General features: G+C 32.0%; 99 protein-coding genes, 1 tRNA gene, 2 pseudogenes and 1 CRISPR repeat array (2 of these 103 cut by a window edge). Of the genes and pseudogenes, 54 read left to right on the plus strand and 48 right to left on the minus strand.

Features of this window, described 5'->3' with window-relative positions:
* On the plus strand, window positions 1-64 hold the end of the coding sequence (locus tag H6578_07720) for a hypothetical protein (protein ID MCB9227036.1). 4,619 nt of this gene lie to the left of the window's left edge; only the last 64 of its 4,683 coding nucleotides appear in the window; the start codon falls outside the window, past its left edge; it ends in the stop codon at window positions 62-64.
* A gap of 87 nt (window positions 65-151) precedes the next feature.
* Here H6578_07720 and H6578_07725 read toward each other — a convergent pair whose 3' ends face one another.
* The 6 genes from H6578_07725 to H6578_07750 all read right to left on the minus strand — a co-directional run bounded on the left by H6578_07725 (window position 152) and on the right by H6578_07750 (window position 4,197).
* Window positions 152-628, minus strand: coding sequence for a hypothetical protein (locus tag H6578_07725; protein ID MCB9227037.1), 477 nt, complete (start codon window positions 626-628; stop codon window positions 152-154).
* A 98-nt stretch (window positions 629-726) separates the two neighbouring features.
* Window positions 727-1,032, minus strand: a complete 306-nt coding sequence (locus tag H6578_07730) for a hypothetical protein (GenBank protein MCB9227038.1) — start codon at window positions 1,030-1,032, stop codon at window positions 727-729.
* 132 nt (window positions 1,033-1,164) lie between these two features.
* Window positions 1,165-1,788: a hypothetical protein gene (locus H6578_07735; GenBank protein MCB9227039.1), complete on the minus strand. Its 624-nt coding sequence runs from the start codon at window positions 1,786-1,788 to the stop codon at window positions 1,165-1,167.
* 13 nt (window positions 1,789-1,801) lie between these two features.
* Window positions 1,802-2,704, minus strand: a complete 903-nt coding sequence (locus H6578_07740; protein MCB9227040.1) for a ParB/RepB/Spo0J family partition protein — start codon at window positions 2,702-2,704, stop codon at window positions 1,802-1,804.
* On the minus strand, window positions 2,697-3,512 hold the full coding sequence (locus tag H6578_07745; GenBank protein MCB9227041.1) for a ParA family protein: 816 nt from the start codon (window positions 3,510-3,512) through the stop codon (window positions 2,697-2,699). Before H6578_07745 ends, H6578_07740 begins: the two co-directional genes overlap by 8 nt.
* Before the next feature lies 1 nt (window position 3,513).
* Window positions 3,514-4,197 (minus strand): metal-dependent hydrolase, encoded by a 684-nt coding sequence (locus H6578_07750; protein MCB9227042.1) that lies wholly within the window; start codon window positions 4,195-4,197, stop codon window positions 3,514-3,516.
* 247 nt (window positions 4,198-4,444) lie between these two features.
* Here H6578_07750 and H6578_07755 point away from each other — a divergent pair, with 247 nt between their 5' ends.
* Window positions 4,445-5,890, plus strand: coding sequence for a membrane dipeptidase (locus H6578_07755; GenBank protein ID MCB9227043.1), 1,446 nt, complete (start codon window positions 4,445-4,447; stop codon window positions 5,888-5,890).
* A 202-nt stretch (window positions 5,891-6,092) separates the two neighbouring features.
* On the opposite strand, the gene H6578_07760 is transcribed toward H6578_07755, so the two are convergent.
* The 4 genes from H6578_07760 to H6578_07775 all read right to left on the minus strand — a co-directional run bounded on the left by H6578_07760 (window position 6,093) and on the right by H6578_07775 (window position 9,614).
* The gene (locus H6578_07760) at window positions 6,093-7,373 is read right to left on the minus strand and encodes a bifunctional folylpolyglutamate synthase/dihydrofolate synthase (protein MCB9227044.1); all 1,281 of its coding nucleotides are present in this window, start codon (window positions 7,371-7,373) and stop codon (window positions 6,093-6,095) included.
* A gap of 111 nt (window positions 7,374-7,484) precedes the next feature.
* Window positions 7,485-8,303 carry a hypothetical protein gene (locus tag H6578_07765; protein ID MCB9227045.1) on the minus strand — a complete coding sequence of 273 codons (819 nt, stop codon included), beginning with the start codon at window positions 8,301-8,303 and terminating at the stop codon, window positions 7,485-7,487.
* Between the two features lie 122 nt (window positions 8,304-8,425).
* Window positions 8,426-8,818 (minus strand): biopolymer transporter ExbD, encoded by a 393-nt coding sequence (locus H6578_07770; GenBank protein ID MCB9227046.1) that lies wholly within the window; start codon window positions 8,816-8,818, stop codon window positions 8,426-8,428.
* 85 nt (window positions 8,819-8,903) lie between these two features.
* Window positions 8,904-9,614 (minus strand): MotA/TolQ/ExbB proton channel family protein, encoded by a 711-nt coding sequence (locus tag H6578_07775; protein ID MCB9227047.1) that lies wholly within the window; start codon window positions 9,612-9,614, stop codon window positions 8,904-8,906.
* 246 nt (window positions 9,615-9,860) lie between these two features.
* Here H6578_07775 and gyrA point away from each other — a divergent pair, with 246 nt between their 5' ends.
* The 7 genes and pseudogenes from gyrA (at window position 9,861) to cas2 (ending at window position 19,316) form a co-directional block, all read left to right on the plus strand.
* A complete protein-coding gene (gene gyrA, locus H6578_07780; protein ID MCB9227048.1) occupies window positions 9,861-12,425 on the plus strand; it encodes a DNA gyrase subunit A in 2,565 nt (854 codons plus the stop codon).
* Between the two features lie 45 nt (window positions 12,426-12,470).
* Complete coding sequence (locus H6578_07785) at window positions 12,471-13,613, plus strand: tetratricopeptide repeat protein (protein ID MCB9227049.1); 1,143 nt, start codon at window positions 12,471-12,473, stop codon at window positions 13,611-13,613.
* 493 nt (window positions 13,614-14,106) lie between these two features.
* Window positions 14,107-14,316: a hypothetical protein gene (locus H6578_07790; GenBank protein ID MCB9227050.1), complete on the plus strand. Its 210-nt coding sequence runs from the start codon at window positions 14,107-14,109 to the stop codon at window positions 14,314-14,316.
* Between the two features lie 298 nt (window positions 14,317-14,614).
* A complete protein-coding gene (locus H6578_07795; GenBank protein MCB9227051.1) occupies window positions 14,615-14,773 on the plus strand; it encodes a hypothetical protein in 159 nt (52 codons plus the stop codon).
* A gap of 1,562 nt (window positions 14,774-16,335) precedes the next feature.
* Complete coding sequence (locus tag H6578_07800; GenBank protein ID MCB9227052.1) at window positions 16,336-16,557, plus strand: hypothetical protein; 222 nt, start codon at window positions 16,336-16,338, stop codon at window positions 16,555-16,557.
* Between the two features lie 1,600 nt (window positions 16,558-18,157).
* Window positions 18,158-18,987 (plus strand): annotated as a pseudogene (gene cas1 / locus H6578_07805) (type II CRISPR-associated endonuclease Cas1).
* Window positions 18,980-19,316, plus strand: a pseudogene (gene cas2, locus H6578_07810) (CRISPR-associated endonuclease Cas2). The pseudogenes cas1 and cas2 overlap by 8 nt, the downstream one beginning before the upstream one ends.
* A gap of 301 nt (window positions 19,317-19,617) precedes the next feature.
* A CRISPR array of direct repeats spans window positions 19,618-22,511; the repeat unit is 35 nt; unit sequence AAGATACAAAGAACAAATTTGAAAGCAATTCACAA.
* Window positions 22,512-22,544: 33 nt separating this feature from the next.
* Here the strand turns inward: cas2 and H6578_07815 are convergent.
* Window positions 22,545-23,762, minus strand: a complete 1,218-nt coding sequence (locus H6578_07815; GenBank protein MCB9227053.1) for an HD domain-containing protein — start codon at window positions 23,760-23,762, stop codon at window positions 22,545-22,547.
* A gap of 95 nt (window positions 23,763-23,857) precedes the next feature.
* On the opposite strand from H6578_07815, the gene H6578_07820 reads away from it, so the two are divergent.
* The 8 genes from H6578_07820 to H6578_07855 all read left to right on the plus strand — a co-directional run bounded on the left by H6578_07820 (window position 23,858) and on the right by H6578_07855 (window position 29,955).
* Window positions 23,858-24,016 (plus strand): hypothetical protein, encoded by a 159-nt coding sequence (locus H6578_07820; protein ID MCB9227054.1) that lies wholly within the window; start codon window positions 23,858-23,860, stop codon window positions 24,014-24,016.
* 44 nt (window positions 24,017-24,060) lie between these two features.
* Complete coding sequence (locus H6578_07825) at window positions 24,061-24,591, plus strand: NAD(P)H-dependent oxidoreductase (GenBank protein ID MCB9227055.1); 531 nt, start codon at window positions 24,061-24,063, stop codon at window positions 24,589-24,591.
* A 73-nt stretch (window positions 24,592-24,664) separates the two neighbouring features.
* Complete coding sequence (locus H6578_07830) at window positions 24,665-26,218, plus strand: PglZ domain-containing protein (protein MCB9227056.1); 1,554 nt, start codon at window positions 24,665-24,667, stop codon at window positions 26,216-26,218.
* Window positions 26,219-26,289: 71 nt separating this feature from the next.
* Complete coding sequence (locus tag H6578_07835) at window positions 26,290-26,532, plus strand: hypothetical protein (protein MCB9227057.1); 243 nt, start codon at window positions 26,290-26,292, stop codon at window positions 26,530-26,532.
* 58 nt (window positions 26,533-26,590) lie between these two features.
* Window positions 26,591-27,013 carry a tRNA (adenosine(37)-N6)-threonylcarbamoyltransferase complex ATPase subunit type 1 TsaE gene (gene tsaE / locus H6578_07840; protein MCB9227058.1) on the plus strand — a complete coding sequence of 141 codons (423 nt, stop codon included), beginning with the start codon at window positions 26,591-26,593 and terminating at the stop codon, window positions 27,011-27,013.
* Window positions 27,014-27,031: 18 nt separating this feature from the next.
* Window positions 27,032-28,255: an alanine dehydrogenase gene (locus H6578_07845; GenBank protein ID MCB9227059.1), complete on the plus strand. Its 1,224-nt coding sequence runs from the start codon at window positions 27,032-27,034 to the stop codon at window positions 28,253-28,255.
* 104 nt (window positions 28,256-28,359) lie between these two features.
* Complete coding sequence (locus H6578_07850) at window positions 28,360-29,337, plus strand: pyruvate dehydrogenase complex E1 component subunit beta (GenBank protein MCB9227060.1); 978 nt, start codon at window positions 28,360-28,362, stop codon at window positions 29,335-29,337.
* A gap of 63 nt (window positions 29,338-29,400) precedes the next feature.
* Window positions 29,401-29,955, plus strand: coding sequence for a DNA-3-methyladenine glycosylase I (locus H6578_07855; GenBank protein ID MCB9227061.1), 555 nt, complete (start codon window positions 29,401-29,403; stop codon window positions 29,953-29,955).
* A 3-nt stretch (window positions 29,956-29,958) separates the two neighbouring features.
* Here H6578_07855 and H6578_07860 read toward each other — a convergent pair whose 3' ends face one another.
* From H6578_07860 to H6578_07895, 8 genes are all read right to left on the minus strand, one after another.
* Window positions 29,959-31,410 carry an aldehyde dehydrogenase gene (locus H6578_07860; protein ID MCB9227062.1) on the minus strand — a complete coding sequence of 484 codons (1,452 nt, stop codon included), beginning with the start codon at window positions 31,408-31,410 and terminating at the stop codon, window positions 29,959-29,961.
* Between the two features lie 309 nt (window positions 31,411-31,719).
* On the minus strand, window positions 31,720-32,196 hold the full coding sequence (locus H6578_07865) for a hypothetical protein (protein ID MCB9227063.1): 477 nt from the start codon (window positions 32,194-32,196) through the stop codon (window positions 31,720-31,722).
* Window positions 32,197-32,200: 4 nt separating this feature from the next.
* Window positions 32,201-33,829, minus strand: a complete 1,629-nt coding sequence (rny, locus tag H6578_07870; protein MCB9227064.1) for a ribonuclease Y — start codon at window positions 33,827-33,829, stop codon at window positions 32,201-32,203.
* A gap of 63 nt (window positions 33,830-33,892) precedes the next feature.
* The gene (locus H6578_07875) at window positions 33,893-34,186 is read right to left on the minus strand and encodes a cell division protein ZapA (protein MCB9227065.1); all 294 of its coding nucleotides are present in this window, start codon (window positions 34,184-34,186) and stop codon (window positions 33,893-33,895) included.
* A 2-nt stretch (window positions 34,187-34,188) separates the two neighbouring features.
* Entirely contained in the window at window positions 34,189-34,485 is a 297-nt protein-coding gene (locus H6578_07880; GenBank protein MCB9227066.1) for a hypothetical protein, read from the minus strand.
* The gene (locus tag H6578_07885; protein ID MCB9227067.1) at window positions 34,485-36,878 is read right to left on the minus strand and encodes a phenylalanine--tRNA ligase subunit beta; all 2,394 of its coding nucleotides are present in this window, start codon (window positions 36,876-36,878) and stop codon (window positions 34,485-34,487) included. The genes H6578_07880 and H6578_07885 overlap by 1 nt, the downstream gene beginning before the upstream one ends.
* Before the next feature lie 18 nt (window positions 36,879-36,896).
* Entirely contained in the window at window positions 36,897-37,760 is an 864-nt protein-coding gene (locus tag H6578_07890) for an Omp28-related outer membrane protein (protein ID MCB9227068.1), read from the minus strand.
* Window positions 37,761-37,771: 11 nt separating this feature from the next.
* The gene (locus H6578_07895) at window positions 37,772-39,574 is read right to left on the minus strand and encodes a hypothetical protein (GenBank protein ID MCB9227069.1); all 1,803 of its coding nucleotides are present in this window, start codon (window positions 39,572-39,574) and stop codon (window positions 37,772-37,774) included.
* A 111-nt stretch (window positions 39,575-39,685) separates the two neighbouring features.
* On the opposite strand from H6578_07895, the gene H6578_07900 reads away from it, so the two are divergent.
* The 3 genes from H6578_07900 to H6578_07910 all read left to right on the plus strand — a co-directional run bounded on the left by H6578_07900 (window position 39,686) and on the right by H6578_07910 (window position 41,965).
* Window positions 39,686-40,210, plus strand: a complete 525-nt coding sequence (locus tag H6578_07900) for a TlpA family protein disulfide reductase (GenBank protein MCB9227070.1) — start codon at window positions 39,686-39,688, stop codon at window positions 40,208-40,210.
* Window positions 40,211-40,226: 16 nt separating this feature from the next.
* Entirely contained in the window at window positions 40,227-41,072 is an 846-nt protein-coding gene (locus H6578_07905) for a mechanosensitive ion channel (GenBank protein MCB9227071.1), read from the plus strand.
* 488 nt (window positions 41,073-41,560) lie between these two features.
* Complete coding sequence (locus H6578_07910) at window positions 41,561-41,965, plus strand: hypothetical protein (protein MCB9227072.1); 405 nt, start codon at window positions 41,561-41,563, stop codon at window positions 41,963-41,965.
* On the opposite strand, the gene H6578_07915 is transcribed toward H6578_07910, so the two are convergent.
* From H6578_07915 to H6578_07935, 5 genes are all read right to left on the minus strand, one after another.
* Complete coding sequence (locus H6578_07915) at window positions 41,955-42,824, minus strand: 4-hydroxy-tetrahydrodipicolinate synthase (protein MCB9227073.1); 870 nt, start codon at window positions 42,822-42,824, stop codon at window positions 41,955-41,957. The genes H6578_07910 and H6578_07915 overlap by 11 nt on opposite strands.
* A gap of 2 nt (window positions 42,825-42,826) precedes the next feature.
* Window positions 42,827-43,360, minus strand: coding sequence for a hypothetical protein (locus tag H6578_07920; protein MCB9227074.1), 534 nt, complete (start codon window positions 43,358-43,360; stop codon window positions 42,827-42,829).
* Window position 43,361: 1 nt separating this feature from the next.
* Complete coding sequence (locus H6578_07925) at window positions 43,362-44,324, minus strand: acetyl-CoA carboxylase carboxyltransferase subunit alpha (GenBank protein MCB9227075.1); 963 nt, start codon at window positions 44,322-44,324, stop codon at window positions 43,362-43,364.
* Window positions 44,325-44,356: 32 nt separating this feature from the next.
* On the minus strand, window positions 44,357-44,992 hold the full coding sequence (locus tag H6578_07930) for a DUF4290 domain-containing protein (GenBank protein MCB9227076.1): 636 nt from the start codon (window positions 44,990-44,992) through the stop codon (window positions 44,357-44,359).
* A 143-nt stretch (window positions 44,993-45,135) separates the two neighbouring features.
* A complete protein-coding gene (locus tag H6578_07935; protein ID MCB9227077.1) occupies window positions 45,136-47,412 on the minus strand; it encodes a UvrD-helicase domain-containing protein in 2,277 nt (758 codons plus the stop codon).
* Between the two features lie 104 nt (window positions 47,413-47,516).
* On the opposite strand from H6578_07935, the gene H6578_07940 reads away from it, so the two are divergent.
* From H6578_07940 to typA, 3 genes are all read left to right on the plus strand, one after another.
* A complete protein-coding gene (locus H6578_07940) occupies window positions 47,517-48,416 on the plus strand; it encodes a hypothetical protein (protein MCB9227078.1) in 900 nt (299 codons plus the stop codon).
* A gap of 71 nt (window positions 48,417-48,487) precedes the next feature.
* On the plus strand, window positions 48,488-51,340 hold the full coding sequence (gene uvrA, locus H6578_07945) for an excinuclease ABC subunit UvrA (protein MCB9227079.1): 2,853 nt from the start codon (window positions 48,488-48,490) through the stop codon (window positions 51,338-51,340).
* A 227-nt stretch (window positions 51,341-51,567) separates the two neighbouring features.
* The gene (typA, locus tag H6578_07950) at window positions 51,568-53,337 is read left to right on the plus strand and encodes a translational GTPase TypA (GenBank protein MCB9227080.1); all 1,770 of its coding nucleotides are present in this window, start codon (window positions 51,568-51,570) and stop codon (window positions 53,335-53,337) included.
* A gap of 4 nt (window positions 53,338-53,341) precedes the next feature.
* On the opposite strand, the gene H6578_07955 is transcribed toward typA, so the two are convergent.
* Entirely contained in the window at window positions 53,342-54,511 is a 1,170-nt protein-coding gene (locus H6578_07955) for a hypothetical protein (protein MCB9227081.1), read from the minus strand.
* Between the two features lie 64 nt (window positions 54,512-54,575).
* Between H6578_07955 and H6578_07960 the strand changes: the two genes are divergently transcribed.
* The 3 genes from H6578_07960 to H6578_07970 all read left to right on the plus strand — a co-directional run bounded on the left by H6578_07960 (window position 54,576) and on the right by H6578_07970 (window position 57,051).
* Window positions 54,576-55,271, plus strand: coding sequence for a queuosine precursor transporter (locus H6578_07960; protein ID MCB9227082.1), 696 nt, complete (start codon window positions 54,576-54,578; stop codon window positions 55,269-55,271).
* 557 nt (window positions 55,272-55,828) lie between these two features.
* Window positions 55,829-56,590: an SUMF1/EgtB/PvdO family nonheme iron enzyme gene (locus H6578_07965; protein MCB9227083.1), complete on the plus strand. Its 762-nt coding sequence runs from the start codon at window positions 55,829-55,831 to the stop codon at window positions 56,588-56,590.
* 2 nt (window positions 56,591-56,592) lie between these two features.
* On the plus strand, window positions 56,593-57,051 hold the full coding sequence (locus tag H6578_07970; protein ID MCB9227084.1) for a hypothetical protein: 459 nt from the start codon (window positions 56,593-56,595) through the stop codon (window positions 57,049-57,051).
* A gap of 89 nt (window positions 57,052-57,140) precedes the next feature.
* Here the strand turns inward: H6578_07970 and H6578_07975 are convergent, their stop codons facing one another.
* From H6578_07975 to H6578_08005, 7 genes are all read right to left on the minus strand, one after another.
* On the minus strand, window positions 57,141-57,680 hold the full coding sequence (locus H6578_07975) for a hypothetical protein (GenBank protein MCB9227085.1): 540 nt from the start codon (window positions 57,678-57,680) through the stop codon (window positions 57,141-57,143).
* A gap of 195 nt (window positions 57,681-57,875) precedes the next feature.
* Window positions 57,876-58,082: a heavy-metal-associated domain-containing protein gene (locus tag H6578_07980; GenBank protein ID MCB9227086.1), complete on the minus strand. Its 207-nt coding sequence runs from the start codon at window positions 58,080-58,082 to the stop codon at window positions 57,876-57,878.
* Window positions 58,082-58,525, minus strand: a complete 444-nt coding sequence (locus H6578_07985) for a cation transporter (protein MCB9227087.1) — start codon at window positions 58,523-58,525, stop codon at window positions 58,082-58,084. Before H6578_07985 ends, H6578_07980 begins: the two co-directional genes overlap by 1 nt.
* A gap of 59 nt (window positions 58,526-58,584) precedes the next feature.
* Window positions 58,585-60,789: a carboxypeptidase-like regulatory domain-containing protein gene (locus H6578_07990; protein ID MCB9227088.1), complete on the minus strand. Its 2,205-nt coding sequence runs from the start codon at window positions 60,787-60,789 to the stop codon at window positions 58,585-58,587.
* Between the two features lie 73 nt (window positions 60,790-60,862).
* Window positions 60,863-61,261: a hypothetical protein gene (locus tag H6578_07995; GenBank protein MCB9227089.1), complete on the minus strand. Its 399-nt coding sequence runs from the start codon at window positions 61,259-61,261 to the stop codon at window positions 60,863-60,865.
* Between the two features lie 75 nt (window positions 61,262-61,336).
* Entirely contained in the window at window positions 61,337-63,544 is a 2,208-nt protein-coding gene (locus H6578_08000; protein ID MCB9227090.1) for a T9SS type A sorting domain-containing protein, read from the minus strand.
* A 30-nt stretch (window positions 63,545-63,574) separates the two neighbouring features.
* Entirely contained in the window at window positions 63,575-64,831 is a 1,257-nt protein-coding gene (locus H6578_08005; protein ID MCB9227091.1) for an asparagine synthetase B, read from the minus strand.
* A gap of 166 nt (window positions 64,832-64,997) precedes the next feature.
* Here H6578_08005 and H6578_08010 point away from each other — a divergent pair, with 166 nt between their 5' ends.
* Window positions 64,998-66,632, plus strand: a complete 1,635-nt coding sequence (locus H6578_08010) for an FAD-binding dehydrogenase (protein MCB9227092.1) — start codon at window positions 64,998-65,000, stop codon at window positions 66,630-66,632.
* Window positions 66,633-66,636: 4 nt separating this feature from the next.
* Window positions 66,637-68,367, plus strand: coding sequence for a thiamine pyrophosphate-binding protein (locus H6578_08015; protein ID MCB9227093.1), 1,731 nt, complete (start codon window positions 66,637-66,639; stop codon window positions 68,365-68,367).
* 310 nt (window positions 68,368-68,677) lie between these two features.
* On the opposite strand, the gene H6578_08020 is transcribed toward H6578_08015, so the two are convergent.
* From H6578_08020 to H6578_08030, 3 genes are read right to left on the minus strand one after another with little or no spacing between them, the layout of a single operon-like run.
* A complete protein-coding gene (locus tag H6578_08020; GenBank protein MCB9227094.1) occupies window positions 68,678-69,928 on the minus strand; it encodes a methionine adenosyltransferase in 1,251 nt (416 codons plus the stop codon).
* Between the two features lie 46 nt (window positions 69,929-69,974).
* A complete protein-coding gene (locus H6578_08025) occupies window positions 69,975-70,583 on the minus strand; it encodes a fumarylacetoacetate hydrolase family protein (GenBank protein MCB9227095.1) in 609 nt (202 codons plus the stop codon).
* 50 nt (window positions 70,584-70,633) lie between these two features.
* The gene (locus tag H6578_08030; protein ID MCB9227096.1) at window positions 70,634-71,971 is read right to left on the minus strand and encodes a hypothetical protein; all 1,338 of its coding nucleotides are present in this window, start codon (window positions 71,969-71,971) and stop codon (window positions 70,634-70,636) included.
* Window positions 71,972-72,339: 368 nt separating this feature from the next.
* Here H6578_08030 and H6578_08035 point away from each other — a divergent pair, with 368 nt between their 5' ends.
* The 4 genes from H6578_08035 to H6578_08050 all read left to right on the plus strand — a co-directional run bounded on the left by H6578_08035 (window position 72,340) and on the right by H6578_08050 (window position 77,348).
* Window positions 72,340-73,392, plus strand: coding sequence for a hypothetical protein (locus H6578_08035; GenBank protein MCB9227097.1), 1,053 nt, complete (start codon window positions 72,340-72,342; stop codon window positions 73,390-73,392).
* A gap of 30 nt (window positions 73,393-73,422) precedes the next feature.
* On the plus strand, window positions 73,423-75,081 hold the full coding sequence (locus H6578_08040) for a T9SS type A sorting domain-containing protein (GenBank protein ID MCB9227098.1): 1,659 nt from the start codon (window positions 73,423-73,425) through the stop codon (window positions 75,079-75,081).
* 23 nt (window positions 75,082-75,104) lie between these two features.
* Complete coding sequence (locus H6578_08045; protein ID MCB9227099.1) at window positions 75,105-76,742, plus strand: T9SS type A sorting domain-containing protein; 1,638 nt, start codon at window positions 75,105-75,107, stop codon at window positions 76,740-76,742.
* A 135-nt stretch (window positions 76,743-76,877) separates the two neighbouring features.
* Window positions 76,878-77,348: a hypothetical protein gene (locus H6578_08050; protein ID MCB9227100.1), complete on the plus strand. Its 471-nt coding sequence runs from the start codon at window positions 76,878-76,880 to the stop codon at window positions 77,346-77,348.
* Between the two features lie 31 nt (window positions 77,349-77,379).
* Here the strand turns inward: H6578_08050 and H6578_08055 are convergent, their stop codons facing one another.
* The 3 genes from H6578_08055 to H6578_08065 are packed head-to-tail and all read right to left on the minus strand — an operon-like array spanning window position 77,380 to window position 81,170.
* Window positions 77,380-78,237 (minus strand): ABC transporter substrate-binding protein, encoded by an 858-nt coding sequence (locus tag H6578_08055; GenBank protein ID MCB9227101.1) that lies wholly within the window; start codon window positions 78,235-78,237, stop codon window positions 77,380-77,382.
* Between the two features lie 38 nt (window positions 78,238-78,275).
* Window positions 78,276-79,952, minus strand: a complete 1,677-nt coding sequence (locus H6578_08060; GenBank protein MCB9227102.1) for a hypothetical protein — start codon at window positions 79,950-79,952, stop codon at window positions 78,276-78,278.
* 57 nt (window positions 79,953-80,009) lie between these two features.
* Window positions 80,010-81,170 carry a hypothetical protein gene (locus tag H6578_08065; GenBank protein ID MCB9227103.1) on the minus strand — a complete coding sequence of 387 codons (1,161 nt, stop codon included), beginning with the start codon at window positions 81,168-81,170 and terminating at the stop codon, window positions 80,010-80,012.
* Between the two features lie 82 nt (window positions 81,171-81,252).
* Here H6578_08065 and H6578_08070 point away from each other — a divergent pair, with 82 nt between their 5' ends.
* Window positions 81,253-82,803: an FMN-binding glutamate synthase family protein gene (locus H6578_08070; protein ID MCB9227104.1), complete on the plus strand. Its 1,551-nt coding sequence runs from the start codon at window positions 81,253-81,255 to the stop codon at window positions 82,801-82,803.
* Here H6578_08070 and H6578_08075 read toward each other — a convergent pair.
* Window positions 82,800-83,090: a rhodanese-like domain-containing protein gene (locus H6578_08075; GenBank protein MCB9227105.1), complete on the minus strand. Its 291-nt coding sequence runs from the start codon at window positions 83,088-83,090 to the stop codon at window positions 82,800-82,802. The genes H6578_08070 and H6578_08075 overlap by 4 nt on opposite strands.
* A 353-nt stretch (window positions 83,091-83,443) precedes the next feature.
* Entirely contained in the window at window positions 83,444-85,225 is a 1,782-nt protein-coding gene (locus tag H6578_08080; protein ID MCB9227106.1) for an ABC transporter ATP-binding protein, read from the minus strand.
* Between the two features lie 149 nt (window positions 85,226-85,374).
* Here H6578_08080 and H6578_08085 point away from each other — a divergent pair, with 149 nt between their 5' ends.
* From H6578_08085 to H6578_08140, 12 genes are all read left to right on the plus strand, one after another.
* Window positions 85,375-86,439 carry a Glu/Leu/Phe/Val dehydrogenase gene (locus H6578_08085; GenBank protein ID MCB9227107.1) on the plus strand — a complete coding sequence of 355 codons (1,065 nt, stop codon included), beginning with the start codon at window positions 85,375-85,377 and terminating at the stop codon, window positions 86,437-86,439.
* A gap of 109 nt (window positions 86,440-86,548) precedes the next feature.
* Window positions 86,549-87,469 (plus strand): transcription antitermination factor NusB, encoded by a 921-nt coding sequence (gene nusB, locus H6578_08090; GenBank protein ID MCB9227108.1) that lies wholly within the window; start codon window positions 86,549-86,551, stop codon window positions 87,467-87,469.
* A 51-nt stretch (window positions 87,470-87,520) separates the two neighbouring features.
* Window positions 87,521-88,009: a DUF1573 domain-containing protein gene (locus H6578_08095; protein ID MCB9227109.1), complete on the plus strand. Its 489-nt coding sequence runs from the start codon at window positions 87,521-87,523 to the stop codon at window positions 88,007-88,009.
* A gap of 1 nt (window position 88,010) precedes the next feature.
* Window positions 88,011-88,325, plus strand: coding sequence for a preprotein translocase subunit YajC (gene yajC / locus H6578_08100; GenBank protein ID MCB9227110.1), 315 nt, complete (start codon window positions 88,011-88,013; stop codon window positions 88,323-88,325).
* A 72-nt stretch (window positions 88,326-88,397) separates the two neighbouring features.
* Window positions 88,398-88,844, plus strand: coding sequence for an acyl-CoA thioesterase (locus H6578_08105; protein MCB9227111.1), 447 nt, complete (start codon window positions 88,398-88,400; stop codon window positions 88,842-88,844).
* 89 nt (window positions 88,845-88,933) lie between these two features.
* A complete protein-coding gene (locus H6578_08110; GenBank protein ID MCB9227112.1) occupies window positions 88,934-89,527 on the plus strand; it encodes a dephospho-CoA kinase in 594 nt (197 codons plus the stop codon).
* 708 nt (window positions 89,528-90,235) lie between these two features.
* The gene (locus H6578_08115; protein ID MCB9227113.1) at window positions 90,236-91,675 is read left to right on the plus strand and encodes an aspartate aminotransferase family protein; all 1,440 of its coding nucleotides are present in this window, start codon (window positions 90,236-90,238) and stop codon (window positions 91,673-91,675) included.
* 183 nt (window positions 91,676-91,858) lie between these two features.
* A complete protein-coding gene (locus H6578_08120) occupies window positions 91,859-93,361 on the plus strand; it encodes a GH3 auxin-responsive promoter family protein (protein ID MCB9227114.1) in 1,503 nt (500 codons plus the stop codon).
* A gap of 52 nt (window positions 93,362-93,413) precedes the next feature.
* Window positions 93,414-94,763, plus strand: coding sequence for an RIP metalloprotease RseP (rseP, locus tag H6578_08125; protein ID MCB9227115.1), 1,350 nt, complete (start codon window positions 93,414-93,416; stop codon window positions 94,761-94,763).
* A 40-nt stretch (window positions 94,764-94,803) separates the two neighbouring features.
* A tRNA-Leu gene (locus H6578_08130) sits at window positions 94,804-94,887 on the plus strand.
* A gap of 560 nt (window positions 94,888-95,447) precedes the next feature.
* Window positions 95,448-95,948: a transposase gene (locus H6578_08135; GenBank protein MCB9227116.1), complete on the plus strand. Its 501-nt coding sequence runs from the start codon at window positions 95,448-95,450 to the stop codon at window positions 95,946-95,948.
* 254 nt (window positions 95,949-96,202) lie between these two features.
* Complete coding sequence (locus H6578_08140) at window positions 96,203-96,556, plus strand: hypothetical protein (protein ID MCB9227117.1); 354 nt, start codon at window positions 96,203-96,205, stop codon at window positions 96,554-96,556.
* A 238-nt stretch (window positions 96,557-96,794) separates the two neighbouring features.
* Here H6578_08140 and H6578_08145 read toward each other — a convergent pair whose 3' ends face one another.
* From H6578_08145 to H6578_08155, 3 genes are all read right to left on the minus strand, one after another.
* Complete coding sequence (locus H6578_08145; protein MCB9227118.1) at window positions 96,795-97,436, minus strand: hypothetical protein; 642 nt, start codon at window positions 97,434-97,436, stop codon at window positions 96,795-96,797.
* Between the two features lie 2 nt (window positions 97,437-97,438).
* Entirely contained in the window at window positions 97,439-97,741 is a 303-nt protein-coding gene (locus H6578_08150; protein MCB9227119.1) for a hypothetical protein, read from the minus strand.
* Window positions 97,742-97,954: 213 nt separating this feature from the next.
* On the minus strand, window positions 97,955-98,491 hold the full coding sequence (locus tag H6578_08155; protein ID MCB9227120.1) for an RNA methyltransferase: 537 nt from the start codon (window positions 98,489-98,491) through the stop codon (window positions 97,955-97,957).
* Window positions 98,492-98,565: 74 nt separating this feature from the next.
* Here H6578_08155 and mutS point away from each other — a divergent pair, with 74 nt between their 5' ends.
* The 4 genes from mutS (at window position 98,566) to H6578_08175 (ending at window position 105,099) form a co-directional block, all read left to right on the plus strand.
* The gene (mutS, locus tag H6578_08160) at window positions 98,566-101,166 is read left to right on the plus strand and encodes a DNA mismatch repair protein MutS (protein ID MCB9227121.1); all 2,601 of its coding nucleotides are present in this window, start codon (window positions 98,566-98,568) and stop codon (window positions 101,164-101,166) included.
* 91 nt (window positions 101,167-101,257) lie between these two features.
* Window positions 101,258-102,448 (plus strand): ADP-forming succinate--CoA ligase subunit beta, encoded by a 1,191-nt coding sequence (sucC, locus tag H6578_08165; GenBank protein ID MCB9227122.1) that lies wholly within the window; start codon window positions 101,258-101,260, stop codon window positions 102,446-102,448.
* Window positions 102,449-102,694: 246 nt separating this feature from the next.
* Window positions 102,695-103,552 carry a nucleotide-binding protein gene (locus tag H6578_08170; protein MCB9227123.1) on the plus strand — a complete coding sequence of 286 codons (858 nt, stop codon included), beginning with the start codon at window positions 102,695-102,697 and terminating at the stop codon, window positions 103,550-103,552.
* A 527-nt stretch (window positions 103,553-104,079) separates the two neighbouring features.
* Window positions 104,080-105,099 carry a DUF1016 domain-containing protein gene (locus H6578_08175; protein MCB9227124.1) on the plus strand — a complete coding sequence of 340 codons (1,020 nt, stop codon included), beginning with the start codon at window positions 104,080-104,082 and terminating at the stop codon, window positions 105,097-105,099.
* A gap of 215 nt (window positions 105,100-105,314) precedes the next feature.
* On the opposite strand, the gene H6578_08180 is transcribed toward H6578_08175, so the two are convergent.
* Complete coding sequence (locus H6578_08180) at window positions 105,315-106,133, minus strand: PorT family protein (GenBank protein ID MCB9227125.1); 819 nt, start codon at window positions 106,131-106,133, stop codon at window positions 105,315-105,317.
* Window positions 106,134-106,152: 19 nt separating this feature from the next.
* On the opposite strand from H6578_08180, the gene H6578_08185 reads away from it, so the two are divergent.
* Both H6578_08185 and H6578_08190 read left to right on the plus strand, forming a co-directional pair.
* The gene (locus H6578_08185) at window positions 106,153-106,938 is read left to right on the plus strand and encodes a class I SAM-dependent methyltransferase (protein ID MCB9227126.1); all 786 of its coding nucleotides are present in this window, start codon (window positions 106,153-106,155) and stop codon (window positions 106,936-106,938) included.
* On the plus strand, window positions 106,929-108,335 hold the full coding sequence (locus H6578_08190; GenBank protein MCB9227127.1) for a hypothetical protein: 1,407 nt from the start codon (window positions 106,929-106,931) through the stop codon (window positions 108,333-108,335). The genes H6578_08185 and H6578_08190 overlap by 10 nt, the downstream gene beginning before the upstream one ends.
* A gap of 58 nt (window positions 108,336-108,393) precedes the next feature.
* Here H6578_08190 and H6578_08195 read toward each other — a convergent pair whose 3' ends face one another.
* Entirely contained in the window at window positions 108,394-109,005 is a 612-nt protein-coding gene (locus H6578_08195; GenBank protein MCB9227128.1) for an orotate phosphoribosyltransferase, read from the minus strand.
* 16 nt (window positions 109,006-109,021) lie between these two features.
* On the opposite strand from H6578_08195, the gene H6578_08200 reads away from it, so the two are divergent.
* From H6578_08200 to H6578_08210, 3 genes are read left to right on the plus strand one after another with little or no spacing between them, the layout of a single operon-like run.
* Window positions 109,022-109,648 (plus strand): NUDIX domain-containing protein, encoded by a 627-nt coding sequence (locus tag H6578_08200; GenBank protein ID MCB9227129.1) that lies wholly within the window; start codon window positions 109,022-109,024, stop codon window positions 109,646-109,648.
* Window positions 109,638-110,822 carry a DUF4105 domain-containing protein gene (locus tag H6578_08205; protein MCB9227130.1) on the plus strand — a complete coding sequence of 395 codons (1,185 nt, stop codon included), beginning with the start codon at window positions 109,638-109,640 and terminating at the stop codon, window positions 110,820-110,822. The genes H6578_08200 and H6578_08205 overlap by 11 nt, the downstream gene beginning before the upstream one ends.
* A gap of 54 nt (window positions 110,823-110,876) precedes the next feature.
* Complete coding sequence (locus H6578_08210; GenBank protein ID MCB9227131.1) at window positions 110,877-111,731, plus strand: hypothetical protein; 855 nt, start codon at window positions 110,877-110,879, stop codon at window positions 111,729-111,731.
* Here the strand turns inward: H6578_08210 and H6578_08215 are convergent.
* The 3 genes from H6578_08215 to H6578_08225 all read right to left on the minus strand — a co-directional run.
* Window positions 111,728-112,444, minus strand: coding sequence for a hypothetical protein (locus H6578_08215; protein ID MCB9227132.1), 717 nt, complete (start codon window positions 112,442-112,444; stop codon window positions 111,728-111,730). The genes H6578_08210 and H6578_08215 overlap by 4 nt on opposite strands.
* A gap of 63 nt (window positions 112,445-112,507) precedes the next feature.
* Window positions 112,508-113,398, minus strand: a complete 891-nt coding sequence (locus H6578_08220; protein MCB9227133.1) for a 3-hydroxybutyryl-CoA dehydrogenase — start codon at window positions 113,396-113,398, stop codon at window positions 112,508-112,510.
* A gap of 699 nt (window positions 113,399-114,097) precedes the next feature.
* Window positions 114,098-115,343 carry the 3' portion of a terpene cyclase/mutase family protein gene (locus tag H6578_08225; GenBank protein ID MCB9227134.1) on the minus strand. It continues 968 nt past the right edge of the window, so the window shows 1,246 of its 2,214 coding nt (coding positions 969-2,214); its start codon lies beyond the right edge, outside the window — the gene reads right to left on this strand; its stop codon occupies window positions 114,098-114,100.

Here is a 115,343-nt window from a genome sequence, read left to right on the forward strand (position 1 = left end):
AGTACCTAAAGAAGTTTTAGAGTATGAAGAAGGAGGAAAAAAAGGCAAAAAGAAAAAAGAGTAGGAGGTAAAAAAGAAAACCTACAAAACACAAAATGCCTTGCAATAATAACATGCAAGGCATTTCGCTTCAAAAAAAAGAATGGTCTATTTAATTATTGAGCCTACTTCCCAATATTTTACTCCATTTATCCATAAACTGTAGCTCACCGTTTATTTCTGAGTCTCGCTGACTATTATACAGCTCAAAAGAGTCTGTAGCTGAATTAGATTTTGACTTAAAAGCTATTTCTAATTTGTCAACTGTTTTGTCATTATAACCGTTTACTTTTACATTTCTGCTGTTGTTTACTGCTTTACACTCTTTCACATTGTTTAAGTCAATAAATTTTTCGTTTGCAGTAATGCCGTCATAAAACAAAACTGAATTTTTTATTTCGTCTAAACCTATTATTAAATGCTTGCAAAAATCTTGTTGCGTTACATTCATTTGATGTTTTTGAGCTAAAGATGTAAATGCTAACTGCATCTTTTTATTAGTTTTTGATTTTTTTATAGGAATTATTATAAAAGGCGACATACATATTAGTGCTAAAAATAATCCCATTATTGTTGTTGATATATCCATTGTTTTTTAAAATTTAAGTAATATAAAAATGTGTATTCTTTTTATAAAGAATACTATTTAAAACATTTTTAGGGTTTTGTGCTTACTTAAACTCTTAATTATGAATAATAATGGAAAGGAAACAGCTTTTTAAATGCTGTAAAGTTGTGCGGAAAATGCACTATTTCTTTTTGTTGTGTGGCAATTTTATTAGTAATTAAATTGCCTAATTCTATATCAAAATAATGAAACTGAAAAGCTTGAACAGTATTTATAACATTACTAACTGAGGGTATGCTATAGCTAAAATTTAACGATTCAGAGTTTGTGAAATTAAAACTGTATAGCTCTATATTTGAGTAGTTGCTTTCTTCATCATGCGAATAGTCTTTTATATTTTGATGTGAAACTAATGAAGTAAACATTATCAAAATAAAACAGATAATACTCGTTAAATATGTTGCCGATTTTTTGTGCAAGGATTCAATTTTACAACGCAAAGTTAAATCAAAAAACAATATCTTTTATATAGTGTATTGTTAAAGTTTAGACAAGGCTTAAAATGCTTTTTTATTATTAAAATTTAAGCTGAAATTTACACCAAAAGTAGGCGTGGAGGTACTTAAAACTTGATAAGTTTTAAAATCGGGTTTTATACTTACACTTAAATCTTCTGTAATGCTATAATCGTATAAATGGGCATCTACAGCGGCATCTACTACGTTTAAAGCATAAAAAACACCGAGAATAATAGCACTTAAATCTAAGCTTCTTTTAGCTGCATCTCTTTTGGTGCTTAGCTGTGTTTCTCCCGTAAAACCTTTGTAAGAGCCTACGGTGTCGGGATCGCCATCTACTTCAAGTTTGTAGGCTTTGGTGTAGCCTCTTAAATTTTTAGCATTTATGCCTACCCATGTTCCTAAGCCGGCTAAGCCACCATATACTATGGGGAGTTTCCAGTATTTTTTATTATAAATTTGTCCTGCTCCGGGCAAAGCTGCCGATAGCAAAGCGGCTTTAGTAGGAGAGTGGCGTTTGTCTATTTTTACCACAGTTTCTAATGTGTCTTGAGCTGTAGGTTTAGTAAAATCAGGCTCGTTTTCGTCAGGTAAGTTTTGAGAAAAACTAAAGTTTATCAATATTGCAGATAAAACAATTAATATGATTTTTAATGTTCTCAAAAATTTTTGTCTTTTAAGATTCTAATAAATCTACTAAACGCTGAAAATCATCTTCATCATGAAAATATATGCTTATTTCTCCACTACCGTCTTTTTTAGGTTTTATATTAACCTTTGAACTTAGCACACTTGCTATATTATCTTGTATTTTTTGGTAAGCAAAAGGTAATTTTTGAGCCGTAGCTATAGGTGCTTTTTTAGCACTTGTTGCAGATTTTATTAAAGCTTCTGTTTGGCGTACCGATAGATTTTTTTGTTTTACGGTTTTAAAAATATCGGTTTGCATTAATAGGTCATCTATGCCTACTAATGCTCTGGCGTGTCCCATGCTTATGGTTTTGCTTTTTAAAGCACTTTGTATATCGGGCGGTAGTTTTAATAATCGCAAATAATTGGTTACTGCTGTTCTACTTTTACCTAATCGGGTAGATAAATCTTCGTGAGTTAAGCTACATTCGTCTAATAAACGCTGGTAATTTAAAGCTATTTCTAAGGCGTTTAAGTCCTCTCGCTGAATGTTTTCTATTAATGCTATTTCTAAACTTTCTTGGTCGTTAGCTACACGCACATAAGCCGGAACTTCTTCTAAACCTGCCAATTTTGAAGCACGCAATCTTCTTTCGCCTGCTATTAGCTGAAATTTTTTAGTGCCTATTTTTCTAACCGTTATAGGCTGTATAACGCCATGTATTTTTATAGACTCCGATAAATCATTTAAAGCTTCCTCATTAAACTCTACCCTTGGTTGAAAAGGATTTACTTCTATTTGTGTTAAAGGAATTTTAACTACTGTACCCGTTTGCTCATAGTCGTTTTCAGTATCTTTTACCTTAGGTTTTGTAGCTTCATCATCAATATTATTAAGTAAAGCTCGTATTCCTTTACCTAAAGCTTCTTTACTTTTGTTTTTACTCATCTTCTAATTCAATTGTTTTATCATTACCAGAAATACTGGTTTTATCATTTTTTTGCAAAATTTCTCTTGCCAAATCCATATAATCTTTTGCTCCTGTGCTTTCTGCGTCATACATTATTATAGGTTTGCCAAAACTTGGAGCTTCGCCTATGCGTGTATTTCTGTTTATAACTGTTTCAAACACCAATTCTTGAAAATGTTTTTCTACTTCATTGCGTACTTGATTAGATAAACGCAATCTTTGGTCAAACATTGTAAGCAAAATACCTTCTATTTCTAATTCAGTATTAATTCTGTTTTGTACTATTTTAATGGTATTTAGCAGCTTTCCCAATCCTTCAAGTGCAAAATACTCGCATTGAACAGGGATAATTACAGAATCTGAAGCGGCTAAAGCATTTACGGTTATCAATCCTAAAGATGGCGAACAGTCTATAATTATGTAGTCATAGCTACTTCTTAATTCTTGCAAAGCACCTTTTAGCACTTTTTCTCTATTAGGGTGGTTTATTAGTTCTATTTCAGCTCCAACTAAATCTAAATGCGAAGGTAGTAAGTCTAAAAATGGTGTTTCGGTAGTTAAAATTACATCTTTAGCTTTTTTGTCATCTACCATGCAGTCATAAATACTTGTAGTAATATTGTTTGGGTCAAAACCACACCCCGAAGTAGAGTTTGCCTGTGGGTCGGCATCTACTAACAGTGTTTTGTACTCTAAAACTGCCAAACTTGCAGCTAAGTTTATTGCAGATGAAGTTTTTCCCACTCCACCTTTTTGATTTGCAAAACTTATAATTCTTCCATTCATATTATATCTCTCTTGTTTCTCCAATGTTAAATAAAATCAAATCTTTTCCACTTCGTTCAAAAGTGTTTATTGCTTTTTTGTGGTCTATTTTTATAAATCCAAAAGTGTCAAAATGCATACCTACTACCATATCACAATCTACAAAATCTGCAGCTATAACGGCATCATCTACGCCCATAGTAAAATTATCTCCTATTGGTAGTATGCAAAAATCCAGTTTTTCGCAAGTCATAGGTATTAATTTCATATCTAAAGTTAAAGCGGTATCTCCGGCATAGTAAAAATTACCTTGTGCGGTGGTAAATACAAACCCTGCGGGATTAGCTCCATAAGTTCCATCGGGCAATACACTTGAATGAACAGCTTTTACCATTTTTACTTTTCCAAAATCAAAATCCCAAGCACCGCCAATATTCATAGGGTGGGCATTTTCAATGCCTTTAGTATTAAACCAAGTAACTATTTCAAAGCTGGAAACTATTTTTGCTCCTGTTTGCTTAGCTAAAGTTATAGCATCAGCCACATGGTCTTCGTGCCCGTGAGATATAAAAATATAATCAGCTTTAATGTTTTTAATGTCAATATTTTTAGCCAACTCATTGGGTGTAATAAAAGGGTCAAAAACAATATGTTTTCCATTTATTTCAGCACTAAAACAAGCATGTCCGTAATAAGTTAATTTCATTAAAATAGATAATTGTTTCAACTGGCAAATATAAGTATTTTGAAACGGAAATGTATTTAATACTATTGTAAAATGCAAAATAGTTAAAACTATTTTGTATTAACAAAGTGCTTTTGCCCAACAAAGAGTAAGGAGAATTTAAAAAGAAAAAAGAAAAGCTTATTTTTTTACTAATTTTAACAAAATAGTTACATTTTTTGTCTTATATTTAAGCTCATTATTTACATAGCTTAACTTATAAAAATCAATGAACAAATTTCCTTTAATTACCGACATTCACATTCACCCAATTTTAAAAGCTTTTAACTGGACAAAAAACGATGGGGAAAAGAACCCGTGGGAATCATTTAACCATGTTTTGCCCAATACCCGAACCGGGCGTTTTTCTGCTAATGCTACCAAAACATTGGCAAAATATACGCAGTGCAATTTTTACAAGCTTATAGAAGCTAATGTGAGGGTGGTATGCGTATCTTTATATCCTTTTGAAAGAGGTTTTTTAAATATGAGAAACCTTCCTAAATTGTTTACAACAGATGATGCCATATATGAAGTTACAGCCATAGCATCAGGTATGGGCGTAGAAAAGGTTAGACAATTAGATAACCATACCGACTATTATCAAGAATTTAAAGATGAATATGCTTACTTAAAAAAGCATGAAGGAAAATCGCCTTGCGGAAAATATAGCTACAAAGTAGTAAATAATTACAGCGAAATTCAAGAAGTATTAAAAAAAGATAATGAACTTGCCGTTGTTGTAACTTGTGAGGGAGCTCATGCTTTTTTTGACCACGAAATGTGGAACACCAATATGGGTAAAAAAGACTTAAAAGAAAGATTGAGTAAGCATGTGCAAGAAGTAAAAGAATGGGAAAATCCTCCATTTTTTATGAATTTAATGCATCATTTTTATAATTATTTAGGTGGGCATGGCACTACAATGTACGGAGTAACAGGCTCTGTATTAAACCAAAATAGAGGTTTAGAAAAAGGTCTTGAAGGGCTGGGTTTAAGAGTAATGAAAGAAATGCTGAGCAATAAAAACGGCAGGAGAATATTAATAGACACAAAACACATGAGTTTAGAGTCAAGACGTGAATATTACAGATGGTTGCGTACGCACAACTACATTAGCAGAATAGACAATATACCTATTATTTGTTCGCATACAGGTATAAACGGGTTTAAAACCATGACAGGTTCGCTTGCCAGAAAAGACACCAACAAGAAAAATAAAAAGAGTTATTTCTTTAATTGGGCTATAAATTTAAGCGATGAAGAATTAAATATCATTCATGATTCAGATGGTTTGATAGGTATAATTATAGATAAAGGAAAGCTTGGCGGTGGCGGTTTTGAAACCAAAGTAGGTAAAGCAAAAGATGATAAAGAAAAGAAAGAAATGTATATGCAATTGTTTTGGGATAATCTTTTTCATGCTGTAGATGCTGTGGGCAGTAAATCGGCATGGGATATGTTTTGCTTAGGTACCGATTTTGACGGAGCTATAAATCACGTAGATTTTTATGATGATGCTACTAAATTACCTAATCTTTATAACGATTTGTATGAGTTTTTAGACAGAAAAAAATATAAAAAGAAGCTATGGCATGGCTATAAACCGGAAGAGCTTTTAGACAAGGTTTTTTCTAAAAATTCTTTAAATTTTATGGAAAAGTATTTTGTGTAAGTATCTTAAACCAATCTTTTTACTTGCTTGAGATTGCCACAAAATTACTCCTTCGTCATAATTTTTCGCAAAGACGTATAGGAGAGGAGAAGCTTGTTGATTAATTTGAAAATTAGGTAATTGGATAATTTGGAAATGCCATCTTAATTACGAATGACCAATGCAAAGAGCTACGAATGTGAAATATAAGATTTCATAACATCTACAGCACCTCTGCTACTACAAAAATGCTACCCGTTATTAATATTAAATCCTCTTTTTCAGCGTTTTCTTTGGCTTGCTTAAATGCTAGGAAAACACTTTTGTAATTCTCGCCTAAAAGATTGAATTGTTGTGCTTTATTTTTTAATTCAATAGCATCTAAACCTCTTGGAATATTGGCTTTACAAAAATAATAGCTTGCTTTTTTAGGTAGTTTTTCCAATACGGCACTTATATCTTTGTCTGCTACTGTGCCATAAACTACATGTAAATTTTGATAGCTTATTTGCTTAATAGTTTCCAATAAATTTTCTATGCCTGCTTTATTATGAGCACTATCTGCCAATATTTTAGGAACTGTAGCTAAAATAGTGTTTCTGCCCATAAAAGTGGTATTTTTTCTAACTTCCCTTAAGCCGTCTTTTATATTGTTTTGCGTTATGTTAAAATCCTTTTTAAGCAAAAATATTGATGCTAAAGCTGTTTGTATATTCTTCTTCTGATAATTGCCATACAAATCTGTTGTATAAACCATTTTTTGCTTATTAAAATAAGTTTCAAAAGTGCTTCCTTCAAAGTTTGAATTAAAATTATATAGTTCTACAATCTCTTTAGCATAATATAATTGGCTATTACATTCTTTAGCTTTGTTTCTAAACACATTTTCTATTTCTTCTTGATATTCGCCTATTACTACAGGAATGTTCGGTTTTATTATTCCTGCTTTTTCCTTTGCTATTTCTGCCAAAGTATTACCCAACATATTAGTATGGTCAAAAGAAATATTGGTAATAACGGAAAGGAGAGGAGTGATAATATTGGTAGAATCTAAGCGACCACCTAAGCCCGTTTCTACTACGGCTACATCCACTTTTTGCTCTTTAAAATATTGAAATGCCATAGCAACCGTTATTTCAAAAAACGATGGCTTTATTTCATCTATTAAAGGTTCTATTTTATTTATAAAATCTACTACAAACTGCTCACTTATGTAAATGCCGTTTATTTTTATTCTTTCTCTAAAATCTATATAATGAGGAGAAGTGTAGCAAGCTACTTTTAAACCGCTTTCTTGCAATATAGAAGCTATGATATGCGTAGTGCTTCCTTTGCCATTAGTTCCAGCTATATGTATGGTTTTAAAATAGTTATGAGGATTATCTAATGTTTTTAGTAAAGCTATAATATTAGTTAAGTCTTTTTTAAAAGCTTTGTCGCCCACACGCTGAAACATGGGCAATTTGCTAAAAATATAATCTAAGGTTTCCGGGTAGTTTTTCATTTTTATTATTGATTCGTCTTTGCGAATGTAACAAAGTGAAATGAAGCAAACTGATTAGTTTACTCCGCTCGTTTCTCACTAGTAAAGACAACTATAAACAATACTATTTCATTAATTAGCTTGAAACTTAAACACTACATAGCCTATTTGTTTATCTCTGGCTTTATTATCAGAAACTACATTATTAAACTTTACTTTATAAGCTTCTTTTATGGCAAGGGCAACTAAATCTCGGTTGGTGGTAGTGCTGTTAAAACTTGTAAACTCGGCATTAGTAACTGTTCCGTGCTTATCTACGGTAATTTTTATAGTTACATTTCCATATTCATTGGTTGGATTAGTAGGAGATGGCTTAGAAACCAAACCTCTTCCTTTTAATCCCCAGCCTTTTCCACCGCTTCCTAATCCATTTCCTGCTATATCTCCATAAATATCACTTTCTAAATTGCCATCAGGGTTTCCTTGGTCGCCACTGGTGTTTCCTGTGCCTTGGTTGGCATTATTGTTTCCGCTAAACAAAGCATTTTCGTTTACCGCAGGTTTAGGGTCGGGCTGTGGCTCCGGTTTAGTATTTTCTGTGCTTTGTTCATTATTATTTGTACTATTTGTGTTAGGTTTTGTAGCCGCTGTAACTGCCACGTCTTCTATCTCTTGCGTAACACTTTCTATTTCTGCTTCAGCTTGTTGACTTTCTTGTACCGGCTCCGGGTTGGTTTCTTGTGGTTCTATGGTGTTTTCGGCAGTAGGAATGTTATCTTCATTCATGCCGGCATCTGTAGTTCCTAAATTAACCATAATACCCATATTGCTACTTTCTTCGTTTTGCTCACATTTTAATGTAAACAAAAATAAAGCACACAAAACAACATAAGCAGCGGTACTTATTTGGGCTATTTTTTTTCCTTGTCTATTTTCTAACGTAGCGTTCATTATTTTTATAGGTGCAATATCATATTAAATTCCATAAAGTTTAAGAATTTTTGGCAATGAGATTACCGCCTTCGCGGCAATGACGATATTTAATGATATAATTTCTTTGCTTTTCCATTCTTTTATTTAGGTTTTGTAGCTAATATCATCGGCACTTTTAGTTGGTTGCCTATATCTAATATTTCTACTGCTTTTTCAAGAGCCACATCTTTATCTATTTTTAAAACTACAGTAGTTTCTTCACTTGGATTTTTTTCTATTTCATTGTTTAATGAATACTTCAAATCATCATAGCTAACTACTTTATTATTAACCATGTATATCAAATCATTGCTTAAAGAAACTGTTATAGATTTATTAGCAGGAGTTTTTCCTTTTGCATTGGGTAAAATTAGTTTAAGTGCATTGGGCATTTCTGAATTAATTACAAAGAAAATTAACAACAGAAAGATTATATCCGTTAAAGATGCCATACTAAACGCAGCATTTACTTTATTTCTTTTTTTTAGTTTCATTTTTCTTGGTCATTTGTCATTAGTCAATGGTCTTTAGTTTATTATATACTTATCACGTCTTATGTCTTACGTCTTAACTTATATCTCACTTAGACGGTTCTTGCAACATATCAATAAACTCTGTACTATTGGCTTCCATTTTAAATATTACTTTATCTACCATAGAAGTTAATAAATTGTACGCTACATAACTAATAATACCTGCTGCCAACCCAAAAGCTGTGGTAAACATAGCTTCGTATAAACCACCAGCTAATTCTCCCGCACCTGTATTTCCTTCTGCCAAATCTTTAAAAGTGGTTATCATACCCGTTACTGTTCCTAAGAAACCCAACATTGGAGCCGCTCCACTTATAGTTGCCAGCACATTCATGCCCTTTTCAAGTCTTGTAACTTCCAAATTCCCTTGATTTTCAATAGTTGCTTGTATATCTTTTACCGATTTTCCTATACGAGAAACACCTTTGCCTATCATGTGAGCAATAGGAGAGTCCTCTTTTTCGCACCAATCTTTTGCCCCGGCTATATTGCCATTCGCCACAAAGTCTTTAACTCTGTTCATAAAGTTTTCGTCTATATTACCTGCCTTTTTTATGGCGGTATATCTTTCTATAGTTATATAAACAGTTATAACAGACAAAACAAAAATTAAAGCCATTATAAACAAACCGAAGAAGCCTATTTGCCCCAGCATAGAAAATAAAGAAGAAGTGGTAACTTCTGTAGTGGTAGCTACTGTAGTGGTAGCTACTGTATCTGTGGCAGTTGATGTTATTTGCAAAAATATTGCATTCATAAATTCAAAATTTTAATTGGAAACAAATGTAATAGTTATATAACTCCTTTAAAAAGCTATTTATTGCCATTACTTTTTCACTATGTCTAATAATTAATACAAATTAATAAATCAGAAATAGAGAAAACTATATTTAGCTCATTTATATGTTAATTAAATGCTCAAATGTTGATAAATAAAGTAAAGCTATTCTTGTTTAGTAGCTTTATTCCGTATTTTTGCTGTCTTGTAAAATAAATAACATTTATGGAGAAAAACGGAAAGATAATTCCTATTAACATTGAAGATGAAATGAAAAGTGCCTACATTGATTATTCAATGTCGGTAATAGTTTCAAGGGCAATACCAGACGTAAGAGACGGTATGAAACCGGTGCACCGTAGAGTGCTTTATGGAATGAATGACTTAGGTTTAGCACCTAATAAAGCCTATAAAAAATCTGCCAGAATAGTGGGAGAGGTGTTGGGTAAATATCACCCACACGGAGATAGCTCTGTTTATGACACTATGGTGCGTATGGCTCAAGATTGGAGTTTGCGTTATCCTTTAGTTGACGGACAAGGAAACTTTGGTTCTGTAGATGGCGACCCACCGGCTGCCATGCGTTATACAGAAGCCCGTATGAAAAAGATAACAGAGGAATTGTTATCGGATATAGAAAAAGAAACTGTAGATTTTCAACTGAACTTTGACGATTCACTTCAAGAACCTACCGTTTTACCTTCTCGTATTCCACAATTATTAGTAAATGGAGCATCGGGGATAGCCGTAGGTATGGCTACAAACATTTTGCCACACAACCTAAGCGAAGTAGTGGATGGGATGATAGCTTATATTGCCAATAACGATATTACCATAGAAGAATTGCTGCAATATGTAAAAGCTCCGGATTTCCCTACGGGAGGAGTTATTTATGGCTATGATGGCGTTAAAGAAGCATTTGAAACAGGAAGAGGAAAAATAGTAGTAAGAGGAAAAGCTACTATAGAAACACACGATAATAGTAGAGATAAAATTATTATTAACGAAATTCCATACTTAGTAAATAAAGCTACCTTAATTCAAAAAATATCTGATTTAGTAAACGAAGGCAAAATAGACGGTATTGCCGATGTAAATGACGAATCGGATAGAGATGGAATGCGTATAGTAGTTGATTTAAAACGGGATGCTATACCTAATATAGTGTTGAATATGTTGTTTAAACATACGCAGCTACAAACATCTTTTGGTGTAAACAATATAGCTTTAGTAGAAGGCAGACCTAAGTTATTAAACCTTAAAGAATTAATTAAGTATTTTATTGAGTTTAGACATGATGTTGTAACAAGAAGAACACAATACGAACTTAAAAAGGCAGAAGAAAGAGCTCATATTTTAGAAGGTTTAATTATAGCATCGGATAATATAGATGAAGTAATTAAAATAATTAGAGCATCGGAAAGCAGAGAAGCTGCACGAGAAAACTTAATGAAACGCTTTGATTTAAGCGAAATTCAAGCTCGTGCCATAGTAGAAATGCGTTTAGGTCAGTTAACAGGCTTAGAGCAAGATAAACTACGTAGCGAATATGACGAATTAATGAAAACAATAGCTCATTTAAAAGAAATATTAGCCAGCGAGGAAATGCGTTTTGACATTATTAAAGCTGAACTGATAGAAGTAAAAGAAAAATATGGCGATGAGCGTAGAACAGATATAGAATTTGCTGCCGGAGATATAGATATTAAAGACTTAATTCCGGACGAAGCAGTAGTTGTTACCATTTCTCATTTAGGCTATATGAAAAGAACGCCTTTGGCAGAATATAAAACCCAAAATAGAGGCGGAAAAGGCTCAAAAGGAAGTACCACCAGAGATGAAGATTTTATAGAGCACATGCTTATGGCTACGGCTCATAATTATTTATTATTGTTTACCGAGCAGGGTAGATGCTACTGGATGAATGTATATGAAATACCGGAAGGAAGTAAAACATCTAAAGGTAGAGCTATACAAAACTTAATAAATATTCCTTCTGATGATAAAATATTGGCTTTCATACCAATAGAAGACTTAAATGATGATGAATTTTTAGATTCTCATTATTTATTATTCGGTACAAAAGAAGGAACGGTTAAGAAAACATCTGTTAGAGATTACTCAAGAGTAAGAAGCAACGGTGTAAATGCTATTAACATAAAAGAAGGCGATGCTTTAGTGCGTGTAGTATTAACTACTGGCGATAGTGAAGTAGTTTTAGCTACTAAAAAGGGTAGAGCCGTTCGTTTTGACGAAACAGACGTGCGTGCTATGGGAAGAACAGCCACAGGCGTAAGAGGTGTAAAACTTAACGGGGCAGACGATGCTGTTATTGGTATGATTAGCGTAGCTAAAGACGATAAAGAATCTACTGTATTAGTGGTTTCTGAAAATGGCTATGGAAAACGAACACTACTTGACGAAAAAGATGAAACAACAGGGGAGTGGGAAGCCGTTTACCGTATTACCAAACGTGGTGGTAAAGGTGTAAAAACCATGAATATTACGGATAAAACAGGAAATTTAATTGCCATTAGAGAAGTAACTGATAATGACGATTTAATGATTATCAACAAATCCGGAATAGCTATACGTTTAGAATTAGATAGTGTAAGAACAATGGGAAGAGCTACACAAGGAGTTAAGCTAATTTCATTAAAAGGTTCAGATAGTATAGCTGCTGTTAGCGTTATAAAAGACGGAAAAACAGAGCGAGAAGAAAGCGAAAATATTGAAAATCAAGACGAAGAAGGAGCAGACGAAAATGCTTCAGAAAGCGGAGAAGAATAATTTTGGCAAGTAATTTGAATAATAATCTTAAAACAAAATAAAAAAATGAAAAAAACAATTTTAATAATCGGGTTATTGGGCATTGCTTATACGGCTACGTATGCCCAAGCCAGTAAAGTGATGGCAGCTTACAATTATTTAGCTGATTATCAAACGTATAAAGATGGAAAAGATTTAGTTTCGGCAAAAGAAGCCATAGATGCGGCTGCGGAAAATGAAACAACATCTTTGCAAGGAAAAACATGGTATTACAAAGGCATGGTTTATTATATGATGAGTAAAGATTCTTTATTAAACAAAACAAGTAATACCTATTTAGAAGAAGCTCAAAAAGGTTTTGAAAAAGCATTAAGTATTGACGATAAAAAATTTAAAGACAGAAAAGAAGCTGTAAACTATGTTAAAGCAATAAGTGCAGATGTTTTTAATAGAGGAGTAGATGCTTATCAAAATCAAGATTATGAGCAAGCTTACAATGATTTTTCTGCTATGAAAAGCTTAAATAAAACACTGAAAGATAATAATGTAGAGCCTGTAGTACCTACAGAAAAAGTAATGTTAAACATTGCATCTGCGGCAGAAGCAGGAGGTATGACTAAAAAAGCCATAATAGCTTACACAGAAGTATTAGAAGTAAATGATGATGTAAATACCTACAGATTTTTAGCCAGTTTATATACCAAAGAAGGTAATAAAGAAAAGGCTATGGAAACTTTAGATGCGGCAGCTAAAAAGTATCCTGAAAACGCTGATGTAGTTATAGACCAATTAAATATTTTTATAACTGACGGAAAATTAGATCAAGCAATTGGAAAAATTGATAAAGCTATAGAGTTGCAACCAGACAATGATATGTTGTATTTTATAAAAGGAAATGCTTACGATAAAAGTGGCGACATGGACAATGCGATAGTGCAGTATGAAAAAGCTATAAAAATTAACCCTAAAAACGATAAAGCATTGTACAATGCCGGAGCTATGTATTTTTTAGGTGCCAACAAATATATAGAGCAAATGAACGCTTTAAGTTATAAGCAAGAGAAAGAATATAATGAGCTAAATGAGAAACGCAAAGGAATGTATTTAAAAGCGAAACCTTACTTTGAAAAAGTTTTAGAAATTGCTCCGGATGATGATGCCAGCAAAAGAGCATTATTTAAAATAAACTCAGCTTTAGAAACGAAATAGTTTTTCTTTGTGTGCGGTTTTTTCCAGTGGCTTAAAAGCCATTGTTAAAGCAAAAATAACAAACAAACATAGAAAAGGAGTGTGTAGAAATATGCATTCCTTTTTTGTTTTAAAAAACTCTACTTAACATAATATAAATTATAGGGTAAATAAATGAAATAATAGCTGTATGCTATTAAATAACTAATAATCAATTAAATAAGCTATATTATTTGAATAAAAATATAAGTTAATAATGGAACCGAAAGTAAAAAAAAATTATACTTCAACGATACAACTTGTATCTCTTGAAATTTAGAAATTAAATGTTAAAACAATCTATAAAAGTAAAATACAATGTAAAATATTTGGATTGAGAAAATATAAAATATAACTTAAAGCTCTGAAAAAACGAAAGCGACCCGTGAAGGCCGCTTTAAATGTTTTCACAACGGAATAATCCTTATTGTGAATTGGTCAAATCGTAATGCAAATATAAAATAAAAATTAGAACATGAAAAAAATATTAGGTTTAGATTTAGGAACTACTTCAATTGGTTGGGCTTATGTGCATGAAGCTGAAAACGAAAATGAACAATCAGCTATAAATAATATAGGTGTTAGAATTGTTCCTTTAAGTACAGATGAAAAAAATGACTTTGAAAAAGGAAATCCTATAACTACTAATGCTGACCAGATTATGAGCATGGTCCTTATCCATTAAGACGAATAATTATTGAAATATTCGGAAAATTTTATTGCAAAAGAAACCAGTTATAAAAGGAAAAGTGCATATAATACGCTAAAGATTAGGATTGTAAAGTATTGAGAAAAAAGCACTCAATGAAAAATTACAGCGTAGTCGTATAATATAATGAAACTAAAGAGGATTTAAAAGTAGTAGAAAAGATTTAAAAACCACTAATGTATTGCCTATGATGAATTTATAAAAAGAAAAAGCAGGAATTAGAGATATAGAAACACGATTTACAACAAAATTGATCAATACAAAAGCAAAGAAAATGTTTCATGACATTATAAAGGCAGAAGACAAAATGAAAATGGAAGAAAGACATAAAATAACCAATGGTTTGGTAAAACATTTTTTAGTAACTCAAAAGTTGATAAAAGTAACCACGCGTTCACAAAATAAAGGAAGTGATTGGTCAAATGTACACTAGATGAAAAATTAAGCTTACAAATGCTACAGGAGCATGTTTCTATGAACAAATAAAAAAATAGAAACCGAAATTTAAGCACAATTTCCAGTTTAGAATACCTTATCAAAAAAAGAAAGATTGATTTATTTGTAAAAAACTAATGAGCTTCAATCTGAACTTAAAAAATAAATTCAGATAAATTATTTAACAAATGGCAGAAATTCTTTATAACTCAAAAAGATAGGATGAAGTTCAATTTCAATCAATGTTTACTTCATAATTAGAAGTGTATTTGACTACCAAGTTGATTAAAAAAGAAATTCTTAGGATGTTATGAAAAAACGGTTAAGAGAAATTAAAAAACTAGGTTTAAAATGTATCCTAAAACCTATCCCTATTTCAAGAATTTGGAATTTGCAAGATAAAGAACATTAAAGGTTAAAACGAGAACAAATAGTAGAAGGAACCAAAATTTGATAGATGTTACTCTCCCTCTTTATAGATGAATTGGTAAAAGAAATTTGACTATTTTCAAAATCTTCTATTTGAGAAAAGGAATATTAAACCTAATTGAGGAAAATAAACCTGAAAATGAATAATAATTTGAAAAAAGATAGTATATTTATAGAATAGAATGATTTTTAAAGAGACACTCTAAAAGGAAATGAAACTTTAACTTACAATTTTTAAAAACGATTGATCAAATGATAAAGATAAAATAATAATATTATATTAATCACATAGATGAAGAAAACTAAAAAGAATTACAACGGCTTCAATCTAAAAAAACAAACAAAACTTTTAGATTTTGTGTACTTTCAGACGAAAAAGAATCTTATTGGAGTAAAAAATACTACCAATATTGTGCTGTTAAATATTGAAACAACTATAGAACAGGGTAAACATGGGAAAAATTAATGTTGATTATATAAACAAACATTAAAGCAGAAGTATCAATGACATTCTAAAAAACAACTAAAAGTTTTATTGTAAAAGATTTGACCAAATTAAATACTTAAGCAGATATTTGGTTTATGATAAAAACATTCAGAAAAGAATAGAACAAAGATTAGACAATATTAAAAAGAAGTGGCAAATACATTCAAAAGTACCTAAAACAGCTTAAAAACCCTATGAGACAATAAAAAACGATGTTACAGATGTTTGGAAATTAATATGGCGAAATAGAAGAACCATATTGAAATGGAAGAAACTAAAAAAAATAACAGTGAACAATGAAAAAGATAGCTGATGAAACATAACTTAGAGAAAAGAAAGGATTAAATCATTAATTTGCTAATTAATAATGAGCTTTGACTAGATATTGATGACAGCCAAACAAACTGATGAATTAAAGATAAATTTGAAATGGAAAACAAAAATTGAAAAATCAAATTTTGAAGTAAATCCAAACAGAAAGTTACGATATTAAAAAATTTAGAATATGGATAAGAATAACAATCTAATCGAATGGGAAAAAATAAGATAAAAATACAATTATGCAAGAAATGCTGTCTATATACAGGAAAAATAATATTGAGCAGACTTTTTGATATTAACAATATTTTGAGCATGTATTCCCTGTGCAAATAAACGATAATTTTAGTAATTTAGTTTTTAATGGCGTAAGAAATAAAATAAAGGCAACAATTAATAACATAAACTTGGTTAGTAAACAGCAAAGATTGAGCATGGGAAAAGAAAGTAACATTTTTACCTATCAAGAATATGAGATTGGAAAGAAACTTTTAAACGTCAAAAAGCAAAATGAAAAATTTGTTAGCTCTGATCCTGAAGATTTATAGAAAGACAATTAAGATACGTTACATTATAGAAACATTTGTGGCAAAAAAATGGAATTCTATTTACAGTATTACCTGAATTAAAAAAAATTAGATTGGGGTTTAAATAGCGTGTGAAAGAAATTTTAAACCCTTGATGATGACAAAATCACCAATATCTATATTGTTAAAGAAACTGACAATCATGGTAAATCCAACTTCTCAGTTTAAGGAAAGAAAATGAAAATTCAAACACCAAAACGAATAGACCACGACATCATGCATTAGATGCTTTAATACTGGCAGCTACACAAGGGAACATATTGTTATTTGAATACATTGAATGGAGATACTGAAGATGAAATAAAAAAAATAAAAACAATCTATTCAGTAAAAGGTAAAATAAGAAATATTTTAATCACCATAATAATTTTACTAAAGATACCAAAAATGAATTTAGAAAATTAATTTAGCAAAACCAAAAGATATTTAAATAAACCGAAAACATATAAATTAGAGTTAAAAAAGTCTAAAGAACAAAAAAGCAACAATATGAAATCAAGTTTAAAAACTAAGGTATTATTATAAAGAATTTATGATGAAAAATATTGTTAAAGCAATGAAATTATAGAACGAATATTAGTTCAAAATCAACAATGAGATGTCTAAATAAAGAAGCAGTAATTATTAAAAACATATAATGAAAGAATAGGATTCAATACATGAAAAAGAACAAAAGAAATAAAATATTTGAAAATGGCACATTAACAGATTTATCTGGCAAAAGTATAATTATATTAGAAGAATTTAAGATATGCTACGAAAAGAGTAACTCTTGATAAATCATTTGATCACAAAAAATTGACAAAATACATGTTAAATGGAAAGTTTTGGGAAAATTGCTTCAGAAATTTAGATGATTTTAAGATTTTTAAAAAGAAAAAAAAAAAGAATTAATGCAAAGAGAATTAAAAATTGTTTCCAAATTTAACTGAAGATGAAATAGAAATAATTTAGATGTAGATAAAAGAAGTTTTCAGTTCTGAGTTTCAAGGAGAACTTATAATCTTGCTAGCAGGTCAATTACTAAAGTAAAATATGAAAAAGGATAGAAACAACAAAATTTGGGCAGTATGTAGAAGTAGATCCAAATTTATTTTGTAATGGTTTGAAACCAACAACATGAAAAAAGAATAATTTTTATTACTGATAAGTAATGAACTGTATTTCAAGGAAAAAGATTATACAAGATAGAAATTGGATTTGATAAAATAATTCTTTTGCAGTGATTAGTCTATTTAACAGATGACAAATGAAATAAAAGAAATTGATTGGGATGTAAAAGATTTTGATTAACGAAAATTGGTAGATTTTAAAAAACAATTTATTTCTAAAAGAGTGTTGCCGATTTAACATCATACGATTCAAAGTTAAATGTGTATTGGTACAAATTATCAAAGTTTGATGATGAAAGTAACAATGCAGATGTTTGAATGAAATTAGATGGATCTATAGGAAAATTTCTAAAGCATAAGCAATGATAAACGCACTATTTTGTAGGTAATCCATGTAGTTTAAGTACTAAAACGAACAGTTGGTATTCAAATACAACCATGTAAAAGGAATGGAAGATATGCCCAATAAAACTGTGCCTATAGAAGATATTGCCATGCTTTTATTAGAACATGACCAAATAAACATCACTCATCCCCTACTCAATAAATTAATTGAAAATAATGAGCAGTTGTTTGTTGCAATAAACAAAAACACCCAAGCGGTATGATGCTTAATTTAGATGGGCATTCTGTACAAAGCGAACGTTTTAAAGCACAAATAGAGGCAAGTGAACCACTAAAAAAGCAATTATGGCAACAAACTATTATAGCTAAAATTCAAAATCAGCGTGCCTTATTAAATAATTGGAATGTGGAAACCGCTTATTTAGATAATTTAATTAGAACCGTACGTTCAGGCGATACAGATAATAATGAAGCCAAAGCAGCAGTATATTATTGGCAACGATTATTTCCACCCTCTTGGAATTTTTTTAGAAAAAGAGAAGGAGCACCACCCAATAATTTATTGAATTACGGCTATGCAATTATTAGGGCATCAATGGCTCGTAGTTTAGTAGGGAGTGGCTTACTACCCACTTTTGGCATTTTTCATAGAAACAGATATAATGCCTATTGTTTAGCAGATGATATTATGGAACCCTATCGCCCATATATTGATAGTATAGTAAGGGAAATAATCCATTCAACTTCTCACATAAAAGAATTAAATACAGAATTAAAAGTTAAACTCCTTAATTCTTTAAGTATGGATGTGATAATTGACAATAAAAAAAGCCCCTTGTTAGTAGCCATGCAAAGAACAACCGCTTCCTTAGCCTCTTGTTATTTAGGCGAGCAAAGAAAACTGCTATACCCTACCCTTTTATATAATGAATAGTGAACGTTTAAATGCATATAGAATAATGTGGGTGTTTGTATTTTTTGATTTGCCAACAGAAACTAAAAAGATAAAAAACAATATGCCCAATTTAGAAAAAAAGTACTGAATAGTGGTTTTAATATGTTTCAATTTTCTATTTATATGCGTCACTGTCCCAGCAGAGAAATGCAGATGTACATATTAAAAGAATAAAAAACATTATTCCCCCCAATGGTCATGTAGGTATATTAACTATTACAGATGTTCAATTTGGTAATATGGAAATATATTATGGAGGAAAAAAGGAAGAACCACAAGCAGGTTATCAACAATTGGAATTATTTTAAAAATAAAAATGTCCCACTTTGTCTTTAAAGACTTGAGTTGGGACATTTTTTCTTTGTAAATTTAATGTAAACCCTTACTAAATAAGGGTTTTAGCTTATTCTGTTGTAAAGTCAAAGATACAAAGAACAAATTTGAAAGCAATTCCACAACTATGACTATAAGTTGTAGTCAAAATACGATTTGAAAGCAATTCACAACTATTTCATTGTAATCAAGATAAAGAACAATTTGAAAGCAATTACAACTGTCTTGTCGTCATTGTTCAAATACGACAATTTGAAACATCAAACCTATGCGTAATCAAAGATACAAAGAACAAATTTGAAAGCACACAACAGTATTGAAGTTGAACTTAGACCGAGCTTTCATTGTAAATCAAAGATACAAGAACAAATTTGAAAGCAATCACAACTAGTTACGCATTCTGTAGTCAAAGATACGAATGAGTTGTAAAAGATACAAAGAACAAATTTGAAAGCAATTCACTTAATGGGAGAGTTTCAGGCAATTCACAACCTTTTAATTAAGTCAAAGATACAAAGAACAATTTGCACACAACGTCATAATCTGACGCTTTACTATAAACAACGTTTTTAATCAAAGATACAAAGAACAAATTTGAAAGCAATTCACAACCACTGCATACTACGGTAAGTTGTAAGTCAAAGATACAAGAACAAATTTGAAAGCAATTCACAACTCCACTTTTGTATATACGAACTCCTATATCAGTTGTAAATCAAAGATACAAAGAACAAATTTGAAAGCAATCCACATCTCTGTAAGTGTATGAAGTCTCTTACAATGTTGTAAGTCAAAGATACAAAGAACAATTTGAAAGCAATTCACAACAACTGACGAGTATGGTTTAAACGTGGCAAGAAATTGTAAATTTAAGTTTCAAAGATACAAAGAACAAATTTGAAAGCAATTCACAACACAATTACATCAAACGCTAAATCGTTTTGAAGTTGTAAGTCAAAGATACAAAGAACAAATTTGAAAGCAATTCACAACTTCTTATATATCAGACTTACAACTTATGTTGTAAATCAAAGATACAAAGAACAAATTTGAAGCAATTCACAAAGATTTGTTCTTTATTTCAACATCTGTAAATCAAAGATACAAAGAACAAATTTGAAAGCAATTCACAACATCTACTATGTATAGGTTATTTAACGAGCGTTGTAAATCAAAGATACAAAGAACAAATTTGAAAGCAATTCACAACTGTTTTCGTCTATATTTCAGTTCCACTGTTGTAAATCAAAGATACAAAGAACAAATTTGAAAAACTTCACAACATAGTTGGAGAAATAAAAGAATGTCAAGTTGTAAATCAAAGATACAAAGAACAAATTTGAAAGCAATTCACAACTTGAAGTCTATACTATTCTTACAATTTGTAAATCAAAATACAAAGAACAATTTGAAAGCAATTCAAACGATTTAGGTTTCCAGAGGAAAGTTGTAAATCAAAGATACAAAGAACAATTTGAAAGCAATTCACAACCTGTTAAATATGAAACTTCAATTATTGAAGGTTGTAAATCAAAGATACAAAGAACAAATTTGAAAGCAATTCACAACTAATAATGTCATTTGTTTACGTTTTTATGGTTAAATCAAAGATACAAAGAACAAATTTGAAAGCAATTCACAACGCAATAGTTTATTATAGCTATTTAAATGAGTTGTAAATCAAAGATACAAAGAACAAATTTGAAAGCAATTCACAACTGTACTTCTTGTAAATTGTCCATTTGTGTAAATCAAAGATACAAAGAACAAATTTGAACAATTCACAACTCCATACCATGCTGTATCTTTCTGTTGTAAATCAAAGATACAAAGAAAATTTGAAACAATAAACAGTTAATCAAACAAAGAACAAATTTGAAAGCATTCACAACGGTCGTGAGTTGGTAAAACTACTATGCTTGTTGTAAATCAAAGATACAAAGAACAAATTTGAAAGCAATTCACAACAAAAGACAATATAAGGCTAAACGATGCTGTTGTAAATCAAAGATACAAAGAACAAATTTGAAAGCAATTCACAACTTGAAACTTCTATGTTACACTTTCAAAAGTTGTAAATCAAAGATACAAAGAACAAATTTGAAAGCAATTCACAACTAAATCCGACAGTTAAACATCGTTATGTTGTAAATCAAAGATACAAAGAACAAATTTGAAAGCAATTCACAACCATGGCAACCTAATATGATTATTAGTTATAAATCAAGATACAAAGAACAAATTTGAAAGCAATTCACAACTGAAATATCTTGGTATCGTTCTGTAAAAGGTTGTAAATCAAAGATACAAGAACAAATTTGAAAGCAATTCACAACTTAACAATGCAGAAACGATTAAATAATTGTTGTAAATCAAAGATACAAAGAACAAATTTGAAAGCAATTCACAACATTCTTGAATATTGTATTTATCCTGCGTTGTAAATCAAAGATACAAGAACAAATTTGAAAGCAATTCACAACTGTAGATTTTATAGCTGGTTTCCTTTTTGTTGTAAATCAAAGATACAAAGAACAAATTTGAAAGCAATTCACAACTTTCTGAACTATTGAACTATAACTTTGCGTTGTAAATCAAAGATACAAAGAACAAATTTGAAAGCAATTCACAACCTCAGTCGGCAGGAATTATTTGGGCTATAGGTTGTAAATCAAAGATACAAAGAACAAATTTGAAAGCAATTCACAACGTTAATTGCTTCTTGCATGCATATGTGAGCGTTGTAAATCAAAGATACAAAGAACAAATTTGAAAGCAATTCACAACATTCTTGGTGGCGGTTGTATTTATCCTTGCGTTGTAAATCAAAGATACAAAGAACAAATTTGAAAGCAATTCACAACGTTATCTCCATTTGTGTCTGTGTGTGAGAGTTGTAAATCAAAGATACAAAGAACAAATTTGAAAGCAATTCACAACTACTTGTTGAATTCTTCAATTAATGTATTTGTTGTAAATCAAAGATACAAAGAACAAATTTGAAAGCAATTCACAACCTAATGTTGTCATTGTTTCTTTGTTTTTGAGTTGTAAATCAAAGATACAAAGAACAAATTTGAAAGCAATTCACAACCTATACCTTGCTCCGCTAAAATTTCAGTTGGTTGTAAATCAAAGATACAAAGAACAAATTTGAAAGAGCAAATAAATCTTATCTGATATATTTCATCTTCCAAAATCTGTTAGTCCAACATCTGCTTAGGAAAACAAACATAATGTTTGGTAACAGCTTTTTCTACCGTTAAAGTGTTCCATTGGTCAGATGCATCTATAAAATCTAATACTTTATTGTTTTTAAACAGTATTTTAATTTTAGCATGGTCGGGATGATACAAATAGCTTGTTATTGATTTATACGGCATTAAATATGACACTTCATTTTCAGAAACATTAAGCTTAGCTATTAATTTATCTCTAATTTCTGCTATTGTTTTAGGCTTAAAATCCTCATTTTGAATTTTAATTTTAAACAGTTTCCTATTTAATAAACTATTGCTCAAAAAAGACAAAATTTTGTCGTTATGGTTGCTCCAAACTTTCAGCGAAGCCAAAACATCTATATCGTCAAGCTTTGAAAAATTTAAAAGAAAATTATCGGAGTTTTTATCTTGAGATTTTTCACTCAAAAAAAAGTCCATCATAGTTCTTGTAGAAACATCAGTGTCTTTTTTAGCCAATTCTTGAGCTCTTTGCACTACTTTTACCAGCATTTGCTCGGCACTAATTACGGTTTTATGCAAATAAACCTGCCAATACATAATACGTCTTGAAACTAAAAATTTCTCTACGGAGTAAATACCTTTAGATTCTACAACAAGCTCATTATCAAATACATCTATCATGTCAATAATTCTATTGTAGTTAATAACGCCTTCGCTTACACCTGTAAAATAGCTATCTCGGGTTAAATAATCTAGTCTATCTACATCAAGCTGTCCGCTTACTAATTGATACAAAAACTTTTTATGATATTGATTAGTAAAAATCTTTATTGCTAAATCTAATTGACCATTAAATTCTTCATTAAGTTTTTGCATATATAGCAATGAAATTTTCTCATGCGAAGTACCTTTAATTAGTATATGCTCTAAGGTATGAGAAAAAGGTCCATGCCCAATATCGTGGAGTAAAATAGCTAATTGAGCCGCCAATGCTTCTTCTTTAGTAATTTTTACGCCTTTGTTTTGCAGTACATTAATGGCTTTTTTCATTAAATGATAAGCCCCAAGTGCATGATGAAAACGTGTATGATGAGCACCGGGATATACTAAATATGTTAATCCCAACTGTTTTATCCTTTTTAAACGCTGAAAATAAGGATGTTCAATAATATTAAAAATGAGTTTATCAGAAATGGATATAAAACCATGAACAGGGTCATTAATAACTTTTTGCTTCATAATTAATATTTGAATCAAAGGTACGCAATCAAGTTAAATGAAATAAATTTTTAAAGACATGGATAAAAATTGTATTTTCACACAAAATTTTAAACATGATTAAATATTTGCTAACTATTCTATCACTTTTTTCTATTGCTTTTGCTCAATTAACACATGAAAAATGTGGATTAACAGACTATGAACAATATTTAGAAAGCCAACACCCAGGTTTTCATGATGCGGTAAAAGCTACTTTTAATAAAGCACAATAACGCAAAATTGGGCATTAAAAAACTACAAATAATAAACAAATAAGATGAAAATTTTAGCCTTTGCAGGTAGTAGCAGTTCTCAATCTATAAATAAAAAATTAGTACAGTTTACTTGTACTTTATTCAATACAAAAAATATAGATTTTATAGATTTGAATGATTTTGAAATGCCTGTTTTTAGCGAAGACAAAGAAAAAAATGGCATTCCTAAGCAAGCTTATTCTTTTGCTCAGCATATAGATAACTGCAATTTAATAGTAATGTCATTAGCTGAGCATAATGGAGCTTACACCGCTGCTTTTAAAAATTTATTTGACTGGACAAGCCGAATACCTAACAGAACTGTTTTTGAAAACAAACCCATTTTACTCATGGCAACATCAGATGGACAGAAAGGTGGACAATTTGTGTTAGCTATGGCAAAAAATAGGTTTCCATTTAATGGAGGTGTGGTTTTAGATACATTTTCACTACCGGAATTTAGCAAAAACTTTAAAGAAGGTAAAGGCATTATTAATGAAGAACTTTTGCTTAGCTTAAAATCAAAAGTTAAAAAAATTGAACAAGAGCTTTAAGCTCAACTTTTAGTAAGACCTTTACAATAATTCAACAGAATTACAGTTTTCTTATAAAATTACAATTGTTTTTATGTCAAATATTAAAATTTTATGGGCTGATGATGAAATAGATTTGCTTAAGCCCCAAATCATGTTTTTAGAAAGCAAAGGATATGAAATTGTACCCGTGTCTAATGGGCAAGATGCCATAGATAAAGTACAAGAAGAAGAAATAGATATTGTTTTTTTAGACGAATCAATGCCTGGTCTTTCAGGCTTGGAAACATTGCCTAAAATAAAGGAAATAAAACAACATATTCCTGTGGTAATGATAACTAAAAATGAAGAAGAAGACCTAATGGAAGAAGCCATTGGTTCGCAAATTACCGACTATTTAATTAAGCCTGTAAAATCGCAGCAAATACTGCTTACTTTAAAGAAAATAGTAGATAACAAACGACTAGTAAAAGAAAAAACACAATCGGCATATCAACAAGATTTTCAAAAACTGTTTATGCGTATGCAAGACCGCTTAGACCACAGCGAATGGATAGATTTATACAAAAAACTAATTTTTTGGGAATTGGAATTAGATAAATCTAACACCAACGAAATGGCTGAAATATTAGCCAGCCAAAAGTCTGAAGCCAATAAAGAATTTGCTAAATATGTAACTAAAAATTATATTGATTGGTTTAAAAATACAGACGAAGCTCCTCTTTTATCTCACAACTTATTTAAAGAAAAAGTTTTTAACTTGCTAAAACAAGATAAACCTACTTTCTTTATTTTAATAGATAATTTCCGTTATGACCAGTGGAAAGCTATAGAGCCTGTATTGTTAGAAAACTTTAAAGTGCAGCAAGAAGATATGTTTTACAGCATACTGCCTACGGCAACTCAATACGCCCGAAACGCCATTTTTAGTGGATTAACGCCTTTGCAAATTCAAGAACATTACCCTAACTATTGGAAAAATGATGAAGACGAAGGTGGCAAAAATCTTTATGAAGAAGAATTAGTTAATGAGCTGATAAAGAGAACTTTCAGAGAGCCAATAAAAGTAAGTTACACTAAAGTAACCAATTTTGATGCAGGCAAACTTTTAGAAGACAACATGAATAATTTACTTAATAATAAACTCAATGTTATAGTTTATAATTTTGTAGATACCGTTTCTCATGCTAAAACAGAAATGGATATGATAAAAGAGTTGGCAAGCGATGATAGTGCTTTTCGTTCGTTAACATTAAGTTGGTTTGAGCACTCACCGCTACACAATGCTATAAAAAAATTAATAGACAAAGATGTAAACATAGTAATAACTACCGACCACGGCATGAAATTAGTTCAGCATCCATCAAAATGTATAGGCGATAGAAATACATCTACCAATATAAGATATAAAACAGGCAAAAGCTTAGCGTTTGAAGCCCGAGATGTTTTTGAAGTTAAAGACCCAAAACAGGCACACTTACCTTCAACTAATTTAAGTTCAAGCTACATTTTTGCTAAAGAAGATATATATTTAGTTTACCAAAATAACTACAATAAATTTGTTCAATATTTTAAAGATACTTTTCAGCATGGCGGTATTTCTTTAGAAGAAATGATAATACCGTACATAGAACTTAAAGCAAAATAACTTTAAAAATGAAAAATCATTAGGCAAAACAAGATTTTTTTCGGATATTTAAACAATAACATTACAAGAGAATGGCAACAGTTGACAGCATAAGAAATGGATTAATAGAAAAAATACTTTCTATAAAAAATAAAGATTTTTTATTAGCCTTAGATAAATTAATTTCTTCCAGTTCTTCAGAATCAGAGATAATAGAATTAAATGATGAACAAAAAACAATGTTGGAAATGAGTGAGCAAGATATAAAAAATGGCAAATTGATTTCTCAAGAAGCAATGGACAAAAGAAATCTTGAATGGCTAAACGAAATGTAATTTGGACAAAAACAGCCAACTTTAAACAAAAAAAACTTCAAACTCCAAACATAAAACATTGAAAACCATTGAAGAAACCGTTTCATTAAAACAACTACCCTCTTTTTGCAAAGAAATATTGCCTTTTATAAAAGAAAACAAAAAAATACTTTTTTATGGCGAAATGGGTTCGGGCAAAACTACCATGATTAAAGAATTAGTAAAACTATTAGGTAGCCGCAATGAAGTAAGTAGCCCTACCTTTGCCCTTATTAATTTGTACGAACTAAATACTGATGAAGATATAGTACATTTTGATTTGTACAGGCTTAAAGATGAGCAAGAGTTATTTAGCATAGGAGCTATTGATTATATAGAGAGCAACAATATTTGTTTAATAGAATGGCCTCAGTTAGTAGAACCATTTATTGAAGCAGGTTTAAAAATAGAGATTGAAAAATTAAATGAAAATGAGAGAAAAATTTGTATTTTTAATTTTTGAAAATGCAAAATGTAAATAATGTCTGAAGATTCATCAAAACAAAACCTTACTCCCGAACATTTTGGCATTATGCCCCTTGTGGAAGCCGTGATGGTTAAAAGTAAAGAAAAAAAACTTTACATAGGACTACCTAAAGAACGTACTTTTAATGAAAACCGAATAGGTTTAACGCCCGATGCTGTAAGAGTTCTTGTGGCAAACGGACATCGGGTTACTTTAGAACACGATGCAGGAAAACTATGCGGGTTTTCAGATTATTTATATGCCGAAGCAGGAGCACAAGTTACCAAAAACATAGAAGAAGTTTTTCAAGCCGATTTAATTATAAAAGTAGCACCTCCTACCCTTTTTGAAATTGAGCTAATGCAGCCCAACCAATTTTTAGTTTCGCCTATACATATTCCCACTATTACAAAGGAATATTTATATGGCTTGATGAAGAAAAAAATTAACGCCATTGCTTATGAATTTTATCAAGATGAAGCTAATAATTATCCTTTTGTTACAGCCATGAGTGAAATAGCAGGTTCTAACGCTATACTAATAGCAGCAGAATTAATGAGCAATGTAAATAATGGCAAAGGCATGTTTTTAGGAGGCATTTCCGGTGTGCCACCAGCTAAAGTTGTGCTATTAGGAGCCGGCACAGTAGGTACATTTGCTGCCAGAGCGGCATTGGGTTTAGGAGCTCAAATTTCTGTTTTTGATAATGATTTACATAAACTTACACAATTACAAAACAATATAGGACAAAGGGTATTTACTTCCGTAATAACCCCCGAAGTATTGAAAAAAGAAATTTTAGAAGCTGATGTAGTAATAGGTGCTATACACAGCCCTACGGGAAGAACTCCCGAAATAGTTTCGGAAGAAATTGTAGAGAATATGAAAAAAGGTGCGGTAATTGTAGATGTAAGTATAGACCAAGGTGGCTGTTTTGCTACCAGCAGAATGACAACTTTAGAAAATCCTACTTATGTAGAGCATGATGTAATACATTATTGTGTACCAAATATTCCTGCTCGTGTAGCTCAAACGGCAAGTTTTGCGTTTAGCCACTTGCTTACACCCATTTTATTTAAAGCAGACAGTGTAGGAGGTATTTCTAACTTAATAAGATACGACCGTGGTGCTTGCAAAGGCATATACACATACAACGGGCATTTAACCCACAATCATTTATCTCAAAAATTTGATATTAAATACACCAATTTGAATTTAATTTTTGGAGCAGGATTTTAATACCAATTGTTAATTTAAAATAGTCTTAATTATTTTGAATTTTATACTTTCAAAGTATCTATTTCGGTCTTAATCCTTATCTTTGAAACTCCAAACTTTAAACTATGAGACAAATACGATATAGAGATGCCCTACGAGAAGCTATGACAGAAGAAATGCGTAGAGATAAATTGGTTTTTTTAATGGGCGAAGAAGTAGCAGAATACAATGGTGCTTACAAAGTAAGCCAAGGAATGCTTGATGAATTTGGGCCCAAACGTATTATTGACACGCCAATTTCTGAATTAGGTTTTTCAGGAATAGCTGTCGGTGCCGCCATGAATGGCGTACGCCCTATTGTAGAATTTATGACATGGAATTTTGCAGTATTAGCATTTGACCAAATTGTAAACGGAGCAGCTAAAATACATAGTATGAGTGGCGGTCAGTTTCATTGCCCTGTTGTGTTTAGAGGAGCAAGCGGTAGTGCAGGTCAGTTAGGAGCTTCGCACTCACAAACTTTTGAAAGCTGGATGGCAAACGTGCCCGGTTTAAAAGTTATTTCTCCTTCAAATCCTTATGATGCTAAAGGTTTATTAAAATCCGCTATAAGAGATAACGACCCTATTTGCTTTATGGAATCTGAACTAATGTACAGCGATATGGGTGAAGTGCCGGAAGAAGAATACTTAATTCCCATAGGAAAAGCTGATATTAAAAGAGCAGGAACAGACGTAACGATTGTTTCTTTTAACAAAATGATGAAAGTAGCTTTAGAGGCTGCCGAAGCATTGGCAGAAGAAAGCATACAAGCGGAAGTTATAGATTTAAGAACTATTAGACCTTTAGACTACCCTACTATTGTACAATCTTTAAAGAAAACTAATAGATTGGTAATTATAGATGAAAGCTGGCCTTTTGGGAATATAGCTTCTGAAATTACTTACCAAGTACAAAAACACGCTTTTGACTATTTAGATGCTCCAATAAAACGCATAAGTGGAGCAGATGCTAATATGCACTATGCTCCCAACCTTGTAGATGCTTATTTACCTACGGTAAAAAGAGTAGTGCAAGCCGTTAAAGAAGCAATGTATGTTTAGCAATTTTTTATACAATAAGATATTCAGATAACAAATAATAAGTAATCAGATAACAGTTAACCAATGACCAAAAAAAGATGTGCTTGGGTAAGTTCAGATGACCTTTATATAAAATACCATGATGAAGAATGGGGCGTACCTGTTTATGATGACGATAAATTATTTGAGTTTTTAATTTTAGAAGGTTTTCAAGCAGGATTGAGTTGGATAACGATACTTAAAAAAAGAGAAAGTTTTAGATTAGCTTTTGACAATTTTGATTATAAGAAAATAGCAAAATATGATGCTAAAAAAATAACAGAGTTACTCAAGAATGAAGGCATAGTTAGAAATAAATTGAAAGTTAACGCTACCGTTACCAATGCAAAAGCTTTTATGGATATACAAAAAGAATTTGGCAGTTTCAGTAAATATATTTGGGGATTTGTGAATGGTAAACCTATTATAAACCATTATAAAAACATAAAAGAAGTACCTGCTAAAACAGAACTTTCCGATAAAATAAGTAAGGACTTAAAGAAAAGAGGTTTTAAATTTGTAGGTAGCACTATTATTTATGCCCACATGCAAGCCACAGGCATGGTAAACGACCATACTACAGATTGTTTTAGACATTAAACCTCAATATTTTATACAAATATTTTTAGGTTCCGTAAAAAAGCGTAAAGCTTCAAAACCTCCCTCACGCCCTACTCCACTGCTTTTTACTCCGCCAAATGGCGTACGTAAATCTCTTAGCAGCCATGTATTAACCCACACAATGCCTGCTTCTATTTTTTCTGCTACCCGATGGGCTTTTCTTAAATCTTCGGTAAAAATAGTGGCAGAAAGTCCGTATCTGTTATCATTGGCTAAAGCTATTACTTCTTCTTCTGTTTCAAATTTATTTAAAGTTACTACCGGTCCAAAAATTTCATCTTTATTGGTAGAGCATGCCAAAGGTAAATTTTCAATTACCGTAGGTTCTATATAAAAGCCATTTTTAAATGCCCCTTCTATAGTAATAGGTTTTCCTCCTGTAAGAATTTTGCCATCTTCTTCTTTAGCTATTGCTATGTGTTTCAATATTTTATCAAAATGTGGTTTAGAAACCACAGCTCCTATATTGGTATTTTCATCTGCCGGATTGCCTACTTTTAGTTGTTTTACCTTGGCTACAAACTTTTCCTTAAATTCATCATAAATATCTGCCTGAACATATATTCTTGAACCACACAAACATATTTGCCCTTGGTTACTAAAAGCGGCTTTTACAGAAGTATCAACAGCTTCCTCTATATTGGCATCATTAAATATAATATTAGGGTTTTTGCCTCCCAACTCTAAACTTAGTTTTTTAAACATAGGAGCTGCCGTTTTAGCTATATGTGCTCCTGTAGCGGTTCCTCCCGTGAAAGAAATGGCTTTAATTTCGGGGTGAGCTACTATTTCTTGCCCAATAGATTGCCCTGTGCCATGCAAAATATTTAAAACACCTTTGGGTAAGCCGGCTTTAATACATAATTCGGAAAAAAGATAAGCCGTTAAGGGCGTAACTTCGCTTGGTTTGGCTATCACACAGTTGCCCGATGCTAATGCCGGAGCTATTTTCCAAGTGAATAAATACAAGGGTAAATTCCATGGAGAAATACAGCCTACCACGCCTATCGGTCTGCGAAGTGTGTAGTTAATAGCCGTGTTTTCCATGTGGTGAGCTTCACTGGCAAAATGCTCTATTGCCGTAGCAAAAAAATGAATATTATCGTATGCTCTGGGTATATCTACAGCTTTTGCCAATTTTATCGGTTTCCCATTATCTAAAGATTCTGCTTGGGCTAAAAAATCTTCATTTTCTTTTATTAGTTGAGCTAATTTTATTAGTATTTCACTTCTGTATTTTATTCCGGCATTAGACCAAAAAGGAAAAGCTTCTTTAGCACTTTGTACGGCTTTTTCTAAATCTTTATGATTACTTAGCGGAATTTGGCTATAAACTTCTCCTATTGCTGGATTAACATTATCTATATATTGGTTATCTATTGGCTTTTGCAATTTGCCATTAATATAGTTTTGTAAATATTTAGGTATTTGCATAAAAGCAAAGTTAATAAAGATATTTTAATACCGATTAGGCTTAAACCTTCTCCAAAAATCGTCATTGTAGCGAATGCGGTAATCCCAATTTCCAAATTCCCTCATTTTCAAATCAGTTAAAAAACTATACAGTTTTAGCGTTCTTAGCGACTTTGCGAGAAAACACTAATCAATCAATAAGGCGTAGCTGAGATTGGACTATTATATATTCCTAATCGGTATAAAATATTTAATAAAATCAATAGGTTTTCAATGGGTTTAAACCCATTGAGGATAATTAATTAAAATACTATCTTCATTTATGAATATCTACTTAGTCTGCAATTTTAAGTTTAAAAACATATTGGCAGCTTGCCCGCCCAACATATTGTAATAGGTTTTGTTGTTTTCTGCATCGGCATATTTAGTATATGCCTTATCACCTATTTTAAAAACGGTTAAAAACAATAATTCTTCTCCGTCTTTTAAAAACATAATGTGCCCTATTTGATGTTGGCTTAATTGAGAAGGTGTTTTATCTTCAAGAAAATCTACAAATTTTACGGCACTTTGCTTATCTCCTAATGAAAAACTACCGCCACTTTCATACATAGTTGCTTCTATATTTGTGGTTTCTGTGGCTAATATTCCTCTTATTTCCGCAGGAAGTGTTTCATAAGTATTGGCTACCGTTTCTTGCTGTACTGCCTCCGCTGTTACCGTTGTTTCTGACTTAACATCATTTGATGAACTTTTGCAAGAAACTAATATACCTAAAACTAATATGCTTGTAATAAATCTTATCATCATACTATCGTGCTACTGAAACGGAACGCATTTCTCTTATCACGGTAACTTTTACTTGCCCCGGATATGTCATTTCGTCTTCTATTTTTTTAGAAATTTCAAAAGATAACTGTTCTGATTGTTTATCATCTACTTTGCTACTTTCTACTATTACACGCAATTCTCTACCTGCTTGTATAGCATAAGCTTTTTCTACACCTTCATAGCCAAGTGCTAAGCTTTCCAGCTCTTTTATACGTTGCAAGTAGCTTTCCATTATTTCTCTTCTTGCTCCAGGTCTTGCTCCCGATATTGCATCACAAGATTGAATAATTGGCGAAATAGCGTATTTCATTTCTATTTCATCGTGGTGGGCACCTACGGCATTGCATACCGCAGGATGTTCGCCATATTTCTCGCATAATTTCATACCTAACAGTGCGTGAGATAATTCGCTTTCCTCATCAGGCACTTTGCCTATATCGTGTAGTAATCCTGCTCTTTTGGCTAATTTTACATTTAAACCTAACTCGGCTGCCATTGTAGCACACAAATTGGCTGTTTCTCTGGAGTGTTGCAATAAATTTTGCCCATAAGAAGAACGGAAACGCATACGCCCCACATAACGAACCAACTCCGGATGCATGCCCGAAATTCCCATATCTATAATGGTACGTTCGCCTATTTCCATTAAGTGGTCATTTAATTGCTTGGTAGTTTTTTTAACCACTTCTTCTATTCTGGCAGGGTGTATTCTACCGTCTGTTGTTAATCTTTGTAATGATAAACGGGTTATTTCTCTTCTTATAGGGTCAAAACCCGAAATAACAATTGCTTCCGGTGTGTCATCTACTACTATTTCGCAACCTGTGGCGGCTTCTAATGCTCTAATGTTTCTACCTTCTCTACCTATTATCTGTCCTTTTTGGTCGTCAGATTGAAGATTAAAAACTGAAACGGTATTTTCAATAGCGTGCTCCGCAGCTGTACGCTGTATGGTTTGTATAACTATTTTTTTAGCTTCTTTATTAGCTTTAGCTTTTGCTTCGTCCATTATTTCTTTAATGTGAGAAAGTGCATCGGTTTCCGCTTCTTTTTTAAGCGTTTCTATCAGTTGCTCTTTAGCTTCTTTAGCCGATAAATTTGAAATAGATTCTAATTTCTTTACAAATTCTTCATGCTCTTTTTCTACTTGCTCTTTCTTTATATTCATCAATTCCATTTGATGAGATAAATCTTCATTTAAGCCTTCTAACTCTTTTTCTCGCCTTGAGTTTTCTTCCATTTTTTTGCTTAAAGATTTTTGCTGGTCTTTAAGCTGGTTTTCTCTGTGCTGTATTTTTTGGTTTCTTGTATTTGCTTCGCTATCAAACTCTTGCTTTTTCTGAATAAAAAATTCTTTAGCTTCTAAAATTTTACTTTGCTTAATACTTTCTTCTCGTGTTTTTGCTTTCTCTTCTACGTTTTTAGCTTTGTCTTCGGCTTTTTCTACCAAGCTTTGGGCATTGGCTTTAGCTTTTTCTAATAAAAGATTTGCTTCATTTTTAGCGGCATTATCTATTTCTTTGGCTTTGCTTCCTGTTAGTAATTTACCAATTACAAACCCTACCAGCAAACCAACTAAAACGCCAACAATTATTAATACTGGGTTCATGTTTGTTTTACTTTTTATTTATTATAAAATAGTAAGCAAAAACGATTATATTTTTAAAAGGAATTAAATAGATAATAAGGATTCTAATTCTTCTATTTGAGCATATAAACTGCTGTTTTCTGAATTAGTATTTTTTTTTGATTCTATATTTTGCACGGCATACATTAATGCACACATAGCTAAATAATCTTGTTTATCTTTTGCCGCATACACCTGCTGAAACTGCATTACCTTGTCATTTATGGCTTTGGCAGCTTTTCTAACCTCTTCTTCCTCTTCCTTTTTTATTTTTAAAGGATAAGGTCTGTCAGCTATTATTACATTTATGTTGATTACATCTTTGTTGTTATCACTCATATTTATTCATTAAGCAAGGCTATGCACTTATCAATTTCTTTTATATATTCGTTTAACTTACGTTTCAATTCTGTTTTTTTAAGCGGTTCTTCTTCTCCGCCTATACTTTTTGCTAATGTAAGCATTTGATTTTTCTCTTTCAACTCTTTTATCAAATTATTTTTTTCATCAGCATCTTTTAACAATGCTAAATTAGCGTTATTAAGTTGTTCTAACTCATTTTTTAGCTCAATGTTTTCATCAAGGAGTATCTTAACTTTGTCTATTATGACTAATAATTTGGACGAGTAGGCTTCCATTATTTTCTTATTGTAGCTTTAAATTCTTTTTCTATCAATACAATAGTTTGGTTAATAAATTTATCTATATCACTGTCTGTTAATGTTTTATTAGCATCTTGCAAAGTAAAACTTAAAGCATAAGATTTTTTATTTTTCCCTATTTTATTTTCGTCCCTAAATATATCAAATAATTCTATGCTTTTCAAAAAATTATTGTTTTGTTTATATATTTTTTGTTTTAAATCTTCAAATTTCAATTCTTCATCTACTATTATTGCCAAATCTCTATTAACTTGAGGAAATTTACTCAACTGGCTAAACTTAGTTTTTTTATTGTTTAACAATAAATGAATAGTTTCCCAATTTAAAACGGCAACATATACATTTTGTTTTAAGTCAAACTTATTTAATTCTGTAGTATTTACTTCTTTTAAAACAGCAATTTCTTTGCTATTGGTTGTATAATGTAATTCTTGATTTTCTTGGTTTATTGAAACATTTTGCAAGCCCAAATTATTAAATAAACTGTCCACCACTCCTTTTAACTGATAAATATTGGCATCTTTTGCTTTATTTATCCAATTTTCATTTAGTTCTTTCCCTGTTAAATATATAGCTAATTGCTCTTTTTGAGTTCTTTCGGGGCTGTAAACGTTGCCAAATTCAAAGAATTTTAAATTGCCACTTTTTCTATTCACATTGTGTCTAATAACATTTAGTGCTTCGGGAATTAAAGACGCACGCATGCTGTCTAACTCCTTTGTCATACTATTTTGAAGATGCACCAACGCCTCTCCTTCTTCATAATATTTAGATTGTGTAATAGAATTGGTCATTATTTCGGAATAACCCAAGCCATTTAAGGTATTTGCCACTTTTTCTTTTAAAATATTAATGTCTATTCCTTTGGTAAAAGAAAGCGTAGAATGTACCGTATTGGGCGTAGCTATATTGTTGTATCCATAAATTCGCATTATTTCTTCTACTACATCGGCTTCTCTATTTACATCTGCTCTGTATAAAGGAATACTAAGTGTTAAATTGCTGTCTTTTTCGTCAGTGATTTCAATATCTAAATCGGCAAGAATATTTTTAACTGTTTGAGGCTTAAAATTATGTCCCGATAATCTATTCAAATTATCTAAATTGAACAAAACTTTACTTTTTTCTATCTCTTTAGGATATTCATCAAAAATAGAGCTCGCAACTTTGGCATTGGCATATTTAACCAATAAATCTACAGCTCTTTGCAAGGCATATATTGTAATATTGGGGTCTGCTCCTTTTTCATATCGCTGGGCGGCATCTGTTCTTAAATCGTGGGCAGTAGATGTTTTTCTAATGGTTGTGCTATTAAAATACGCACTCTCTAAAAATATAGCTTTAGTTTGCTTAGAAACTCCCGAATGTAAGCCACCAAATACTCCGGCTATACACATCGCTTCTTTTGGGTTGCAAATCATTAAATCTTCTGCATTTAATGTTCGTTCTTTATCGTCTAAGCTTACAAATTTTTCATTTTCTTTAGCATTTCGTACTACTACTGTATTCTCTTTTACTGCCAATAAATCAAAAGCGTGCAAGGGCTGACCTAATTCTTTTAAAACGTAGTTTGTAATATCTACTACATTGTTTATTGGATTAACATCAACAGCTAATAATTTGTTTTTCAACCAATTAGGAGATTCATCTACAGTTATATTTTTTAAGACTATGCCACTATATCTCGGACATTTTTGAGTATTTTTTACTTCTATTTTAAAGTCTGTTGAAATATTATTAAAAGTAGTTTCTATTTTAGGCTGTTTTAATTTTCTATTGCCTCCGTCAGCAGCATTAAGTGCCGCCATTATATCTCTTGCCACTCCCACATGGCTCATAGCATCAGAGCGATTGGGCGTTAAACCTATTTCAAAAACTACATCATTTTCTATTTCGTACAGTTCTGCTAAAGGTGTGCCTACTTTTGTATTTTCGCTTAAAACCATTATGCCCTCATGGCTTGTGCCTAATCCTATTTCATCTTCGGCACATATCATTCCTAAAGACTCCTCTCCTCTTAGTTTTGCTCTTTTTATAGTAAAAGGCTCTCCCTCCGTTGGGTAAATTGTTGTTCCCACGGTGGCTACCACCACTTTTTGCCCTGCTTCTAAATTAGATGCGCCACAAACAATATTTAATATTTCGCCACTATTTACATCTACTTTAGCTACTGATAATCTATCGGCATTAGGGTGTTTTGCTTTTTCAAGAACTACGCCCACTACTAAACCTTTTAATCCTCCGGGAATGGTTTCTATATGGTTTACTTTTTCTACTTCTAAGCCTGTATTGGTTAATATTTCTGCTAAATCTTCAGCAGGCATATCTATATCAATATATTCTTTTAACCAATTGTACGAAATTTTCATTTTCTGTTTCTCTAAATTTTATTCTACAATATTTTTCATAATTGCCGTTTCTATATCATCATTACTTAAACGAACAAAAGCTACTAAGTGCATGTGATTAATGTCCCATATTTTATCGGGATCAAAATCTTCATTATCTAAATCTATTTCAAATTCTTTAATAATTACCGTGTTAGCCTCAATACTTGTAGGCAATGGCGAACCAATAATTGGTGTTATAGCCTTACGCAAAACAAACTCATGCACATAATTTTCTATTTCGGTGCTACCATCTAATTGTGTGGCTACTATTTCGCTTTCTGTTAAGAAAAATCCTAAGTTTTGATTGCTTGCAGCTCCACTATACGATAATGTAACTCTATATCTTATGGTTCTTTCACTTACATTGGCTTCAGAAATTTCTAAATTAATGTCTAAAACCGAATTTTCAGCTAAAACATTATCTACCGTGCTACTCCAATTGGCTAAAGAAGTTTGAAGGCGAGAACTACCAATAACTTTTCGGCTAATAAAAGCTGCCGGTTTTTGCCCTACAGGGCCTAAACTATTGGCTATTTCATTTGCTTCTGCCGTTCTTAAATCTTGTGTGTTAGAATACGGATAAGCTAAAAAATCGCTATGAACGGTAACGGGTACAAATCTATCTCCTTTATCTTGATAAATAGTGTGCGTAGCTTGGTTTCCTGCCGGGCAGTTAGAACATCTTACGCCCGAAAACTCTTCAAACAATACATTTTTATTAACCTGCTGAATTGGTGTAGTAGAAATATATAAAGTATCTACTAAAGTGTCTTGCTCTTCTTCAAAATTAATAAATGGTCCTTCTTCTTTACACCCATAAAGAATGGCAAATAGCGTTATTATTAAAAATACTTTTTTCATTTTACAATAATTTAAAAACTGGTGTTTAATCCAAATCTAAAACCGTTAAAAGCGGGTTCTAACCTACAAATACCTCCCGTACAAACTATACCTTGCACCTGACGAACGTAAGAAGCATAAAAACGGTGCGGGCCAAGCGTATATGAGCCATAAAAAGAAAAGAAATGCACGCCTGTATTTTTAACGAGCGTATTCTTTCCTGTGGCGGCATATTTGCTCACTACATTTTTGCCGTTTCCTGTTTTAACATTCCACATATCTGAAATAGAAAATGAGAATTTTGGAGAAATATTCAATTCTGCCAATACATAAAACCAATCGCCATCTCTTGTTTTTGGAGTAAACCAAAAATCTTGATTGCTGTCATATTCATCTTCGCTTAAAGTATATATTTCTTTAGTTGTATTATAAGTAAATGCTGGCGAAAATTGATATTGCAATTCTGTTCTTAATGATATTTTGGAGGTAAATTTATACGTTAACTCAGCAAAAGGTGTGTAAGTATAAACATAAGTTGGGTGGTCGCCTTCGTAAAACTCTTGATTGTAATTTACAATTTGAAAACCAGCCAAGCCTTTTAGCTTTTTTCCTGCTCGCCATTCAAAGTCAAAATATAACTCTTTGTATAACAGCGTATTATCAAAATTTCTTAATCCACTAAAATCTTTTCTAACATAAATCATGTCATTAACAAAATCGCCAAGAGTAACATCATTATTATGTATTTGACTATAATTAAGGTTAAAAGTTAAATGCTTGTTTATCTTTTTTGTCATATCAATAGAAAAACCTACTTCTTCCAGTTCTTGAGAAGGTGGTTGCAAACGGGCAGGCAATCTTAAAGAATTTTGTTTATTAACAGGCGGAATAAAATTAATAGCACCATTTAATATAGTTGCTTTGTCTTCCGGAGCTGTTCTAAACTGAAAATGGTCGGTTCTTTTAAACTGTGCCGTTATGCCAAAACCTTTTTTAGTATATGTCAAACTGGTGAAAACGGCATTTCCCGGCTTATCTTGGTAAGGCAAACCTACGCCTACATCTAAGGCTTCGTGGGTTTTATAAGCTCCTTCTAAATACCACGACCAATTTCCTGCATCTAACCTATTATATGCCGAAAAAACGTAAGTGTTGTACCGTGGCACAAATCTATCTTCTAAAGCGTAGCCGTTTATAGCATTAGCTATCTGTGTCATAGATTCTTTATCTAAAGTACGATTAACCACAGCTACACCCGGACTTAATCTTACTTTTTCGCCTATAGGAATATTGCCTTCTACATTTAAACCTTTAATTAGTTTTTTATACAAACCCATTCTGTTTTTTTGTACTCCGGCAAAAGCTTTAGCCATCCAATTTTTATTGAAATCATATTTTGCTTTCAGCCCAAAAATGGCATTATCTATACCTAAAAATCTATTTTCATAAGCTCTAAATGCTAAGCCACTTCCAAACTGGTCGTAAAAATGTCCGCCTGTTAATGTAAGTCCTTTTATTTCTTTTTCTATAAACCAACGTCCTACGCCTATGGCTGTATAAGCATCTTGATTGGGATTGTGAAATCGGGAATTTAAAAACATATCTAACCTAACGCCTGTCCTAAATCCCCAATCGTTATTAGTATAATTTAAAGATAACCAACCATCTACAGAAGATTTTAAGTTATCGTAATGATTAGTACCAGAAGCTCCTATTACCGAATCTTTTAAATAATAATCGTTTCTTAATTCTAAGTCTCCAGAAATATAACCTTGTGCATAAGAACTCATGGCAAGAGCAAAAGAAAAAACATTAAAGAGTAAAAATTTCTTCATTCAAATTGTTTAATAAACGGTAAAATTAAGATATTAGCACCGATATTAAAATTTACAAGTTAAAAATGTTGGCACAATGCTTGCTTTTTAGATACCAAACATCCTTACAAAATGAAAAAAACATTCTTACTTACCTTTATTCTTATCCTATTTTTAGGCGTAAATGCACAAGATAAATCAACTGTTAAAAAAGTTTTTACAGAAAAAGAAATACCTAATTTAACCTTAAAAGATATTTATGGGAAATCTATAAATGTGGCAGATTATGGCAAAAATGGTAAAATTACCGTTTTCAGTTTTTGGGCTACATGGTGTTCTCCATGCAAAAAAGAATTAAACAATATTTCTCAGCTATACGAATTTTGGGTTGATGATTATGACATGGAGCTTGTGGCAATATCGGTAGATGATGCCCGAAATACTTCTAAAGTAAAAACTTATGCTAATGGACAAGCGTGGGAATATGATGTTTTGTTAGACGATAATGAAGATTTAAAACGTTTAATGAACTTTCAAACCGTACCTTATACCGTTTTGGTTGACCAAAAAGGTAAAGTAGTTTATACGCATTCCGGCTACGTAGAGGGAGATGAATATATTTTAGAGGAAAAACTGAAAGCTTTAAATAATAAATAAAGCTCTACCCCACTTAATGGAAACTATTACAAGTAAATTTCAACAAATAAACTTTGACAGCCTATTAGAAACTGCAAAGCAGTTTTCTATTAAGCTAATTTTAGCTACTATTGTTTTAATTGTAGGCTTTTTAATTGTAAATCAATTAACAAGAATGCTTAATAAAATGATGGCAAAAAGAGATTTATCTAAAGAAATACGTCCTTTTTTGAGTTCCTTATTTAGTACTACGTTCAAAGTACTTATTTTACTTAGTGCAGTAAGTATTATTGGTGTAGAAACCAGCTCTTTTGTTGCCATTTTAGCAGCAGCGGGCTTTGCCGTGGGTATGGCATTGCAGGGTAGTTTAGGCAATTTTGCCGCAGGCGTATTAATTCTATTATTTAAACCCTACAAAGTAGATGACATCATAGAAATTTCAGACACAAAAGGTAGAGTAAAAGAAATTCAAATTTTTAATACCATTATACAAACACCTACAGACGAAATAGTAATAGTGCCCAACAGCATAGCTAATAGCGATAAAATAATAAACCACAGTACTATTAATCATGTGCGTGTAGATGTATTTGCTCACATACCTTACAATGAAGATTTTAGCAAAGTAGAACGCTTAATTTTAGAGGCAGTTAAAGACAATCCTTTTATTTATGAAAAACCTGCCACAAGCGTGGGTATTGAAGAATATGACTCGCACAGTATAAAATTTGGTGTGTTTGCTTACGGCAGGCCGGAAGATTATTATACTATTTACTACGAATTAACCCGACTGATTAAAACTGTTTTAGGCAAAAACAATATTAAAGTAGCTTACTCCGAAGGTGTAGAAATGGGCGATATAGCCACAGAGAGTAAGGAATGAAGTTTTTTGGGAAAGTTTTTTTCTATCTCGTTCGTCATACTGACGAGAGGAAGCCTGCCTGCGGTAGTTAGGCATCTATCTTTCTAATTTTATTTTCTCGCAAAGTCGCCAAGACGCAATAGCTATATAGCTGATTAGTTAAAAAACACTATCACGTCATACTGACGATAGGAAGTATCTCTCTTTTTATAGACGGATAGATTTATAGGCTTTTAGAGAATAGTAAGATAGTGTTATACTCGTGCCACGACTTGGAGTCGTGGCACGAGTGCTCTATTTTGCATTAAAAACAACAAAAAATACCACTTTTATTCAGCGTTTTTGGCTATGTAACTTCAAATTTAACACACAAACAACTATTTGATTATCAATTAGTTATTGTTTTTTTCTACTTTTAAATTTATTATTAGCACCTTTCTTTTGGTTTTAGCAGGCTACTTCTTGCCCTTAATTTTGAGCTATCATTAACAAAATAAAAACTTAAAATTATGAAAACTTTAATAACAACAATCAGCAGTATTTTAATTTCAGCAGTAGCTTTTTCTCAAATAGATAATGCTATAGCTTTTAACCAACCAGAAGAGTACGCCTACTCTACTATTAATGAAGTAAAAAAGGTGGATTTACCTAAAAAAGAAGTTTACAAAAAAGTAACGCTAAATGTTTATAGCAATTTTAAAGGTGGTAGTGTTAATTCTAATTTTGAATCAAAAGATGTAGAATTAATTATCAAAAACCAAATGGGTGTAGTGGTTTTTAATGAAAATTATGCATCTATAAATGATGTAGATTTTAAAATGCCTAAACCTGCCGGGCATTACTATATTACCATAAAAGAAAGTGGAACTATAGTTTTTGACAAGAAACTATATAAATCAATGTTTACTTACTAAAAAACTGTTTTATTCTGCTCTCTAAATCTTTATTTACGGGAACATTAGGCAAGCGTAGCTCATTTTTACTTAGGTTTAAATGGGCTATTGCTGCTTTTATACCTGCCGGATTATTTTCTTCAAAAATTAATTTAATTAAATCTAAAATGCCGTACAATTCCTCACTTGCTTTTGCATAGTTTCCTTTTAAAGCTTCATTTATTACGGTAGTAAATTGCTTAGGAACAGCCTGAGCCACTACAGAAATAACTCCTACTCCACCAAAACTAATTATTGGCAAAGCGTGTATATCATCTCCTGAAATTAATTGAAAATCATCAGCCGTATTTTTTGCCACTTCCATACATTGTAGCATATCATTACTGGCTTCTTTTATACCTATTATATTTTTAAAATTATTAGCTAATCTTATGGTAGTTTCTGCTTTTATATTTTGTCCTGTTCTGCTGGGTACATTATACAAAATTATAGGCAAAGGCGTATTTTGGGCTATGGCTTTATAATGCTGAAATATTCCCTCTTGGCTTGGCTTATTATAATTAGGACTTGAAGATAAGATGGCACTATATCCTTCTAAATTAAAGCTATTAATGTTTTCAATAATAAGTTGCGTATTATTGCCTCCAAATCCGGCTACTAAAGGAACTCTGCCGTTTGTATATTCCTTTACTTTATCTAATACTTGCTGTTTTTCTTTAGCGTTTAGCACTACGGTTTCGCCTGTAGTACCCAAAGCTACTAAATAATCTACTCCTCCATTTATGCAGTGGTTCACTACATTTTTTAAACCATCAAAATCTATTGATTTGTCTTCATTAAACGGTGTTACTAATGCTACACCTGTACCTCTTAAATTCATTTTTAACTTTCTATATTTTTTAAGTAATTATAAACTTGTTTAAAAAAATAATTCAAATCTGTTTGTTGGTTTACGTTTATCATAAAGTCATATATTTCGGTTTTATCTTTTTGATAAGAGCCTACTCTATAGCTTGCTTTTGACGTAGCTGACAAATATTCTAATGGCAAACATTCTTGTACTGTAGCACAAATTAGAATGTCATATTTTTCCTTTTGAAAATTATTTATTTTCTCTCCAAAAGGAATTTCATACCAGTTTATATCATTTTTGTTAAAATAATTTGGTCTGCTATCTTCTTTTATTTTTTCGTTCAAATATGCTAAACTCGTTATTTTAACATCGTTATTTTTAAATAATTCTATGAATTTAGTTACTGCCACAACATTATCAGAGTTTGAAGCATTATACAACAATCCTATATTTTTAGCATTATTTAAATTAATTACTTTTCGCCCATAATTTTTTAAATACTTAGCATGTTTATTTAGCGTAGAATTGTAAAAATATGATTTAATACTTGCAATTAATCCCATTTTATTCTACTGTCTTTTCTTCATAAGTACCAATAGCCGCATATTTTTCTATTCTTTTTAATATTCTTTCTTCTGCCGGCATATCGCTTACCATGGTTAAACTGCGTTTTATATTTCGCTTAACTATTTTAGCCATTTCTTCGGGGTCGTTATGTGCTCCGCCTAAAGGTTCTTTTACTATAGAATCTACTATTTTCATTTTATACATATCGGTAGCGGTTAGTTTTAGCTGTTCGGCTGCTATGTGTTTATTGTCCCAGTTTCGCCAAAGTATAGAGGAGCAAGATTCGGGAGATATTACTGTAAACCATGTATTTTCAAGCATTAAAAGTCTATCGCATACGCCTATTCCTATAGCTCCACCAGATGCTCCCTCTCCTATTATTACCGAAATTATTGGCACTTTAAGTTGTGTCATTTCAAACAAATTTCGGGCAATGGCTTCTGCCTGTCCAAATTCCTCTGCTTTTATACCCGGATAAGCTCCCGGTGTGTCTATAAATGTGATAATTGGCTTATTAAATTTCTCTGCCAATTTCATTAATCTAAGTGCTTTTCTGTATCCTTCTGGATTTGCCATACCAAAATTTCGGTATTGACGCATTTTAGTATTTACCCCTTTTTGATGCCCTATAACTACAACCCCCTGCCCGTCTAAACTGGCTATACCGCCCACTATGGCTTTATCGTCTCCGGCTTTTCTATCGCCATGAAGTTCTATAAAATCTTCAAAAATATGGTGTATGTAAAATAATGTGTAGGGTCGCTGTGGGTGTCTTGACAACTGAACACGCTGCCACGGAGTTAAATTTTCGTATATTTCGTTTTGTTTTTCCTCTATAAGCTTATCTATTTCAGCTATTTTTTCATCTAAATTTATTTCTCCTTGCTCCTGAACATCAATAAGTTTTTTACGTTTTTCGTAAAGTTCTTCTATAGGTTTTTCAAAGTCTAAAAATATCATAAAGCAAATTTAGCATAAATGTGCAGAATAACTTAATTGCGTTTTCTACTTCTGTTATTTCTGTAATTTTTGTTTTTGTTGTTTCGCCCGTTTCTATTATTATTGTTATTAAATTTCTTTTTGCTTGACTGCACATTTTTAAGTGTTACTTCATCGCTTAAACTCAGTTGGTCGTTAGAAATTATTTCCAAATCATTAATAATAGTTTCGTCTGTTACGGTTTCGCTGTTCCAGTTGTTATGCACTATTTTCATATAGTTGGCTATACATTTGGTAAAACCATGTTTAATTTCGCCATCTTCCATTTCTATGGCTTTATTAATCATTGTTTGTATGTTTTTTCCGTAATGTTTAAACTTAGTGTTCTTTTTTGGGTAGCTAAATCTCTCAGGTTTAGCAAATACCTCTTCTCTTTCAGGAATAGGAAAAGGAGAATTAACGTCCAATTTAAAATCGGACATTATAAACAAATGATCCCACAGCAAGTGGTTAAAATCATCTACATTTTTTAAGTGTGGATTTAAGGAAGCCATTATATTTATTATCTCTTCGGCTACGCCTTGTCTTTTTTTATCGTCTTTAATAGTTATGGCATGTTCTACTAAGTTCTGTATGTGCCTGCCATATTCTTTTAATTGTATTTGTCCTCTTTGTGTATTATAATCCATATAATTTTTGTATGTTATTCAATATGTTTTTTAAGGAGAATTTCAGTTTTTTTATTGGAGGTATGCTCTGTATTTTTTCTGAAAACGTACGCAAGTTACTAAGTTTTTTAAATATGCTAATATTTTTGGCTGAATTTGTTTATCTAATCTAATATTTTCAGTTTAGCAAACTTCAACATTATTTTTCTTTCGCCTTCGTTTTCAAAAATTATAGTAGCTATACTATTAGCTCCTTGTGCTATAAAAGTTACTTTACCTTTGCCAAATCTATTGTGTAGCACTTGCTGCCCTACTTTTAGTAAAGATACATCATCCGGTTCAAAATCTGTGGGCAATTTTTCAGCTGCATTAGGTCGTCTTATTAGTTTTGCTTCTCTTTTTTTAGTAAAACTTCTACTTAATCCAGATTCACTTGTTTTAGGCTGTAAATCTATTTTGTTTTCAGTAGGTTTAGCCACTCCCATTAGTTCTATATCTCCTTCGGGCAGTTCTTTTAAAAATCTACTGGGCTCGCAATATTGCAAACTTCCAAATTTATACCGTGTATTGGCAAAACTTAAAAATAAGTGTTTTTCGGCTCGGGTTATTGCCACATAAAACAGCCTTCTTTCCTCTTCTAAATCTTCTCTTGTATATAAGGACATAGCTGAAGGAAATAAATTTTCTTCTAAACCTACTACAAAAACTACAGGAAACTCTAATCCTTTAGCCGCATGAATGGTCATCATTTTTACGGCTTCATCTCCTTCTTTTACAGTATCATCGCCTGTCAGTAGGCTAATATTTTGCAAATAAGCTCCTAAACTTCTGTCATTTTCGGCATCGTTGGCATTTTCTACTACATCTTGCACACTAAACTCCTTTATACCGTTTAGCAACTCTTGTATATTTTCATATCTGCTAACGCCTTCTACTGTTTTATCATTAAAAAGTTCTTGCAATATTTGTGTAGATTTGGCTACATGGCTGGCTACTTCATAAGCATTTTTAGTATTTAGCATGGTTTGAAAACTCTGTATCATAGTTACAAACTCCCGTATAGAAGTAGTGGTGCGTGTAGGCATTTTAAACTGCTCTATTTTATCCATAACTTCCCACATGGTAACTCCATAATGATTAGCTATAACCGTAAGTTTATCTATGGTAGTATCTCCTATGCCTCGCTTTGGATAGTTTATAACTCTACGCAAAGATTCCTCTTCTGCCGGATTTACCAAAAGTTTTAAATAGGCTAAAAGGTCTTTTATTTCTTTACGTTGATAAAAAGAAAGACCGCCATATATTTTATACGGGATATTTATACGCCTTAAAGCTTCCTCCATAGCTCTTGATTGAGCATTTGTTCTATAAAGAATGGCAAAATCATCATTGCTCAGTTGCTCATTCATTTTTATTTGAAAAATAATATCAGCTACTTTTTTTCCTTCTTCATTATCGCTAATAGTTCTAAACAATTTTATTTTTTCGCCTTTTTTATTGTCTGTCCAAATTTGCTTAGCTATTTGATTTTGGTTGTGTTTTATAAGATAATTAGCGGCATTTACTATCTGTGGCGTGCTTCTATAGTTCTGTTCTAATTTTACTAAATGATAATCTGGAAAGTCTTTTTGAAAATGCAGTATATTGGTTATGGTAGCTCCTCTAAAAGCATAGATACTTTGAGCATCATCGCCCACTACACTAATTTGATGGTGAACGGCAGCCAGCTTTTTTATAATAGCATATTGGGCGGTGTTAGTATCCTGAAACTCATCTATTAATATATGCTGAAACCTATGCTGGTAATAATATAAACTCTCCGGATATGTAGAAAGTAGAATATAGAAATTAAACAATAAATCATCAAAGTCCATAGCTCCATTTTGCTTACATTTGGTAGCGTAAATTTTATAAATTTGAGCTATTTGTGGTCTTCCCGATGCCTTATCTTCTTCTATCATTTCTATATTTTCCAAATATTGCTCAGGACTTATCAAAGCATTTTTAGCTTGAGAAATTCTATAAAAAACTTGGCTTGGCTTATAAGCTTTATCGTCTAAATTTTGAGCTTTAAGTATTTGTTTTATCACACTTTTAGAATCGGCAGTATCATAAATGGTAAAATTTTGAGGGTAGCCCAGTTTATTGGCTTCTCGCCTTAAAATACGTGCAAAAACAGAGTGGAAAGTGCCCATATATAAGTTTCGGGCTTCAGTGCCTGCAATTTTTTCAATACGTTGCCGCATTTCTGCTGCCGCTTTATTGGTAAATGTAAGTGCCAATATATTAAATGAATCTACACCCATTTCTATTAAATAAGCTATTCTATAAGTAAGCACTCTTGTTTTGCCAGAGCCGGGACCTGCTACTATTAGCATAGGTCCATCAGTATAACTCACAGCTTCCCGTTGCGGAGCATTCAATTCCTCTAAAAAATTCATGCGGTAAAATTAATTGATAAATAAATCAATTAAAATAAGTTTCATAAAAAGTAGTTAACATTATTCTTATAAATGTATGTCTTATATTTGCACAACTCTTTATCATGAAAAAAATATTACAGATTCTAACAGGGGCAATAGTATTACACATTACTTATCTGCTTTTTAAAAATATAGATTATTTTGAACTCTATTTATTTAACCTTATTCCTGTAATTAATTTTAACACTACAGCAGTTTTTACACGAATAATTTTAGCTTTAATTGCTACAATTGGCATTGCAAATCTATTATTATTAGCAACCCCCAAATTTAATAAAACAGCAGGTATTGCTTTGTTTGTATTCTCTTGTATCACTTTCATTTCCAGTTTAAGCAAACATTATATAATATGTGATTGCTTTAATTACAAATCTTTAATGTACAATTTCAATGTACCTATTGTCTTTTTTATACTCAGCATATTTTTGTTTTACAACCCAAACAAAGCACAATTATTAAGCAAATTTCAAAAATATATTTTGCCGTCTATTTTAGTAGTTTCACTAAGCATTATAACCATTTTATCCGCTCCAGACTTTTTTCTTTTTAAAACACCAAATAAGACAAATAAGCCTATAGATTATTCTATTATATCTAAACCTTCTGAAAATACATTAAAAGAATTATTGACAGAAAATGATAAAAAATTAGTAGCCTTTGTTGACCCGGAATGTACATTTTGCCAAAAAACGATAATCAAATTGAGCATTATGGCAAGGAAATTAAAACTTTATAATCATATTTTTTTATTAGAAACGGACGGTAGCGAAAAAATAGATGATTTTATGGCAAAATATCATTTAGATAAATTAAATCATCAATACTTTTTTGTTAATGATGTTGCCAAATTAAATAAAGGTAAGTTTCCGTATATTATTTTAGCCGAAGGCGAAAACATAAACTACGAATTTGAATACCGAAACTTAGATGAAAAAACCATCAAACAGTTTTTTAAAAACTAATTTTCTTCTAAAAAAGATATAAAACATAAAGGTTTCTTTTACACATTCTATTCCGTACCTTTGCACCGCCAATGCAAAACGAAGATTTCACATACCAAGAACCAGAGTTTATTGATGTAGAAGGTGCAAGAGTGCACAACCTTAAAAACATTAATGTAAAAATACCAAGAAATCAATTGGTTGTTATTACCGGTATAAGTGGTAGCGGTAAATCTTCGTTAGCTTTTGACACTATTTATGCCGAAGGACAAAGGAGATATTTAGATACTTTTTCTAACTACGCCCGCCAGTTTATAGGCAATATGGAACGCCCCGATGTGGACAGCATAACGGGTTTAAGTCCTGTAATTTCTATAGAGCAAAAAACCGTAAGTAAAAACCCTCGGAGTACTGTAGGAACGATTACTGAAGTTTATGATTTTTTCCGTTTATTTTTTGCTCGTGCAGCCGATGCTTATTCTTATGTTTCAGGCAAAAAAATGGAGCAATTTTCTGAAAATCAGGTTTTTGACACCATTTCAGAAAAATATAACAATCAAAATATAGCTGTTTTAGCTCCGCAAGTACGTGGGCGAAAAGGACATTATAGAGAACTTTTTGATTCTTTATTTAAAAAAGGATTTTTAAAAGTAAGAGTAGATGGCGAAATAGTAGAAATAACGCCTAAAATGCAGGTGGATAGATATAAAGTGCATGATATTGAAGCCATTGTAGATAGACTTAAAGTAAAAGAAGGTAATGAAGATCGTTTAAAAAAATCTTTAGATACCGCTATGAAAATGGGAGAAGGTTTGCTTTTTATTTTAAATATAGAAACCAATGAAGTAGCCCCTTTTAGCAAAAACTTAATGGATACCGATAGTGGTATTTCTTACGATACGCCTTCGCCTAATACTTTTTCATATAATTCGCCTTACGGAATGTGTCCTACCTGTAAAGGTTTGGGTTTCAACCTACAATTAAGTGAAGAATTAATGATTCCTAATCCTAAAATGAGTATTAATGATGGAGGAATTGAACCCTTAGGAAAACGCAGAAAAGGATATTTATTTGATGAATTAAAAAGATTTGCCAAAAAATATAAGTTTGATTTAGCCACACCTGTTGAAAATATTCCGAGAGAAACGCTAAACGTAATTTTATATGGAGATGCCAACCAAGATACGCCTACCAATAATTATGAAGAAACAGATGCTGACAGGTGGTACACTTTAGATAATGGCGGTGTGCAAGGCTTGCTAATGAGAAGCTATAACGATACCAGCTCGGATAGCATTAGAAAATGGGCAGAAAAATACATGATTCAAGAAACCTGTAATTCTTGCAATGGTTATCGGCTTAAAACAGAATCGATGCATTTTAAAATAGATGGTTTACACATAGGGCAAGTAGCAGCTTTTAATCTTGATGATTTAAAACAGTGGCTTACTAATATAGAAACCCGATTAAGCACAAAACAACAAGAAATAGCTACCGAAATTTTAAAAGAAATTAGAGAACGCATAGGCTTTTTGTTAGATGTTGGTTTAGGATATTTAAGCCTTGACCGACCGTCAAGAAGTTTATCCGGTGGAGAAGCTCAGCGTATTAGACTGGCTACGCAAATAGGTTCTCAGCTAAGTGGCGTTACCTACATTTTAGATGAACCCAGCATAGGTTTGCACCAAAGAGATAATGAGCGGTTGATACAATCTTTAAAAAAATTAGCGGCTGAAGATAATACCGTTATTGTGGTAGAACACGATAAAGATATTATGCTGGCTTGCGATTATTTAATAGATATAGGGCCAAAAGCAGGAGAGCATGGTGGCGAAATTGTAGCACATGGTACACCCAGTGAGTTTAAAAAATTTAGAAGTGAAACTGCTGATTATCTATTTGGCAAAAAAGAAATAGCCGTACCCAAAACAAGGAGTAAAGGCAATGGCAATTTTATAGAACTTAAAGGTCTTACCGGCAATAATTTAAAAAATATAGACATTAAGTTTCCTTTAGGTACATTTATATGTATCACAGGTGTTTCGGGAAGTGGAAAATCTACTATAGTTAATGAAACCCTCTACCCTATTTTACACGAGCATGTTTATCAGGCTAAAGACAAACCTTTGCCATATAAAAGCATAAAAGGTTTAGAACATATAGATAAAGTAATAGAGATAGACCAAAGTCCTATTGGTAGAACTCCCCGGTCAAACCCTGCTACTTACATAAAAGTATTTGACGAGATTAGAAAGCTGTTTTCTATGACTCCCGAAGCTCAAATTAGAGGTTTTCAACCGGGTAGATTTTCTTTTAATGTAAAAGGTGGCAGATGCGAAGAATGTAAAGGCGGTGGCGTACAAGTTATAGAAATGAATTTTTTGCCCAACGTAGAAGTTGAATGTCCTAAATGCTTAGGCAAAAGATATAATAGAGAAACACTGGAAGTTCGCTACAAAGGAAAATCTATTTACGATGTGCTTGAAATGACCGTAGAAGATGCCGTAGATTTTTTTGAAGCATTGCCCAAAATACATAGAAAATTAAAGACTCTTTTAGATGTAGGCTTAGGATACCTACGCTTAGGACAAAGTTCTACAACTATTTCCGGTGGCGAAGCTCAGCGAGTAAAACTATCTGCTGAATTAAGTAAAAAAGATACAGGAAGCACATTTTATATATTGGACGAACCCACTACAGGACTTCATTTTGAAGATATACGAGTTTTGCTAAAAGTTTTAAATAAATTAGTAAAAAAAGGAAATACCGTATTAGTTATAGAACACAATATGGATGTTATAAAAATGGCTGACCACATTATAGATATTGGTCCTGAAGGTGGCGAAAAAGGCGGTACTATTGTGTGTGAAGGCACTCCGGAGCAAGTAGCCAAAAACAAAGAAAGCCACACCGCTAAGTTTTTAAAGGCAGAGTTGAAGTTTTAAAACTCATTCGTACCACGAATATGTACCAGAGGAAGTAGAATAGAAGAAATATCTCTTTCTATCGCATTGGTCAAAATATACCAATCTGAACAAAATAGGAACAAGGTATAGAATATCAGTAATACTTGCCACTAAAAAAATAACAGCTTTCCATTAACAAATAAACATTAATACCTAATAATTAAACATTAAAACCCTACCTTTGCACGCTCAATTTAAAAGCATAAATGAAATCAATTAGAAATATAGCTATTATAGCTCACGTTGACCACGGAAAAACTACTTTAGTAGATAAAATAATTCAAGCCTGTAAAGTATTTGAAGACCATAAAGAAGTGGGAGAACTGCTTTTAGACAATAACGATTTGGAAAGAGAAAGAGGAATTACTATTCTTTCTAAAAATGTATCGGTAAACTATAAAGATGTTAAAATCAACATTATAGATACTCCCGGGCACGCAGATTTTGGTGGAGAAGTAGAACGTGTGTTAAAAATGGCAGATGGCGTATTACTTTTAGTTGATGCGTTTGAAGGTGCTATGCCACAAACCCGATTTGTACTGAGCAAAGCTTTAGAATTAGGTTTAAAACCTATTTTGGTAGTAAACAAAGTAGATAAAGAAAACTGCACACCCGATATAGTACAAGAAGATATTTTTGAATTAATGTTTAATCTTGATGCCACAGAAGAACAATTAGAGTTTACCACTATTTTTGGTTCGGCTAAACAAGGTTGGATGAGCCAAGATTGGAAAAAACCTACCGATAATATTTTCCCGCTTTTAGATGCTATACTTACAGAAATACCTGCTCCTCCTGTTGTAGAAGGTACACCTCAAATGCAAATAACTTCACTTGATTTCTCTCCTTTTACGGGAAGAATAGCCATAGGAAGAGTAGCCAGAGGAAAAGTGGAAGAAAATAAAGATTATATGCTTTGCAAAAAAGATGGCAATAAGAAAGTGAGAATTAAAGAACTACACACTTTTGTAGGCATGGGAAAAGATAGAGTTAAAGAGGTTCTTTGTGGCGATATTTGTGCTGTTACCGGCTTAGATGATTTTGAAATAGGCGACACTATTGCCGATTTAGAAAGCCCCGAACCACTAAAACGTATTAAAGTAGATGAACCTACTATGAGTATGCTATTTACCATAAATAATAGTCCATTTTTTGGTAAAGAAGGAAAATTTGTAACCTCTCGCCAGCTTAGAGAAAGATTGTACAAAGAACTTGAAAAAAACTTGGCACTTAGAGTAGAAAATACAAATACCGAAGATAAATTTATAGTTTACGGAAGAGGTATTTTACACTTATCGGTGCTTATAGAAACCATGAGAAGAGAAGGTTATGAACTACAAGTGGGCAAACCTCAAGTTATTACCAAAGAAATAAATGGCGTAAAATGCGAACCCATAGAAATATTGGTAGTAGATGTTCCCGAAACTTCATCGGGGAAAGTAATAGAAATGGTAACTCAACGCAAAGGGGAACTTGAAGTGATGAACCCTAAAGGAGATTTAATGCATTTAGAATTTAATATTCCGTCAAGAGGACTTATAGGACTTAGAAATAACATGCTTACCGCCACAGCAGGAGAAGCTATTATTACGCATAGGTTTAAAGAATTTGCTCCTTACAAAGGCGATATAGAAAGCCGTTCTAAAGGCTCGTTGGTTTCTACAGAGCAAGGGCAAGTATTAGCTTACGCCATAGATAAACTACAGGATAGAGGACGATTTTTTGTAGAGCCGGGTGAACAAATTTACAAAGGACAAGTTATAGGCGAACATACTAGAAACAACGATTTAGGTGTAAATCCTATTAAAGGAAAAAAACTAACAAATATGCGTGCTTCGGGTAGCGATGATAATGCTAAAATAGCTCCTAAAATTAATTTTTCTTTAGAGGAAAGTATGGAATATATTAATGATGATGAGTACTTAGAAATTACGCCTGAAAATTTACGTATGCGTAAAATTGATTTTAGACCTTAGTATTTTATTCTTTAAAAGGTTTGTAATCAATATTCCATGGAATATTCCAACAATTATCATTGTATAGTTTTATAGTCTTTTCTGTAAAAGAATAATTGTAAGAATTTTTATTATAACGAATATCAGTATTTTTAGCGTATAAAACTTTTTGGTAAAAACTTGGTTTATAAATAGTATTTACTCCTAATGGATCTAAACCAATTTTTAAAAAAAATAATAGTAATTCATAATTGTATAATTTGTAAGCCACAATTAATAAATTATAATTATTAAAATAAAAATCTAAATTGGTATTATGTTGGTAAATAAACTTTACAATTTCAACATGCCTTTTTAAACTTCGCTTCTTAAAATTTTTTGAAACATATTTAAAAAAAGAACAACTTCTTATTTCTAACTGTGAAGTTAAAATAGTATATACTATTGGTTCACCATATTTGTTTTTAGCCATAAAATTAGCACCCTTACTTAATAGAATGTTCACTTTTGCATAATCTATTTTTTTTTCAATAAAACAAATTGCTAGTTCTATATTTAAGGGATGCTCAGTATCTGAAATTAAATTACTATAATTTGGATTTTTACGTAAAGCCCAAAAATCATCTACGATAAATTCTTCAAGTCTATAATATCTTAACCTATTATAATCTAATTGATGATAATTACAGACAGGTGCACCAAAACGATGTAATAGTAAATTCTTTATTTTTTTATAACTAATTTGTTTTTCATCAATAAGTTCGTAATATTCAGAAATATCAGTAGCGTTATCAGCTAACCATATCATTTCTGTAGCACCAAAAATTTTTGAAATTGCATACAAATCTTCTCTTAAATCATTAAAAAAATATAAATTATAGCTTTCATAAATGATTCTGTACCTATAAAAAGTATAAACAACCATAATTTCTTCATATATATCAATACTATACATAAAAGGACCAGAAAATGAAATATGAAATTGTAATTCATAATCTTCCTCTATATATTCATATTGATTACAAAATATCTCCCAATCTCCTTCTTCTTTTTTTTCATTCATTACAGCTTTTTCTATTTTAAGTTCCTTTAAAAGTTCAAGTTCTTTTAAAAATTGTTTAGGTTTTCTTCTTCCATATAATCCTGTGTCCATTATTAATACTGCATTAGTTGACATTTTAATATTTTTTTTCACAAAAATATAATAGCAAAACGCACTGTATTTACAATTTGAAATATTTTTCTTAATTTGGTCTATTATGAGCATACTAACACGAGACGAAACACCCAGTAATTACGAACGTATTTTTATTATACTTTCAGGATTTTTTATTGCTTCTCTAGTTTTAACTAATTTAATAGCCGGTCGGTTTTTTACTATTAACATTCCTACTTTAAATGTTGATTGGCATTTAACTTCCGGAGTAATAGCCTACCCTATTACTTTTTTAGTTACCGATATTATTTCTGAAATATATGGCGAAAAACGAGCTAAACTATTAGTATTCACAGGATTTATCATTAGTGTTTTTACGGTAGTTATTATCATTACAAGCATAAGTTTACCCATTTGGGATCGTTCTCCTGTTTCCGAAGCATCATACAATAATGTTTTTGGTTTAGCACCGGGTATAGTTTTTGGCTCTATGGTAGCTTATTTAAGTGCTCAGTTTATTGATGTAAAATTATTTGAGTTTTGGCGAAAACTGACTAAAGGCAAACATCTTTGGTTAAGAAACAACGGTTCTACAATAATAAGTCAACTGGTAGATAGTGTTTTAGTTGTTATTATTGCCTTAATTATTTACCCTACCATAACGGGCGTATCAGAACCGCTTACATGGAAAGAAGCCTACGTTATAATAGTGGGACAATACATATTTAAAGCCCTATTAGCATTGTTTGATACCCCATTTATTTATTTAAGTGTTTATTTAATTAATAAAAAATTATGACTATCCATTATTATACCAATAATTTATGCTTTATAATAGTATATAGGAACGTTTAAGTAATTTTAGTTACAATTTGTAGTCTTTTACTTTTGTCTTGATACAAAAGTAACAAAAAATCAAGACTGTAATCAAAAACACTAAAATGCTATAAAACAGACGAGGACAAATTAATGTATGCTCAACTTCATTTTTCCTAAAGTATTTTCACTCGTTGGAGCATACTAATTTGTCTGTTTACTGTTTTATAATTTTATTCATTTTGGATGTCTGTTTTACATCATTTCTTAACGTATTTTTGATTAAGGTCGGGAAAAGTGCACCTTAAGTTTGCAAGTGGGGAACCCATTAACCGAAAACTCCGTAAAAAATTAAACTGTTTGAAGAACGGAGTGATGAGTTTTTGATTTTTAGGAGTTGAGGTTATAATGGGTCGCTGAAAACTTAGTGCGATTCTTTTGTAACTTTTCTTCTAAAGAAAAGTTAATGTAAATCTTTACAGATAGTCATATAAAAAATTAAAAAAATAGCATTAACTTTATTCCATATAAACCCCAATTATGAAAAAAGTAACCCTAAGCCTATATTTTACCATATTCGTATTTATAATTTTTGCTCAGTTAGATATTAATACCATAAACAAACGCATGGTTAAAATAGACAATAATTTGTTTATAGATAAATATGAAACTTCTAATGCTGACTACAATCTTTTTTTAGATTATTTAAAAGCTAAAAATGAAGCACAGTACTTAGAAGCAAGTGTAAAAAGCAGCTATTGGACAGAAATGCTAAACCATGGAGAATCTTTTGATGCTTATTACAATACACACAAAGCTTACAATAAATATCCTGTTGTAAATATAAGTTTTGAAGCTGCTGAGGCATACTGCCAATGGCTTACGGAACAATACAATAATAGTGATGAAAGAAAATACAATAAAGTAGTCTTTAAATTGCCCAGCGAAAATGAATGGACTTTAGCTGCAAATGGCGGTAACGATAAATTAGAATATCCATGGGGTAGCCATAAAATATCTAACAACAAAGGATATTATTATTGCAATTTTGTAATAAAAAAAGACGCTGATATAAAAACAGTAACGGCACCGGTACACAGCTATAAAAAAACAGTAACAGGTTTATACAATATTAGTGGCAATGTAGCAGAAATGACCAATAAAAATGGTACTGCCATAGGTGGTAGCTGGAATGATGACTCAAGTAAAATGAAAATAAACACCTCCGAAAATATAAGCCAATACACCCACCCTATGCCTACCGTAGGTTTTAGAGTAGCTATGGAAATAGTACAAGAGTAATCATGAAATATATTTTAGTTTTAGGACTTATATTTGCCTTTAATATGAGTGTATTTTCACAAAACGACAACCCAAATTACGATAAAGAATTAGCCGAAAAACTTGGTGCAGATGAGTATGGCATGAAGCAATATTTTTTTGTATTATTAAGAACGGGAAATAACGACACTACCAATCAAGAATTTATAAATAAATGCTTTGAAGGGCACATGAGCAATATTTGGAAATTAGAAGAAGAAGGGAAACTAATAATAGCCGGTCCATTTTTTAAAAACGACAAAGATTATAGGGGCTTATATATTTTTGATGTGAAAAATAAGGAAGAGTTAGAGAAGGTATTGTTAAGCGACCCTGCCATTGAAGCAGATTTACTAAGTGCCGAAATAACTCCTTGGTACGGCTCTGCTGCTTTAAAAGAATATTTAAAGTTCTCTGATAAAATATGGAAAAAGAAACCATAATCTCCATTTCAACAATATTTATAAAACAAAAAATGCTCCGATTTATCGGAGCATTTAACATTTACAAACAATTTAATTAATTATTTATACTATTTCGTTCCAGTAATGTGTAACTGACCAGAAATATTTGATGTAGAGCCAGAAGGAGAACCTAATGTAACATTTACATCAACAGCATTTGTTGTACTAAAATCTGCTGTACCGTTAATTAAAAAATCTAAAGTACTACCATTTTGCTCAAAAGAATATGCCGCATCTGTAATAGTTAATACTTTAGTAGAAGCATTATACGTTCCAGATACTTTTGGTTTTAAACCAGTAAATAAACCTTCTAAATTAATTTCTAAATAATACGTTCCACTAACTTCAGAAACTATAGTAGGTGCTACTTCCGGAGTAGTAGGATTATACAATGTATCTGGGTCAGAATATACATATCCTGTTAAAGAGCCATTATATGTACCACACACATCGCAAGTAGTAGCATCAGGGTCTGTAACACACGTTCCATCTTGACAAATTTCGCCTGTTGGACAAGTTATACCTTCACAAAGGTCTTCTTCTCCGCATGACTGTAAACCAAATGTTATAGCACCAGCTACAAATAAACTTAAAAATATTTTTTTCATTATTTTTCTTTTTTGTTTTAAAATTAAAATTACGGCACAAAGGTAATTTCTTATAAAATAAAATACTAATTATACTCCATTTAAAAGTACGACATTTGAAAACTTATACTTTTGTAACACCCAAGCTCACAAAACAAAAAGCCTGTGATTTAATGTTCACAGGCTTTTTTAATCTTTAAATTTAACAGTTTAGTGCTACTCAATAATTTTGTAGCTCGTTTCAGCTAAAGCTGTTTTAATGGTATTTTCATCAGCTTTGTGTTCGTCATAACTAATGCTGGCTGTTCCTTTTTCTAAAGAAACGGATACACTATTTACTCCTTCCATTTTTTCAAATGCTTGCTTTACATTGTTTACACAATGCTGACACGACATACCTTGTATGTTAAAAGTTGTTTGCATTAGTGAGCACACTCTTTTTTAGCTCCGTCTTTACTGCAATCTTTCTTTGCACCATCTTTGCTACATTCTTTACTATTGGCTGCATCTTTACTGCATCCACCGGCACTACCCTTACTTGCACAGCAAGATTTTGCTTTAGGTTTGCAACAGTCATCTAATTTAGCATAAGCTTCTCTGTCTGGCATTGAATTGTCTGCCCAATATCCTGTACCGTTAATTGCTTTAACTATCTCGTCTTTGCTTACTACTTCATTATCAAATTTTACCGATAATTCTTTTGTATCTACGTTTAATAAAACTTTTTTAACGCCTTCTAATTTGCTTACTGATTTTTCTAATCTCTCTTTGCACATATCGCATTGAGCACTTGTTTTAATCACTATTTTTTCAACTCCGGCAAATGCTGTTGTAGCAAAAATTAAAGCTAAACTTAATACAATCATTTTTAAATTTTTCATTTCTTTTCTTTTTTAATTTGTTTACAAAAATATAAATAATTTGGTTATTTTTTCTCTTTATATGGAATGGTTAAACGCAAACCTCCGTAAATTCTTGGTCCTCCCAAAGGTCCCCATATCATTGATGCATCAAAATATTTGCCAAAAGCGTCATCGCTGGCTATTATTGCATCTTTTTGCCAATAATTTGTTAGATTTTCGGCTCCTAAATAAAATTCCCATTTTTTAACTACAGCAGTTATTTGGCTGTTTAAATTGAAAAATATTTTAGATTCATCTGGTCGTTGATACGCCACAGGATTGGTACTTGTGCTTGGCAAGCGTGATTTGCCATACAACTGTCCTGTAACATTAAAACGCCATTTTTTATTTGGAGTTTCGTAATCTATGGTTGTTAAAAATTTATGTCGTGGCACGTACGGAGCTATTTTTAAACCGCTATTATAGTTTACATGTACATCATCAAATTTGTAGGCAAGCTGTATATCTAAACCTTTTGTGGCTTCTACTCTGGCTTCTATTTGTAGGCTGTTTGCATAGCTTTTGCCGTCTAAATTATAAAAATGCAACTCTGTAGGCGTTTCATAATCACTCACTATTTGATTAGTGAAATCGGTTCGGTAATAATCAACTACTATACTTGCCGGCTGAAAACCTAAATTAAATTCTTTCATTAAACTTCCTCCCACATTCCAAGCACTTTCATAACCCAGTTTTTCATCAATAGATATAACTCTATTACTTGCCAATGCCTGTATATTTTCAGCTATAATATTGGCTGTTCTGTAGCCTTTGCCTACGGCAAGTTTTAAAGTAAAATCTTTAGGCATGATATATTTAAAGTTAAATTTTGGAGAAATCCAAAAACCATGAATACTGTTATAATCGGCACGAATACCCGCTACTAAAGACAACTTTTTATAATCTTGATAAGTATATTCAGCAAAAACACCGGGTACATTTTCTGTTCTACCCAAATTTAAAGCGTCTAAATATTCATCAAATTTATTAAATACATAGCTCGCCCCTACTTTCATTTCATTATTATGATTTTGCATTTTTGATTGAAAAATGAAATTTACATTGCCATAATTTTCTTTGGCATTATAAAATCTATTGCCGTACCAGCCTTGTTGCTGATGATTGTAATATCTGTACTGAACACCAATACTTTGCAACTGATTATTAAACATAAATCCTGTTTTAGCAAAAGCATCCCAGCGTCTGTTAATGTTGGTAGTTCTAAATAATTGTGTCTTATTTTCATTCAATTTTAAATTAGGCAATTGTCCCGATTCACGTTCATCAAAAGTATAATTTACGCCAAATTGTGATTTGAATTTATCGCCATTATATTTCCACTTGTTAGAAATAACAGCACTTTCATTTAATGGCACATCTTGGAAACTGTCATTATTGCTATCGTGCTTAAATTCGTGTATTCTGCCATGTGCTAATAATATGGTACTCCATTTTTTATTAAAACGATGTGAAACATTGGTATTTAACTCAAACTGACCGTGCCTTGATGCAAAAAGATTTAGATAAAAGCGTTCAGAATTATCCGGTTCTTTATAGTTGTAATTAATTTGCCCCGTAATGGCCTCGTATCCATTTACCACAGAACCTGCTCCTTTATTTATAGAAATACTATTCATAAAGGGCCCTGGAACATACAACATACCAAAACTATTGGCTTGCCCTCTTATGCTGGGCATATTTTCAAACATAGTTTGAGTATAAATACTGTTTAAACCAAGCATTTTCATTTTTTTGGCTCCTGTTACGGCATCGCTAAAACTAACGTCAACGGTAGCATTTGTTTCAAAACTTTCCGATAAATTGCAACAAGCCGCTTTGGTTAATTCTGCACTGTTTATAGTCTGCTCATTGTAAGTAACAATATAAGACCTATCCAATTTCTTTTTAACCACCTGCACTTCCTCCATTACATCGGGGTCAAGCATAACATGCAGTTCGTTAACTTTTTTAGGAATATCTATTACTTTTTCTTTAAAACCAATGTAACTAACTTTAATTTGCGAGTAGCTTTCATCTACTTTAAATTCAAAATAGCCATTTTCATCGGTCATAGTGCCGTGCAAGCCATCCATGGTGCTAACATTAGCTCCAAAAAGGCTTTGCATTTCTGCTGTAGAGCCATCGTGAACATAGCCCTTAACTAATTTATTTTGTGCAACAGCACACAAAACACTAAACTGCATGAGCAGTATTAATATATTTTTCATTATTCTGTTTGTTTTTTAATTAGTAATAAAACTTTACCACTACTCTATTGAGTAGATTAAAAAAAACAAACTGCTAACAAAGGAAAGATTGTTGCATTATTTGCAAGGGGACTTGCTCTTTTGCAACAACATAGTGATGATGATTATTTAAGTAATTTGAAAAATTAGGAGAAATTTCCTTTTCAAATAAAAGATTTAAGGGTAAAACGGCTATATCAATCTGAAAATCTACTACCGAAGATATAATTAAATCGGCATTGGCATCTATTGAGCCATTAAAACTTTTACAACACTTGCTTTTTTTAGTAAATGAAGTATGTTTTTCTGTATGACATTTAACTTGTGTAGTTTCCATACTACACGAGTTTTTATTTTTAGAAAAAGAAATTTCTGTTGTGTTAGATTTTAAACAAGTATGGGTATAAAAAGGTATAGTTATGCTGGCAAGCAACATAAAAAAACTTAAATACACAATAACGATATTTCTTAAAATGAGTTTAATATCCTAAAAATTTAGGAACAAATATATGCTATAGCATTTAAACTTTTATTTCTTTATAAAGCTTTTAACACTTTTTTGAGAATGGTTATTTTGAAGTATTACACTATAAATACCACTATTTAAAGATGAAATATCTATTGTAATATCTTCTTCAAACTGTTCTTTTTTAGATAAAACTACTTGCCCCAATACATTTATTACACCATAAAAAACCACCTTATTTTCCTTATTGAAAGAAATAGTTATGCTATTCTCGCTGGGGTTGGGATAAAGAACAAAATCAAAAGCATACAAATCTTTAATTGCCGGTTCAATTATAGGAATAGAATCTTCGGTAGGCGTGGTAGTGTACATTAAAACGCCTCCGCTTATATTTCCTACAAAATAATCTAAAGCATTATTATGGTCAACATCTGTAATAAATAAATTGGTTTGTAATCCTGCTTTTACAGGCAGTAAAGTAGAATCTAATAAAGTAAAACTTCCATTTTTTAGAGAATCGGTATTAACTTCAAAACTTAGTATATTTCCTACATCTGTTCCTGTATATAAAATGGTGTTGCTATCTGTTGGTAGTACAAAAGGTGCACTATAGCCTTGTATAAATCCGGGTTCGTTGGTAGCTATATTTCCCAGAGCTAAATTTGAGCTGTCTTGATGAAAAACGGGTGCTGTAGCTGTACCAAAGTTCCAATAATAGGCAATATTACCATAACTTCCTTCCTTTCCTACTACTAAATCTAATAAAGTATCTCCATTTAAGTCTATCAACTGAGGATGAGCTCTATTGCCCACATCTAAGCCAAAATAATTAAATTGGTTAAACACAAAAGTTGGAGCATTGCCCATGCCTGCTGTATTTTCGTAAAAAAGTAAAGTGCCGTCTTCTACGCCCACTATCATATCTTTATCTCCATCGGCATCTATATCTCCAAAAGTAGGTCTTATAAAGAAAACACCCAAATTGTTTAAATTAGCATAATTATCTGTTACCAGCTCAAATACAGGCATCGTATCATTTCCTACATTTTTATAGTACTTATTAATACTGTGTTTTACACCATTTTCATCAAATAAATAGCCATTGCACACCAGCATATCTAATAAAGTATCTCCACTTAATTCTTCAAAAACGGCATAACCAAATCCTCCCAAATCTATATTATCTTGTATTAAAAAATCCTTTTGAACAAAACTATAGCGAGAAGCAGGATTGCCCGTGTTTTTATAAAACCAAGAACTATTATAATTAACATGGCTGGTTAAAGTATTAGGCGAAACCAATAAATCTTTTAAGCCATCGGCATCTACATCTGCTTCAAAAGCAGCGGGAAACTCTACCACATTTACAGAAGCATTAAAAGAAGGATAAAAATAATCAACTGCACTTGAGTTCATGTGTGCATCTAAGTTGGTGTTGTCATTTTGTAAATACACTAAATTAGTAAAAGTTACATCGCCTAAAAGTAAATCGTATTTTCCATCGGCATTGGGGTCAAAAACTAAAATAGTAGAACCAATATGTTTAGCTCCTCCTGTGTTAGCATTTGAGCCTCCACCTTTACAAGATACATCAAAATTTATGTTATAATTAGTATTGCTTTCTCTAAATTGCCCCCAGCAAGAATTATACTCTTCATATATCAAAGAATCGCACCCATAGCCACTTTCTTGCGAAATATTTCTATATAGAATTACATCTCCTCCAAAAATGGGAAATACAACAATATCTATATCTCCATCGCTGTCTATATCTACTATTCCCGGCACATCTCCGTTTACATTATATAAATTAACTTGGTTGCCTCCTAAGTCAAATTCAAGAATTGATTTTACCAACTCAAAAGAAATTTGCCCATTAACTAATTGCTGTTTGTGCACTCTTATTCCTGCATTGGTCTGAGAAAAAATATCTACTAAGCCATCACAATTATAATCTTTAAAAATAGCAAAACCGTATATATCTTTTGGAAAAACCTCACTTAGCGTAGGAGCATAATTGTATTTCCCTGTTGAATCTAACAACAAAACTTTTATGGCATTTGATTTTTTATCAAAAACAATAAGATCCATTAATCCATCATTATTAATATCGGCATTTGAAAACTGTGGCAAATCTATTCCGCCCATCCAAGGGTGTTTTAGTGTATCATTATTTTCTATTACGGGAAAATCGTTAGCGTAAAACAACTGTGCTTCAAGTATTTTAAAACTTGAAAAAACTAAGAAAACGAGAAGTGCAGTTTTTTTCATACTTTATAATGATTATAGTGTGTAATAAATTTAAGTTTTGCGTTCTTTCTTTTTTGCTGCCGGAAAAAGAACATTATTTAATATTAAACGATACCCCGGAGAATTGGGATGCAAATTCAAATCCGTTTTTGGGTCGCCTACAAAATGCTGATAATCTTCGGGGTCGTGCCCACCGTACCAACTCCACATTCCGTAGCCATAAGTTCCGTGTATATATTTTGCTTCATTGGCTGCTTTATTTTCGCCTAAAATTAAAATATCAGATTTAATTACGTTTTTATTAAATGCCGTAGTTTGTCCCATAAAACCTTTAACCACTTTAGTATGATTTTGCGTAAGCATGGTAGGAACAGGATCCCATTTGGCAGAAAAATCAAACAATGTAAAATAATCTAAGTTTTTAGGTACTTTTCTACCAAAATTAGCATCTATATTAGAGTATTCATACTCATAAGGACTCATACGCAATTGAAAATTTTCAAAAGCTAATGTTTTATCAAAATCTAATTCATTTTGTGCATTGGGGCTTGGTGGGTCACCATCAAACATGTGATCGCAAATATCGGTACCTTCTGCTGCCAAGGCTATATCATAACTATCTGTGGCACTACACATGGCAAACATAAAACCTCCGCCTGCCACATAGTCTTTTATTCTTTTACTTATAGCCAGTTTTAACTGCGAAACCTTACTAAATCCGTACTTTTTAGCTATTCCTTCCAGTTCATCTACCTGCTCTTGATACCACGCTTGGTTTCTATATGCACTCCAAAATTTTCCATATTGACCTGTAAAATCTTCATGATGAAGGTGTAGCCAATCATACAAAAGCAGTTTATCGTCCATTATTTCAGAGTCATAAATAACATCATAAGGAATTTCGGCATAAGTAAGCACTAAAGTAACGGCATCGTCCCACGGAGCTTTAGATTTAGGCGAATAAACAGCAATTTTAGGAGCTTTTTCAAGCTTAGCAATATCCATATTCTTTTGAGGATCAGCTATTTGATTAAGAATAGCCGTGTATTGAGCATCTGCTATTACATCAAAACTAACACCACGTATATTACATTCATCTTGTATAGCTTTTATATATTTTATGGCGAAACTGCCACCTTTGTAGTTGAGCAACCAATCTACTTCTACATTTTCTGTAAGTGCCCAATAGGCTATACCATAAGCTTTAAGATGATTTTGCTGCTCGGTATTCATAGGTATTAATATATACGAAGCAAAAGCACTTGAACTAAACAACAAAATGGTTAATATTCCTATAAATTTCTTCATAATATCAAATTTAAGATAAAAATTAAGATTAATAATAAATGGGGTGTTAAAAAGGAAAAAAAGCGTGTTAAAATGCTAAATAATTTATAAAAATCTAATTTTATTACCATTTTTACTGAAATGCCATTAACTTAGACACGCAAACACATTTATTACCAATTTAATAATGAACAAAAACACTTTTCAGTCTGACCACATTATAGTAGGAGCAGGATTAGCGGGTATATCTACCGCTATAGAACTACTAAACAATAACCAAAAAGTACTTTTAATAGATAGAGATACGGAAGATAAAATGGGCGGTTTAGCCAAATTATCTTTTGGAGGTATGTTTTTTGTAGATTCTCCGGTACAAAGAAAAAGAGGTATTAAAGACAATCCCGATATTGCCCTAAAAGACTGGCTTTCTGTAGCTGATTTTAACGAAAATGATGTAATACCAAAACAGTGGGCTAAACTTTTTGTAAATAATACTACCGAACACGTTTACCATTTTCTAACACAAAGAAACGTCAGTTTTTTCCCTGTAGTACATTGGGTAGAAAGAGGTATGTTTAAGCGTGGCAATACTCTTCCCCGTTTTCACATGGTTTGGGGAACTGGCTATGAACTTTCTGAACAGCTAAAACACCATTTGCTTAATCACCCAAAAGCAAAAACCAACTTAACCATGGTTTTTAACTACAAAGTAGATGAAATATTAACCGAAGGTGGAAAAGTAACGGGCGTTAAAGGAATAAACGAACAAAGCAATGAAGTTTTTACGGCTAAAGCCGATAATACTATTGTAGCCACAGGTGGTTTAGGCGGAGATATAGCTCAAGTGAAGAAAAATTGGAATAGCGACTGGGGAACACCACCCGAAAAAATACTAAACGGAGCTCACCCTTATGCCGATGGCACAGTACATTTTGCTGTAGAAAAAGTAAATGGCAAATTAACTCATTTAGATAAAACTTGGCCTTATGCAGCAGGCGTACACCACCCTCGCCCTACTAAAAAAGATGACGGACTAAGTCTAGTGCCACCACGTTCGGCACTTTGGCTAAATTATGAAGGAGAAAGAATAGGACCTGTGCCTTTAATTACAGCTTTTGATACCAGATTTTTAGTAGATGAAATTTGCAAGCAGAAAAAGAAATTTACTTGGCAAGTAATGAATATGAAAATTCTGAAAAAAGAGTTTGCTATTTCCGGTTCAGAATCAAATGCAGCATTTAAAAACAAAAGTTATATTCAAGTAGCTAAAACCTTATTGTTTGGCAATCAAGCATTAGTGAAAGATATGTTAGATAATTGCCCCGACTTTGTGGTAGCTAACACCTTAGAGGAATTAGTACAAAAAATGAATGATTTAGAAGGCAATAATGATGTAAAACTAAGCTACGTAAAAGATGCCATAGACACTTATGATGCTCAAATAGACAGAGGACAAAAATATTTTAACGATGAGCAATTACGAAGGCTACAGCATTTGAGAAACTACTCTGGAGATAGAGTAAGAAACTGCAAATTCCAAAAAATTAATGATAGCAAACACATGCCTTTTGTAGCCATTAGAGAATATATTTTATCAAGAAAAACATTGGGTGGTATTCAAACCAATTTAAACGGTGCGGTACTTGACCAAAACGGCAATGCCATAGAAGGATTATATGCCGTAGGCGAAGCCGCAGGATATGGCGGTGGTGGCATACACGGCAAAGGAGCTTTAGAAGGCACATTTTTAGCCACTTGTGTATTAACAGGCAGAATAACAGCACATCATTTATCAGGAAAAAAATTAATAAAAACCATTTAAAACCATGAAAAAAAACGGAGCTCAAATAGCTACTCATGCATTAGAACAAATAGGCGTAAAATACACCTTTGGTATTCCCGGCACGCATACCACAGAAATATATGATGCCATAGAAAAATCTGGAAAAATAAAACCCATTTTAGTGGCTCACGAAGGCGGAGCGTCATTTATGGCAGATGCTATTTCAAGAACAACAGATTCTATTGGTTGCCTTACCATAGTGCCTGCCGCTGGGCTTACCCACGCCCTTAGCGGTATTGGCGAAGCTTATTTAGACGGTATTCCTATGCTGGTTATAGCCGGAGGTATAAGAAGAGATAGCGGTAAGCACTATCAGCTCCACCAGTTAGATATGAAACCAATAGCACAAGGCGTTACCAAAGCACAATATTTAATAGAAAGCCACGAAACCATAGCATCTACCATTTACGAAGCCTATCAAACAGCTATTAGTGGCGAACCGGGACCTGTTTTTATAGAGTTTCCTGTTGAAATAATGATGTTTAGCAAAGATGTTGACGAACTGCCTTCCTACAATTTATCTACGTTAAAACCTACAGCTTTAGACAAAAATATAGATGAAGCCGTAAAATTATTGCTTGCAGCAGAACACCCTATGATGTATTTAGGCTGGGGAGCCAAAGAAGCTAATGAATATAGCATAAAAATAGCCGAAAAACTAAATGCTCCGGTAGCACTCACCTTGCAGGGCAAAAGCGTTTTTCCCAATAATCATTCACTTTATACCAGTTGTTTTATAGGTGCCAGCGGCAAGCCAAGTAGTCAGTATGCCTTAAAAAAGCATGATGCGATGTTAGCTGTAGGAGTGCGTTTTTCAGAAATATCTACAGGAAGCTACGGTTTAGACAATCCTAAAGGACTAATTCATGTGGACATTAACAAAGATGTTTTTGACAAAAATTATAAATCATCAGTAAATATAGAAGGCGATGCTACTACCGTGCTTAAAGCTATATGGGAAAGAATAAAAGACAAAGACATTAAAAACGGCAATGAAAATATAGCTACCAAAATTGCAGAACTCAACAAAAAATATGACGATGAATGGTTGGTAGGCAAAAAAGACAATATAGTTTCTCCGGGCTGGTTTTTTGAAGGTTTAAACAAAAAGCTAAATGAAGATACTTATGTAGTGCTTGACGATGGAAAACACACTTTTTTGGCTGCGGAACTATTAAAAACATATAAACCCAATCATTTAATTTCTCCTACCGATTTTAACTGTATGGGCTACTGCATACCTGCTACTATCGCCACAAAATTAGCTCACCCAAACAAAACCGTAATAGGAATAGTGGGCGATGGAGCAGCACAAATGACTGGATTAGAATTAATTACAGCCAAAAACTACGAAGTAGCTCCTATCCTATTTGTATTTAACGATGGCGAACTGGGGCAAATAGCACAATTTCAAAAAGTACCTTTAAAAAATAAAACCTGCACCGTAATAGGAGGATTTAATTTTGAAGGATTAGCCGTAGCAACGGGTTGCGAGTATTTGCTTATGGAGAACGATAATAAAGTAGATGAAGTGTTAGATAAAGCTTTGGCTCTTGCAAAAGGAAATAAACCCATTTTAGTAGATGTAAGAATAGACTACAGTAAAAAAACTATGCTAACAAAGGGCGTTCTTAAAACCAATTTATCTCGTTTTCCTCTTGGTGAAAAAGTGCGTTTTATAGGCAGAATGATAAAAAGGCACGTTTTAGGATAATACATACTTTCAAAATGCTAACCTAAACGCTAACTTGACAGTTTAATAGCAACTTTTGTTACTAATCTATTAGGTTGTAATATTCGTGCTACGACTTGGAGTCTTGGCACGAATATGTCTGATAAAGGAACGTCTTTGCGAGTGAGGCACAAACGAAGCAATCTATTCAAAAAAAACCTCCCCTAAATCGTCATTACCGTAGAGGCGGTAATCCCTTACAATAAAACTGTGCTAACTAAATATTGAGATGCCTGCATCCGCACCGTGTCTGCCGACAGGTAGAGGTATGACGTACAAGAAACCGTCTATTTTACAAGCCAAAAGCTTTTTTTACTTCGTCAACTTTATCCAACTTCTCCCATGTAAATAACTCCACATTTAAAGTTACTTCTTTACCTTCCGGAGATTTGAATGTTTTTGTTTTTTTCTCGTATTTACGCCCCATGTGTCCGTAAGCAGCGGTTTCGCTATAAATAGGACTTCTTAAACCTAAGTTTTTCTCTATATCATAAGGACGCATTGGGAATATTTTAGCTACTATTTTGCCTATCTCGCCATCTGTCATATTAACTTTAGCTGTACCATACGTTTTTACGTTTATAGAAGTTGGCTCTGCCACACCAATAGCATAGCTTACTTGCACCAAAACTTCGCTACACAAACCAGCTGCCACTAAATTTTTAGCTATATGGCGAGTGGCATAAGCTGCACTTCTATCTACTTTACTTGGGTCTTTACCACTAAAAGCTCCTCCCCCGTGTGCTCCTTTTCCGCCATAAGTATCTACTATTATTTTACGCCCTGTTAAGCCTGTATCGCCATGAGGTCCACCTATTACAAATTTGCCCGTAGGGTTTATATGGTACTTAATGCTGTCATTAAAGAAATGATTGTATTTTGGATATTTAGCTTTAACTCTTGGAATTAAAATTTCTATCATATCCTTTTTAATTTTAGCCAGCATTTCTGCTTCATCTGCAAAATCATCGTGTTGCGTAGAAATAACTATAGCATCTATTCTTTGTGGCTTATTATCATCGCTATATTCTAAAGTAACTTGACTTTTAGCATCTGGACGCAAATAAGTGATTTCTTTATTTTCTCTACGCAATGCTGCTAACTCTTGCAAAATATAATGAGATAAATCTAATGCTAAAGGCATATAATTTTCTGTTTCGTTGGTAGCATAACCAAACATCATACCTTGGTCTCCTGCTCCTTGCTCTTCAGGGCTTTTTCTATCTACACCTTGGTTTATATCCGGGCTTTGCTCGTGTATGGCACTTAAAACACCACAACTATTAGCCTCAAACATATATTCACTTTTAGTATAGCCTATTTTTTCTATCACTTTTCTGGCTATATCCTGCACATCTAAATATGCCTTAGACTTTACTTCTCCGGCTAATATAACTTGCCCCGTAGTTACTAAAGTTTCGCAAGCTACTTTAGAATCTTTATCAAAAGCTAAAAAATTGTCAATTAAAGCATCTGAAATTTGGTCAGCTACTTTGTCTGGGTGTCCTTCAGAAACAGATTCTGATGTAAATAAATATGGCATTGTATTTTCTTTTTTTAATTTAACGCCTGCAAAGGTATTAATTATGTTACTTTATTTCCGTATAAAAAATTTCTTTTTCTTCTATTTTACCAATTAATTTATTGCCAATAGAAACAGCTCCTACACCTTTGGGCGTGCCTGTATAAATTAAATCGCCCGTTTGGAGCATATAATAGTTAGAAATATAGGAAATTATAGTGTCTATATTATAAATCATTTGTTTGGTATTGCCCTTTTGAACTACTTCATTATTTTTTAACAATGAAAAGGTTAAATTTTCTAAATCATAATCCTTTTTATTTAAAAATGTACCTATAACGGCACTACTATCAAAACCCTTAGCTATTTCCCACGGATGTCCTTTTTCTTTTAACTGGCTTTGTATATCTCGTGCGGTAAAATCTATACCCAAGGTAAATTCATTGTAGTATTTATGGGCAAATTTAGCATCTATTTTTTTACCGTTTTTTGAAATTTTTATCACTACTTCTACCTCATAGTGTATGTCATTGCTAAAATTAGGATAATAAAAAGGTTTATCATCTTTAAGCAGTGCTGTAGGTGGTTTCATAAAAATTAAAGGATTTTCGGGAATAGCATTATTTAATTCCTTTGCATGCTCTGCATAATTTCTGCCTACGCAAAATATTTTCATTTTTTATTTTTTACTTATGCAAATATACCAAGCTATAACTAAAAATTGTATTACACCCTTGCCTTTAATTTTACCCAATACAATAAATCAAAAAAGCTGACTAAATCTGCGTTTTTAACTTTACTTTTCCAATCGCTTATATTTTCATACAGTTCTTTAAATACTTCAGCCTCCTCGTTCTTAGGGCTTGAAACTATTTTTTTAAAATATTTCATTAGCAAGCTATGCTCTTCAAATAACACTTCTTTCCTCAGCATTTCTCTGTAAAGATTTACACATAAGTTATTAGCCAACTCTATATTGCCCAATTCGTAATGAAGAATTAGTTGAAATAATTTTCCTGTAATTAAGCGTTGTGGTTGCTTTCTAATTTCATCATCTTCAATAAAAAGGTTAATTAAATCTAAGGTGCATTCATAATCTTTAGTTAAAAAAAGTGCCTTTGCTGTATTTTCATAAATGTATGATTTAAAACTGGAAGCCGTTACTGCCCAAGGATACATTTGCACTATTTCTTTGGCTTTTTTTCCTGCTTCGGGTAGTTTATCTAAAGCCAAATTAATTAATACTACACAAAATTCTAAACGCAGAATGTAGTAATCCTTTTTAACCAAAACTTTGGCAGATTTTTCGTTTTTAAGTTCAACTTTCACTTTGTTATATACCTTAAAAAAATCTTTGTCTTGCACTCGCACTGCCAATATTTGCAAATAATTCATAACCAAATCAAAGTAAAAGGCTTTATCTCTTTCTTTAAAATCATTATTGGCATTTATAAGGTTATACATCTTTTCATGCGATTTTAAACTGTCTTCTCTCTTCCCCAGCATACCATAACACATAATTTTAACATACTCTTTTATTACATTTAAAGAAATGGTATGTTTTGAATTTTCGGCTAAAACATCATTTTCAAGTATCTCATTAATTTCTCTAATTTCATTTTCAGTTCTGGGCGATAAACCCATTTTTAATCGCTTATGAATAATATCTGCTTGCAGTCCGTCTATTAAAATTCTTTGTTCTAACCAAGCCTGATTTATTTTCATTTCTTTCAATATTTCCTGCTCATTTTCAATATTATATACATTAAAACTATTAGAAGATTTGTATTTTTTCACATAAGCAATAGGCAGATAGTTTCTCAAGTCGTATCTTTCGCAAAGTTGTATGTATTTTAATATTTTTTTAAGTGCATCTTCTTTCAAACCTTTATCTAAAAGTATTTGCGTTTGCTGCAATAACTTCATTAATTCTATTTCAATATCATTTGAATAAGCAACTAATCCATTTACTATAATATCAAATAAATTGGTTTTTATAAAACTTAAATTCTTCTCGTTTTTAAGCCCGCTAAAATATTTTTTTTCTTGACTAACATTTTCCATTCCATTAATGTTGTCAAACAATTTTATATAAGAAGGCTTCGTACTATTTGTATTTATAAAGTATCTTTTTAAATACGTTTTTTCATGCGGTGACAAACTCTTAATCAATTTGTAAAGCGAATCATTAATAATCATACTATCAAATTTTTATCAAATTTCATCACTCTTATTTTATTATTAAAATATAACAGCACTTTTTTGTAAATAAGTAAATAATTCAGAAAATGGTGCTTTAAAAGAAATAAATATAAGACAATCAATTAGTTAAATGTATTTTAAGTACCTCAGAAACTTGTAATTATAGCTCAATTTGTATTTTTTATGCTCTTTATGTCCAATAAATTTGATGTTGAAATAAATAAAACATTATGAATTTATTATTTAACACATGGACCAAAATACAAGTATTATTTTTTCTATTTTCTTTTACAATTGCTTGTAATAATACTTCAAGCCAACATGATTTATTAGCACAAACTTCATTTAACTACACTAATAGTAATGAAGAACAACCTTACCAAAAAACGAATGAGGAAGTTATAACAAAAACGAATGAAATAAATACAAAAAATAAAAGAAGTATTAAAACATTTACCGATCCTCAATTTAATGCTTATTCCTTTCAATATCCTTCTAACTATGCTGCAAACGGAGGCTTTTTAAATGATATGTACGCATTTCCACATGCCAATTTAATTAGTGATGATAATAAGAATTTTATTTTTATAAACGATCCCAATTCATTTGCATACATGCCGGTAAACCAAGTTTTTGGTGGCTACGAAGGGCAAATGTATATGGGCTGCCTACTGGTTAATGCAATGGACGAATATACTCATGCAAATATTGCATTACAAAAAAAAGGCTTACAAAATATTAGCATAAAAAACCCGATTAAAGATAAAAAATTAGGAACGGCTTATACTGTTAATTGCGCAGATGCTGATGGAATAAATTGGCACGGAAAGGTTTATATAAAGTTTCAATATGTAGATAATATGCCTGTAATAATTCCTTTTGAAAGTGGTTATTTAACTACAAACAATAATGTGGAGGTAATAGAAAATGATTTTGCCATTTTTCAAGCAACATTTTTACCCAATATGCAAGTGGTTAATCAATTAGGAAATGAAAAGAGCAATCAGTTGCAACAAGCTACTGCACAAAACGAAGCCTATGTAAATCAACTAATTAAAAACATGCAGGAGTTTGATAAACAAATATTAAGCAATGCCGATAAAACAATAGACATCATTAATAACGAATCTCAACGGCTTAATCCTTTTACAGGAGAAATAATAGAAATAACGGAAGACAACAATCAATATTATTTTATAAACCAACAAGGCAATATCATATCCAATAATACAGGTAAGAGTCCGGGAGCAGATTATAAAGAAATGAAAGAATATCATAAATAAAATATTATAAAACAATTAAAAATTACTATTATGAAACAATTATTTACATTTATTTTAATGAGCATTTATTTAAGTGTTACATCTCAAACATTTGAGCTGGTAAAAGATATTTATCCCGGTAACAATAATTCTTATCCTACAAGTTTAACCACTTTTAATAATAAAATCTATTTTGGAGCAACTGATGAATTAGGTTCCGGTCTTTGGGTTTCTGATGGTACTTCTACAGGAACCTACAAAATAAGCGATGTAACTGTATCTTCTGACGAATACTTTGGAAGATTTACTGAATTTGATAGCAAATTGTATTTCTTAGGTTCTGATGCTACATATTCTTCGGAACTTTGGGTAACTAACGGCACAGAAACCGGAACTTATATGATAAAAGATATAAACCCGGGTGCTAACAGTAGTTTTATTCGTGAACTTACCGTTTTTAATAATAAATTGTATTTCATTGCAGAAGATGATATACACGGGCAAGAACTATGGGTTACAAATGGCACAGAAACCGGAACTTACATGGTAAAAGACATCAACCCTTTATCTTCTACTAACTATGAAGATCCGGAATTTTTGTTTGTTTTTAATACTAAATTATACTTTTCTGCCAGTGACGGAACGCATGGCAATGAACTATGGGTAAGCGATGGTACAGAAGCAGGTACTTTTATGCTAAAAGACATTTGGGTAGGAAATGGAGCGTCTAGTCCAAGAGATTTTATAACTTATAACAACAAACTTTATTTTAATGCATCTGATGATAATGGCAGAGAACTTTGGGTTACAGATGGCACAGAAATAGGGACATATATGGTAAAGGATATATATCCGGGAAGTGAGGATGGCATACTTTGGGTAAATAATGACGGATTTAAAATTGTTAATAATAAAATGTTCTTTTGGGCAGAAGATGGCACTAATGGAACGGAGCTTTGGGTTACAGATGGTACGTCTATAGGAACACATTTAGTAAAAGATATTTTCCCCGGGTATGATGGAACATTGGTAAACAGTTCTTGGCCAAGAAATTTTATGGAATTAAATGGAAAACTTTTGTTTGTTGCCAACAATGATACTTATGGGGTTGAATTATGGGAAAGCGATGGTACAGAAGTGGGTACTAAATTATTGAAAGATACAAATCCAAGCAACAGTACAAGTGGCACTTACAATATAGTAGATTTTAAACTTGGTACAAAAAGAAACAACAAGCTATACTTTATGGCAGATGCCGGCACCAATGGTTATGAACTATGGGGAACTGACGGCACAGAAACTGGTACCATAAAAATTGTTCCCGAATTTTCTACCACATATAATCCGTTTGAGTTTAATCAAAACTACGCAACCATACTTACCACTATGAATGGTGATATATATATGTCAGCTAAATTTGATGATAAGGGCTACGAACTATGGAAATACACGGCAGGAACTACCTCTATAAATACTATTGACAAATCAATAATATTTAATGTTTACCCTAATCCCACTTCTAGTTTATTAAATATAACCTGTGAAGAAGAAATTAATAAGATTGAAATAATGGATTTAGTAGGGAAAGTAGTTTTAGAGCAAAATTTGAATACCAATCAAATGAACATACAGGATTTACCTATTGGAATTTACTTATTAACGGTTTATGCCGATACAAGAATTGAAAGCCAAAAAATTATAAAAAATTAATTTAACCTTTAAACATTACAACTATGAAACAATTATTTACATTTATTTTAATGAGTATTTATTTAAGTGCCACCTCTCAAACATTTGAGCTGGTTAAAGATATATTCCCCGGAAGTGGAAATTCACGACCACATTCGTTGACATTCTACAGTAATAAACTCTATTTTACGGCAGGGAGTCCTAACACAGAAGAACAACTATGGGTTAGTAACGGTACAGAAGCAGGTACATACATGCTGAAAAACATTAATGATTCAATAAATTCTTATCCTTACGCATATACTGTACTTAACAATAAGTTATACTTTCATGCTTTTAATGCCAGTACAGGTACAGAACTATGGGTAAGCGATGGTACAGAAGCAGGTACACACATTTTAAAAGATATTGTTCCGGGAACGGAAGGTAGTATATTTCTAATACAACAAATTATTAAAACAAATAGTCATATTTTTTTTTCTACCTTAAGTGGGCAGTTGTGGGCAAGTGATGGCACTATGGCGGGTACAATTATGGTTCAAGAATTTAATGCAAGTTCTCTTGTTCTTTATATAAATTCTACAGCTATCTTAAATGATAGAATATTTTTTGAGGGAAATGATGATGTTTATGGAACAGAGCTTTGGGTAAGCGATGGAACGCAATCTGGTACTTATATGGTTAAAGATATTGCCTCAGGTTCGGGTGGTTCATCAATTAATGGTTTAACCACATTTAATAATAAAGTCTATTTTGGTGCAAATGGTGATGATAATAATGGAGATGAACTTTGGGTTACAGACGGCACAGAATCTGGCACCCACATTGTTAAAGATATTGTTCCTGGAACTGCATCTTCATACCCATACAATTTTATTGAATATAATAATAAATTATATTTTACAGTAAGTAATAATAACGGAGATGATGAACTTTGGGTTACAGACGGCACAGAAAATGGCACATATTTTTTTATGGATATTGATCCAACACATAGTAGATTTTACATTCATAAAAGTATAATATACAATAACAAATTATACTTTTTTGTTAGAAATTATGATACCGGAGGAAGCTATGCTAATAATAGTAACCAGTTATGGGTTACCGATGGAACAGTAAGTGGTTCTTATCCATTAAAAGAATTTTCGCATGATGATTGGTATTCAAGCAGAATATTAGATATAATTATTTATAATAATAAAATATATTTTGGTGCTAATGGAGATGACAATGGACATGAACTTTGGGAATCTGATGGCACAAGTGACGGAACAATAAAATTAGCACCCAATTCTTCTACTACATACGAACCATTAGATCCCAATGATGAAATGTATGATTTTAACTTTCAAATCCTAAATGGTTCATTATATTTCCCGGCTAATTATTATAATAACGGTTATGAGCTATGGAAATTTACAACTGAAACTACTGCTATAAATACTATTGACAAATCAATAACATTTAATGTTTACCCAAATCCCACTTCTAGTTTATTAAATATAACCTGTGAAGAAAAAATTGATAAGATTGAAATAATGGATTTAGTAGGGAAAGTAGTTTTAGAGCAAAATTTGAATACCAGTCAAGTAAACATAGAAAATTTACCTAACGGTATTTATCTATTAAAGGTTTATGCCCATAAAGGAATATCCAGCAAGAAAATAATTAAAAAATAACCAATTTTCACTACCTACCAAGGAAAAGGAGTGGTTTCTATACTACTCCTTTTCTACTACTATGTTGACATGTTAATAAGTAAATTTTACAAAGAACTAAAATTACTTAAATTTAACTAACCAAAATAAACTAAAATGAAATGGCGAAAATTAAATGGTCAAGAAGTTGGGAATGATATAGTAAGCATAGTGGAAGATACTATTCTCCGAGAAAAAATAGAAGGTAATGAAATTAAAATTTGTGTAGGTACCGACTCGCAAGTTTATAAAAAACATACTGAATTTGCTACGGTTGTAGTCTTTCTTCGCAAAGGAAGTGGTGGTTTTATGTACATTAATAACTATAAAGAATACAAAAAATTAGGTTTAAAAGAACGTATGATTTTAGAAGTAAGCAAAAGTATAGAAGTTGCTTACAGCTTTTGCCATTTGTTAGATGATTATAATGTTGATTTAGAAGTTCATGCCGATATAAATACTAATCCTCAGTTTAAGTCAAACTCAGCTCTTAGCGATGCTATGGGTTATATACTAAGTATGGGATTTCAGTTTAAAGCTAAACCTAATGCTTTTGCCAGTAGCAGCTGTGCCGATAAAGTAGTTTAGATAGACGGTTAGATTTTATAGACAGTTAGACTTATAGAAGTTTATAACACAAATCATTAGCTTGTATTTTTTGTTCTATTATTTTGCTTTTATGCAATGTATAAATTACATTTTCAAGCATTTTAAAGCTAATAATATCATTTGTACTCCACTCGGTACTGTGAAACCAATTATTTACATCTTCCAATTTCTGCCCGTAGCGTTTGCTCACTTCCGGCACACTATCTATTGAAGTCATAAACTGATGATTGACAAAATAAAGCACTTTAAGCATGGTTTTTAATGCTTCTGTTTTTTCGGCTATGGCTTTTTCCGTTGCTGTTATTACAAAACAAGGCCAAGGCGTTACAAATTCTCCCAACGATTTTAAAATTCCATTATCTACATAAGGCTTGGTAGTGTATCTTTCCCAGTAAAAAACATCTGTTTGTAATTTACTTAAAGACTCCAATGCTCCTTCTAAATTTTTGATAACCATAAATTGGTCTTTTTCAAGAGTTTTCTCTTTATACAAAGCATCTACGTAAGGCATTAAATGCGAGCCCGAACCAAAACGACTAATAGCATATTTCTTATCGTAAATTTCGCCATAATATTTTATAGGATTATTAGCTCCGGAAAACACACCCCAAATTAATGGCGTGTTCAAATATTTACTTATAATTTTTGACGGATTGCCTTCGGCTATATCTTTAATTACTCCTTCGGTAAGCAAAACACAAACATCTACTTCATGTTCTCTTAGGGCTTTAGTCATTTGCCCTGTACCGCCCTTATACTCTACCCATTCTACATTGACGCCTTCTTTTGTAAAAAGCTGATTTTCAATAGCTAAATGCCATGGCAAATTAAAATGTTCCGGTACGCCACCTACTCTAATTGTTTGCATTTTTTCTGTATTTAATTAAAATGCAAAATTACAAAACTTTAATAAGTCATAGCTCTATAAGGCAAATTCATTCTAAAACCTATTCCTATCCATGTATTGCTTCTGTCTTGAGCGTCCACATCGCTATTTACAGAGCGGTAGCTGATATTTATATCGGCAAACATATTGTGCCAAAACTGATAAGAGGCTAAAAACTCAATATAATTAACTCTGTATGCTACGCCCTGCCCTACAAAATTATCGTACTCATTTGTTGCTAAATTGCCATTAGATTCTTGAAAAATATCTCCTCCATAAAGTGTACCTGTGCTATCTATACCGTGCACTGCATTTATATACATTAATTGCAAATTCAAATTAGGCAATTTATTAGGCTGATATCTAATTATTCCTATAGCTTCTCTAAAATTTGCTCCCAGTGGGTGTGCCAGCTCTTGGTTGTAATGTGTATAATTTGCCAAAGTAGCGTTTCCGGCTCCACTATGCGTGTAAGTAAACGGACGAGCCATATTGTATTCTGCTTGAATATCTAAGTTTTTTAATCCTGCTACATTTACATATTTTGCTCCAATTTGTAGTGCATATTTATTTGCCCACCAACCATCTCTTTTTCTTATATGCGAAAAATTAAATTCATCCATTAATAATTGCCCATAAAACTGAACTCTACGTGCCACATTGGCTTTAAAATCAAATCCTATTACGGCATTATCCGGACTGCCCAAAGATTGTTCTATGCTTCTATAAAATATAATAGGATTCAAATAATGAAACTCAAAATGATTGCTTCTACTCATTATTACGCCTTCAAATACACCAAAATCTAACCAATGTGTGGCACTAAAATTCAAATGATGAAAAGCACCGTATTTTTTAGGCAATAATCTATCTGCTCCTCTGTTATACTGTGCTGTTAATTCAGCAAAAATACTTTGATAATTAATTCGCCATACTCTTATGTTCATTTTTAAAAACATATATGCATTGGCATTATCGCTTAAAAATAAAGAGCGGTAGCCATTTCCTATAAAGTTTTTATCATAGCCAAATTGAAAATCTATATGTTTAAGCACATTAAATGTCATATACCCTCGTGTAGTAAAATAATCTTGCCCTTTTACTTTATAATCTTTCCAATATCCATCGCCCGGCACGTTAGCATATTCCCTATCTATTCTTTCATCTCTTACAAAACTTGGAAAACGCATTAAATTGCTACTCAAGTGAAAGTAAAAACTCAGTTTTTTCTTTATAGAAGCTCTAAACTCAAAACCTCTTGGTATGCTAAAAGTTAATTTATCTCCTATTTCCGGAGCGAAATGCATTTGCAAAACAGGATTAACTCTTAGTGTAAATGCCTTAGTATTTACGGCAAACATGGAAGCTCTTTCGGGATAAAAAATCTTTAAAAATGGCTTGCGTTTAGTACTAAAAGAATCTACCCATTCTGAATTATCATTCATCAAATACTGCAAATTATAATTTAAAGACTTATTCAAATCTACATTAGAATTGTACATAGTTTCGGCATATTCTCCTATCCATGTTCTATTATATGGTTTTACCGAAGTATGCGGAAATGGCAAAATTTTTCCATATTGAATATCTAAACGTTCCATTTGATGATACGTGTAGGTATTTAAAGGCGTGTAAGTACCTTGTGCTTTTACAAAAACCGCAACAAACAACACAATAAAAGTGAAAAAATATTTCATAGGCAAAGTATCAAAACCCAAAAATAGCATATTATTGTTAAAAAGTGTAAATTACTTCTAATACCATTTCACGCTGGCAGCATAAGTTTCTTTTACACTAACCAATAAATTAAAGTATCCGCTAAGTAAATTGTTTTGCTCATCAAAATTAATATTAGAGAAATAAAATGATAATGCTTTGTACGGCACTTTCACATTTGATTTTACGGCAATTTTTTTAAATACTTTATTAGGTAGCTCTATTTTAAATTCTGTTAGCAATTCATCAAAAAAATAACTTTTATACTGTTCACTTAGTTTTTTAAATGCTTCTTCGTCAAAATTACTAAACACTTTATGGTCTATTTCTATTACTAAATCGTCATTTTCTATATTAAAAATGAAAGGAATACTTATTTTTCCTGTTCGTGGCGATGTTGTCCAATGTTTAAATCTATTGCTGGTTTCTCTAACTAAATTGATATTCCAAAAAGCACTTTCTTCAGTAGTGTTTAACCACCAAAAACATTCATAAGGATGCATTTCGGGGTGGCAACTATGGTTGCAATCTAAACACATCACGCCATACATGCCCACCACAGGATGTTTTTGTTCAAAATTATAATGAATATCTGTAGGATTAATTCTATGAATAGGATAAGATAAAGTACTTAACATAGATCTAAATTCTTCAGGTGGCGTATTCTCGCAATGAAGGCGATATTTTGTTAAATCCGATTCATTTTTTGGAAAAACATACGGTTCATTTGCTGTATCTTTTCTCTTTTTATTGCGTTTATAGCTCAGTTGTTTTTGATACATACCATATACATAAACTTGATATTTTGGCAAAATTGGTATTAAATCATAATTAATGTCATACTCCGTAAAATGATGTTTGGCATCTACACCATGCAAATATTGATGATTGACCCACCCAACAAATTTTTGTCTTTTTGTTTCATAAGCTCTCCACTTAAAACCCAATAAATGAATAATGCCTCCACCAAAAACACGATGCCTTTCAAATTTTCTTTTAAAAACACTATCTATTAAATTCACATTTACTAAATCAGTTATTTCATGAAGTGATTTTTCACTTTTGGCATAAACATCTGTAGTGTAATTATACAGTTGCCACATTACATTATCTGTAGCATTATAACTATCTATAGTCATAGTATTTTGAGCAATAAGTAACTGCCCAAAACAAATAAAAAATAAGGTAAAGAATTTCATGTTAGGTTAATTTTTCCTTAAAGATAGCAAAGTATGTCGGTTTCATTTATTTTTTAAATCATATAATTTTAACTTTACCCTCATGAGAAAGGCATTTATTATATTTAGTATCGTTTCTTCACTTATTATTATAGGTGTTGGTATATTTTGGAAACCATTTTTTTGGGCTTTTATAATTTTTGGTCCATTAATTATTTGGGGAATTATAGATATGTTTCAAAAGAACAGAGCCATTGTTAGAAATTTCCCTATTTTAGGAAGATTTAGGTACATAATGGAAGAATTGCGACCTAAAATTTACCAATATTTTATTGAATCTGACACCAATGGTACGCCTGTAAATAGATTAAGTAGAAGTTTGGTTTACCAAAGAGCAAAAGAGGCTATAGATACTATTCCTTTTGGGACCCAATTAAATGTTTATGAGCAAGGTTACGAATGGATGAATCATTCCATTATGCCTATTCATGTTGATGAAATTGCAAAAGATTTAAGGGTAACTGTGGGAAATGAAAGTTGCAAACAGCCCTATTCTGCAAGTATATTAAATGTATCAGCCATGAGTTTTGGTTCGCTTAGTGCTAATGCTGTTTTAGCCTTAAATGGGGGAGCTAAAATTGATAATTTTGCTCACAACACCGGAGAAGGTGGCATAAGTCCCTACCATTTAGAACCCGGTGGCGATTTAATATGGCAAATAGGCACAGGTTATTTTGGTTGTAGAACAAAAGAAGGTAATTTTTCGGAAGAATTATTTAAAGAAAAAGCCAATTTACCCAATATCAAAATGATAGAAATAAAACTTTCGCAAGGTGCTAAACCCGGGCACGGAGGTATTCTTCCTGCAAAAAAAGTAACCGAAGAAATAGCCAAAATACGCCATGTAGAAGCCGGCAAAACTGTTTTTTCGCCACCTTACCATACCGCTTTCTCCAATTACAAAGGCTTAGTACATTTTATTCAAAAATTAAGAGATTTATCTAATGGAAAACCTATTGGTTTTAAATTGTGCATAGGAAGTAAATCTGAATTTCATGAGCTGTGTAAAGCCATGATTGCCGAAAATATTTACCCTGATTATATAAGCATAGACGGAGGCGAAGGAGGCACAGGAGCTGCTCCCATAGAATTTAGCAATAATGTAGGTATGCCATACAAAGACGGATTAGCTTTTGCTTACAACTGCTTAATAGGCTACGATATTAAAAAACACATCAAATTATTTTCGGCAGGAAAAATAACTTCTGCTTTTGATATATTTAAAACCATAGCTTTAGGTGCCGATGTTTGCTATAGTGCCCGTGCCATGATGCTTTCATTGGGCTGCATACAAGCTTTGGAGTGCAACCAAAATACCTGCCCTACAGGTGTAGCCACTCAAAATAAAGAACTTATGAATGGCTTAAACGTAGTAGATAAAAAAACAAGAGTAGCTCAGTATCATCACAATACTGTGGAAGCCCTTAGAGAACTTTTAGCCGCTGCGGGATTAAAAAGCACTTCAGAAATAACGCGTAAACATGTGTATATGCGTCTTTCAGAAACAGTAAACAAACGATACGAAGACCTCTACGGCAGAGTAAAAGTAGGCGAATACCTATACGGTGTTGATGCTGAAGACTATGGAAATTAAGCCATTAAATTAGCTACATTTTGCCATGCACCGGCATTTACGGCATCTATACCTTTGCTTTTTAATATAGAAGTAGCTTGTCCACTTCTTGCTCCACTGGCACAGCAAAGAATAACAGGTTTATTCATTTTTTTAATCTTATCTGCTTCTCTTTGTATATTTTGCAAAGGAATATTTTGAGCCTTTTTCGGGTGTCCGCCCTTATATTCGGCAGGCGTTCTCACATCTATTATTACAGCCCCTTTTTCTTTATATTGTTGCAATACTTCATCATTAGGCATACCCATTAATTTCTTTAAAAATCCAAACATATTTATTTTATTTTGGCACAAAAGTAAAAGTGTAAAAAGAATATTTGTGTAACATAAATCACTCTCAAATTATTATATATTCTTAATCGGTATAACTATATCTGTTGACGATATAATTTTCAAATTATCTAACAAATTCTCATTCAACTTTGTGAAAAAATTATAACAAAGGAGTAATTTTTGTAGCAATCTTATCTAAGTAAAAAGATTACTTCTTCGTTCCGTTTCACTACACTCATCGTAAAGACGTACGTTTTATAAAGAGATGCCTTTCTGCAAACCGTATCTGCTAATAAGTGGCAACATAATGTAAAAAAACAACCTACCTTTTATTCTGAACTTGAAGTCTGTTGCTTCTTATAAAACTCAGCATACAGTCCATTAAGTTTTAAAAGCTCGTCATGTTTGCCTTGTTCTAATATTTTACCATCTTCCAGTATTAAAATGTTGTCAAAATCTATACTGCTAAATATGCGGTGGCTTATTATTATAACCGTTTTATTGCCAAAACTTTCGCCCATGTTTTCTATAATGGCTTTTTCTGTATTAATATCTACTGCCGAAAGTGCATCATCAAAAATAATTAGTTGAGGCTGATTTGCCAAGGCTCTCGCTATAGATATTCGTTGCTTTTGCCCACCAGATAAAGTTACGCCTCTTTCGCCTAAAAGTGTGTTAAATCCATGAGGAAACTCCATTATCTCATTATAAATAGATGCTTTTTTAGCATAGTTTTCTGCTTCTTCGTCTGTAATTTTACTATTGCCAAATCTTATATTATTGTAAATAGTATCTGAAAATAAAAAAACATCTTGCGGAATATAACCTATTTGCTTTCTGTATCCTGTTAAATTTAGTTTATTGATGTTTTCATTATCTACTATAATTTCTCCTGCTGAAGTTTGGTACAGTCCCATTATTAGTTCGGCAAGTGTAGTTTTTCCACTTCCCGTACGTCCCATTATTGCCCATTTTTCGCCAGCTTTTATTTCAAAACTAACATTATCTATTGCTTTAATACCCGTATCTTTATAAGTAAGGCTTGCATTTTTAAATTTAATATTTCCCTCTAATTCTATCTTTTCTCCTACATTATTATTAATTAAAGGCTCTGTTTTTAAAAATTGGTTTATCCTTTTTTGCGAAGCCGATGCCCTTTGTATTAAAGAAGCCGCCCAGCCAATAGCCGTAACCGGCCATGTAAGTAAATTGACATACATAATAAACTCTACAATATTTCCGGGGGTAACACTCCCCTCTTGCACATATATACCTCCTACTACCACTACAATTATAGTGCTTATACCCACCAGCAAAATCATTAATGGGAAAAACAAGGCTTCTATTTGGGCTAAATTTAATGAACGAGTTTTATACTCTTCGCTTAAATCTACATAATGTTGCAATGCCAATTTTTCTTGCACATAACTTTTTAAAACCCTAATACCGCTATAATATTCCTGTGCCTGTGTAGTTAAGGTAGATAACTGTTCCTGTATTCTTTCGCTTCCTTTGTTAATTAAATTATTTACATAAAAAATAGAAATAGTAAGAAAAGGCAATGGTAATAATACCCACAAAGTAAGCCTAACATCAATACTTAACATAGTACCTATAACAAACGTAAACAAGAAAATTACATTTATAAGATACATTAATGCAGGTCCTAAATACATTCTAACTCTTGAAACATCTTCCGTAGCACGGTTCATTAAATCGCCCGTATTATTTTTTTTGTAAAAAGCAGTGTCTAATTTTTGGTAATGCTGATAAATCTCATTTTTTAAATCGTATTCTATCAATCTTGACATTACAATAATAGCCTGCCTCATTAAAAAAGTAAAAATACCTCCCACAATAGCCGCCAATAAAAAAACTAAAGAAAATATAAACAACGATTTTGTTAAATTGCTTTTTAAACTTTCTTGAAGAGAAAATCCGTCTAAAGATTTGAATAAACTAATATTATTAGACACCATATCTATGGCATAACTAAGCACCCGAGGCGATAATACTTTAAAAACATTAGATAAAGCAACAAATAAAATTCCAAGCAGGAAATACCACTTGTATTTTACAAAATATTTATTTAAGTAGGCTAATTCTTTCAATTACTTATCTATTTAATCTATCATTTTTTTAACAAGCACAAAACTTAATTTTGATTTTGGATTGCAAACATTTAATTACCTTTGCACTGAAAAATGACAAAGGTACTATTCAATTTTACTTTTTATACAAATAAACCAAACCAAATTGTATGAATATTTTTGAAAAAATGGAAAAAATGGAGCATGAACAGGTGCTCTTTTTCTCAGATAAAAACTCTGGCTTAAAAGGAATTATAGCACTGCACAACACCGTTTTAGGCCCAGCATTAGGCGGCACAAGACTTTGGAAATACAGCAACGAAGAAGCTGCATTAAACGATGTTTTAAGATTATCAAGAGGAATGACTTTTAAATCGTCTATTGTAGGCAATAATTTAGGTGGAGGAAAAGCTGTAATTATTGATAGCAATAATGCCACTAAAGATGAAGCCTACTGGCGTAGCTATGGCAAATTTGTTGATAATTTAGGCGGAAAATATATAACAGCCGAAGATGTAGGCACCAATACTCAATTTATAGAATACATATCGCAAGAAACTAAGCACGTAGCCGGCAAACCCGAATATTTAAACGGAAGTGGCGATCCATCTCCTGTTACCGCTTACGGAGTTTATTTAGGAATGAAAGCCGCTCAAAAACACCTAAGCGGTAGCGATTCTTTAAAAGGTAAAAAAGTGGCAGTGCAAGGCGTGGGACACGTAGGGCAATATTTAATTGATTTGTTAGCTAAAGAAAATGCCCATATTTTAATAAGCGATATTAACGAAAACAATATAAAAGAAGTTTCATCAAAATATAAAGTAGATATTGTAGATGTAAATGATATTTATGATGCCGAAATGGATATTTATGCTCCATGTGCTTTAGGTGCTACCGTAAATGACGATACGCTAAACAGGCTAAAATGCAGCATAATTGCAGGCTCGGCAAATAATCAATTAGAAGACGAACACAAGCATGGCGATATAGTTAAAGAAAAAGGGATAATTTACGCTCCCGATTTTTTAATAAATGCCGGAGGTGTTATAAATTGCTACATAGAAACCGTAGGTTACAATAGAGAAAGAGCTATGGCTGCAACAGAAAAAATATACGACCAAACATATAATATACTTTCAAAAGCATCTACCGAAAATAGAAATGCCCAAGAAGTGGCTTTAGAAATAGCTATGGAACGCATTGAAAAAATAGGAAAAATTAAACAGAGAAGATAGTTTATTAATGATTAATTGCTAATTGTTAATGATTGATTATCTTTAGCCCGAATAAGAAAAACGAACAGAATAATAAATGATTTCAAGGAGAATTTTAAGAGTTAAAGTAATGCAAATATTATACGCCAACAGTTTAAGTGAAGGCGAAAACGTAGCGACATTACAAAAACAATTAACTCAAAAAATTGATAAAACTAAGCAACTCTATTTTGTTTATTTGCAATATTTAATTCAAGTATGCGAATATGTAATATTAGATGCTTCTAAACGGGCAAATAAATTTATACCTACAGAAGAAGATAAAAACGTAAATAAAGACTTAGCCGATAACCTTGTATTAAAACTTTTAACAAATAGTGATGAATTAAAAGAAATTCAAAAGCACTTTAAAATAAAAAGTTTTATAGATGCCGGTTTGGTTAAAAAGCTGTTTAACGAACTCAAAACGAAAGAGAAATATGTTAAATATTGCAAATTAGAAAAGAAAGAAAAAAGAGATGAAGTTGACATTTTACGCTACATTTTAAGAAGAATAATTGGCACAAATGAGCTACTTGATGAAGCACTTGCAGAACATTTTATAAATATAGATGACGACCATTTTTTGTGTCTTCAATCCTTACAAAAAATCATCAAATCTTTTGGAAAAACAGATGATAAAGAGTTTTTAAAAAGCATATTGCTTGAACGTGAAGAAACAGAAGAAATAACCTTTGCTAAAGAGTTGATAAACAATTATATAAGTAAAGAAAAAGAATTAAACAGCATTATAGAAATCCGATTAAAAAATTGGGATATGGACAGGGTTTCTGTGGTAGATATTATTCTGTTAAAAATGGCAATAAGCGAGTTCTTGTATTTCCCTTACATCCCTCTTAAAGTGAGTATAAATGAGTATATAGATATATCTAAAGAATACAGCACAGAAAAGAGTAAAGATTTTATAAATGGCATATTAGATAAGACCATGAAAGATTTAAAAAGTGAGGGAAAAATTAAAAAATTAGGCAGAGGATTAATCAATAATTAATACATTTGCATCTTAAATTTCAAAAACTTAAAAAACAAATAATCAAAGACTATGAAAAAAATAATTTTTGTATCGGCATTAGCATTTTCAACATTTTTATTTTCTTGTAATTCTGACAGCCCAGCTACAGAAGAAACAAGCGGAGATGCTACCACAACTGCAGTAGAAGAAACAGTTGTAAATAATGAACCTGCTGAAATAGCACCAGCACAAGTAGCAGAGTTAACTACTATGTCTGTTGACAGAATGACTCACGATTTTGGGAATATTTCTGACCAATCTCCAGTAGAAACTAAGTTTGTTGTTACCAACACAGGCGAAAAACCATTATTAATTTCAAATGCTCAAGGTTCTTGTGGTTGTACAGTTCCTGAGTATCCAAAAGAACCAATTTTACCGGGAGAAAGTGCTGACATAAAAGTTTCTTTTAACCCAAGTGGTAAATCAGGTGCTCAAAACAAAACAGTTACCTTAACAGCTAATACTGAACCGGCTACTACTGTTATGACTATAAAGAGCAATATAACTACTGCTAACTAATATGACTGGAATTTTATTACAAGCACAAGGAGGCGGTTTTTTTGGCGACCCTATTAATATGGTGTTAATTATGGCATCATTGGCAGTTTTTTATTTTTTCATGTTGCGTCCCAACCAAAAAAAGGCTAAAGAAGCAAAAGAAGTATTAGAAAACTTGAAAAAAGGAGACAAAATAGTAACCAACGGTGGTTTGCACGGCAAAATATCTAAATTAGATGAAACTACTGCCGATATTGAAATAGCAAGAAATACCGTTATAACTATTGAAAGAAATGCCATTTCAACAGAGCTGACTGCGGCTTTAAATAAAAACTAAGTAAATTATAACACAATTATAAATCAAAATAAAAGCTCTGCTCTTGCAGGGCTTTTGTTATAATAACAAGTAATGATAAACAACGCGATAGAGATAAAAGTTAGATGGGCAGATGTAGATGCAAACAGGCATGTAAGGCATTCTGCTTACTACGATTACGGTGCACATGCCAGAATTTTTATGTTTGATTTAATGGGTTTTGACTCAAAAATGATGAGCAAATTAAATATAGGTCCTGTTATTTTTAAAGAAGAATGCACATTTTTAAAAGAGCTATATTTAAGCGAAGAAATAACTGTAAATGTTCTTAAAGACACCAACAATAAATTGGACGGCTCTAAATGGAAATTGCACCATGAAATATTTAACAGCAAAAACCAAAAATGTGCTCACATTACATTAAGTGGAGCTTGGATAGACCTTAGTAAAAGAAAATTAACCACTCCCCCAACAGCTTTAGCTAAAGCTCTTCATGAATTGCCAGAAGGCAAAGATTTTGTATACGCCAAGAAAAATTAACTTTATTCACATTTTTTCCACATTTTATTACCTCGTTTAGCATAAAAAGTATTAATATTGGTGTCCCAATTTAACTCATCGGCTAACAAATGATAAAAGTAGGCATAACAGGAGGCATAGGTAGCGGTAAATCATACATCAGTAGTATGTTTGAAAAGCTGGGTGTGCCTGTTTATTATTCCGATATACGAGCTAAAGAACTGATGAATACATCTGAGCAAGTAAAACAACAGTTAATTAGCACATTTGGAGCAGAAACCTATAAAAACAACCAACTGGACAGGAAATATTTAGCAGAAATAGTTTTTAATAATGAAGAAAAATTGGAATTGCTAAACAATATAGTTCATCCTGCGGTTAAAAATGATTATAAAAAATGGTGCAGTGAGCATCAAAATTATCCTTACACTTTAAAGGAAGCCGCCCTTTTATTTGAAACGGGCGTTTATAAAGAATTAGATAAAACCATATTAGTTCATGCCTCTAAAGATATACGCATATTGCGTGTTATGCAAAGAGATAAAGTGAGCAAACAAGCTGTTGAAGCACGCATGGACAAACAAATGGATGATTTTGCTAAAATGGATTTAGCCGATTTTATAGTACATAATGACGGGATAAATGAAGTTTTTAAAATTGTAGAAAAACTTCACACGCTCTTTAATCCAAGTATTGCTATTTAAAAGACTACAAACTGTAACTCAAATTACCTAAACGTCCAAAAATTCTACCTCAGAAAATAATTTATTCATATAAAAATTCATTAATAACTATCCGTTGTTATACCAATAATTTATACTTTAAGGTAGCATCTTGGGACGTTTAAGTAGTTTTAGTTATAATTTATGTTTTTTTTACCTTTGTCTTGACACAAAGGTAACCAAAGGTCAAGACTGTAATCAAAAATACTAAAATGCTATAAAACAGACGAGGACAAATTAATGTATGCTCAACTTCATTTTTCCTAAAGTATTTTTACTCGGAGGAGCATACTAATTTGTCTGTTTACTGTTTTATAATTTCATTCATTTTAGATGTCTGTTTTACATCATTTCTTAACGTATTTTTGATTAAGGTCAGTTAAAAGTGCACCTTAAGTTTGTAAGTGGGGTACCCATTAACCGAAAACTCCGTAAAAAATTAAACTGTTTGAAGAACGGAGTGATGAGTTTTTGATTTTTAGGAGTTGAGGTTATAATGGGTCGCTGAAAACTTAGTGCGATTCTTTTGTAACTTTTCTACTAAAGAAAAGTTAATGTAAAATACTTCATAGGTATCTTTACGGATAATCAAAATTCATTAATTATTTATACACACTTAATAAAGATATAACACCAAATCCCCTCGTTTATTATAGCCTTTTTTGTATATTGTGGGCAAAATAAATCCCCATGCAAATACCATTAAAAGGAAGAACAAAAGAAGACATTTTTAAAGATTTAAAAGAAAGAAAATCTAAAGATTTTAATTGGCACAATGGTCGTGCTTTTGCCTCAATTTATGATGCTGGCGAAGAAGCCAGAAGTGCTATCTATGATGCTTATACTATGTTTCTTACCGATAATTTAGTTGACCCTACCCTTTTCCCAAGCTTAAGAGATATGGAAAATGAAGTGGTAAATATGTGTGGAAATTTACTGCAAGGCGATGAAAATATATCGGGAACACTAACATCGGGAGGTACAGAAAGCTGTATGCTGGCAGTAAAAACAGCTAAATTTTACGCTAAAAAGAAAAATCCTAATATACAACCGGAGGTAATATTGCCCTACACTATACATTTTGCTTTTTTAAAAGCTTGCGAGTATTTTGACGTAAAACCTGTAATAATTCCTGTAAAAGAAGATTTTAGAGTAGATGTTGAAGCGGTAGAAAAAGCTATTAATGCCAATACGGTTCTTATTGTTGGCTCCGCTCCTTCTTATGCTTACGGTGCTGTAGATCCTATTGAAGAAATGGGACAAATAGCTAAAAAACACAATGTTTTGTTTCATGTTGATGGTTGCATAGGTGCTTTTGTAATGGCATTTAACAGAAAAGCAGGTATTCCTACGCCAAAATATGATTTTAGTGTAGAGGGCGTTACTTCCATTTCTATGGATTTGCATAAATATGGCTATGCCGCTAAAGGTTGTTCTACCCTACTATTTAAAAATAGCGAAATACGTAAAAGCCAGTTTTTTATTTCTACCAGTTGGACTGGCTACAATGCTATTAACTCTACACTTTTAAGCACCAAGCCGGGTGGTCCCATAGCAGGTGCATGGACCGCTTTAAATTATTTTGGCGAAGACGGATACATAAAAATATCGCAAGATACTATGCTGGCAACGCAAAAGTTTTTAAACGGTGTAAAAGAAATAGACGGTTTTTATATTTTAGGCAATCCCCAAACACCGCTAATATCTTTTGCCAATAGCAAATATGATGTATTTCAAATAGCTGACGAATTGAAAGCCAGAGGTTGGTTTTTATCGGCACAGTTGAGCTCTGATGTAGCACCTCCCAACTTGCATTTAACAGTAACTATGGCACAAAGAGGCAAAGAAGATGAGTTTTTAAACGACCTAAAAGAAGCTGTAGAAAAAGTAAAAAAAGGCTATAAATTACGCAAAATAAAAGATGATGCCACTACTGCTGTGGTAAAACAACTAATGAAAAACATTAGTCCTGAAACTTTGGCTAAAATAACAGAGAAATTAGGCATAAGCGGTGGCGATGCTCCGGATAAAATGGCATTAGTAAGCCGACTTTTAGACGAATTACCTAAAGAAAAAACAGAACCACTATTACTGGATTTTATGAGTGATTTTTATAGCTTGAAGAAGTAGTTATAATATTACTCACTTTTACCCATAGAAACTTAAATTCTTTGAATTAAAAAATAAAGTAAAATTCAAAATAACCTATACCATTTTAGATTTCATGCTGTTAGATTAATACCTCAGTGATACCCATGTTTGTAATACACGTAGCTAATATATGTGCAAACAAATTTTCACTAACTTTGAAACGTGTCAGTCGTTTCATCTTTTATACAATTAGTGGCTAACTATTTTATACAAAAACAGTATAAAATACATAATAATGGTATTGAGGTGCAAAAAAAAGTACTAAAAAAATTAATAAAACAAGCTCAAAACACTCACTTCGGCAAAGAACATAGCTTTGATACTATCTCAAACTATGAAGATTATAAAGCGAAAGTTCCTTTAAACAGCTACGAAAATTTAAAGAAATATATAGAAGAAATAGCAAAAGGAAAGCAACAAGTTTTGTGGAATGCTAAAACCATTTACTTTGCCAAAACCAGTGGCACTACCAGCGGAACTAAGTATATTCCCATAACTAAGGATTCTATAAAAAACCACATATCCGCTGCCAGAAACAGCTTGTTTGCCTATGTGGCAGAAACAGGAAATGCCGATTTTTTTACCAAGAAAATGATTTTTTTGCAAGGCAGCCCAGAGCTTGAAATGTATGGCAAAATAAAAACAGGACGATTATCGGGTATTGTGTATCATCATGTGCCTTTTTGGCTGCTACGAAACCGAAAACCAAGCTACGAAACAAACTGCATAGAAGATTGGGAGCAAAAAGTGGACACCATTGTAAACGAAACTTACATGGAAAACATGAGTCTTTTAAGCGGTATTCCGCCTTGGTGTATGCAGTATTTTGAAAAACTTTTGGCAAAAACAAATAAAGAAAATTTAAAACAACTTTTCCCAAGCCTGCAATTATATGTTTACGGTGGTTTAAACTACGAACCCTACAAAGAAAAAATGGATAAACTGCTGGGCGAAAATGTAGATAAAATAGAAACCTATCCGGCTTCGGAAGGATTTTTTGCCTATCAAGATTCACAAAAAGAAAAAGGTTTGCTTTTAAATATTGATTCGGGTATTTTTTATGAATTTATCCATGTTGAAGATTATTTGCAAGACAAAATGAATAGAATTTGCCTAAAAGATGTGGACTTTAATACGCAATATGTTTTAGTAGTTAGCAGCAATGCCGGCTTGTGGGCGTATGATACAGGCGATACTGTGAAATTTGTTTCATTAAAACCCTACAGAATTGTTGTAACGGGGCGTGTAAAACATTTTATTTCTGCTTTTGGCGAGCATGTAATTCAAGAAGAAGTAGAAAAAGCCATAGAAATCATGTCAAAACAGTTTAATGCAAGTGTTGTAGAATTTACGGTAGCTCCTTTTGTAGGTACAGAAAATAAAAAATCTTATCACGAGTGGTTTATAGAATTTACCGATTTGGACATAAATACCAATAAAATAGCTTCATTTTTAGATGAAAGCATTCAAGAGCAAAATATTTACTATAAAGATTTGCGAGAGAATGGCATACTTAAAGAAGCGAAAATTAGTGTAGTTGAAAACGGAGGTTTTGAGCAGTACTTTAAGTTAAAAGGAAAACTGGGCGGACAAAACAAAGTGCAACACTTAGCCAATAACAGAGAACTGGCAAAAGTGCTACAGCATTATGTAAAAAACGGTTAATTTACTGTTAATATGCTTTATTTTTCGTAATCTTGCACTCTTAAATTAAACTATGGAGTTATTTGTAACCTTAGTCCAATTTTTTGCAGGTTTATCTATTTTAATTATTCTGCATGAAGCCGGACATTTTTTTGCAGCTAAATTTTTTGGTGTTAGAGTAGAAAAATTCTACTTATTTTTTGATTTCTTGTTCCCTTTTCCAGATGTAGCTAAGTTTGCTTTGATTAAAAAACAAATAGGCGAAACCGAATACGGTATCGGCTGGTTTCCTTTTGGTGGCTATGTGCAAATGAGCGGTATTATGGACGAAAGTATGGACAAAGAAGCCTTGGAGCAACCTGTTCAATCCTACGAATTTAGAGCCAAGCCGGCTTGGCAGCGTCTTATTATTTTGCTGGGCGGAATAATAGTAAATGTTTTGGTAGCCTTTTTCATGTATTCATTAGTGGCAGGTATTTGGGGCGATTCTTATTTAAAAGTTGACGACCAACCTTATGGTATTTATGTAGATTCTTTAGGAGCTTCTATCGGTTTGCAAAATGGAGATATTATTACCCAAGTAAATGGGAAAGATATAGACGATGCCGCTAAAGTAAAAATTGACATGCTTTTTAATCTTGCCGATAATATTACTTATGTAAGAAATGGCGAAAGCCATAAAATAGAGGGCATTAGTAAAGATTTTTATAAATATTATATGGACAATGCCGACAAGGTGTTATTGTTTGAAACTGCCGCTAAAAGTGTAATAGACAGTATTACAAGTGAAACATTAAAAGCATCAGGTGCTCAAGCAGGCGACCAAATAATAGAATTTGAAGGCAAACCAATAGCTTATCATCAAGATTTACTACTTGCAAAAAGAGGATATGGCGATAAAGATGTTGATTTTAAAGTATTGAGAGGTGCAGATACATTAGCTTTAACTACTCATCTTTCTGAAAATGGCTTGTTTGGATTTAGCACCAGCACGGATGAATATAAAATAACCACCAAAAAATACAGCTTTTTTGGAGCATTAATCAGAGGTCCTCAAAAAACATGGGAAACCCTAATGTTTTATATAGGACAGTTTAAATTAATATTTGACAAAGATGTAAAAGGATACAAACAGATAGGTGGTTTTGGTACTATAGCCAAGTTCTATTCTGGAGGATTTTCGTGGTATGCTTTTTTAAATAAAACAGCTTTTATATCTATAATATTAGCTTTTATGAATTTGCTACCCATACCCGCTTTAGACGGTGGGCATGCCATGTTTACTATATATGAAATGATATTTAGAAAACCACCACCTGAAAAATTTATGTATTATGCACAAATGGCAGGTATGGCATTTTTATTTGCACTGCTTATATATGCAAATGGCAATGATATTTTCCGCTGGTTGTTTGGTAATTAAATAAAAACAAACTTATCTTTACGTTCCGTTTATAAAAACTGCCCGAATGGCGGAATTGGTAGACGCGCTGGATTCAAAATCCAGTTCTAGCAATAGAGTGCCGGTTCGACCCCGGCTTCGGGTACTTTAATTAAAGCCTAAAATATTAATAACCAATATTTTAGGCTTTTTATTTTCTACGTTTACCAACATAACACCAATTGTCAACACAAAATAGTCTAATCTATTTGGTGTTTTACAATGGCAAATGCCGATAGAGCAATATATTTAGTACAATAAGGCACAACCGAAATTGGACTATTATATATTCCTAATCGGTATTATACTAATCCTTAATTCAGAATAGTCTAAAATGTTTTGAATTTAACAAACAAATCCCAAAGTACTATTCCTGCACTTACCGATATATTTCCTTGTGGTTGGTGTTATCACCGTGCCACTCCACTATTGCATCACACTGCCCCGTTTGTCATATTGAACCTGCCTGCGGCAAGCAGGCGAAGTGAAATATCCACCTTGTATGAAGAGCTAAACTTCCCAAAAAAAAAGATAGATTTCTTCCGCCAGCTGGCGGATCTAAATGACAGTGAGTGGGGGATTTCCGTGCTGTCAGAAGCTACTTTTCCCTGTGGTCGGCATCCCTGCCGATTCCACTTATTCCGCTTTTAAACGTATCTTTAAGCAATGTATTTCTTTACAGCTACAGCGAAGGATTGGAAAAACCTTTTTGAAGATGACGAGATAAAAATTATACTTCTTCAATCTATGGAGTGGTTGGTGACAAATAAAAAAGTTCAAATACACGCCTTTGTTATTATGCCAAATCATGTTCATATTTTATGGACACATTTAGATGAAACGTATGATATTGGAGCGAGTTTCAAAAGTTTTACCGCTTCTATGATTAGAAAATATTTGGTTAAACACAACAAACTAAAATTAAATTTGTATATTTCTACTCAAAATGATAGAGAATATCAATTTTGGAAAAGACGTTCTAAAACTATAGAAATGCAAAACAGGATAATAGCAGCTCAAAAGGTAGATTATATACACAAAAACCCTTTGCAAGAAAAGTGGAAGTTGGCAGCATTGCCAGAAGATTACCAATATTCTTCTGCTAGTTTTTATTTACAAGATAAGTCCAGGTTTGGCTTTTTAACAAGATATGAAGATTGGATTTGATATACTAAAGGAAATGGTACGGCAGGGATGCCGACCATAGGAAAAGTTTGAATTTTAATTTATACATATGAAATTAATTTATTATGTTTTTTTATTACATGGAATTCTACTACACTTCAAATAACTATATTTAATGTTACGTCTATAGGGTCTGGTAATGTTGAAAACGGTCCATCTTTTATGCGAAATCCTAGTTATCCATACTACCAGCCATATACAAACATTAGTCAAACTTTTACATTTAACGTACCAAAATGAAAAATATTTATTTATTTATATTTCTATTCATGACCATGTGTGCAAAAAAAGAGTATAAATTATCAGAAATAACAGGTTTATATTATAGGTATTATAATGGGGTAACTTATAAGGATTGTCGCATTAATCTTGATTCTTTAAATTTTTCTCTAACCGGAAATTGTATTTACTTAAACTCAATTGTAAGTACTGAATTTCATGTTAATAATAACTTGCTATCCCTTAAGCCTGTGGGAAGAAATTATTATACTTCTTTTAAAATAATTGAAAAAAAAGGGAAATTATTTTTATATAAACCTGTTGAAGAAAATCAAGAATTATATTTTGTAAAAGTTGATGATGATGGATAATGTATTAAAATGGTAATGTATCAGAATGGTTGGTGAAAATATAAAGTATTAAAAATCAGTTTTAAACTAAAATAAAATAGTGAAAATTGGTGTTTTTTTCGCCATGGTGCGTGTCTCACGCAACAATTTTGTAAATTTAAGTGTGGTTTAGAGTTCTCTATGAGAGACCCTAAACAGGGAAAAAGAATGTCGGAAGGAAACTTCCGACAGCACTGAAGGCTGTCCTTTACCGTTGTAATTAATATTCATCAAAAGAAACCTTTGATTTATCTACACATTTAGGTATTTTTTTAAACATTTCATCATGACTAAAACCTCTTTCAAGCCCAACTAAATTACATATTGATTTATGCAATTTTTGATTCTTAGCATTGTAAAATCGTATTCCTTTTATATTATCATTATATGGAAATCGTATTTTTTTAACATTATAGATATCTAAAATTAAAAAATCCAAATTGCTGGGATTGAACAATTTTTTTGGTATTTTTTTAAATTTTGTATCAATAATTGCAACTTCTGTTAGAGAATCTAATTTTGAAATATCAAATTCTATACCTTCTTGCAGTGGACATATACATCCAAGATGTTTTAAATTTTTAAATATCTCTATTTCTTTTGGTAAAACTCTAATTTGTAAATCAATTTCTAATACTTCGATATTTTTAAAATTAAAAATATAATCAGGAATTTCCTTTAACAATGTATCTCCATAGAGCTCTATGAAAGTTGCTTCCCTGTAACTATTTTGCAAAATTTTATGTGATTCATTTATATAAATTTCATATGTAGTGTCAGGTTGTTCAATATATAAATATCCATAATTTTGTGCCTTTAAACTAAAATTAACTAAAATCAACATGTATAATATGCTTTTCATAATTATCTTCTATAAGGTGTCATAAAATTATTAAAAGAAATTCTTTGCTTTTCAACAGTCCCACGATTATTACCAAAATATCCTAAAACAGTTTGTCCAAAACTTGTTTGTTTACCATTAACACTGAAATAACTGCCATTATCTGTAACAGAAAAATTTTCATTTGCATACCCATAATATTCACTTTTTGGCATTGGTACGTTATTAGAATCAACTATCTCATTTTCCTTGTGGTCGGTCTTATGACCGTACCACGTCCCCATACTCGGCATCCCTGCCGATTTCCATATCTTTATTATACTCATAACCCAAATGTAAGGAATATTTTTGATGCTTTATACTTAAAAATGTCAGAAGAAAATTTTTCGCCATGGTGCGTGTCTCACGCAACAATTTTGTAAATTAAAGTGTGGTTTAGAGTTCTCTATGAGAGACCCTAAACGGGGAAAAAGAATGTCGGAAGGAAACTTCCGACAGCACTGAAACCCACATTATACCAATCCTTAATTCAGAATAGTCTAAAATACTTTGAATTTAACAAACAAATCCCAAAGCACTATTCCTGCACTTACCGATATATTTAAACTATGTTTTGTGCCCAGTTGTGGTATTTCAATACTTCCGGTGCAAGTATTAACCACTTCCTGCTGCACACCATCTATTTCATTGCCAAAAACTACTGCTATTTTTTCTTTATTTTTGGGTTTAAAATTATTGAGCATTATAGCATTTTCTACTTGCTCTATGGCATAAACAGCCGTATTCTCTTTTTTAAGTTTCTCTACTAAATCTACAGTTTCTTTTACATATTCCCATTCTACAGTTTCCGTAGCACCCAAAGCCGTTTTTCTTATATCTCTGTGAGGTGGCGTAGCCGTAATACCACACAAATAAATTTTCTCTATCAAAAAAGCATCTGCCGTTCTAAATACAGAACCTATATTATTTAAACTCCTTATGTTATCTAAAATAACAATCATAGGTGTCTTTTCGGCTTTTTTAAATTCTTCTTTATTTAATCGGTCAAGGTCGGCATTAGCTATTTTCTTACTCATGTGGAAAGATAGTGTATAGAATGTTGGTTAAAATAAAATGCAAACATAAGTAACTTATTACATTTGCAAGGCAAATGAGTACAAAAGCAAAACAACAAACTCCTTTAATGAAGCAATATTATGCTATTAAAACTAAGCATAAAGATGCTATTTTGCTATTTAGAGTTGGCGATTTTTACGAAACTTTTGGAGAAGATGCTGTAAATACCTCTAAAATATTAGGTATTGTACTTACCAAACGCCACAATGGCTCCGCTTCTGAAATTGAGCTGGCGGGTTTCCCTTATCATAGTTTAGATAGTTATTTGCCCAAATTAGTAAAAGCTGGCTACAGAGTGGCAATTTGCGACCAACTTGAAAAACCATCTAAAGAGAAAAAAGTGGTTAAGCGTGGCGTTACGGAATTAATAACTCCGGGTGTGGCTCTAAACGATAATATTTTAGATACAGCTAAAAACAATTTTTTAGCCTCCGTATATTTTGGTAAAGAAATTTGTGGTGTAGCTTTTATAGATATTTCTACAGGAGAATTTTATGTGGCAGAAGGAAGTTTAGCATACATAGATAAATTGCTTCAAAGTTTTCAGCCGTCAGAAGTTTTGTACGCTAAAAAGCAAGAAAATGAATATTTAGAACATTTTGCAAAACAATATTATAGCTACCGATTAGAAAGTTGGATTTATACCGAAGATTATACTACTGAAATTATCCAAAAACAATTTGAAATAAATACTTTAAAAGGTTTTGGTATTGAAAATTCTCCCGAAATTATATTGGCATCGGGAGCAGCCTTGCAATATTTTAGCGAAAACCATTTAGAAGATGTTAAACAACTTAACTCCATTTCAAGATTAACGGCAAATAGCCATGTTTGGATGGACAAGTTCAGCATTAAAAATTTGGAGTTAGTTTATAGTCCGCATCCCGATGCTAAAACATTAAGCGATGTAATAGATTACACGGCAAGTCCAATGGGTGCACGACTGATTAAAAAATGGATTTTAATGCCTTTAGTAAATAAACACAAAATTACCGAAAGGCTTGATATTGTGTCTTTTTTTAAGGATAATGAAAACATAGCCAATAATATAAAGCAAGAGCTAAAAAACATAGGAGATATTGAAAGGTTAATATCTAAAGTTCCTTCGGGTAAAATAAACCCAAGAGAAGTTGTGCAACTTAAAAAAGCATTAAAAGCTATTCAACCTATTAAAGATGTTTTGTTAAATAGCAAAATAGAAGCCCTAAGTAAATATGGAGAACAGCTTAACCCCTGCTCTACCCTTATAGAAAAACTTGAAAACGAAATAGAACCTGAAGCTCCGGTAAATTTACACAAAGCTCCTACTTTTAAAGCAGGCATAAACGACAAACTTGATGAGCTTAGAAATATTAAAAACAAAGGCAAAGATTATTTATTAGAAATACAACAACGAGAAACTGAAAAAACAGGAATAAGCTCGCTAAAAATAGGCTTTAATAATGTTTTTGGTTATTATTTAGAGGTTCGCCATACACATAAAGATAAAGTTCCCGAAGACTGGATAAGAAAACAAACACTTACTGCTGCCGAGCGTTATATAACGCCCGAGCTGAAAGAATATGAAGATAAAATATTGGGAGCAGAGGAAAAAATAGAAGTATTAGAAGCAGATTTATTTGCCCAATTAGTAGCTTATTTAAGAGATTATATTCAAGCCATACAAATGAATGGTCATGTTTTAGCTCAAATAGATTGCTTAATTAATTTTGCTTATTTAGCCGAAAAACATAATTACGTTCGTCCTAATATTAATGAAGATTTAATAATAGACATAAAAGACGGCAGACATCCTGTAATAGAAAATCAACTACCCGTAGAGGAAAGTTATGTACCCAATGACGTTTATTTAGATAATGAAAGTCAGCAGATAATAATGATTACAGGACCCAATATGAGTGGTAAAAGTGCAGTACTACGCCAAACGGCATTAATAGTACTTATGGCTCAAATGGGAAGTTTTGTGCCTGCTAAAAATGCTACAATCGGCATAGTAGATAAAATTTTTACCCGAGTAGGTGCCAGCGATAATATAAGCAGTGGCGAAAGTACTTTTATGGTAGAAATGAATGAAACTTCTAACATTGTAAACAATATAAGCAACAGAAGTTTAATACTGCTTGACGAAATAGGAAGAGGCACCAGCACTTATGATGGTATTTCCATAGCTTGGAGTATTGCCGAATACCTGCACAATCATCCAAAATATAAAGCCAAAACTTTATTTGCTACACATTACCATGAGCTAAATGAACTGGCAGAAAAATATGAAAGGATAAAAAACTACAATATCTCTACAAAAGAAGTCAATAACAAAGTTATTTTTCTTCGCAAACTTGTTCCCGGTGGTTCAAAACACAGTTTTGGTATTCATGTGGCTAAAATGGCAGGCATGGCTACAGAAATAGTAAACCGGGCTAATGAAATATTAAAACAATTAGAACAAAAGCATATTGATACGGATATTGCGGAAAAAGTAAAACACATACCTGCCAATATGCAACTCAGTTTTTTTGACACCACAGATGAGGAAGCTCAAAAATTGAAAAAACAAGTTCAAGAGTTGGACATTAACACCCTTACTCCGGTAGAAGCATTAATGAAATTAAATGAGTTAAAAAACGGATTAAGTTAAAATTATGAAAAGTGTGGTTCAATTTAATTGTATTTGTAAGTTAAAGACCTTAATTTTGGGGAAAATTTAAAAAACTTAATAAGCGATTTTTATGAATCTACACGAATATCAAGCTAAAGAATTAATGAAACAACACGGTGTTAAAATTCAAGAAGGAATTATGGCAGAGAGTGTTGACGGTGCAGTAGCTGCTGCAAAAAAATTAACCGAACAAACGGGCACACAATGGCACGTTATAAAAGCACAGGTACATGCAGGAGGTAGAGGAAAAGCAGGTGGAGTAAAGCTGGCAAAAAACTTAGATGAAGTAAAAGAAAAAGCTGGCGAAATTTTAGGAATGACGATAAAAAATCGTCAAACAGGACCGCAAGGCAAATTAGTAAGAAAAATATTAGTAGCTCAAGATGTTTATTATCCTGGAGAGAGTGAACCAAAAGAATTTTATGTTTCTATATTGTTAGACCGAGGAACAGGCAGAAATGTTTTTATATACTCTACAGAAGGAGGTATGGATATAGAAGCTGTAGCAGAAGAAACGCCACATTTAGTACACAAAGAATTTATAGACCCATTAGTAGGACTACAAGGATACCAGCTAAGAAAAATGGCTTTTAATTTAGGCTTAGAAGGTCAAGCTTTTAAAGAAATGACTAAATTTTTAAAAGGAATATACGATACTTATACAAAAAGTGATGCCAGCTTAGTAGAGATTAATCCTTGTTTAAAAACTTCTGACAATCAAGTAATTGCTGTAGATGGCAAAATATCTATAGATGGCAATGCATTATACAGACATAAAGATATAGCTGAAATGCGTGATATTTTAGAAGAAGACCCTGCTGAAGTAGAAGCGGGCAATGCAGGATTAAATTATGTACAGTTAGACGGAAATGTGGGTTGTATGGTAAACGGTGCTGGCTTAGCTATGGCTACCATGGATATGATAAAATTAAATGGCGGAGAGCCTGCCAACTTTTTAGACGTAGGCGGCACGGCAGATGCCGAACGTGTAGAAAAAGCTATAAGAATTATATTAGAAGATAAAAAAGTAAAAGCTATTTTAATTAATATTTTTGGTGGTATAGTGCGTTGCGACAGAGTGGCACAAGGAGTGGTAGATGCATATAAATCTATAGGCGAAATACCCGTACCGTTAATAGTAAGGCTACAAGGAACAAATGCTGCTGAAGCCAAAGAATTAATAGATAAAAGTGGTTTAAAAGTTACATCGGTTATTTTACTTAAAGAAGCTGCCGAAGCTGTAGCTAAGGTGGTAGCGTAAGTTTTTAGTAGAATAATTTTAAAAACTAAGATGCCCGATTTAATAATAAAATCGGGCATCTTAGTTTTTATAGCGTTTTAAGATAATAAATTTTAAAAATAAAAATATATTTTACACTCCGTACAAACGAAATGTATACGACATAAGTGTTTGGATATACAATTGTTGTGGGGCATTTGAAAAAAACGAATGAAAAAAGATATAAAACCAAAATACGAGATATTATTCAGCGACCTAAAAAATCATATGATTGGAGACTATTTGATTTCAAGAGAATTCAAAATGGTTATGTCTCAAAATGGATATTATGAATGGTGGCAGAGTATTTACGAACAGATTAAAGAAAGTAGAAGATATTTTTCACTTGGAATGAACCATAACAGAGGTGATAACATTAACACTTTAGCTGTTGTTTTAAATGAGAGCCACGAAAGAGAAAAAATCGAAGACCTTGTCACATTAATAATTAGTTCGTTTATTGAGAATAAAAAGACAAACGAAAACTTTTCAGACATTATAGAGGCTATGACTGTTGCTGAATTCTCGGAAACTGCGATTAGCAAAGTAAAAAAAGCTTTTGACAAACATAAAAGTTTGAATTTACCTGAAAAGGTTATTACTAAATCAACTTCTTCAAAAAACACTTCAAATTCAAAAAGTAATAAGAAAGATGTTTTTATAGTTCACGGACACAATGAAGAACTAAAAGAAAAAGTTGCGAGAACGATTGAAAAATTAAAATTGCGACCTGTAATTCTTCACGAACAAAGTAATGAAGGGAAAACTATAATTGAAAAATTTGAAAAGCACTCAAATGTAAATTTTGCAGTCATACTTTTGACTTATGACGATTATGGAAATGTAAAATCTGAAACCAATCACAATAAAAGAGCGAGACAAAATGTAATACTTGAGTTAGGTTATTTCATTGCTAAAATCGGAAGAGAAAATGTTATGCCTCTTTATGAGCAAGGAGTTGAACTTCCAAGTGATATTTCAGGAGTTCTTTACACTTTAATTGATGATACTGAAAATTGGAAATTTCTACTTGTAAAAGAATTAAAATCTGCTGGATTTAAAGTAGATGCAAACGATATAATTTAAAATAAAAACGCCACAACAACTAAGTTTTCCTTGTATCAGAAAGACGTACAATGAAAACACCACAGGCGGAGAATGGAACCGGTTGTTTTAGAATGGTTGATAACCAAAAAAATGTTCTATTAGGGATTTCGTAAAGCAGTTTACTGCTTACACAACCGCATAGAGCAGTTTTTTTTTCTTTCCCTCAGGGTCACTCAGTAGAGGACTCTGAGAAATTGCCGAATTCATTTCTATACAACTACAAATGTTCTTTTAACAATTTCACGAGCTAAACATCAAAAAAAATGCTTACATTTGGTTTGTGAGTTTAATAAAAATCTGAAAATCGGCAGGGATGCCGACACGGGGAAAGACCACAAAATTGATTTACCTAACAGATTTTTGCCGTCAAAGGAATTATGAGAATATTTTTATAAAATGAATACACACCCGAGTATGATTACCAAAACCACACGAATGATAGGAAATGCCGTACCACCGAAATATACGGAAGCAATTAGAAGGGCAATAATTCAAAATAGTGAAAAATGAATATGGGATTATCATCAGAACAATTTGACTTTATCAACGACATTAAACGGAAAGTTAGAGAAGCACAATACACGGCTTTAAAGGCAGTTAATGTGGAATTGATTCGTTTGTATTGGGAAATTGGAAAATCTATTGCCGAAAAACAAGCACAAAGTTGGGGGAAAGCAGTTGTTCCTACTCTTTCTACAGAATTACAACGAGAATTTCCGGGTGTTGGTGGTTTTTCAACAACAAACCTTTGGTTAATGGCTCAATTTTATGATGAATACCATACTGACGAAAATCTCCAACCATTGGTTGGAGAAATTAGTTGGACAAAGCACATACTCATTTTAAACAAGTGCAAAGACAGTAAAGAACGTCAATTTTACATACTTTCTACCAAAAAATTCGGTTGGACAAAAAACATTTTAATTCATCAAATTGAAAATAAAACTTACGAAAAATACTTACTCAATCAAACCAATTTTGACCATACTTTATCCGAAAATGTTAAAAATCAAGCTGTTTTAGCGGTAAAAGACGAATACACATTTGACTTTTTAGAACTTGCAGACAAACATTCAGAAAGAGAATTAGAAAATGCTTTAGTGCAAAACATTCGGAATTTTTTACTTGAAATGGGAAATCAGTTCTCGTTTATCGGTAATCAATTCAAGATAGAAGTAGATAACAAAGAATATTTCATTGATTTGCTTTTGTACCACAGACAACTGCAATGTTTGGTTGCCGTAGAATTGAAAATTGGAGAATTTTTACCTGAATACAAAGGCAAAATGGAGTTTTATCTTACGTTGCTGAACGAAAAAGTAAAACTGCCAACTGAAAAGGACAGCATCGGAATTATTATCTGTAAAGAAAAAAACAGAACGATTGTTGAATATTCATTAAAAACAAGTAAACAACCCATTGGAGTAGCAACTTACAACACATCAACATTATTACCGAAAGACTATCAAAAATTATTACCAAACGAAAAAGCTATTTCTGACAAGTTGAACAAGTATTTCCAATAAACCAAACGCTATTTGTCCTATTGGGGATTTCGTAAAGCAGTTTACTACTTACACAACCGCTATAGAATGTTTTTTTTTAGAGCGAATGGTATAACTATTTGATTTTTAATTGCCATTTTTAGAATATTTAGTACAATAAGGCATAACTAATATTGAACTATTATATATTCCTAAACGATATAAAAATTAAGAAACTAAACCAAACAACAGCTACATTAATAATACCCTTTACTTACAAATAAGTAATGTATTCCTACATTAATACTTGCATTAAAATTGTGTGAGGGTTTATATTTTACATCGTTTTTACTAAAGTATTCTAAATCTTTTATTGTTTTACCATTAATATCTAACAAACCGAAGTACAGATGTAAGCCTGTATTAAAATATACATTTTTATTTAAGTGTATTTGTACACCATTGTTTAAACTTAATCCGGCATCAAACTTTCTAAACTTTTCACTTTCTCTTACTCCACTTAAATTGTTCTGAATATTAGAATCTGCAATTTGAACTTTTTCATATACACCAAACAAAAAACCTATTTCAGGCCCTATGCTCATATAATAATTAACCACGTTTTTTATTGACCTTCTTTTAGGAACTAACTCAAACTTATACAAAACTGGAATTTTGGCATAGTTTAATTTCACATTCCTTTTCACTTCAATATAATCTATAGAAGTAGGCGTAGTAGTATAGTTCTCCTGCCCTATTTCATCTTTATATCTTTGTCCTTGTTTTAAAATGTACACACCACTTTGAATACCGTGTCGGTTAGATATATTATATCCCACATCTATACCTGCCCCACCTCCAAAAGTTAAAGCATAATCTAATTCTGAACGTTTAGCAAAATTGTTATTAAAACCATCTAAAGTGCCGAAGTTATTTTGGTTGAGTATCCAATTATTTGAAAAAACACCTGCTAATCCTATATGAAAAGCCTTTTCTTGAGCTAAAACATTTTGAAATATCCCTAAAAATACTCCAAACAATATGAAAGTAAATATCTTAATTTTACCTTTGTGCATCTTATTATTTTTTTTATTAGTGAATATCAGTTTCAAAATTCATAGCATTTTTAGTTTTATAACTTACTATTTCAATTCTAAAACCAAATACAAAATACACTCTCCTTTTGTATATAATTTTATAACTGAAATCTTAGAATCTAATATTCAAAATTTTAATAGTGCAAAATTAATTAATTTTTACAAAAAGCATTATAAAACTATAAACTACTCTAAAAATGAAGGGGCAGGTTCAAGTATTTTAAAAAAAGTAAACGAACCTATTGACGGTTTTATTAGCAAAGTAGGCATACCTGAAAAATACGGGAAAATACTGATGCTGTTAGCTCAGGAATATAACAATAAATCTATTTTAGAATTAGGCACATCTTTGGGATTGAGTACCAGCTACCTTTTAAACTCTAACAATAAAATTATAAGTATAGAAGGCAATAAAGATATTTATACAATAACAAAAAATGCTTTTGAGCAACTCAATTTTAATAATGCACATTTGATTAATAGCACATTTGAAAATGAACTACAAACTGTACTACAAAACAACAATGATATAGTTTTATTTTTTATAGACGGCAATCACACAAAAAAAGCAACAATCAACTATTTTAACACCATACTTCCTTTTATTAAAGAAAATAGCATTGTAATTTTAGACGATATTTATTGGAATAAAGAAATGACGGAAGCTTGGCACGAAATTAGAACCAACAAAACCGTAAAACTAAGTATAGATTTATATAGAATAGGTATTTTATTTTTTAGAAAAGAACAAAAAGAACAAGAGCATTTTACATTATGGCATTAAGAATATTTAGTTTTATTATACTCTTTAATTTTTTATTTATAAATGAAATAAAAAGTCAACAACAGCTTTTTTTTACAGATGTTTACAACACCAATATTTATAAAAATAATGACAATAATAAAATAATTTTTAATAATAATTTATTTGCCAATCTAAATCAAAACGAATACAATACTGTAACAAGCATAATAGATACTTATTTTAAAGAAATAAAAGTTGAAGCAAGCAAAGCTACTCCTATCCATAATTATCAAGTAATATACAATTACACCACCACTAATTTTAAACCTTTACAGTGGAGTAAAACATGGCATCAAAAATATGAAGATACATTAGTTTCATACTTAAATCAGGTACACAAAGATTATTTTGACACCCTCAATATTGAAAATGAAAGCAATATTGCTTATGCAAAATTAATGTACCTTGATAAAATAAAACATAATTACAACTCAAGTACTTTTAGTAGCACTTTTATAAATATTTATGTACAAAATGTAAATATTAATAGATTTAAACAAGAAAATGTAGCACCAAATCAAACGTGGAATAGAATTATAACTAATTCAAAATTAACATCTTACAATGAATCTTATTATTTTAAAGATGTAAAACAAGATGCATATTTATATATTGGTCCAAATTTTAAATCAAGATTAGATGACTGCTTATCTATGATTTTAATTAAGCTAATAAATAACAACTTAAACTATCAATATTTTAATAACTATTCCTTTTTTACATTACCTACAAAAACTATTGCCACAATAGATAGTTTGCAATTTATTACATACAAAAACGAGGCTTTTAAAATATTAGAACAACACATTAACAATCAAACTTTATCTTTTTATTCTATTGACGATTTAGAAAGTTTAAGCCGATTAAAAGAGTTTTATAGCTACGGTACTTTCAAGGAATTTTTTAGTATTTATATAACTAATAATAACTTTACTAAACTTACTAATAATAAGGACGAAAGATATTCTTACTTCTCTATAGTAGATACTATACATTATAAGCCTAATTCGGCAAATTTTATTTCTCAAAAAGATTCTACCGAGCTACAAGAAATAGCACTGCTCCTATTAAATAATGAATATAGAGAGCTGACCATTTATGGCAATGCCGACAAAAGTGAATACGTGAAAATAGAAAAAAGTAAATACAAAAACTTAGTAGATAAATACAACAAATATCAACCTATGAAAATTAGTAGAAAGGTTGATTTATCGCTATACCGAGCTTTATTGGTATTTGATTACTTGCACGACAAAGGTTTAGCTCCGCAAAAAATGATGTGCATAGGAAGACAATATAAGGCAGAAAACTTGGTAGAAATAGACGTAAAAGAGCAAGCTAAGCACGCCAAGTTGTATTTTACTTTAAAAAAATAAATAAAGCGAATACTATTATAATGAGTTGTAAACCATTGGATTACATTAATTCACAAAACTAACTCATTCCTTTATACCATTGTTGCATAAAAGCTAATTCATCTTCAGCAAACTGCTCATTTTTTCTTAGTACAGAAAGTAAATGTTCAAAATTTGAAAGCGTATAAAACGGAACGCCCACTTCAGCAAAGGCTTTATCCACTTTTTTAAAACCGTAGTTAAAAATAGCCACAGCTCCTACCACTTCAGCACCTTCTTCTTTTAAAGCGTGTATAGCTTTAACCGTGCTTCCTCCTGTAGAAAATAAATCTTCTACCACCACTACTCTATCGCCTTTGCTTATTTTACCTTCTATTAAACTTTTAGTGCCGTGACTTTTAGGCGAAGAACGCACATAGCAAAAAGGCTTTTCTAAATTATCTGCCAGCAAAGCTCCATGAGCTATTCCCGCAGTAGCCACTCCGGCTATTACATCTATATCTTTAAATTTATCTTTTACCAAAACAGAAAAACTATCTTTTAAAAAACTTCGCACTTCCGGATAAGCTAAGGAAATTCTATTATCGCAATATATAGGCGACTGAATACCGCTGGCCCAAGTAAATAAATTTGCAGGATTTAGGCGTATAGCTTTTATATCTAATAAATATTCGGCAACTTTGTTGGCAATTTGAGGAGTATAAATCATGAAACAAAGCTATAAAATTTTTATTAACGATGTAGTTGTAATTTTGGCTGAAGTTAAAGAAGAATTTGACTTACCTAAAATAAAAGGTAGAATGGTGGTTTACAATGTAAATAAAACCGATTTACTTGAAAAAATAATTACTTCTATTGAAATAGGAAGTATAAAAACCAATGTACTTTTAATAACAAAAGACTTAACTTGGCTTAAAAATAACTTTTTTAGCTCTTTTAAAATAATAATAGCAGGCGGAGGATTGGTTATAAACAATAAAAACCAATATTTGCTTATGCACAGAAAAGGCAAATGGGATTTACCTAAAGGCAAAATTGAAAAAAATGAAGATATTGTAGCCGGTGCCATAAGAGAAGTGGAAGAAGAAACTAACGTTAAAATAAAACTTGTAAAAAATAAAATTGGTTTAACCTACCATACCTATAACTTAGGCAATAAGTGGATTTTAAAAGAAACGCACTGGTTTTATATGTTAGGTGATGAAAAAAGCAAATTAGTGCCACAAAAAGAAGAAGGCATAGACGAAGTAATATGGTGCAGTGAAAAAGAAGCTAAATTAAATTTAAAAAATTCTTACCCTTCAATTAAAGATGTATTCAAATTTGATAAATAAAATTATTGTAACAGCTATTATTGTTTTGTTATTTGCCACTAATGGACTTAATGCACAAAACGATACGCTATCACAGCAAGCCGAAATAAGCATACTAACCTGCTCTGCCGGAGATGAATTATACAGCACTTTTGGACACACAGGCATACGAGTAAAAGACCCCATTCAAAACATTGATGTAGTTTTTAACTATGGCATGTTTTCTTTTGGAGGAAGCTCAATGAAAGACCAAGTAGAATTTGGAGTAAAGTTTATAAGAGGAAATTTAGAGTACTGGTTAGGACTATCTAAGTTTGAAAATTTTATGCGTGGCTATAAATATGACGAACGCTGGGTGTATGAGCAAGTGCTCAATTTAAGCCATGAAGACAAAGAAGAACTTTTAAACGCTCTTATAGAAAACTACAAACCCGAAAATAGAGCCTACCGTTATGATTTTTTCTTTGATAATTGTTCTTCTCGGGTTAGGGATATTTTAGTAAAAGCCGTAGGTCCTGTTTTTGGAGATGCCAATAGCGATGTTTTTAGAAAAACAGATAAAAGTTTTATTGATCTAATTGACCCATACATAAAAAAATCGCCATGGTTAGATTTAGGAATGGATATCATGCTGGGTATTCCTTCTAGTAGAAAAGCTTCGCCTTATGAATTTATGTTTCTTCCCGACCATTTAATGGAGCAAATTTCTAAAGCTGACGGCTTGGTAAAAAGTGAACATTATTTAATAGATTTTCCAAGAAGGCACGTAACTGAATCTAAATTTCATTTAGTAACTCCTTTAAGTGTTTTTACATTATTGCTGCTAATTATTGCCACTATAACTTACTTTAATTATAAAAACAACAAACATTGGAAGTTTATTGATGTTACTTTGATGCTGGTAACGGGACTTATGGGTTGTCTTTTTCTTTTTATGTGGTTTGGCACTAAGCATCTTCCCGCTCATGCCAATTTGAATATGTTTTGGGCATTTCCACTTAATATTATTGCCCTTTTCTTTATTAATAATAAAAAATGGAGCATCTATTTTAAAATAGTATTAGGCTTTGCCGGTTTTATTTTATTGGCATGGTTTATTTCTCCACAGCAATATCATGTAGCCATTATTCCTATTAGCTTACTACTTATTATCCGCTATTTAAAAATATTAGATTGGCAAGGTAAAAAAAGCTAAAAATATACAATATTTAATTTTTTCATTTCGTTTTTAATAAAAACACCTTAAAAAATGAAAAAATTACTTTTAATACTATTCGTTAGTACTTTTGTGGCTAACGCCAAAGCCCTTAGCATTTTAGAGGCTGAAAAAGCAGGAAAAATCACTTATGAACTTATAGGAAATGAAATTTATGTTCATTATGAAACACCATTAATGTTTCACATTACCAATATTAGCAATGAAAATATTACCATAGAAATAGATGCCGGTACTATTGTACAATCTAACGTAGAAAAATACCAAGATTTTGTATTGACCGGTGCTATAGCTTTGGAGCTATCACCCCAAGGAGAAGATTTTTTTCATATTAATGCCATGTGTATAGAGCAGGATGATAATGCCCCCACTAATGATGCGTATTACTTTTTTACAGATAGAAAAAATGACAATCTTATTAAATTAGCCACATTTATAAGTGATAATAAATTATTTAACTCAGAAGCACAATTTTTAGTTTGGGATGTAATAAAAAATCCAAAAAACTATGATAATATAACGGCTTATAAATTAGACGAAAAAAACAATATTTGGTCGGTAGCAAATAATAATGGGGAAGAAAATATTGCGTTAGCTTCAAAAGCTGACGTTATAGAAGATAATGACCAACAAAATCTTTTAATGGTTAGCGGTACTTTTACTTTTAATTTAGCATTTGGTAAAGAAGTTCATTTAGCTATGTTTAACGACAGAAATGTAATAGTAAAAGAACTTTACGCAGAAGCTACCATGCCAAAAGGGCTAAGCAAAATACCTTATGCTTTTAATTCTTTAGACTTTCCCGAAGACAAATACTACATTAAGCTAATAATGGACGGCAAAGTACTTAACAATAAAGAAATAGACATGAAGTACTTTAGAAATTAGAACCTAACTCTTAATTTAATATTAAGAGGAATAGTATATCCTATATTAAATTCATTTGAAGTTGTTGTAGAAATCTCTTCTGGGTCTGTACCACTTTGCTGTTTACTTTCACTTTTAGATTTATCAAACATTAAGCGTAGAGCTGCTTCTGTAGATAAAGAAATTTTAGGATGCACATAAAATTGAACTCCTACAAATGGTCTAACACCTCCCCCTAAAGTTTTACCTTTACGATAGTCATAGTATTTTTCATCACTATAGTAAGAAACGTTCTCATAAGTGCTTGTTTCCAAATTAAATAATACATCTGAACCATAAAAAAGATTAAATCTATTAGATATATTTGTATAATGAGCAAACCCTATTCCATAAGAGAAATCAAAATTTTTAGAATCTCGTGTAATTGTATCATTACGCACGTTTGAAATTTTACTTCCTCCAATTCCAAATCCCGTATGAATATCAAAATTACCAATATATCTTCGGTAGGTAAGTAAATATGGGCTAGAAATACTACTAAAATAATATCCTTCATATCCAGAAGATACTACTGCAACTTTGAGCAAATTAGTAACATCAAGTTCTAATTCATTTAATTTTGAAGTATCTACTTGAAAATGCTGGTCTTTAATTTTTTGTTTCTTGTTTTTCTTCTGAGCAAATGTACACTGAATACTCAATACGGCTAAGGCTATTAATACTATTTTTTTCATAACTTATTAACTGCTAAGGTAATAAAAATATTGTATAAAGTACTAATATTAAATGTTAAAACTTTATTTCAAAAATTGCTTACTCACAGTTTTATTCTTGTATCCTCCGTCATAAGAATAAAATCCTTCTCCCGATTTCACTCCCAGTTTACCTGCTTGCACCATATTTACTAAAAGCGGGCAAGGTGCATATTTAGGATTTCCAAAACCTTCATACAGTACATGGCATATTGATAAAGCCACATCTAAACCTACAAAATCGGCTAACTGCAATGGTCCCATAGGATGAGCCATGCCCAGCATCATCACTTGGTCTATTTCTTCTACTCCCGCTACGCCTTCATATAAAGCGTATATAGCTTCGTTTATCATAGGTACTAATATTCTGTTAGAAACAAAACCCGGATAATCATTAGCTTCAACAGGAATTTTACCTAAAGTTTTAGTCATGTCAACTATGGTTTTCATGGTTTCTGCCGAAGTAGAATACCCTTTTATTATTTCTACCAGCTTCATCACAGGCACGGGGTTCATAAAGTGCATACCTATCACTTTATCGGCTCTTTTAGTGGCACTGGCTATTTTAGTTATAGAAATAGAAGAAGTATTGCTGGCTAAAATGGCATTTTTAGGTGTAAATTCTTCTAATTGTTCAAAAATTTTAAGTTTTACGTTCACATTTTCAGAAGCTGCTTCTACTACAAGGTCAGCATTTTTAACACCTTCTTCTATTTTTGTAAAAGTGGATAAATTATTAAGCGTAGCTTCTTTATCTTTTTCGCTAATTTTTTCTTTAGCTATCATTCTATCTAAGTTGTTAGCTATGGTTTTCATAGCTTTATCTAAAGAATCTTGCGATATATCAATTAAACTAACTTTAAATCCTGTTTGAGCAAATACGTGAGCAATTCCATTCCCCATTGTTCCCGCACCTATTACAGCTATATTTTTCATGTATTTTTATTTTTTGTGCAAAGTTACAAGATTATACTTTTTAAAGTAAATTGTTTTTAGAATTAGTGGTTGAAATATCTTTCCGCAAAAACGGATTTTACAGTTACATTTCTACCACTATTTGTAGTTGTTGAAGATTGCTTCACTCCGTTCGCAAAGACGTGCATCCTGTACTCGTGCCACGACTTGGAGTCGTGGCACGAGTACAACCCCAAAATCGTCATTGCAGCGAAGGCGGTAATCCCCTGCAATAGAACTGTGCTAAGTGATATTGAGATACCTGCCTCCGCAGGCATGACGTACTACATAGATTTAACAAACCTTACGTAAAATCGTCATTGCAACGAAGGCGGTAATCCTAAAAAACAATTTACATAAAACTATTTCAAAAGAGTTCCGAACTTTTAAAAAGTTCGGAACTCTTATAGTAATATAACATAAACTCGTGCCACGACTTGGAGTCGTGGCACGAGTACGCTCCAAAATCGTCATTGCCACGAAGGCGGTAATCCCGTAAAATAGAACTGTACTAACTGGATATTGAGATGCCTGCATCCGCACCGTGTCTGCCGACAGGTAGAGGCATGACGCCTGATGTAGATTGCATTTCCAAATTATCCAATTACCTTATTTTCAAATTATTTTCTCGCAATAAACTCAAAGTCCTACCCTTTTAACGTTCCGTGTTATTCTCCTGCTTTACTTATAATAGAATAACCTCAAATATCTATTTAATGCCCAAATAGGAAATACATTTCTGTATGAAGTGTAGGTTATCATACAGCTTTTATTAAACACACCACTAATACTTTCTTGAGGGAAATCGCCATCTTCATCTTGTTTTGATAGTAAAAACCGAATGCCTTTATCTATTACACTTTTATCAGAATACTGGCTTTGCATCAATGCCAATAATGCCCAAGCCGTATTTATTACTTGCCCTTGTTTGTTTTGAACATAACGCACTTCTACACAACTCAAATAACTTTCGCCCCACGAGCCGTCTTCTTTTTGTTGTTGCACCAAAAAATCGCAAGCTTTTTTAGTTGTTTTATCGTTGCTGTAATTTTTTCCTACACAAGCTAAAGCTTCCGCAGCAAACCACGCACCATAAGTATAGCCCACGCCCCACGAACCATAAAACGAGCCGTCATCGCCCTGCTCATTACAAATAAACTTTATGCCTCTATCTACAGCTTTTTTAATTTCTGTGGGTTTATAATCCGGATATTCTTTACTAAATTTCACTAAACTTTGAATACACGAAGAACTACATTCCACATAAGAATAATCTACCATTATTTCTCCAAAAACCTCCGAAGGGTTAATTTCTTCTATCCAAAAAGGAGCTCTTCGCTGCTCGTAAGTTGCCCAGCCTCCATCTTCATTCTGAAAAGATAAAAGTAAATCTACTGCTTCTTGAAAACGTTTTTGTGTTATGGTTTTGTTTAATGATAGCTGGTGTTTTGTAGCAAACTGATGTTGCAGTATGCTGGCTTTCATACCATCGGCAGTACAGTCTGTTATAGGCCAGCCGTGCTCTACTGTGCTAAACGGCCACCCACCTTGGTCTTGATGTCTAAAAAAAGTAGTTTTCCCACTTGTTTCATTTTGTATTTGAGAAGTATCTAAGTAAGTATAAATATTTTGAAGCGTATTCTCATAATCTTTTCCCAGCTCACTTTCATTTATAGCGTTTGAAAAAAAAGCCGTTTCCCACAATTGTGCTCCATTATATCCTTGCATTTTCATACCGTCTTCTGCCAGCCATAAATAATCTTTCCAGCGTTCTACATGTTTTTTAAAATATTCCGATTCTCCGCCATATTCTTGCCACAAGGCTAATGAATTTATAGCTTGATTCACAGGGCCTATATCTATATAATTTGTTCGTAAATCTTCGTCATTAATATATTTAATAATAAAATCAAGAGCTAATCTCCGT

It is taken from the genome of Chitinophagales bacterium, from assembly GCA_020635995.1.
Lineage (GTDB): Bacteria > Bacteroidota > Bacteroidia > Chitinophagales > UBA8649 > JAFMKE01.

Excerpts from the sequence above, each read along its gene's own strand:
- H6578_07725 (MCB9227037.1), bottom strand. The coding sequence starts at position 628 with ATGGATATATCAACAACAATAATGGGATTATTTTTAGCACTAATATGT.
- H6578_07730 (MCB9227038.1), bottom strand. The coding sequence starts at position 1,032 with ATGTTTACTTCATTAGTTTCACATCAAAATATAAAAGACTATTCGCAT.
- H6578_07740 (MCB9227040.1), bottom strand. The coding sequence starts at position 2,704 with ATGAGTAAAAACAAAAGTAAAGAAGCTTTAGGTAAAGGAATACGAGCT.
- H6578_07745 (MCB9227041.1), bottom strand. The coding sequence starts at position 3,512 with ATGAATGGAAGAATTATAAGTTTTGCAAATCAAAAAGGTGGAGTGGGA.
- H6578_07750 (MCB9227042.1), bottom strand. The coding sequence starts at position 4,197 with ATGAAATTAACTTATTACGGACATGCTTGTTTTAGTGCTGAAATAAAT.
- H6578_07755 (MCB9227043.1), top strand. The coding sequence starts at position 4,445 with ATGAACAAATTTCCTTTAATTACCGACATTCACATTCACCCAATTTTA.
- H6578_07760 (MCB9227044.1), bottom strand. The coding sequence starts at position 7,373 with ATGAAAAACTACCCGGAAACCTTAGATTATATTTTTAGCAAATTGCCC.
- H6578_07765 (MCB9227045.1), bottom strand. The coding sequence starts at position 8,303 with ATGAACGCTACGTTAGAAAATAGACAAGGAAAAAAAATAGCCCAAATA.
- H6578_07770 (MCB9227046.1), bottom strand. The coding sequence starts at position 8,818 with ATGAAACTAAAAAAAAGAAATAAAGTAAATGCTGCGTTTAGTATGGCA.
- H6578_07775 (MCB9227047.1), bottom strand. The coding sequence starts at position 9,614 with ATGAATGCAATATTTTTGCAAATAACATCAACTGCCACAGATACAGTA.
- gyrA (MCB9227048.1), top strand. The coding sequence starts at position 9,861 with ATGGAGAAAAACGGAAAGATAATTCCTATTAACATTGAAGATGAAATG.
- H6578_07785 (MCB9227049.1), top strand. The coding sequence starts at position 12,471 with ATGAAAAAAACAATTTTAATAATCGGGTTATTGGGCATTGCTTATACG.
- H6578_07790 (MCB9227050.1), top strand. The coding sequence starts at position 14,107 with ATGAAAAAAATATTAGGTTTAGATTTAGGAACTACTTCAATTGGTTGG.
- H6578_07795 (MCB9227051.1), top strand. The coding sequence starts at position 14,615 with ATGTTTCATGACATTATAAAGGCAGAAGACAAAATGAAAATGGAAGAA.
- H6578_07815 (MCB9227053.1), bottom strand. The coding sequence starts at position 23,762 with ATGAAGCAAAAAGTTATTAATGACCCTGTTCATGGTTTTATATCCATT.
- H6578_07820 (MCB9227054.1), top strand. The coding sequence starts at position 23,858 with ATGATTAAATATTTGCTAACTATTCTATCACTTTTTTCTATTGCTTTT.
- H6578_07825 (MCB9227055.1), top strand. The coding sequence starts at position 24,061 with ATGAAAATTTTAGCCTTTGCAGGTAGTAGCAGTTCTCAATCTATAAAT.
- H6578_07830 (MCB9227056.1), top strand. The coding sequence starts at position 24,665 with ATGTCAAATATTAAAATTTTATGGGCTGATGATGAAATAGATTTGCTT.
- H6578_07835 (MCB9227057.1), top strand. The coding sequence starts at position 26,290 with ATGGCAACAGTTGACAGCATAAGAAATGGATTAATAGAAAAAATACTT.
- H6578_07845 (MCB9227059.1), top strand. The coding sequence starts at position 27,032 with ATGTCTGAAGATTCATCAAAACAAAACCTTACTCCCGAACATTTTGGC.
- H6578_07850 (MCB9227060.1), top strand. The coding sequence starts at position 28,360 with ATGAGACAAATACGATATAGAGATGCCCTACGAGAAGCTATGACAGAA.
- H6578_07855 (MCB9227061.1), top strand. The coding sequence starts at position 29,401 with ATGACCAAAAAAAGATGTGCTTGGGTAAGTTCAGATGACCTTTATATA.
- H6578_07860 (MCB9227062.1), bottom strand. The coding sequence starts at position 31,410 with ATGCAAATACCTAAATATTTACAAAACTATATTAATGGCAAATTGCAA.
- H6578_07865 (MCB9227063.1), bottom strand. The coding sequence starts at position 32,196 with ATGATAAGATTTATTACAAGCATATTAGTTTTAGGTATATTAGTTTCT.
- rny (MCB9227064.1), bottom strand. The coding sequence starts at position 33,829 with ATGAACCCAGTATTAATAATTGTTGGCGTTTTAGTTGGTTTGCTGGTA.
- H6578_07875 (MCB9227065.1), bottom strand. The coding sequence starts at position 34,186 with ATGAGTGATAACAACAAAGATGTAATCAACATAAATGTAATAATAGCT.
- H6578_07880 (MCB9227066.1), bottom strand. The coding sequence starts at position 34,485 with ATGGAAGCCTACTCGTCCAAATTATTAGTCATAATAGACAAAGTTAAG.
- H6578_07885 (MCB9227067.1), bottom strand. The coding sequence starts at position 36,878 with ATGAAAATTTCGTACAATTGGTTAAAAGAATATATTGATATAGATATG.
- H6578_07890 (MCB9227068.1), bottom strand. The coding sequence starts at position 37,760 with ATGAAAAAAGTATTTTTAATAATAACGCTATTTGCCATTCTTTATGGG.
- H6578_07895 (MCB9227069.1), bottom strand. The coding sequence starts at position 39,574 with ATGAAGAAATTTTTACTCTTTAATGTTTTTTCTTTTGCTCTTGCCATG.
- H6578_07900 (MCB9227070.1), top strand. The coding sequence starts at position 39,686 with ATGAAAAAAACATTCTTACTTACCTTTATTCTTATCCTATTTTTAGGC.
- H6578_07905 (MCB9227071.1), top strand. The coding sequence starts at position 40,227 with ATGGAAACTATTACAAGTAAATTTCAACAAATAAACTTTGACAGCCTA.
- H6578_07910 (MCB9227072.1), top strand. The coding sequence starts at position 41,561 with ATGAAAACTTTAATAACAACAATCAGCAGTATTTTAATTTCAGCAGTA.
- H6578_07915 (MCB9227073.1), bottom strand. The coding sequence starts at position 42,824 with ATGAATTTAAGAGGTACAGGTGTAGCATTAGTAACACCGTTTAATGAA.
- H6578_07920 (MCB9227074.1), bottom strand. The coding sequence starts at position 43,360 with ATGGGATTAATTGCAAGTATTAAATCATATTTTTACAATTCTACGCTA.
- H6578_07925 (MCB9227075.1), bottom strand. The coding sequence starts at position 44,324 with ATGATATTTTTAGACTTTGAAAAACCTATAGAAGAACTTTACGAAAAA.
- H6578_07930 (MCB9227076.1), bottom strand. The coding sequence starts at position 44,992 with ATGGATTATAATACACAAAGAGGACAAATACAATTAAAAGAATATGGC.
- H6578_07935 (MCB9227077.1), bottom strand. The coding sequence starts at position 47,412 with ATGAATTTTTTAGAGGAATTGAATGCTCCGCAACGGGAAGCTGTGAGT.
- H6578_07940 (MCB9227078.1), top strand. The coding sequence starts at position 47,517 with ATGAAAAAAATATTACAGATTCTAACAGGGGCAATAGTATTACACATT.
- uvrA (MCB9227079.1), top strand. The coding sequence starts at position 48,488 with ATGCAAAACGAAGATTTCACATACCAAGAACCAGAGTTTATTGATGTA.
- typA (MCB9227080.1), top strand. The coding sequence starts at position 51,568 with ATGAAATCAATTAGAAATATAGCTATTATAGCTCACGTTGACCACGGA.
- H6578_07960 (MCB9227082.1), top strand. The coding sequence starts at position 54,576 with ATGAGCATACTAACACGAGACGAAACACCCAGTAATTACGAACGTATT.
- H6578_07965 (MCB9227083.1), top strand. The coding sequence starts at position 55,829 with ATGAAAAAAGTAACCCTAAGCCTATATTTTACCATATTCGTATTTATA.
- H6578_07970 (MCB9227084.1), top strand. The coding sequence starts at position 56,593 with ATGAAATATATTTTAGTTTTAGGACTTATATTTGCCTTTAATATGAGT.
- H6578_07975 (MCB9227085.1), bottom strand. The coding sequence starts at position 57,680 with ATGAAAAAAATATTTTTAAGTTTATTTGTAGCTGGTGCTATAACATTT.
- H6578_07980 (MCB9227086.1), bottom strand. The coding sequence starts at position 58,082 with ATGCAAACAACTTTTAACATACAAGGTATGTCGTGTCAGCATTGTGTA.
- H6578_07985 (MCB9227087.1), bottom strand. The coding sequence starts at position 58,525 with ATGATTGTATTAAGTTTAGCTTTAATTTTTGCTACAACAGCATTTGCC.
- H6578_07990 (MCB9227088.1), bottom strand. The coding sequence starts at position 60,789 with ATGAAAAATATATTAATACTGCTCATGCAGTTTAGTGTTTTGTGTGCT.
- H6578_08000 (MCB9227090.1), bottom strand. The coding sequence starts at position 63,544 with ATGAAAAAAACTGCACTTCTCGTTTTCTTAGTTTTTTCAAGTTTTAAA.
- H6578_08005 (MCB9227091.1), bottom strand. The coding sequence starts at position 64,831 with ATGAAGAAATTTATAGGAATATTAACCATTTTGTTGTTTAGTTCAAGT.
- H6578_08010 (MCB9227092.1), top strand. The coding sequence starts at position 64,998 with ATGAACAAAAACACTTTTCAGTCTGACCACATTATAGTAGGAGCAGGA.
- H6578_08015 (MCB9227093.1), top strand. The coding sequence starts at position 66,637 with ATGAAAAAAAACGGAGCTCAAATAGCTACTCATGCATTAGAACAAATA.
- H6578_08020 (MCB9227094.1), bottom strand. The coding sequence starts at position 69,928 with ATGCCATATTTATTTACATCAGAATCTGTTTCTGAAGGACACCCAGAC.
- H6578_08025 (MCB9227095.1), bottom strand. The coding sequence starts at position 70,583 with ATGAAAATATTTTGCGTAGGCAGAAATTATGCAGAGCATGCAAAGGAA.
- H6578_08030 (MCB9227096.1), bottom strand. The coding sequence starts at position 71,971 with ATGGAAAATGTTAGTCAAGAAAAAAAATATTTTAGCGGGCTTAAAAAC.
- H6578_08035 (MCB9227097.1), top strand. The coding sequence starts at position 72,340 with ATGAATTTATTATTTAACACATGGACCAAAATACAAGTATTATTTTTT.
- H6578_08040 (MCB9227098.1), top strand. The coding sequence starts at position 73,423 with ATGAAACAATTATTTACATTTATTTTAATGAGCATTTATTTAAGTGTT.
- H6578_08045 (MCB9227099.1), top strand. The coding sequence starts at position 75,105 with ATGAAACAATTATTTACATTTATTTTAATGAGTATTTATTTAAGTGCC.
- H6578_08050 (MCB9227100.1), top strand. The coding sequence starts at position 76,878 with ATGAAATGGCGAAAATTAAATGGTCAAGAAGTTGGGAATGATATAGTA.
- H6578_08055 (MCB9227101.1), bottom strand. The coding sequence starts at position 78,237 with ATGCAAACAATTAGAGTAGGTGGCGTACCGGAACATTTTAATTTGCCA.
- H6578_08060 (MCB9227102.1), bottom strand. The coding sequence starts at position 79,952 with ATGAAATATTTTTTCACTTTTATTGTGTTGTTTGTTGCGGTTTTTGTA.
- H6578_08065 (MCB9227103.1), bottom strand. The coding sequence starts at position 81,170 with ATGAAATTCTTTACCTTATTTTTTATTTGTTTTGGGCAGTTACTTATT.
- H6578_08070 (MCB9227104.1), top strand. The coding sequence starts at position 81,253 with ATGAGAAAGGCATTTATTATATTTAGTATCGTTTCTTCACTTATTATT.
- H6578_08075 (MCB9227105.1), bottom strand. The coding sequence starts at position 83,090 with ATGGGTATGCCTAATGATGAAGTATTGCAACAATATAAAGAAAAAGGG.
- H6578_08085 (MCB9227107.1), top strand. The coding sequence starts at position 85,375 with ATGAATATTTTTGAAAAAATGGAAAAAATGGAGCATGAACAGGTGCTC.
- nusB (MCB9227108.1), top strand. The coding sequence starts at position 86,549 with ATGCAAATATTATACGCCAACAGTTTAAGTGAAGGCGAAAACGTAGCG.
- H6578_08095 (MCB9227109.1), top strand. The coding sequence starts at position 87,521 with ATGAAAAAAATAATTTTTGTATCGGCATTAGCATTTTCAACATTTTTA.
- yajC (MCB9227110.1), top strand. The coding sequence starts at position 88,011 with ATGACTGGAATTTTATTACAAGCACAAGGAGGCGGTTTTTTTGGCGAC.
- H6578_08105 (MCB9227111.1), top strand. The coding sequence starts at position 88,398 with ATGATAAACAACGCGATAGAGATAAAAGTTAGATGGGCAGATGTAGAT.
- H6578_08110 (MCB9227112.1), top strand. The coding sequence starts at position 88,934 with ATGATAAAAGTAGGCATAACAGGAGGCATAGGTAGCGGTAAATCATAC.
- H6578_08115 (MCB9227113.1), top strand. The coding sequence starts at position 90,236 with ATGCAAATACCATTAAAAGGAAGAACAAAAGAAGACATTTTTAAAGAT.
- rseP (MCB9227115.1), top strand. The coding sequence starts at position 93,414 with ATGGAGTTATTTGTAACCTTAGTCCAATTTTTTGCAGGTTTATCTATT.
- H6578_08135 (MCB9227116.1), top strand. The coding sequence starts at position 95,448 with ATGTATTTCTTTACAGCTACAGCGAAGGATTGGAAAAACCTTTTTGAA.
- H6578_08140 (MCB9227117.1), top strand. The coding sequence starts at position 96,203 with ATGAAAAATATTTATTTATTTATATTTCTATTCATGACCATGTGTGCA.
- H6578_08145 (MCB9227118.1), bottom strand. The coding sequence starts at position 97,436 with ATGAAAAGCATATTATACATGTTGATTTTAGTTAATTTTAGTTTAAAG.
- H6578_08150 (MCB9227119.1), bottom strand. The coding sequence starts at position 97,741 with ATGAGTATAATAAAGATATGGAAATCGGCAGGGATGCCGAGTATGGGG.
- H6578_08155 (MCB9227120.1), bottom strand. The coding sequence starts at position 98,491 with ATGAGTAAGAAAATAGCTAATGCCGACCTTGACCGATTAAATAAAGAA.
- mutS (MCB9227121.1), top strand. The coding sequence starts at position 98,566 with ATGAGTACAAAAGCAAAACAACAAACTCCTTTAATGAAGCAATATTAT.
- sucC (MCB9227122.1), top strand. The coding sequence starts at position 101,258 with ATGAATCTACACGAATATCAAGCTAAAGAATTAATGAAACAACACGGT.
- H6578_08170 (MCB9227123.1), top strand. The coding sequence starts at position 102,695 with ATGATTGGAGACTATTTGATTTCAAGAGAATTCAAAATGGTTATGTCT.
- H6578_08175 (MCB9227124.1), top strand. The coding sequence starts at position 104,080 with ATGAATATGGGATTATCATCAGAACAATTTGACTTTATCAACGACATT.
- H6578_08180 (MCB9227125.1), bottom strand. The coding sequence starts at position 106,133 with ATGCACAAAGGTAAAATTAAGATATTTACTTTCATATTGTTTGGAGTA.
- H6578_08190 (MCB9227127.1), top strand. The coding sequence starts at position 106,929 with ATGGCATTAAGAATATTTAGTTTTATTATACTCTTTAATTTTTTATTT.
- H6578_08200 (MCB9227129.1), top strand. The coding sequence starts at position 109,022 with ATGAAACAAAGCTATAAAATTTTTATTAACGATGTAGTTGTAATTTTG.
- H6578_08210 (MCB9227131.1), top strand. The coding sequence starts at position 110,877 with ATGAAAAAATTACTTTTAATACTATTCGTTAGTACTTTTGTGGCTAAC.
- H6578_08215 (MCB9227132.1), bottom strand. The coding sequence starts at position 112,444 with ATGAAAAAAATAGTATTAATAGCCTTAGCCGTATTGAGTATTCAGTGT.
- H6578_08220 (MCB9227133.1), bottom strand. The coding sequence starts at position 113,398 with ATGAAAAATATAGCTGTAATAGGTGCGGGAACAATGGGGAATGGAATT.